General features: G+C 61.8%; 100 protein-coding genes, 5 tRNA genes and 1 riboswitch (1 of these 106 cut by a window edge). Of the genes, 34 read left to right on the forward strand and 71 right to left on the reverse strand.

Annotation, left to right across the window (positions count from 1 at the left end; genetic code table 11):
* On the reverse strand, window positions 1-1,023 hold the 5' portion of the coding sequence (locus GU3_RS11295) for an acyl-CoA dehydrogenase (RefSeq protein WP_014292670.1). It extends 1,242 nt beyond the left edge of the window; 1,023 of the gene's 2,265 nt are visible here — the first part of the coding sequence; its start codon is at window positions 1,021-1,023; the stop codon falls past the left edge of the window.
* A 27-nt stretch (window positions 1,024-1,050) separates the two neighbouring features.
* Window positions 1,051-1,680, reverse strand: a complete 630-nt coding sequence (locus GU3_RS11300) for a TetR/AcrR family transcriptional regulator (protein WP_014292671.1) — start codon at window positions 1,678-1,680, stop codon at window positions 1,051-1,053.
* 250 nt (window positions 1,681-1,930) lie between these two features.
* Here GU3_RS11300 and GU3_RS16820 point away from each other — a divergent pair, with 250 nt between their 5' ends.
* The gene (locus GU3_RS16820) at window positions 1,931-2,095 is read left to right on the forward strand and encodes a YbaM family protein (RefSeq protein ID WP_014292672.1); all 165 of its coding nucleotides are present in this window, start codon (window positions 1,931-1,933) and stop codon (window positions 2,093-2,095) included.
* A 48-nt stretch (window positions 2,096-2,143) separates the two neighbouring features.
* Here GU3_RS16820 and speA read toward each other — a convergent pair whose 3' ends face one another.
* Both speA and GU3_RS11310 read right to left on the reverse strand, forming a co-directional pair.
* The gene (gene speA / locus GU3_RS11305) at window positions 2,144-4,048 is read right to left on the reverse strand and encodes a biosynthetic arginine decarboxylase (RefSeq protein WP_014292673.1); all 1,905 of its coding nucleotides are present in this window, start codon (window positions 4,046-4,048) and stop codon (window positions 2,144-2,146) included.
* Between the two features lie 207 nt (window positions 4,049-4,255).
* Window positions 4,256-5,188 carry a patatin family protein gene (locus tag GU3_RS11310; RefSeq protein WP_014292674.1) on the reverse strand — a complete coding sequence of 311 codons (933 nt, stop codon included), beginning with the start codon at window positions 5,186-5,188 and terminating at the stop codon, window positions 4,256-4,258.
* Between the two features lie 92 nt (window positions 5,189-5,280).
* On the opposite strand from GU3_RS11310, the gene GU3_RS11315 reads away from it, so the two are divergent.
* Window positions 5,281-6,996, forward strand: a complete 1,716-nt coding sequence (locus tag GU3_RS11315) for a GNAT family N-acyltransferase (RefSeq protein ID WP_014292675.1) — start codon at window positions 5,281-5,283, stop codon at window positions 6,994-6,996.
* A 6-nt stretch (window positions 6,997-7,002) separates the two neighbouring features.
* Here GU3_RS11315 and GU3_RS11320 read toward each other — a convergent pair whose 3' ends face one another.
* Window positions 7,003-7,281, reverse strand: coding sequence for a SelT/SelW/SelH family protein (locus tag GU3_RS11320; RefSeq protein ID WP_014292676.1), 279 nt, complete (start codon window positions 7,279-7,281; stop codon window positions 7,003-7,005).
* A gap of 64 nt (window positions 7,282-7,345) precedes the next feature.
* Entirely contained in the window at window positions 7,346-8,002 is a 657-nt protein-coding gene (gene folE / locus GU3_RS11325; protein WP_014292677.1) for a GTP cyclohydrolase I FolE, read from the reverse strand.
* Between the two features lie 154 nt (window positions 8,003-8,156).
* Between folE and glp the strand changes: the two genes are divergently transcribed.
* The gene (gene glp / locus GU3_RS11330; RefSeq protein WP_041543159.1) at window positions 8,157-9,398 is read left to right on the forward strand and encodes a gephyrin-like molybdotransferase Glp; all 1,242 of its coding nucleotides are present in this window, start codon (window positions 8,157-8,159) and stop codon (window positions 9,396-9,398) included.
* A gap of 120 nt (window positions 9,399-9,518) precedes the next feature.
* Here the strand turns inward: glp and moaE are convergent, their stop codons facing one another.
* From moaE to GU3_RS11405, 16 genes are all read right to left on the reverse strand, one after another.
* Window positions 9,519-9,959, reverse strand: coding sequence for a molybdopterin synthase catalytic subunit MoaE (moaE, locus tag GU3_RS11335; RefSeq protein WP_014292679.1), 441 nt, complete (start codon window positions 9,957-9,959; stop codon window positions 9,519-9,521).
* A 1-nt stretch (window position 9,960) separates the two neighbouring features.
* Window positions 9,961-10,206 (reverse strand): molybdopterin synthase sulfur carrier subunit, encoded by a 246-nt coding sequence (gene moaD / locus GU3_RS11340; RefSeq protein WP_014292680.1) that lies wholly within the window; start codon window positions 10,204-10,206, stop codon window positions 9,961-9,963.
* A complete protein-coding gene (gene moaC / locus GU3_RS11345; RefSeq protein ID WP_014292681.1) occupies window positions 10,203-10,679 on the reverse strand; it encodes a cyclic pyranopterin monophosphate synthase MoaC in 477 nt (158 codons plus the stop codon). Before moaC ends, moaD begins: the two co-directional genes overlap by 4 nt.
* A 3-nt stretch (window positions 10,680-10,682) precedes the next feature.
* Entirely contained in the window at window positions 10,683-11,192 is a 510-nt protein-coding gene (gene moaB / locus GU3_RS11350; protein ID WP_014292682.1) for a molybdenum cofactor biosynthesis protein B, read from the reverse strand.
* Between the two features lie 128 nt (window positions 11,193-11,320).
* Window positions 11,321-11,914 (reverse strand): cytochrome c3 family protein, encoded by a 594-nt coding sequence (locus GU3_RS11355; protein WP_014292683.1) that lies wholly within the window; start codon window positions 11,912-11,914, stop codon window positions 11,321-11,323.
* Between the two features lie 9 nt (window positions 11,915-11,923).
* The gene (locus GU3_RS11360; protein WP_041543161.1) at window positions 11,924-12,388 is read right to left on the reverse strand and encodes a nitrate reductase cytochrome c-type subunit; all 465 of its coding nucleotides are present in this window, start codon (window positions 12,386-12,388) and stop codon (window positions 11,924-11,926) included.
* Window positions 12,385-12,573, reverse strand: a complete 189-nt coding sequence (locus GU3_RS17360; RefSeq protein WP_237711191.1) for a 4Fe-4S dicluster domain-containing protein — start codon at window positions 12,571-12,573, stop codon at window positions 12,385-12,387. Before GU3_RS17360 ends, GU3_RS11360 begins: the two co-directional genes overlap by 4 nt.
* Before the next feature lie 32 nt (window positions 12,574-12,605).
* On the reverse strand, window positions 12,606-13,250 hold the full coding sequence (gene napH / locus GU3_RS11365; RefSeq protein WP_014292685.1) for a quinol dehydrogenase ferredoxin subunit NapH: 645 nt from the start codon (window positions 13,248-13,250) through the stop codon (window positions 12,606-12,608).
* Between the two features lies 1 nt (window position 13,251).
* Window positions 13,252-13,998 (reverse strand): ferredoxin-type protein NapG, encoded by a 747-nt coding sequence (gene napG / locus GU3_RS11370; RefSeq protein ID WP_014292686.1) that lies wholly within the window; start codon window positions 13,996-13,998, stop codon window positions 13,252-13,254.
* Window positions 13,999-14,005: 7 nt separating this feature from the next.
* Window positions 14,006-16,495: a nitrate reductase catalytic subunit NapA gene (gene napA / locus GU3_RS11375; RefSeq protein ID WP_014292687.1), complete on the reverse strand. Its 2,490-nt coding sequence runs from the start codon at window positions 16,493-16,495 to the stop codon at window positions 14,006-14,008.
* Entirely contained in the window at window positions 16,492-16,761 is a 270-nt protein-coding gene (locus tag GU3_RS11380; protein WP_014292688.1) for a chaperone NapD, read from the reverse strand. The genes napA and GU3_RS11380 overlap by 4 nt, the downstream gene beginning before the upstream one ends.
* Entirely contained in the window at window positions 16,758-17,258 is a 501-nt protein-coding gene (gene napF / locus GU3_RS11385) for a ferredoxin-type protein NapF (protein ID WP_014292689.1), read from the reverse strand. Before napF ends, GU3_RS11380 begins: the two co-directional genes overlap by 4 nt.
* A 207-nt stretch (window positions 17,259-17,465) precedes the next feature.
* On the reverse strand, window positions 17,466-18,446 hold the full coding sequence (gene moaA / locus GU3_RS11390; RefSeq protein WP_014292690.1) for a GTP 3',8-cyclase MoaA: 981 nt from the start codon (window positions 18,444-18,446) through the stop codon (window positions 17,466-17,468).
* Window positions 18,434-18,586, reverse strand: a riboswitch (molybdenum cofactor riboswitch). Its footprint overlaps the gene before it by 13 nt.
* Before the next feature lie 339 nt (window positions 18,587-18,925).
* Window positions 18,926-19,300, reverse strand: a complete 375-nt coding sequence (locus GU3_RS11395) for an Hpt domain-containing protein (RefSeq protein WP_014292691.1) — start codon at window positions 19,298-19,300, stop codon at window positions 18,926-18,928.
* Entirely contained in the window at window positions 19,293-20,672 is a 1,380-nt protein-coding gene (locus tag GU3_RS11400) for a sigma-54 dependent transcriptional regulator (protein WP_041543165.1), read from the reverse strand. The genes GU3_RS11395 and GU3_RS11400 overlap by 8 nt, the downstream gene beginning before the upstream one ends.
* A 232-nt stretch (window positions 20,673-20,904) precedes the next feature.
* Window positions 20,905-21,663, reverse strand: coding sequence for a Nif3-like dinuclear metal center hexameric protein (locus GU3_RS11405; RefSeq protein WP_014292693.1), 759 nt, complete (start codon window positions 21,661-21,663; stop codon window positions 20,905-20,907).
* A 53-nt stretch (window positions 21,664-21,716) separates the two neighbouring features.
* Here GU3_RS11405 and GU3_RS16825 point away from each other — a divergent pair, with 53 nt between their 5' ends.
* Window positions 21,717-22,559 carry a DUF1853 family protein gene (locus GU3_RS16825; RefSeq protein WP_158308468.1) on the forward strand — a complete coding sequence of 281 codons (843 nt, stop codon included), beginning with the start codon at window positions 21,717-21,719 and terminating at the stop codon, window positions 22,557-22,559.
* Here the strand turns inward: GU3_RS16825 and GU3_RS11415 are convergent.
* Window positions 22,528-22,601, reverse strand: a tRNA-Cys gene (locus tag GU3_RS11415). The two genes, GU3_RS16825 and GU3_RS11415, sit on opposite strands and share 32 nt — an antisense overlap.
* 10 nt (window positions 22,602-22,611) lie before the next feature.
* A tRNA-Gly gene (locus GU3_RS11420) sits at window positions 22,612-22,687 on the reverse strand.
* A 269-nt stretch (window positions 22,688-22,956) separates the two neighbouring features.
* Between GU3_RS11420 and ggt the strand changes: the two genes are divergently transcribed.
* From ggt to GU3_RS11435, 3 genes are all read left to right on the forward strand, one after another.
* A complete protein-coding gene (gene ggt / locus GU3_RS11425; RefSeq protein WP_014292694.1) occupies window positions 22,957-24,675 on the forward strand; it encodes a gamma-glutamyltransferase in 1,719 nt (572 codons plus the stop codon).
* 133 nt (window positions 24,676-24,808) lie between these two features.
* Entirely contained in the window at window positions 24,809-26,365 is a 1,557-nt protein-coding gene (locus tag GU3_RS11430) for a PAS domain-containing methyl-accepting chemotaxis protein (RefSeq protein ID WP_014292695.1), read from the forward strand.
* Entirely contained in the window at window positions 26,358-26,705 is a 348-nt protein-coding gene (locus tag GU3_RS11435) for an MGMT family protein (protein ID WP_014292696.1), read from the forward strand. Before GU3_RS11430 ends, GU3_RS11435 begins: the two co-directional genes overlap by 8 nt.
* A 15-nt stretch (window positions 26,706-26,720) precedes the next feature.
* Here the strand turns inward: GU3_RS11435 and GU3_RS17275 are convergent, their stop codons facing one another.
* Both GU3_RS17275 and topA read right to left on the reverse strand, forming a co-directional pair.
* Complete coding sequence (locus tag GU3_RS17275; RefSeq protein WP_014292697.1) at window positions 26,721-26,885, reverse strand: hypothetical protein; 165 nt, start codon at window positions 26,883-26,885, stop codon at window positions 26,721-26,723.
* A gap of 101 nt (window positions 26,886-26,986) precedes the next feature.
* On the reverse strand, window positions 26,987-29,614 hold the full coding sequence (gene topA, locus GU3_RS11440; RefSeq protein WP_014292698.1) for a type I DNA topoisomerase: 2,628 nt from the start codon (window positions 29,612-29,614) through the stop codon (window positions 26,987-26,989).
* A gap of 325 nt (window positions 29,615-29,939) precedes the next feature.
* On the opposite strand from topA, the gene astB reads away from it, so the two are divergent.
* Window positions 29,940-31,274: an N-succinylarginine dihydrolase gene (gene astB, locus GU3_RS11445; RefSeq protein WP_014292699.1), complete on the forward strand. Its 1,335-nt coding sequence runs from the start codon at window positions 29,940-29,942 to the stop codon at window positions 31,272-31,274.
* A 73-nt stretch (window positions 31,275-31,347) separates the two neighbouring features.
* On the opposite strand, the gene sohB is transcribed toward astB, so the two are convergent.
* The gene (gene sohB, locus GU3_RS11450) at window positions 31,348-32,367 is read right to left on the reverse strand and encodes a protease SohB (RefSeq protein ID WP_041543737.1); all 1,020 of its coding nucleotides are present in this window, start codon (window positions 32,365-32,367) and stop codon (window positions 31,348-31,350) included.
* A 147-nt stretch (window positions 32,368-32,514) separates the two neighbouring features.
* On the opposite strand from sohB, the gene GU3_RS11455 reads away from it, so the two are divergent.
* From GU3_RS11455 to GU3_RS11475, 5 genes are all read left to right on the forward strand, one after another.
* Window positions 32,515-33,285: a YciK family oxidoreductase gene (locus GU3_RS11455; protein WP_014292701.1), complete on the forward strand. Its 771-nt coding sequence runs from the start codon at window positions 32,515-32,517 to the stop codon at window positions 33,283-33,285.
* A 144-nt stretch (window positions 33,286-33,429) separates the two neighbouring features.
* Window positions 33,430-34,329: a LysR family transcriptional regulator gene (locus GU3_RS11460; RefSeq protein ID WP_014292702.1), complete on the forward strand. Its 900-nt coding sequence runs from the start codon at window positions 33,430-33,432 to the stop codon at window positions 34,327-34,329.
* 62 nt (window positions 34,330-34,391) lie between these two features.
* Window positions 34,392-35,528: a MalY/PatB family protein gene (locus tag GU3_RS11465; protein ID WP_014292703.1), complete on the forward strand. Its 1,137-nt coding sequence runs from the start codon at window positions 34,392-34,394 to the stop codon at window positions 35,526-35,528.
* A 158-nt stretch (window positions 35,529-35,686) separates the two neighbouring features.
* Complete coding sequence (locus GU3_RS11470; RefSeq protein ID WP_014292704.1) at window positions 35,687-36,670, forward strand: TAXI family TRAP transporter solute-binding subunit; 984 nt, start codon at window positions 35,687-35,689, stop codon at window positions 36,668-36,670.
* A 122-nt stretch (window positions 36,671-36,792) separates the two neighbouring features.
* Window positions 36,793-39,372: a TRAP transporter permease gene (locus tag GU3_RS11475; protein ID WP_014292705.1), complete on the forward strand. Its 2,580-nt coding sequence runs from the start codon at window positions 36,793-36,795 to the stop codon at window positions 39,370-39,372.
* Between the two features lie 34 nt (window positions 39,373-39,406).
* On the opposite strand, the gene GU3_RS11480 is transcribed toward GU3_RS11475, so the two are convergent.
* The 3 genes from GU3_RS11480 to GU3_RS11490 all read right to left on the reverse strand — a co-directional run bounded on the left by GU3_RS11480 (window position 39,407) and on the right by GU3_RS11490 (window position 40,174).
* Window positions 39,407-39,709 (reverse strand): monooxygenase, encoded by a 303-nt coding sequence (locus tag GU3_RS11480; protein WP_014292706.1) that lies wholly within the window; start codon window positions 39,707-39,709, stop codon window positions 39,407-39,409.
* A gap of 121 nt (window positions 39,710-39,830) precedes the next feature.
* A tRNA-Ser gene (locus GU3_RS11485) sits at window positions 39,831-39,921 on the reverse strand.
* Window positions 39,922-39,973: 52 nt separating this feature from the next.
* On the reverse strand, window positions 39,974-40,174 hold the full coding sequence (locus GU3_RS11490) for a hypothetical protein (protein WP_014292707.1): 201 nt from the start codon (window positions 40,172-40,174) through the stop codon (window positions 39,974-39,976).
* Between the two features lie 132 nt (window positions 40,175-40,306).
* Here GU3_RS11490 and GU3_RS11495 point away from each other — a divergent pair, with 132 nt between their 5' ends.
* Together GU3_RS11495 and GU3_RS11500 are read left to right on the forward strand one after the other, a co-directional pair.
* Entirely contained in the window at window positions 40,307-40,855 is a 549-nt protein-coding gene (locus GU3_RS11495; RefSeq protein ID WP_014292708.1) for an HPP family protein, read from the forward strand.
* A 253-nt stretch (window positions 40,856-41,108) separates the two neighbouring features.
* Complete coding sequence (locus GU3_RS11500) at window positions 41,109-41,891, forward strand: hypothetical protein (RefSeq protein WP_014292709.1); 783 nt, start codon at window positions 41,109-41,111, stop codon at window positions 41,889-41,891.
* An 81-nt stretch (window positions 41,892-41,972) separates the two neighbouring features.
* Here GU3_RS11500 and GU3_RS11505 read toward each other — a convergent pair whose 3' ends face one another.
* The 4 genes from GU3_RS11505 to GU3_RS11520 all read right to left on the reverse strand — a co-directional run bounded on the left by GU3_RS11505 (window position 41,973) and on the right by GU3_RS11520 (window position 46,360).
* A complete protein-coding gene (locus tag GU3_RS11505; protein ID WP_014292710.1) occupies window positions 41,973-42,836 on the reverse strand; it encodes a hypothetical protein in 864 nt (287 codons plus the stop codon).
* Window positions 42,837-43,021: 185 nt separating this feature from the next.
* A complete protein-coding gene (astE, locus tag GU3_RS11510) occupies window positions 43,022-44,047 on the reverse strand; it encodes a succinylglutamate desuccinylase (protein ID WP_014292711.1) in 1,026 nt (341 codons plus the stop codon).
* Between the two features lie 134 nt (window positions 44,048-44,181).
* Window positions 44,182-45,825 carry a phosphoglucomutase (alpha-D-glucose-1,6-bisphosphate-dependent) gene (pgm, locus tag GU3_RS11515; protein ID WP_014292712.1) on the reverse strand — a complete coding sequence of 548 codons (1,644 nt, stop codon included), beginning with the start codon at window positions 45,823-45,825 and terminating at the stop codon, window positions 44,182-44,184.
* A 22-nt stretch (window positions 45,826-45,847) separates the two neighbouring features.
* Window positions 45,848-46,360 carry a replication initiation negative regulator SeqA gene (locus tag GU3_RS11520; protein ID WP_014292713.1) on the reverse strand — a complete coding sequence of 171 codons (513 nt, stop codon included), beginning with the start codon at window positions 46,358-46,360 and terminating at the stop codon, window positions 45,848-45,850.
* Between the two features lie 123 nt (window positions 46,361-46,483).
* Between GU3_RS11520 and GU3_RS11525 the strand changes: the two genes are divergently transcribed.
* The 5 genes from GU3_RS11525 to GU3_RS11545 all read left to right on the forward strand — a co-directional run bounded on the left by GU3_RS11525 (window position 46,484) and on the right by GU3_RS11545 (window position 49,386).
* Complete coding sequence (locus GU3_RS11525; protein WP_014292714.1) at window positions 46,484-47,248, forward strand: alpha/beta fold hydrolase; 765 nt, start codon at window positions 46,484-46,486, stop codon at window positions 47,246-47,248.
* Window positions 47,249-47,304: 56 nt separating this feature from the next.
* Complete coding sequence (locus GU3_RS11530) at window positions 47,305-47,526, forward strand: DUF2788 domain-containing protein (RefSeq protein WP_014292715.1); 222 nt, start codon at window positions 47,305-47,307, stop codon at window positions 47,524-47,526.
* 2 nt (window positions 47,527-47,528) lie between these two features.
* The gene (gene ybfE / locus GU3_RS11535) at window positions 47,529-47,807 is read left to right on the forward strand and encodes a LexA regulated protein (protein WP_014292716.1); all 279 of its coding nucleotides are present in this window, start codon (window positions 47,529-47,531) and stop codon (window positions 47,805-47,807) included.
* Window positions 47,808-47,851: 44 nt separating this feature from the next.
* Entirely contained in the window at window positions 47,852-48,379 is a 528-nt protein-coding gene (gene fldA, locus GU3_RS11540; protein ID WP_014292717.1) for a flavodoxin FldA, read from the forward strand.
* Window positions 48,380-48,477: 98 nt separating this feature from the next.
* Entirely contained in the window at window positions 48,478-49,386 is a 909-nt protein-coding gene (locus GU3_RS11545; RefSeq protein ID WP_014292718.1) for a L,D-transpeptidase family protein, read from the forward strand.
* 79 nt (window positions 49,387-49,465) lie between these two features.
* Here GU3_RS11545 and GU3_RS11550 read toward each other — a convergent pair whose 3' ends face one another.
* A complete protein-coding gene (locus GU3_RS11550; RefSeq protein WP_014292719.1) occupies window positions 49,466-49,708 on the reverse strand; it encodes an LPP leucine zipper domain-containing protein in 243 nt (80 codons plus the stop codon).
* Between the two features lie 516 nt (window positions 49,709-50,224).
* Here GU3_RS11550 and fur point away from each other — a divergent pair.
* Window positions 50,225-50,656 carry a ferric iron uptake transcriptional regulator gene (fur, locus tag GU3_RS11555; RefSeq protein ID WP_014292720.1) on the forward strand — a complete coding sequence of 144 codons (432 nt, stop codon included), beginning with the start codon at window positions 50,225-50,227 and terminating at the stop codon, window positions 50,654-50,656.
* Between the two features lie 91 nt (window positions 50,657-50,747).
* Here the strand turns inward: fur and glnS are convergent, their stop codons facing one another.
* The 5 genes from glnS to phbB all read right to left on the reverse strand — a co-directional run bounded on the left by glnS (window position 50,748) and on the right by phbB (window position 56,845).
* Window positions 50,748-52,409: a glutamine--tRNA ligase gene (gene glnS / locus GU3_RS11560; RefSeq protein WP_014292721.1), complete on the reverse strand. Its 1,662-nt coding sequence runs from the start codon at window positions 52,407-52,409 to the stop codon at window positions 50,748-50,750.
* 134 nt (window positions 52,410-52,543) lie between these two features.
* Complete coding sequence (gene phaC, locus GU3_RS11565; RefSeq protein ID WP_014292722.1) at window positions 52,544-54,325, reverse strand: class I poly(R)-hydroxyalkanoic acid synthase; 1,782 nt, start codon at window positions 54,323-54,325, stop codon at window positions 52,544-52,546.
* A gap of 131 nt (window positions 54,326-54,456) precedes the next feature.
* Window positions 54,457-54,792 (reverse strand): phasin family protein, encoded by a 336-nt coding sequence (locus GU3_RS11570; protein ID WP_014292723.1) that lies wholly within the window; start codon window positions 54,790-54,792, stop codon window positions 54,457-54,459.
* A 57-nt stretch (window positions 54,793-54,849) separates the two neighbouring features.
* A complete protein-coding gene (locus GU3_RS11575; RefSeq protein WP_014292724.1) occupies window positions 54,850-56,061 on the reverse strand; it encodes an acetyl-CoA C-acetyltransferase in 1,212 nt (403 codons plus the stop codon).
* Between the two features lie 37 nt (window positions 56,062-56,098).
* The gene (phbB, locus tag GU3_RS11580) at window positions 56,099-56,845 is read right to left on the reverse strand and encodes an acetoacetyl-CoA reductase (protein WP_041543744.1); all 747 of its coding nucleotides are present in this window, start codon (window positions 56,843-56,845) and stop codon (window positions 56,099-56,101) included.
* A gap of 788 nt (window positions 56,846-57,633) precedes the next feature.
* Here phbB and GU3_RS11585 point away from each other — a divergent pair.
* From GU3_RS11585 to GU3_RS11595, 3 genes are all read left to right on the forward strand, one after another.
* A tRNA-Asn gene (locus tag GU3_RS11585) sits at window positions 57,634-57,709 on the forward strand.
* Window positions 57,710-57,724: 15 nt separating this feature from the next.
* Window positions 57,725-57,800 (forward strand) — tRNA-Asn (locus tag GU3_RS11590).
* Window positions 57,801-58,039: 239 nt separating this feature from the next.
* Window positions 58,040-59,863, forward strand: coding sequence for an EAL domain-containing protein (locus tag GU3_RS11595; RefSeq protein ID WP_014292726.1), 1,824 nt, complete (start codon window positions 58,040-58,042; stop codon window positions 59,861-59,863).
* Here the strand turns inward: GU3_RS11595 and GU3_RS11600 are convergent.
* The gene (locus GU3_RS11600) at window positions 59,860-60,348 is read right to left on the reverse strand and encodes a hypothetical protein (protein WP_014292727.1); all 489 of its coding nucleotides are present in this window, start codon (window positions 60,346-60,348) and stop codon (window positions 59,860-59,862) included. The two genes, GU3_RS11595 and GU3_RS11600, sit on opposite strands and share 4 nt — an antisense overlap.
* Window positions 60,349-60,485: 137 nt before the next feature.
* Here GU3_RS11600 and GU3_RS11605 point away from each other — a divergent pair, with 137 nt between their 5' ends.
* Window positions 60,486-60,881: a MerR family DNA-binding transcriptional regulator gene (locus GU3_RS11605; RefSeq protein ID WP_014292728.1), complete on the forward strand. Its 396-nt coding sequence runs from the start codon at window positions 60,486-60,488 to the stop codon at window positions 60,879-60,881.
* Window positions 60,882-60,931: 50 nt separating this feature from the next.
* Here GU3_RS11605 and aroA read toward each other — a convergent pair whose 3' ends face one another.
* From aroA to gyrA, 4 genes are all read right to left on the reverse strand, one after another.
* Window positions 60,932-62,218, reverse strand: a complete 1,287-nt coding sequence (aroA, locus tag GU3_RS11610) for a 3-phosphoshikimate 1-carboxyvinyltransferase (RefSeq protein WP_014292729.1) — start codon at window positions 62,216-62,218, stop codon at window positions 60,932-60,934.
* Window positions 62,219-62,321: 103 nt separating this feature from the next.
* On the reverse strand, window positions 62,322-63,431 hold the full coding sequence (gene hisC, locus GU3_RS11615) for a histidinol-phosphate transaminase (protein ID WP_014292730.1): 1,110 nt from the start codon (window positions 63,429-63,431) through the stop codon (window positions 62,322-62,324).
* Between the two features lie 403 nt (window positions 63,432-63,834).
* Window positions 63,835-64,920: a 3-phosphoserine/phosphohydroxythreonine transaminase gene (gene serC / locus GU3_RS11620; RefSeq protein WP_014292731.1), complete on the reverse strand. Its 1,086-nt coding sequence runs from the start codon at window positions 64,918-64,920 to the stop codon at window positions 63,835-63,837.
* A 132-nt stretch (window positions 64,921-65,052) separates the two neighbouring features.
* Complete coding sequence (gyrA, locus tag GU3_RS11625; protein WP_014292732.1) at window positions 65,053-67,668, reverse strand: DNA topoisomerase (ATP-hydrolyzing) subunit A; 2,616 nt, start codon at window positions 67,666-67,668, stop codon at window positions 65,053-65,055.
* A gap of 211 nt (window positions 67,669-67,879) precedes the next feature.
* Between gyrA and ubiG the strand changes: the two genes are divergently transcribed.
* The 5 genes from ubiG (at window position 67,880) to yfaE (ending at window position 73,387) form a co-directional block, all read left to right on the forward strand.
* The gene (ubiG, locus tag GU3_RS11630) at window positions 67,880-68,578 is read left to right on the forward strand and encodes a bifunctional 2-polyprenyl-6-hydroxyphenol methylase/3-demethylubiquinol 3-O-methyltransferase UbiG (protein WP_014292733.1); all 699 of its coding nucleotides are present in this window, start codon (window positions 67,880-67,882) and stop codon (window positions 68,576-68,578) included.
* A 3-nt stretch (window positions 68,579-68,581) separates the two neighbouring features.
* A complete protein-coding gene (locus GU3_RS11635; RefSeq protein ID WP_014292734.1) occupies window positions 68,582-69,256 on the forward strand; it encodes an HAD family hydrolase in 675 nt (224 codons plus the stop codon).
* A gap of 335 nt (window positions 69,257-69,591) precedes the next feature.
* Window positions 69,592-71,868: a class 1a ribonucleoside-diphosphate reductase subunit alpha gene (gene nrdA / locus GU3_RS11640; protein ID WP_014292735.1), complete on the forward strand. Its 2,277-nt coding sequence runs from the start codon at window positions 69,592-69,594 to the stop codon at window positions 71,866-71,868.
* Between the two features lie 116 nt (window positions 71,869-71,984).
* A complete protein-coding gene (gene nrdB, locus GU3_RS11645) occupies window positions 71,985-73,118 on the forward strand; it encodes a class Ia ribonucleoside-diphosphate reductase subunit beta (RefSeq protein ID WP_014292736.1) in 1,134 nt (377 codons plus the stop codon).
* Window positions 73,115-73,387: a class I ribonucleotide reductase maintenance protein YfaE gene (gene yfaE / locus GU3_RS11650; RefSeq protein ID WP_014292737.1), complete on the forward strand. Its 273-nt coding sequence runs from the start codon at window positions 73,115-73,117 to the stop codon at window positions 73,385-73,387. The genes nrdB and yfaE overlap by 4 nt, the downstream gene beginning before the upstream one ends.
* A 1-nt stretch (window position 73,388) precedes the next feature.
* On the opposite strand, the gene GU3_RS11655 is transcribed toward yfaE, so the two are convergent.
* Both GU3_RS11655 and GU3_RS11660 read right to left on the reverse strand, forming a co-directional pair.
* Entirely contained in the window at window positions 73,389-73,652 is a 264-nt protein-coding gene (locus GU3_RS11655; RefSeq protein ID WP_237711140.1) for a DUF1496 domain-containing protein, read from the reverse strand.
* Between the two features lie 468 nt (window positions 73,653-74,120).
* Entirely contained in the window at window positions 74,121-74,597 is a 477-nt protein-coding gene (locus GU3_RS11660; RefSeq protein WP_014292739.1) for a hypothetical protein, read from the reverse strand.
* Between the two features lie 92 nt (window positions 74,598-74,689).
* On the opposite strand from GU3_RS11660, the gene GU3_RS11665 reads away from it, so the two are divergent.
* The 3 genes from GU3_RS11665 (at window position 74,690) to GU3_RS11675 (ending at window position 80,458) form a co-directional block, all read left to right on the forward strand.
* Window positions 74,690-75,997 (forward strand): AarF/ABC1/UbiB kinase family protein, encoded by a 1,308-nt coding sequence (locus GU3_RS11665; protein ID WP_014292740.1) that lies wholly within the window; start codon window positions 74,690-74,692, stop codon window positions 75,995-75,997.
* A 79-nt stretch (window positions 75,998-76,076) separates the two neighbouring features.
* Window positions 76,077-78,593, forward strand: a complete 2,517-nt coding sequence (locus tag GU3_RS11670; protein ID WP_237711193.1) for an EAL domain-containing protein — start codon at window positions 76,077-76,079, stop codon at window positions 78,591-78,593.
* A gap of 32 nt (window positions 78,594-78,625) precedes the next feature.
* Window positions 78,626-80,458, forward strand: coding sequence for an ABC transporter ATP-binding protein (locus tag GU3_RS11675; protein ID WP_014292742.1), 1,833 nt, complete (start codon window positions 78,626-78,628; stop codon window positions 80,456-80,458).
* 41 nt (window positions 80,459-80,499) lie between these two features.
* On the opposite strand, the gene recD is transcribed toward GU3_RS11675, so the two are convergent.
* From recD to GU3_RS11730, 11 genes are all read right to left on the reverse strand, one after another.
* The gene (gene recD, locus GU3_RS11680) at window positions 80,500-82,494 is read right to left on the reverse strand and encodes an exodeoxyribonuclease V subunit alpha (RefSeq protein WP_014292743.1); all 1,995 of its coding nucleotides are present in this window, start codon (window positions 82,492-82,494) and stop codon (window positions 80,500-80,502) included.
* On the reverse strand, window positions 82,491-86,096 hold the full coding sequence (gene recB / locus GU3_RS11685) for an exodeoxyribonuclease V subunit beta (RefSeq protein ID WP_014292744.1): 3,606 nt from the start codon (window positions 86,094-86,096) through the stop codon (window positions 82,491-82,493). The genes recD and recB overlap by 4 nt, the downstream gene beginning before the upstream one ends.
* A complete protein-coding gene (recC, locus tag GU3_RS11690; protein ID WP_014292745.1) occupies window positions 86,093-89,506 on the reverse strand; it encodes an exodeoxyribonuclease V subunit gamma in 3,414 nt (1,137 codons plus the stop codon). The genes recB and recC overlap by 4 nt, the downstream gene beginning before the upstream one ends.
* 155 nt (window positions 89,507-89,661) lie before the next feature.
* On the reverse strand, window positions 89,662-90,483 hold the full coding sequence (locus GU3_RS11695) for a mechanosensitive ion channel family protein (protein ID WP_014292746.1): 822 nt from the start codon (window positions 90,481-90,483) through the stop codon (window positions 89,662-89,664).
* A gap of 21 nt (window positions 90,484-90,504) precedes the next feature.
* Window positions 90,505-91,485: a hypothetical protein gene (locus GU3_RS11700; RefSeq protein WP_014292747.1), complete on the reverse strand. Its 981-nt coding sequence runs from the start codon at window positions 91,483-91,485 to the stop codon at window positions 90,505-90,507.
* Window positions 91,478-92,683, reverse strand: a complete 1,206-nt coding sequence (locus tag GU3_RS11705; protein ID WP_202798258.1) for a cation:proton antiporter — start codon at window positions 92,681-92,683, stop codon at window positions 91,478-91,480. Before GU3_RS11705 ends, GU3_RS11700 begins: the two co-directional genes overlap by 8 nt.
* A 51-nt stretch (window positions 92,684-92,734) precedes the next feature.
* Complete coding sequence (locus tag GU3_RS11710; protein WP_041543173.1) at window positions 92,735-92,950, reverse strand: DUF3565 domain-containing protein; 216 nt, start codon at window positions 92,948-92,950, stop codon at window positions 92,735-92,737.
* 3 nt (window positions 92,951-92,953) lie between these two features.
* Complete coding sequence (locus GU3_RS11715) at window positions 92,954-93,460, reverse strand: DUF3087 domain-containing protein (RefSeq protein ID WP_041543750.1); 507 nt, start codon at window positions 93,458-93,460, stop codon at window positions 92,954-92,956.
* Window positions 93,461-93,531: 71 nt separating this feature from the next.
* Window positions 93,532-93,924, reverse strand: a complete 393-nt coding sequence (locus GU3_RS11720; protein ID WP_014292751.1) for a DoxX family protein — start codon at window positions 93,922-93,924, stop codon at window positions 93,532-93,534.
* A gap of 81 nt (window positions 93,925-94,005) precedes the next feature.
* Window positions 94,006-95,220: an IucA/IucC family protein gene (locus GU3_RS11725; protein ID WP_014292752.1), complete on the reverse strand. Its 1,215-nt coding sequence runs from the start codon at window positions 95,218-95,220 to the stop codon at window positions 94,006-94,008.
* Window positions 95,221-95,296: 76 nt separating this feature from the next.
* Entirely contained in the window at window positions 95,297-97,990 is a 2,694-nt protein-coding gene (locus GU3_RS11730; protein WP_041543175.1) for a cation-transporting P-type ATPase, read from the reverse strand.
* 138 nt (window positions 97,991-98,128) lie between these two features.
* On the opposite strand from GU3_RS11730, the gene yegD reads away from it, so the two are divergent.
* A complete protein-coding gene (gene yegD, locus GU3_RS11735; RefSeq protein ID WP_041543752.1) occupies window positions 98,129-99,487 on the forward strand; it encodes a molecular chaperone in 1,359 nt (452 codons plus the stop codon).
* On the opposite strand, the gene GU3_RS11740 is transcribed toward yegD, so the two are convergent.
* The 13 genes from GU3_RS11740 to ectA all read right to left on the reverse strand — a co-directional run bounded on the left by GU3_RS11740 (window position 99,478) and on the right by ectA (window position 115,265).
* Window positions 99,478-99,702, reverse strand: a complete 225-nt coding sequence (locus GU3_RS11740) for an amphi-Trp domain-containing protein (RefSeq protein WP_014292755.1) — start codon at window positions 99,700-99,702, stop codon at window positions 99,478-99,480. The genes yegD and GU3_RS11740 overlap by 10 nt on opposite strands.
* 130 nt (window positions 99,703-99,832) lie before the next feature.
* Window positions 99,833-101,146, reverse strand: coding sequence for a methyl-accepting chemotaxis protein (locus tag GU3_RS17445; protein WP_014292756.1), 1,314 nt, complete (start codon window positions 101,144-101,146; stop codon window positions 99,833-99,835).
* 146 nt (window positions 101,147-101,292) lie between these two features.
* A complete protein-coding gene (gene rplY, locus GU3_RS11750) occupies window positions 101,293-101,580 on the reverse strand; it encodes a 50S ribosomal protein L25 (RefSeq protein ID WP_014292757.1) in 288 nt (95 codons plus the stop codon).
* Window positions 101,581-101,987: 407 nt separating this feature from the next.
* Window positions 101,988-105,863: an ATP-dependent RNA helicase HrpA gene (gene hrpA / locus GU3_RS11755; RefSeq protein ID WP_014292758.1), complete on the reverse strand. Its 3,876-nt coding sequence runs from the start codon at window positions 105,861-105,863 to the stop codon at window positions 101,988-101,990.
* A 695-nt stretch (window positions 105,864-106,558) separates the two neighbouring features.
* On the reverse strand, window positions 106,559-107,032 hold the full coding sequence (locus GU3_RS11760; protein WP_014292759.1) for a glycine zipper 2TM domain-containing protein: 474 nt from the start codon (window positions 107,030-107,032) through the stop codon (window positions 106,559-106,561).
* A 249-nt stretch (window positions 107,033-107,281) separates the two neighbouring features.
* A complete protein-coding gene (locus tag GU3_RS11765) occupies window positions 107,282-108,397 on the reverse strand; it encodes an MFS transporter (RefSeq protein ID WP_014292761.1) in 1,116 nt (371 codons plus the stop codon).
* 91 nt (window positions 108,398-108,488) lie between these two features.
* A complete protein-coding gene (locus GU3_RS11770; RefSeq protein WP_014292762.1) occupies window positions 108,489-109,217 on the reverse strand; it encodes a hypothetical protein in 729 nt (242 codons plus the stop codon).
* A 31-nt stretch (window positions 109,218-109,248) separates the two neighbouring features.
* A complete protein-coding gene (locus GU3_RS11775; protein WP_014292763.1) occupies window positions 109,249-110,871 on the reverse strand; it encodes a DUF2813 domain-containing protein in 1,623 nt (540 codons plus the stop codon).
* A gap of 31 nt (window positions 110,872-110,902) precedes the next feature.
* Window positions 110,903-111,184 (reverse strand): peptidylprolyl isomerase PpiC, encoded by a 282-nt coding sequence (gene ppiC, locus GU3_RS11780; protein WP_014292764.1) that lies wholly within the window; start codon window positions 111,182-111,184, stop codon window positions 110,903-110,905.
* A gap of 190 nt (window positions 111,185-111,374) precedes the next feature.
* The gene (locus GU3_RS11785; RefSeq protein WP_193372530.1) at window positions 111,375-112,811 is read right to left on the reverse strand and encodes an aspartate kinase; all 1,437 of its coding nucleotides are present in this window, start codon (window positions 112,809-112,811) and stop codon (window positions 111,375-111,377) included.
* Window positions 112,812-112,936: 125 nt separating this feature from the next.
* On the reverse strand, window positions 112,937-113,344 hold the full coding sequence (locus tag GU3_RS11790) for an ectoine synthase (RefSeq protein WP_014292766.1): 408 nt from the start codon (window positions 113,342-113,344) through the stop codon (window positions 112,937-112,939).
* Window positions 113,345-113,426: 82 nt separating this feature from the next.
* The gene (gene ectB / locus GU3_RS11795; RefSeq protein ID WP_014292767.1) at window positions 113,427-114,698 is read right to left on the reverse strand and encodes a diaminobutyrate--2-oxoglutarate transaminase; all 1,272 of its coding nucleotides are present in this window, start codon (window positions 114,696-114,698) and stop codon (window positions 113,427-113,429) included.
* A 60-nt stretch (window positions 114,699-114,758) separates the two neighbouring features.
* Window positions 114,759-115,265 carry a diaminobutyrate acetyltransferase gene (gene ectA / locus GU3_RS11800; protein WP_014292768.1) on the reverse strand — a complete coding sequence of 169 codons (507 nt, stop codon included), beginning with the start codon at window positions 115,263-115,265 and terminating at the stop codon, window positions 114,759-114,761.
* Window positions 115,266-115,343 lie beyond the last annotated feature (78 nt).

Genomic DNA, 115,343 nt, shown 5'->3' on the forward strand with positions numbered 1-115,343 from the left:
CTTGCGTACCACGGCGTAAGCACTGGTGCTGCGGGTGGCCAGGTGGCCACTGGCGGTGCCCAGCGCCGGCAGCGAAATACCCCGCCCCGCCGACAGACATTCCACCAGCATGCGCCAGCCGCGCCCGGCGTAAGCGGGGCCGCCGATGATCCAGTCGAGGGGAATAAACACCTCCTTGCCTTGAGTGGTACCGTTTAAAAACGCCAGACCCATGGGCAGGTGACGGTCTCCGATGTTAACTCCGGGGTGGGAAGTGGGGATCAAGGCACAGGTAATGCCGAGCGCCTCGGTATCGCCCAGCAAATGGTCGGGATCGTACAGCTTGAATGCCAGCCCCAGCACGGTCGCCCGCGGGGCCAGGGTGATGTAGCGCTTGTCCCAGTTAAGCCGCAGCCCCAGCACCTGTTCGCCTTCAAACTCGCCCATGCACACCACGCCGCTGTCGGGGATGGAGCCGGCATCGGAGCCCGCCTCGGGCCCGGTCAGAGCAAAACAGGGGATTTCGGCACCGCTGGCGAGCCCCGGCAACCAGCGCTGTTTCTGAGCTTCGGTGCCGTAGTGCATCAGCAGCTCGCCCGGCCCCAAGGAATTGGGCACCATGACGGTCACCGAGGCACTGGTACTGCGGCTGGCAATGCGCGCCACTATGGTGGAGTTGGCAAAGGCGGAAAAATTCAGCCCGCCGTAAGACTCGGGAATGATCAGCGAGAAAAAACCGTTGTTACGCAGATAATCCCACACCGGCTCGGGCAGCTCCCGCTCCTCGCTGACAATCCGGTAATCGTCCAGCATGGCCAGCAGGGTTTCCACCTCGTTGTCGAGAAAGGACTGCTCCCGCTCGCTCAGTCGGGCCGGGCCGTAAGACAGCAGCCTGCTCCAGTCGGGCCGGCCGCTGAACAGCTCGCCGTCCCACCACACCGAGCCGGCCTCCATGGCTTCACGCTCGGTTGCCGACAGCGGAGGCAACACCTTTTTGAAGGTGGCAAAGGCCGGGGCGCTTATCCACTTTCTGCGTAAACTCATCATGACCTCCTCAACCGCCTGGTTGTATCAATCGGTGCGGGCTTCCATGCCGCTGGCCAGGTAGGGAATGACCTTGCGTACCAGGCCTTCCACGTCGATATCTTCATTAAAATCATTTCTGGCAATGTCCCTGAGCGCCTCGCTGGAGGCCATGGTGAACACCACGGTACCCAGGGTGAAATGCAACCGCCAGAACAGCTCGGCGGAAGACAATGCCGGTGCCGCCCGCCGAATACACTGGGAAAAACGGGCAACCACCTCACCATAGTGGTTGATAATAAACCAGCGCAAAAAGCCCTGGTTGTCCATGTAGCCGCCCCCCAGCAACTGCAAAAAGATCGCGGGGCCACGCGGTCGCACCCGGGTCAGTGCCATCAGGGGCGCCACAAAACAGTCAAACACCTGCTTTACGCTGATCTGCGGTTGCGCCAGCAGCCGTACCAGGGCCTCATCCAGTTGTGGCATAAACAGGCCGAGATACCTGTCCATCACCGCCTTGATCAGATCCTTGCGCGAGCCAAAATGATAGTTGACCGCGGCCAGGTTCACACCGGCGGCAGTGGTGATCACCCTGAGAGAGGTATCGCTGAACCCCTGTTCGGCAAACAGCAGCTCGGCGGCATCCAGTATTTTTTGCTTGGTATCCCTGCGGGTCATCCGCCACCCCGGCCAGATTAAAACACTTGTTTAAAATCTATGTTTGAGCCCGGTGGCTGTCAAGGCAAAAACCGGCGAACATTTTTTGTTCGTTTTTTTGTGGTGGGCGGGAACCTTTTGGCGGCGGGGCGTTCATACTTAGTGCCACTGCAATTAAGCACTAAGCCTTGGCCCAGCGTCTTCGCTGGGCATTTTTTTAAGCGGCTTTATTGGGGTACACTGACGCCATTCGTTATCTACTCCGTTCATCATGAGCCTGAAAGACGCCCCCGCCCACATTCAACTGGCCGTTGACCTCATTGAACTGCTTGAACTCAACCAGGTAACGCCCGAGCTGGCCCTGGCCGCCCTGGCCATGGTGACCCGGGATTTTGAGCGCAAGCTGGCCGAGCAGCAGGCGGATGACAACGGCTGACGGCATGGCCGTGCCCACATAAAAACGCCCCGGACCGGGGCGTTTTGCTTACTGCTCTTCTTCCAGGTAGGCGTAGCCTTCCAGCCCCGCGGACAACTCCTTCAGCAGCAGCGCCCGGGTTTCCTCATCCAGATCCGGGTGACTGGCCTGCAGCTCGTACTGGGCGTTGATCACCGAGGGATCGATGTCCACATAGCGCAGCAGCTCGGCCACGTTGCTGCCTTCCTTGATGTTGGTGATCTGCGCCTGGCCGTGCTCGTCCAGCACCACTTCGGCACTGTGGGTGTCACCAAACAGGTTGTGCATGTCACCCAGAATTTCCTGATAGGCCCCCACCAGGAAGAACCCCAAATACTGGGGCTGGCCGGGCACGAACTCGGGCATGGGCAGGGTGGTTTCCACGCCCTGACCGTCCACGTACTGATCGATGGCACCATCTGAATCGCAGGTAATGTCGAGGATCACCGCCCGGCGGCTGGGAGGCCGGTCGAGGCCGTCCAGGGGCAGCACCGGAAAGATCTGATCGATGCCCCAGGCGTCAGGCAGCGACTGGAACAGGGAGAAGTTAACAAAGCACTTGTCCGCCAGTTTCTCGTTCAGCTCGTCCATAATGGGCCGGTGTGCCCGGTTCACCGGATCCAGCTTCGCCTTGATGCCCAGACAAATGTTGAGGTGCACTTCTTCCGCCCAGGCCCTGTCTTCCAGGGTCATCAGGCCCATGTTGTACTGCTCGTGCACATCGGCCAGCTCCGCCACGGTATCGTGGTAAATTTCCAGCAGGGGGGGATCGTCCCGGCACAGGTCTTCCCAGGTTTCCCACATGTTGCCAAGCAAAAAGGGCGCGTCCTCGGCCGGCGCCGCCGGCTTGGTGCTCTGGGCCGATTCAATGCTGATCACATTGGCCACCAGCATGGCATGGTGGGCGGTAATGGCCCGGCCCGACTCGCTGATGATACGCGGATGAGGCAGATCGTATTCCCGGCACACGTTGCCGATGCCCCACACCACGTTGTTGGCATATTCCCGCAGGTTGTAGTTGGCGGAGCAGTAACTTTGCGAGCGGGTGCCCTCATAGTCCACGCCCAGGCCGCCACCCACGTCCACAATGTTGACCGGCACATTCAGCCGGCGCAGCTCGGCGTAAAAGCGGCCGCACTCGCGAATGCCCTTCTGAATGTCGCGAATATTGGCGATCTGGGAGCCCAAGTGGAAGTGCAGCAGCTGCAGCCAGTCGATACAGCCGGCGTCCTTCAGCTGGTTTACCAGGCTCAGCACCTGGGTGGCGCTCAGGCCAAACTTCGACTTTTCGCCACCACTCGACTGCCACTTGCCGGCCCCCTGGGACGCCAGCCGGGCACGCACACCCAGGCGGGGCGTGACCTTGAGCTTGGCCGCCTCTTCCATCACCAGCGCCAGCTCGGAAAGCTTTTCGATGACGATGTAGACCTGATGGCCCATCTTGGTGCCGAGCAGGGCCAGGCGTACGTATTCCTTGTCCTTGTAGCCGTTGCACACGATCACCGATTCGGTCTCGTGGGTATGGGCCAGCACCGCCAGCAGCTCGGGCTTGGAGCCCGCTTCCAGGCCCAGCCGGGGCTTGTCCTTGTAGGCCTTGGTAACGGCATCAAGCACGCCGCGCTGCTGGTTGACCTTGATCGGATACACGGTCAGGTAATCACCCTCGTAACCGTAATCTTCAATGGCGCCGTTAAAGGCGTTGAACAGGGCATCGATGCGGCTTTTGATGATATCGGGAAAACGCAGCAATACCGGGGCGGCATACCCCTCGGCCTTGAGCTGCTCCACCACCTCTGCCAATACCACTTTCGCCTCGGGCCGGGTCTTGTCGGGCGTTACACAAACCCGTCCCTGCTCGTCAAGATGAAAAAAACCGGCGCCCCAGTAAGGCAGGTTATACACCTTGAGCGCATCGTTTGCGGACCATTCAGCCATGCTCTTTGTCCCCTTGTCAGTTCAGGGTCACGGAAAATCCGGGCCTGGGGCCCGGTGCGATCTTAATTCGATTTTTCGTCAGTATAAGGCAAACCATGCTGCCCTATCGGGTAAACGCAGTCCATTCGGCGACGGAAAAACATCGGGGGGCGAGTGTACAATCCATGCCGGACGCTGGCCAGTACTGATCCCGCCCCGGCCGGAATTTTATTGGCGCGCCAGCCGCTCCAGCAGCAGGCCATGCTGATACAGAAAATGCTGTCCGCAACTGAATCCCATTGAATAATCCTGATCCAGCTGTGCCCGGGTCGAGCCCAGTACCCGGCTGTGCAGCGGGGCCGGCGGCACAATCTCGAACACCCGCACATTCTCCGGTGGTTGGGCCATAAAACAACGGGCCTGATCACAGCAACGCTGATAGGCCCGCACAATGGCCAGCAACTCCCCCAGCCGGTCCCGCCCCAGCCAGCCTTCCAGCCGCCGGGTCCAACTCAGGGAAAAACGCATGTTACCGGGCTGGGTACGGATCACCACCAGAACGCCGGCGCCCCGGTGCCAGGCCTCCCGTACCGGTATGGCGTCGGCCACGCCGCCGTCCAGATAGCGCTCGCCCTGCCATTCGACCCCGGCCCGGTAGAACAGCGGAATGGCACTGGAGGCCTTGAGCCCCAGCAGCCAGTCGGTGTCGGCCGGATGAAAATAGTGAGGCAGGTGATCCCGCGCCCGGGTACTGCAGAACAACAGCTCCCGCCGGCCCAGCCGCCGATGCCCGGTAACCACGTCCAGCGGCAACTCGTGACGCAGCACCTCGAAATACCAGTCCAGATCCACCAGATCTCCCCCCCGGGCAAAATGCAGCGGACGAAAGAAATCGGAACGGGTGGTGTAGTCGGTGATCACTTCTCGGGCAAAACCGCGGCTGTGGCACACATAGGCGGATAAATTCTGAGCGCCGGCAGAGGAGCCGATAAAGAGATCGAAGGGGTCAAAGTCCGCCGCCATAAACGCGTCCAGCACACCGGCGGTAAAAATGCCGCGCTGGCCTCCCCCTTCGCAGATCAGGGCCAGCCGGCCCCGTTCCGGCTCGCTGCCGGGAGGAGTCGAAGGCGCACTGTTCGTGAATGCCGTTTGCCTTAACATGGACAACCCTGTCATCAAATCATCATGGCGACGCCATGGTGGCGTCATGGGCCCTGCCTAGGCTGAGCTCAGTGCTAGTCAAGGAGCCCGCCATGTTCTCTGTAGACACCCTGGCCGCCGAGTTTCTGCCCCGGTGGCAACATGTGCCCGGTTGCAAGGCGCTGTTGCGTTATCTTTTGCACGAGCAGGCCTTTGCCAACTTCGCCGCCGACTATCCCCATTTACGCGGCCTCGACTTCGTTGAGCAGGTGCTCGAATATTTTCATTTTCACGTGCAGGTACACGAGCAGGAGCTGGAGCATGTTCCGGCCACCGGCCCCGTGGTCATCGTCGCCAATCACCCCATCGGCTCCCTGGACGGCCTGGCCCTGCTGCGGCTGGTGTGCCGGCTGCGCCCGGACACCCGCATCGTGGCCAATCAGTTGCTGGCCCGCATAGAGCCGCTCAGCTCCTTGCTGTTGCCGGTAGACGCCCTGGGGGGCCGCACCGGCCGGGCTCAGCTCGAGGCCCTGCAGCACCATCTGGCAGCCGGTGGCGTGGTCATTATCTTTCCCGCCGGCGAGGTCTCCCGCCTTGGTGCCACCGGAGTGCGTGATGGCCGCTGGCACGCCGGCTTCATCCGCCTGGCCATTCGCGCCCGGGCCGACATCGTGCCCATTCACCTTGAAGGCCGCAACTCCGCTTTCTTTTATTTAAGCTCACTGCTGTGTCGTTCGCTGGGCGGTGTGCTGCTGGTGCGTGAAATGTTTCGCCAGCGCAACCGGCAGATAAGCCTCCGTATCGGCCGACCGATAGCCTGGCAGCACTGCCGTCGCGGCGGCGTCAGTGACAAGGGCCTGGCGATGTTGTTTCGCAGCCACCTGTACCGGCTGGGCAAGGGCAAAAGCGGGTTGTTTGAAACCCAGGTTGCCATCGCACCGCCGGAGCCCCGCCAGGGGCTGAAAAAAGCGGTCGAAAAAGGCGAACTGCTGGGTCGAACCCGGGATGGCAAGGCCATTTACCTGACCAAACGGGATCCGTCGGGACATTGCGTGATCCTGCGGGAAATCGGCCGGCTGCGGGAGCTGGCCTTTCGCGCCGTGGGGGAAGGCACCGGCAAGCGCCGGGATCTGGACCCGTTTGATGATGACTATTACCAGTTGCTGCTGTGGGATCCGCAAGAGCTGGAAGTGATCGGTGCCTACCGTTTCGTTCCTGCCGCCCGGCAACTGAAACGCCGCGGGGTCGAAGGGCTGTACACCCATCAGCTGTTTGAGTTCGATGAATCCATGGCGCCCTTTCTTGAGCAGGGCATCGAGCTGGGTCGCAGCTTTATTCAGCCCGCCTACCAGGGGCGGCGCAGCCTGGATTACCTGTGGTTCGGCATCGGGGCCTTTCTGGCCCGGCATCCGCAATATCGCTACCTGTTTGGTCCTGTGTCCCTCAGCGCCGCCCTGCCGGTGACCGCCCGGGATCTGCTGGTGGCCTTTTACCGGCTGTATTTCTCGCAGCCCACCGTCCTGGCCCGTTCGCGGCGGCCGTTACCGGCCAGCCCCAACCACCTGCTGAATGCCTTTGCGGGCAATGACTACCGGGCAGATCTGCAACGGCTGAAGCAGCGCCTGGACCATCTGGGGGTGGCCATTCCCACCCTGTACAAGCAGTATGCCGAGTTGTGCGAGCCGGGTGGGGTACAGTTTGTGGACTTTGGTACGGATCCGGATTTTGCCGATTGCGTCGACGGCCTGGTCGTGGTGGATCTGGCCCGGCTCAAGCCGGAACGGTATCGACGCTATATCGCTCCCCATACCGTAGCAGACAGTGAATAAAGACCCTCAGTGATGGCGGTCACTGTGGCCCAGGTCACGCTCGGGCGCGATTTTATCCCGAATACGCTGCTTGATTTCCTTGGCTTCGGGGAAGCCGTGGTCAGCCACCCGGCACCAGATTAGCTCGCCGTCCACCAAGATCTGGAACTGACCCTGGTCACCGGGGATCAGTGCCACCTCGCCCACCTCGTCGGCAAAGGTCGACAGTATTTCCTGCGCCAGCCAGCCGGAGCGCAGCAACCAGCGGCACAGGCTGCAGTAACGTATTTCCACTCTGGGTTTCATCATGCCTCCTTAACGCAAGATGCCGGGCTTGGCCCGGCATCTTGCCACGATATTTATAACCGGTTCAGCGCACCACGCCGCTCAGAAACTCCTGGCGGGTGGCCGGGCGGCTTTTAAAGATGCCTCCCAAAGAGGTGGTGGTGGTATTGCTGGTGGCATCCATCACCCCCCTGGCCTTGACGCAGTAGTGGGTGGCGGTAATGCTCACCGCCACATCGTCCGACTCCAGCAAGGCCTGCAGCGCCACCAGCACCTGCTGGGTCAGCCGCTCCTGCACCTGGGGCCGGCGGGCAAAAAACTGCACGATACGATTGATCTTGGACAGGCCAATCACCTTGCCCCGGGGAATATAGGCCACGGTGGCGGTACCGTCTATGGTCACAAAATGGTGCTCACAGGTACTGGTGAGGGTGATGTCACGCACCTGCACCATTTCGTCCACCTTCATCTTGTTGTCGATCAAGGTGATCTTGGGAAAGTGGGCATAGTCCAGGCCCGAGAAGATTTCACGGACATACATCTTGGCGATGCGCTGGGGGGTTTCGGCCAGGCTGTCATCGTCCAGATCCAGCCCCAGTACGTCCATCACCTGGGTCATCAGGCCGGTGATTTTTTCCTGTTGTTCATCCGTGGTCAGGTTGTGGCTGCGCATCGGGGTTTCCAGGCCCCGGGCTTCCAGGGCCGAGCGGACCCGAATGGCTGCGTCGCTCAATGCGGTCATGATGATCTCCGTGAGAGTATACAATCTCAGGGCATGGTAGTGCATTTGGCCTTTGCTGTGAATGACGGATTAACGCTCGTCCGTGCGCGGGCATGACAATCACCGCCCGAGTCTGAAATAATGAATTCAATCAACACCATCAGGGAGCCATAACATGGCGATTCAAGATTGTTGCAGTCAACCCGGATTACGCCCTTTCGACGATGCACGGGCCGACATGCTGGGCCAGCTCGATGGAGTGGCCGCGGCGGAGCTGGTGTCACTGGAGCAGGCACTCAACCGGGTGCTGGCAGAGCCGGTGATTTCGCCGCTGGATGTTCCCGCCTTTGCCAATTCGGCCATGGACGGTTATGCCCTGCGGGCCGAAGACGCCGGGGCCCAGGGGAGCCTGGAGCTGGTGGGCACCAGCCTGGCCGGCCATCCCTTTAACGGCCAGGTGGCACCAGGCCAGTGCGTGCGCATCATGACCGGCGCCGCCCTGCCCCTGGGCGCCGACAGTGTGGTCATGCAGGAAAACTGCACCTCCGAGCACAACCGGGTGACCGTGCACGGCGAGGTGCAGCCGGGCCAGCATGTGCGCCAGGCCGCGGAAGACCTGGCCCAGGGCGAAACCGTGTTCCAGGCGGGCATGCGCATCAATGCCCGGGTGCTGTCGGTGCTGGCCTCGCTGGGTCTGGAGCAGATATCGGTTCGCCGGCCGCTGCGGGTGGCGCTGCTCTCTACCGGCGACGAGCTCAAGTCCCCCGGCGACCTGCTGGCCCCGGGGGAAATTTACGACTCCAACCGTATTGGCCTGGCCGCCATGCTTTCCCGGCTGGGGGTGGAGGTGACCGACTACGGCATCATCAAAGACGATCCCGAGCTTATTCGCAAGGCGTTTCTAAAGGCGGCGGCCAGCCACGATGCCCTGATCACCTCAGGGGGCGTCTCGGTAGGCGATGCGGATCATACCAAGGTGGTGCTGGAAGACGTGGGCCGCATCGGTTTCTGGAAGCTCGCCATCAAGCCCGGCAAGCCCTTTGCGTTTGGTCATATCGACCGGTGCGCCTTCTTTGGCCTGCCGGGCAACCCGGTGTCGGCGGCGGTCACCTTTCATTTGCTGGTGCGACCGGGGCTGGCCCGGCTGGCCGGCGAGCAGCTGCCCCCTGCCCTCACCCTGCAGGCCACCGCCCTCGTGCCGTTCAAAAAATCCCCCGGACGCATGGACTTTCAGCGCGGCCGGGTAGAGCGCCAGCCCGACGGCAGCCTGGGCGTGGTGCCCGCCGGTGCCCAGAGCTCGGCGGTGTTCAGCGCCATGGCCGAGGCCAACTGCCTGCTGCACCTGGAGCAGGACAGAGGCCGGGTGGAAGCGGGAGAAACCGTGACCCTGGAGCTGATCGACGGACTGTATTGGTAAACCGAGGCGGGGTTGCCGTCATGCCGGGCTCGACCCGGCATCTTTTTACCTCCAAGTCCCATGCAACCAGGATTCCGGCTCAAGGCCGGAATGACACCTATTCAAAACAGGATCAAGTCCCTACCACTTTCTGGCGGCGTCGGTGTCGCTGTCTTTGGCGTCAACCCAGCGTTCGCCGTCGGCGGTACGCTCCTTTTTCCAGAACGGCGCCCGGGTCTTGAGGTAATCCATGATGAAATGGCAGGCGGCAAAGGCCGCTTCCCGGTGCGCACTCGCCACCCCGACGAACACGATTTGATCGCCCAGCTCCAGCGCCCCCACCCGGTGAATGACCCGGCACTCCAGCAGCGGCCAGCGCCCCTGGGCCTCACTCACAATCTGCGCCAGGGCGTGCTCGGTCATGCCCGGGTAATGCTCCAGGGTCATGCCGCTCACCGCGGCCCCCTGGTTCATCTCCCGCACCTTGCCCACAAAGGTGACCACGGCGCCGGTCTGGTGGGACTGGCTCAGGGCGGCGTATTCGGTGGCCAGGCAAAAGTCCTCGGTCTGTACCCGAATCATGTCAGCCTCCGGTGACCGGCGGGAAAAACGCCACTTCGTCACCGTCCTTGAGGGCGGTGCCCGGGGTCGCCACCTCGTGGTTCACCGCCACCAGCAGGCTGTTGTCGGCCAGCACCCGGGCCCAGTTGGCATCACGCCCGGCCAGGTGCTCACGCAGGGCGTTCACATCGGCAAACCCGGCCTGCACCGACAACGCGTCCTCGCCCAGCTGTTCCCGCACACGGGCAAAAAATACGACTTTAATCATACCGCTTTAAACTCCCCGGACTTGCCGCCCCGTTTTTCCAGCAAACGCACCCCCTCGATGCGCATGTCCTTCTGTACCGCCTTGCACATGTCATAAATGGTCAGCGCCGCCACCGAGGCGGCGGTCAGGGCTTCCATTTCCACCCCGGTCTGGCCCGCCAGCTTGCAGTAGCTTTCAATGCGCACCCCGCCCCGCTCGCTGTCGGCCTCAAGCCGGACTTCCACCTTGGACAGCGCCAGCGGGTGGCACAGCGGGATCAGATCGGCGGTTTTCTTCGCCGCCATGATGCCGGCGATGCGGGCGGTGGCGAACACATCCCCCTTGTGATGCCGGCCGTTGACGATAAGCGCCAGGGTTTGCGGTGCCATCAGCACCCAGGCCTCGGCCCGGGCTTCCCGGCTGGTCACCGCCTTGTCGCTCACGTCCACCATGTTGGCCTCGCCCGAGGCGTTGATATGGGTCAGTTCGCTCATGACTTACACCAGATGCTGCACAAAGTTGCAGGGCTTGTGGCGGGCGTCGAGCTGTTCGGCCAGAATGCCATTCCAACCGGTGCGGCAGGCGCCGGTCGAGCCGGGCAGGCAGAACACCGCGGTGCGGTTGGCCAGGCCGCCCAAGGCCCGGCTCTGCACCGTGGAGGTGCCCAGCTCCTGATAGGTGATATGGCGAAACAGTTCGCCGAAGCCGTCGATCACGGTGTCGAGCAGCGGGCCCACCGCTTCCGGGGTGGTATCGCGGCCGGTAAAGCCGGTGCCGCCGGTGATGATCACCACCTGCACCTCGGAACTGGCTATCCAGCGCGACACCAGGGCGCGGATATCGTACTTGTCATCCTTGAGAATGACCTTTTCCGCCAGCCGGTGGCCGGCGGCGGTGATGGCGTCAACCAGAAAACGACCCGAGCTGTCGGTTTCCTCATTCCGGGTGTCGGAGACGGTCAGCACCGCGATGTTCAGGGGCACAAAGGCCTGACTTGCATGACTCATGGCGTCCTCTCTTTATATAAAGATAATACCTGAGCGCATTCTCGCACAGGTCAGCAGGAGATCAATCGTTAAAAAACAAAGCCTGTGGCGATAATGCCACAGGCTCGGGGATAGCGCCCAGTACGGGATCAGAATCCTTCCACGCCACTCATGTCGGGCAGCTGGTGCGCGATGCCCTTGTGGCAGTCGATACAGGTTTTTTCACCGCTGGCCAGGGAGGTGGAATGGGCCTGGGCGGCCCGACTGCCCTGCACGCTGAAGTCCATGTAATCGAAGTTATGGCAGTTGCGGCATTCCCGGGAGTCGGTTTCCTTCATCCGCTGCCATTCCCGCTCAGCCATGTGGCGACGGTGGGCCTCGAATTTCTCGGGGGTATCGATAATGCCGGTGATCTTGCCCCAGACCTCCTTGGAGGCCGCTATCTTGCGCACTATCTTGTGGGTCCACTCATGGGGCACATGGCAGTCCGGACAGCTGGCGCGCACCCCGGAGCGGTTGGCGTAGTGGATGGTATCCCGGTATTCGACGAAGACGTTGTCCTGCATTTCGTGACAGCTGATGCAGAACTGCTCGGTGTTGGTCACCTCCAGGGCGGTGTTAAAGCCCCCCCAGAAAATGACACCGCCCAGAAAGCCGAGTAGCAACACCACCCCCACCGCTACCTTGCCCGGCGAGCGGAAGGTATGCCACAGCCGCTTCAACAGCCCTTTCTTTTCCGTCATAACAGCCCCTTACCTGAGAGATTCAACAGGAGTGAACACATTGTCGACCAGGGGTTTGGCATCGGTCTGGGGAACATGACACTGCAGGCAGAAATAACGCCGCGGGCTGATGTCGCCCAGGGTCATGCCATCCCGGGTTTCGAAATGGGTCGGGCTGACCCGGGGTGCCTTGCGGGCGGCGGCGTTTTTCCAGCCATGGCAGGACAGGCAGCGGTTAACCTTGAGATCCACCTCATAACCCCGCACCTGGTGCGGCACCAGAGGCGGCTGATGAATATACTGCCGGTCCTGAATGCCCTGATCCTTGACCGGATCCTTGATGCGTCCCGGATCCTTGTCAATGTCCAGCGCGGTTGCGCCGCGCAGGGCGCTGAGCCCTCCCGCGTTGGCGTCGATATCGCCCGGCTGGGCCTGGGCCAGACCGACCCAGGCGGTGAGCAGCAAGGTGCCTATCATTTTTCCTGTTTTTGTCATGTCTTATTCTCCGCCTTTTTTGCAAAACGCGTGGTGAAACTGAAGACGTCTTCCGAACACACGTCGATACAACGCCCACAATGGCTACAATCGGTCATTTCAATCTCGGGGCCAAAGCCCCGTCTGGCGCCATGTACCGGCCCCCTGAGCACCTGGGGCTCGGGACAGACGGCATAACAATCCATGCAACTGGTGCACTGCTGGCGATTGGCGGCGGTCACCTGTATCGGCCTGAGCCTGTTGACCAGCCCCAGAAAGCGCCCTGGGGACAGAGGTGGCCGCACCAGCCCCGGTCCACCACAAAGGTGTCGAACAGGAACACGGCGACGATCAGCAACCAGCCCCAGCCCATGCCAAACAGCAAGCCCCGGTGCAGCAGGGACACCGGGTTGACCGACTCCCACACCACCATGCCGCCGATGAGCGGCACCACCAGTAGGGTAGCCAGCAGCCAGTAGCGCAGCCGGTTCGACAGCCCCGAGCCCTGGCGCAGCCCCAATTTTCGGCGCAGCCAGGCGGCGCCGTCGGTCACCGGGTTGAGCGGGCAGACCCAGGAGCAGAACACCCGGCCGCCCACCAGGGCATAGCCGGCCAGCACGATCAGCGCCCCCAGCCAGGCCGTGAACGCCGGCCAGTGCCCCGCAGCCAGCAATTGCAGTAGCACGAAGGGATCGGTCAGCGGTACCGTGTCCATGACCCGCGAGCTCGACAGGTTGCCCTCGAACAGCCACAGACCAAACCAGGGGCCGATCAGGAACAGCCCCATCACCGTCAGCTGGCTGAGCCGGCGCAGCAGCAGGTAGCGGTGGGCCCGCCACCAGCCCTTGCGCTCCACCGCTTCGGCCCCGGGAATGCGCCTCATCTCACTGCCCTCCTTGCGGCCGGCGGGTGGGCAGGGTCAGTTGTTCGCCGATCAGCGACTCGCCACCGGCTTTTTCCTTCTCCACCCAGCCCCAGCGGTAATGGGCGCCCAGCTCGCCCTTGGCCAGCTCCCTCGGAAGCACCTTGATCGCCGCCTCTTCCAGCACACAGGCATGCTCGCACTTGCCGCAGCCGGTGCAGGCGTCCGAATGTACCGTCGGTATGAACAGCGCGTGGTGCCCGGTCCGGGTGTTGTGGCTCGGCTCCAGGGTGATGGCCTGGTCGATCAGCGGACAAACCCGGTAGCAGACATCGCAGCGCAAGCCCTGCCAGTTGAGGCAGGTTTCGTGATCGATCAGCACCGCCAGCCCCATGCGAGCCTCGTCGATGTCGGTCAGCGCCGGATCCAGCGCCCCGGTCGGGCAGGCGGCGACACAGGGAAGGTCGTCGCACATCTCGCAGGGCACCGCCCGGGCATCGAAGTAAGGGGTGCCGGTGGTAACCGGGGTCAGCAACCGGGCCAGCTTGAGGGTGTCGTAGGGACAGGCTTCCACGCACAGGCCGCAGCGCACGCAGGCCCCGAGGAAGTCGGCCTCGGCACCCGCCCCCGGCGGCCGCAGCGCCTGGGCCGGCAGGCTGGCGGCCTGCCGGCTGTAAGCCCCCAGTCCCAGCCCGACCAGCCCCATGGCGCAGCTGCCACCGGCCAGCTGCAACAGGAATTGACGCCGCGACGCCCCGCTCATCGCCATGCCGCCCTTATGCCTTCATCACCTTGACCGCGCACTTCTTGAAGTCGGTCTGCTTGGACAGGGGGCAGGTGGCATCCAGGGTCAGCCGGTTGATCAGCTGGTTTTCGTCAAACCAGGGCACGAACACCAGCCCCTTGGGCGGACGGTTGCGGCCCCGGGTCTCGACCCGGGTCTTCATTTCGCCCCGGCGCGAGGCCACCACCACCTCGTCGCCCCGGCGCAGGCCGCGCTCGCGGGCGTCTTCCGGATGCATGAACACCTGGGCATCGGGATAGGAGCGGTGCAGCTCCGGCACCCGGCGGGTCATGGAGCCCGAATGCCAGTGCTCCAGCACCCGGCCGGTGGACAGCCAGAGATCGAACTCTTCGTCCGGCACTTCGGGGGCCGGCTCGAACGGCAGGGCGAAAATCACCGCCTTGTTGTCCTTGTGGCCGTAGAACTGCACCCCGGTGCCCTTTTCCACATAAGGGTCGTAGCCTTCCCGGTAGCGCCACAGGGTTTCCTGACCATCCACCACCGGCCAGCGCAGGCCGCGGGCCTGGTGGTACATGTCGTAGGGGGCCAGATCGTGGGCGTGGCCACGGCCGAATTCGGCGTATTCCTCGAACAGGCCCTTCTGCACGTAAAAACCGAAATGATCCCGCTCGTCGTTGAGCTCGTTCTTGCAGTCTTCCGAGGGGAAACGGTCCACCTGGCCGTTGCGGTAGAGCACCTCATAGAGGGTCTTGCCGCGGTATTCCGGCACCTGGGCCAGCAGCTCCTCGGACCAGACTTCCTCCACGGTAAAGCGCTTGGCAAACTCCATCAGCTGCCACAGATCGGAGCGGGCGCCCTCGGGGCATTTCACCTGCTGATACCACACCTGGGTGCGGCGCTCGGCGTTGCCGTAGCCGCCTTCCTTTTCCACCCACATGGCGGTGGGCAGCACCAGATCCGCCGCCTGGGCGGTGACGGTGGGATAGGCATCGGACACCACCACGAAGTTGGCGGGGTTGCGATAGCCGGGCAGGCTCTCCTCGTTCATGTTGGGGGCGGCCTGCATGTTGTTGTTGCACATCACCCAGTAGGCGTTGAGCTTGCCGTCTTTCAGCATGCGGTTTTGCACCACCGCGTGGTAGCCCACCTCGGGATTGATGGTGCCCGCCGGCAACTTCCAGATTTTCTCGGCGGTGGCCCTGTGCTGCTCATTGGTCACCACCATGTCCGCCGGCAGCCGGTGGGCAAAGGTGCCCACTTCCCGGGCGGTGCCGCAGGCGGAGGGTTGGCCGGTGAGCGAGAAGGGGCTGTTGCCCGGCTCGGAGATCTTGCCGGTCAGCAGGTGGATGTTGTACACCATGTTGTTGGCCCAGGTGCCCCGGGTATGCTGGTTGAAGCCCATGGTCCAGAAGGACACCACCTTGATGTAAGGGTCGGCGTAGGCCTGGGCCAGCGCTTCCAGTTTGTCGGCGGGCACGCCGGAGAGCTTGGCGACGGTTTCCACGTCGTAGTCGGCCACGAACTCGGCAAACTCCTCAAAGCTGATGGGCGTGGACGCCCCCGAGTCGGGATGGGCCGCCGCCTGTTGCAGCGGGTGGGTCGGCCGCAGACCATAGCCGATGTCGGTTTCGCCCCTGACGAAATTGACGTGCTTCTCGACGAATTCCTGGTTCACATAGCCGTTTTCGATGATGTAGTGGGCGATGTAGTTGAGGATGGCCAGATCGGTCTGGGGATGGAACACGATGCCGTTGTCGGCCAGCTCGAAGCTGCGGTGCTCGAAGGTGGACAGCACGTGCACCTGCACATGGGGCGCGCTCAGCCGGCGGTCGGTCAGCCGCGACCATAGAATGGGGTGCATTTCCGCCATGTTGGAGCCCCACAGCACGAAGGCGTCGGTGGCTTCAATATCGTCATAGCAGCCCATGGGCTCGTCCATGCCGAAGGTGCGCATAAAACCGGCCACCGCCGAGGCCATGCAATGGCGGGCGTTGGGATCCAGGTTGTTGGAGCGAAAGCCCGCCTTCAGCAGCTTGGAGGCGGCATAGCCTTCCATGATGGTCCACTGGCCGGAGCCGAACATGCCCACGCCGCTCGGGCCCCGCTCCTTGAGCGCGGCCTTCCATTTTTCGGCCATGATGTCGAATGCCTGATCCCAGCTGATGGGGGTGAATTCGCCGTCCTTGTCGAACTGGCCGTTCTTCATGCGCAGCAAGGGTGTGGTCAGCCGGTCCTTGCCGTACATGATTTTGGACAGGAAATACCCCTTGATGCAGTTCAGGCCCTTGTTGACCGGCGCATCCGGATCCCCCTGAGTGGCCACCAGCCGGCCATCCTGGGAGCCCACCAGCACCGAGCAACCGGTACCACAAAACCGGCAGGGTGCCTTGTCCCACTTGATGGCGGTTTGATCCCGGCTGGTGATCAGATTGGTGGCGGCGGCCGGTACGCTCAGGCCTGCGGCCGCAGCGGCGGCGGCGACCGCGTTTGCCTTCATAAAGGCGCGACGACTCAGCTTCATTGTTGCTCCTCACCTGCTTCCAGTTCAGCAAATTCATGATAAATAAGGGTGGTGGACAAAATGCCGTCCAGCAGGGCTATCCGGTCGATGGCATCGACCACCCCCCTCTTGCTGGGGCCTTCGATGGCCACCACCAGTTTGCCCTGGTCGCTGCTGACCGGGACTTCTACCCCTTCCAGCCTGGTGATGGCGTCCATGGCGGCCTGCATGTGCTCGGGGCGGCAATACACCACCAGACTGGCCACATGCCATTCGTGTTCGGTCATGCTTGCTCCTCCTTTACAACCTCAATGGCGCCCACCGGACAGGCCGCCACACAGCCGCCACAGCCGTTACAGGCGTCCCTGTTCAGCTCGGGCTGGGCCACGGCCCCAAGCCGGGGACGAAAACGGATAGCTGCGGGCTCACAGCCGTCTTCACAACTGCGGCAATGGACGCCCCGGCGTGTCAGGCAGGGCTCACCAAAGGTAGCGTGCTGCTGCCAGGGTAATTCGTCGCGGGAGCGAAACAGGGGCTCACTGCAGGCATTCGCGCAGTCGCCGCAAAAGGTGCATTCCCCCCGGGCGAAGTCGATGGCCGGAAAGCCGCCGTCGGCGTTGATGATGATGTGCTCGGGACAGGCCCGAACGCAGTCGCCACAACGGGTGCAGCGGTCGGCAAACTGCGACCACGGCACCGCCCAGGGCAACGACTGGGCGGGACGATCGGTGCCGAGCCCTCCCCTGAGCCAGCGCCGCCGCGATAAATCGGGGGTGGTGTCCATGTCTTCCCGTCTCTGTTGACTAAAACCGTGAATGTAGCACAAGTGTTAAAATTTGTGCGAACCCGCCTGCCGGTGTTCGTATGATCACAGAGTATGGAAATCCGATTCCGAAGAGAATCGCATTAAGGAAAAACCGAAGGGGAGCTTGATCGGGATCAATTAACGGCGGCCGCAAGCCCGGCCGCCATGAACAACACCACGGGCGGATCAGCCGCCGATGGACGCCAGATGAGGGGTCATACCACTGTGGCCCTGATGCAGAAAGTGGCTGGCCTTCTTGTCGGCCAGGGCCTCCCGCAACCGTCGTTGCAGCGCCGCCTGCTGGCCTTCGTGCTGCAGCAAATCGCGCAGATCCACGCCGTAGTCGCCAAACAGGCACAGGTGCAGTTTGCCCAGCGCCGACACCCGCAGCCGATTGCAGCTGGCGCAGAAGTCCTGGGCATAAGGCATGATAAGGCCGATTTCCCCGACGTAATCCGCATGCCAGAACACCTCGGCCGGGCCGTCGTTATGGCCACGTACCTTTTGCTGCCAGCCCGCTTCCAGCAGCTTTTCCTTGATGGCGGCCCCGCGCACATGATGACGCTCAAACAAGGCGTCCATTTCGCCGGTCTGCATCAGCTCGATAAAGCGCAGCTGAATGGGGTTTGATTTGATCCAGGCCAGAAACTGCCCCAGCTCGCCGTCATTGAGACCACGCATCAGCACCGTATTGACCTTGACCTGTTCAAAGCCGGCGGCGAAGGCGGCGTCGATCCCCGCCATCACCTCATGAAAGCGGTTCTGGCCGGTGATCTGATGAAACATGCGCGGATCCAGGCTATCGACGCTGACATTGATGGCATCCAGGCCGGCGCTGCGCCAGTCTGACACCTGCTCCGCCATACGGTAGCCATTGGTGGTGGTGGCCACCTTGCGAATGCCCGGGGTGGCGGCCACGGTTTCGATGATACGGGTGAAGTCCCGGCGCATGGAGGGCTCGCCACCGGTAATACGCACCTTGTTGGTGCCCATGGCCGCAAAGGCCCGGGTGATATGGCGAATTTCGTCCAGAGCAAGAAAGGACTTGCGCCCGTCCGGCCGGTAACCATCGGGCAGGCAATACTGGCAGCGGAAGTTGCAGACGTCGGTGACCGACAACCGCAAATAATGAAACTTGCGCGCAAACGCGTCTTGTAATTCCAACATAAACACCTTTCCAAAACGGGAGGCGACGACATTTCTCTCGGCACCCTTACGAACCGTGGATTCCGGTTCGAGCGGTCCGGCCACCCTATCGGCGCGGTTGTGGCGACTTAGGTGAGTCGGACTCGGAGTTTTTAACAGCTTTAATGATTGTCGCTTTCACCTTAGGTGCAAACATTGCTTCAGATCAAGAAATATTTGCGTACACGCCTGCCGGTGGAGGGACCGACACAGTGACCATAACAGTGAGAGGATTCAGAATGAGTCTTTCATATTGCAACACTGGTGTATTTCAAAATGAAAGTTTTCGCATTAAGCAACGGTCATTTTTGGGTCCTTAACACCGCAAATCCTTGCGGAATGGGCGTTTGCAAAGTTGGCACGATAATTTCATATAAGTATGCAGTCGTTTTTATCCCGTGCTCTCTTCAGCTCCCGCTGAAGTTCGGCCAACCCATTGGGTTGGCCATTTTTTTGCCTGCTCAGCGAGGCTCCAGCCGTCCTTCCACCCTCAATAAGGTGTCATTCAGTGCCTGTTGCCAGGCTTGCATCAACGGGACGATTTCCACCTGCTCATGACGACGACAGGCCGCTTCCAGCTTTTCCGCCAGAAACTGGCAACGCAGCGCACCGTAACTGCCACAGGCCGACTTCAGGCTGTGACACCACCTGGCCATGCCATCGTCGTCCTGGGCGGCAAAGGCGTCGGCCAGTGACGCTCCCTGCTGCACGCCGTCTTCCGCAAACAGTCGCAACAGCCGATCCAGGGCCTCACTGCCCAGATCCCGCTCCAGCTGCTCCAGGCGGGACAGATCCAGCAGGGGCAGACGGCCATGAAGCTGTTGCCAGTCAGCCATGATCGCCTCCCCAGCTTTGCAGCTTGCGGTAAATGGTGGACGGGCTCACCTCGAGCAGCGCTGCCGCCCGGGAAATATTGCCCTCACAGTGCGCTATGGTGCGCTCGATGGCTTGGCGCTCGATGACCGCCAGCGGCAAGATAGGCTGAGGGCTGGGCACCAGCTCCCGCTCTGCGGCGGGCACCTCAAACAGGGGCCGGTCCAGGGGCGCGGGCAGCATATCGACCTCAATCCACTCGCCCCGGTGCAGCACCACGGCGTTACGGATGACATTCTGCAACTGGCGCACATTGCCCGGCCAATGATAGGCCTGCAGCCGGTCCTTGGTGGCCTCGGACAACCCCACAAAATCCTTGCCCTCTTCCCGGGATGCCTGACGCACCAGGGCGGTGGCGATGCTGATCACATCCCCACCCCGCTCCCTGAGCGGGGGCAGGTGTACCGGGATCACGTGCAGGCGATAGTAGAGATCTTCCCGAAACCGACCCTGCTCCACTTCCACCAGCGGATCACGGTTGGTGGCACACACGATGCGTACGTCCACCTTGACGTGATTGGAGCTGCCCACCGGCTGGATCAGCCCGGTCTGGAGAAAACGCAGCAGCTTGCTTTGCAGCTCCAGATCCATTTCGCAGATCTCGTCCATAAACAGGGTGCCGCCATTGGCGCGGATCACCGCACCGTCCCTGTCCTGCAGCGCCCCGGTAAAGGCGCCCTTGATATGGCCAAACAGCTCGCTTTCCATCAGATCCCGGGGAATGGCGGCGCAGTTCAGGGCGATAAAGGGGCCGTCGGCCCGGCCGCTGAGCTGATGAATGGCTTCGGCACACACTTCCTTGCCGGTGCCGCTTTCGCCGGTGATGAACACGGTGGCGGTGCTGGGGGCGGCATTCTCAATCAGCCGGTAGACCTTTTGCATCGGCAGGCTTTCACCGATAAAGCCCTGGAAGCGCTCCCGCTCCATTTCATGGCGGTACTGGTCGACCAGCTGATTGAGGTGGCGAAATTTCATGGTGTTGTGCAGGGTGACCTTGAGCCGTTCGGCTTCCACCGGCTTGCTGATAAAGTCATGAGCCCCCAGGCGCATGGCGTCGACCGCCACGTCCACCGAGCCGTGGGCGGTCATCACTATGGTGGTGACATTCTGCTGCTCCTGGTGCAGCCATTGCAGAATATCCATGCCCGGCATGTCGGGCAGGATCAGATCCAGCAACAAAATATCGGGCGGCTGGCGCCGAATATGCTCCAGCGCCTCCTGACCACTGCTGACCACGGTCAGCGACAGAGGCTCGTCCTGCAAGAACATTCGATACATCGCCGCCAGTGACGGCGTATCTTCCACCATCAGGACATTAAGCCTTTGCTCTACCATCTCGACTCTCTCGTTGTTTCCATACCAGTTGTTTTTCAGCTTCTTGACAAAAAAGGCTTGCCATTGCGCAACGTCATGTTAACATCATCACAACATTAGCCGTGACTCATTTGTATCTTATTTGGTCCGCATTTTTCATGCGTTAGCGCGATGTGAAACGAAGCCTGTTTTCTGCCCGTGTGGCTGCTGCGAAACCAGGGTCGGATTTCCGCCCTGGTCTTTTTTTGTGTATTCAGGCCGGGTTGTCGATGTCGACAAACTCCACCTTAAGGCCCTGCTCAGCCGCCAGCCATTCTCCCAGCGCCTTCACGCCGTAACGCTCGGTCGCATGATGACCCGCCGCATAAAAGTGCAGGCCCAGCTCTCGTGCCGTGTGCACCGTCTGCTCCGACACCTCACCACTGATAAAGGCATCCATGCCCTGCTCCGCCGCCAGCTCGATATACCCCTGGCCGCCACCGGTGCACCAGCCCAGGCGCCGGATCTCGCTTGGCCCGCCTTCGCCCACGTGCAACACGCTACGCCCCAGCCGCTGCTCGATGCGCGCGGCCAACGCGCTGCCGCTCATGGGAGACGCCAGCTCGCCGCGCATGGCCACCGACAACGGGTTGTCGGCTTCAAGGGGGCCGGTGACGCGAATGCCGAGCAGGCTCGCCAGCTGGGCGTTGTTCCCAAGTTCAGGGGCGATGTCCAGGGGCAGGTGGTACGCGTACAGGTTGATGTCGTGGCTGAGTAACGCCTTCAGCCGGCGGCGCTTCATGCCCCGCACCGGCTGGGACTCCCCCTTCCAGAAATAACCGTGATGCACCAGCAAGGCATCGGCGCCAAGGGCCACCGCCCGGTCAATCAGCGCCTGGCTGGCGGTCACGCCGGTCACGATATGGCGAACCTCGGCGCGGCCTTCCACTTGCAGTCCGTTCGGGCAATAATCCCGAATGGCGTCCACATTCAGCTGCCGATTGAGCAGCTGCTCGAGCTCCATGTTGTTCATGCTGGCTCCCGTCGTTTGAAATTGGCCCATTGTAAATCATAAAGAGAATGGTTATGAGCCCTTTACTCAACGAGTTGTTAAACCGGCTGCACCACAACGAGGTACGTGACCTGGCCTGGGCCATTGGCAGCCCGGGCCTGTTACCCGGCCTGGAGCAGGCACCGGACGATGGCTGGTATGCGGCCTTGCTGCAGGAATATCACCCTCGCCTGCTGGAGCTGGACCGCGCGCCCGCCCTGCTGCGTCGTTATTGCGGACATTGCCGCCGCCTGGGCCAGTATTTCGAGACCCTGTGGCACTTCTTCCTGCTGGATCATCCGCGTTTCCAGGTGCTGGGCTACAACCGCCAGCAGGTGGTGGCCGGACGTACCCTGGGCGCTTTTGATCTGCTGGTGTGGGACAGCCGGTACCGGCGCATCGAGCACTGGGAGCTGGCGGTGAAATTTTATCTGATCACCGATATGCGGGCGCCGCAAAACAGTGCCCTGGGCATCAATCCCTGCGACAGGTTGCGTCGCAAACTGGAGCACATGCAGCAGCACCAGTTGCGCCTCAGCCACCAGCCGCCGGTGCGGCGGGCGCTGATGGCGGAAGGACTGATGCCGGCCCATACCCGGCTGGTGCTGAAAGGCCGGCTGTTTTACCCGCAACATGCCGCCCTGCCCGATGGCCATGCCGCCACTGTCGGCAGATGGGGTCATGAGGTGCCCGGGCCCGGTTTCGAGCCGCAACAGAAACTGGGATGGATGACGGGAGGCCGAAGTACCAGCGAACGCCGGGATCGACAAAACTACCGGGATCGCCATGGAAACTGGTATGTGAGGGTGGACGCCAATTGGAACAAGGAAGTACGAAGTGACAATATGGAGGCGCGTTCCGGAGTCGAACCGGACTAAACGGATTTGCAATCCGCTGCATAACCGCTTTGCTAACGCGCCTTTGCAGACTTGGAGCGGGAAACGAGATTCGAACTCGCGACCCCAACCTTGGCAAGGTTGTGCTCTACCAGCTGAGCTATTCCCGCAAACAACTTTCTACTTGTGCATGGGGCCGCGCTGCGACCCTCATCAAGTTCAGCAAGGAAGTGCTCACATCAGCTGAGCCATTCCCGCTTATCAAGAAGAGTATCAACGGCTTGTCGCCGCTGATGAGAGGGCATTATAGGCAGGGCGGCGGCCAATACAAGACCTTTTTCGCAACACTGTGTCATTTGCTTTCATTTTCAGCACCTTGGGTAATTTTTTGGCTAACCGGCTGCTAAGCTTGGGCTCATATTCCGTGTTGGAGTCCGTGATGTTTCTGTTTCTGTTTGCCCTGCTCTGGCTGCCCCTGGCCCATGCCGACAACCGGCCCGCCCCCGAAGCCGCGACCGGCTGGCAACCTCAGCCGCTGGTACAGGCCGACCAGGCCATGGTAGTGACCGCCAATCCCCACGCCAGCCGGGCGGCGCAGACCATGCTGGCCAGGGGCGGCAGCGCCGTCGACGCCATGATTGCCGCCCAGATGGTACTGACCCTGGTCGAGCCCCAGTCCTCGGGGCTGGGTGGCGGTGGCTTTCTGGTGCACTGGCACCAGGAAGAGCAGCATCTCACCACCCTGGATGGCCGGGAAACCGCCCCGCAGCAGGCGCCGCCCGGGCTGTTTCTCAACGATCAGGGCCAGCCCATGGGCTTTATGGAAGCCGTGGTCGGAGGACGCTCGGTGGGTACACCGGGTACTCCATTGCTGATGTGGCAGGCCCATCAGCGCTTTGGCGTCCTGCCCTGGCGAGAGCTGTTTGCGCCGGCCATTGATCTGGCACTGCACGGCTTCGCGGTCTCGCCCCGGCTGGCCCGGCTGATCGCCCAGAACCGCGACAGCCTGTTCAAGGATCCCGACAGCCGCCGCTATTTTTTCGACCCCCAGGGCCAGCCCCTCGCCGCCGGCAGTCGCCTGAGCAACCCGCCCCTTGCCGCCCTGCTGACCCGGCTCAGTATTGAAGGGCCATCGGCCTTTTATTCCGGCAAAATCGCCCAGCTGATGGTGGACAAGGTGCAGAGCGCGGCCGGTTACCTGAGCCTGAGCGATCTCGAGCAGTACCGGGTACAACAGCGACCGGGGCTGTGCTTTCCCTATCGCCGCTACAAAATCTGCGGCATGGGGCCACCAAGCTCGGGCACCCTGGCCCTGGGCCAGATCATGGGCATGCTGTCCCACTTTGAGCTGAGCAAGCTCGGCCCCGCTTCGCCCGAGGCCTGGCGACTGATGGCCGATGCCTCCCGGCTGGCTTTCGCCGATCGCAACCGCTATGCCGGCGACAGCGACTTTGTACCGGTGCCGGTCGACGGCCTGCTCGATCCCGATTACCTCTCAGAGCGCGCCCAGCTACTGAAAAACACCCAGCGAGCCCTCCCCTCGGTGGCCCCGGGCACGCCGAACGGACAGCGCCCCGCGGCCCCGGACACCTCGCCCGAATTCCCCTCCACCACCCACATCAGCATTATTGATGCCAGGGGCAATGCCGTGTCGCTCACCTCCACCATTGAAAATGCCTTTGGCTCCCGGCTGATGGTGCAGGGATTTCTGCTCAACAACGAGCTCACCGACTTCGCCTTTGTCCCCGAGGTGGATGGCGTGCCGGTGGCCAACCGGCTGCAGCCGGGCAAACGCCCGCGCTCGTCCATGAGCCCGACCCTGGTGTTTGACGATCAGGACCGGCTGCTGCTGGTGCTGGGCTCGCCCGGGGGCAGCAGCATCATCGGTTATGTACTGCATGCTCTGGTGAACCTGCTCGACTGGGGCATGGACGTTCGGGAGGCCATTCACCAGCCCCATGTGCTGCACCGGGGAGGCGCCCTCGAAATGGAGCCCTTCGGCCGCAACCTGGCGCTGGCACCGGCCATGGCGGCGCTCGGCTTTGAGGTGCGCACCACCGAGCTCAACTCCGGCCTGCACCTCATCATGCGCACCGCCGGCGGCCTCAGCGGTGCCGCCGACCCGCGCCGGGAAGGGCTGGCACTGGCAGCGGACTGAGCTTATCGGCTCCGCCGGCGGTTAATAGTTTACGAACTGGTAAAAATATCGTAAAAACCTTGGTTTTGCCCTCAAGTTTGCCGGGACAAGGCCGATAATCACGCACCCGCAAGCACAGCGAAGCCGAAACGGAATGAACAGAAGAAACCAGCACGTCATCGATGAAGAAGTCACCTACAGCGACCAGGAGCAACTGGTGTCCACCACCGACAAGCGCGGTGTGATCACCTATGCCAACGACATTTTCTGCAAGGTGGCGGGGTTTACCCCCGACGAGCTGGTGGGCAAGAACCACAACATAGTGCGCCACCCGGACATGCCCAAGGTGGCCTTTAAGGACCTCTGGGAGCACATGCAAAAGGGCCAGGCCTGGCGCGGCGCGGTCAAAAACCGTTGCAAGGACGGTCGCTACTACTGGGTGGATGCCTATGTGACGCCCATTTACGAACAGGGTGAGGTGACGGGCTACCAGTCGGTGCGTACCCGGCTGGATCCGGCGGTGCGGGCCCGGGCCGAACAGGCCTATGCCGGGCTGCTGGCGGCCGAGCAGCGCAAAACCCGCGCCGTGACCCCGTCGTTTCGTTCCGTGTTGCCCTGGCTGGGTGGCGTTACCCTGATAGGCCTGCTGGCGGGCGCCTTTGTCAACGGCGGCCTGAGCGGCCTGCTGTGGAGCCTGCTGCCCCTGGGCTGGCTGCTGCTCTGCTGTCGGGAGCAATTGTTTGGCTCACCGCGCTTTTTCAACCGCCTGGGCAAGGAATACGACAGCCTGTCCCGGCTGGTTTACTCCGGCAACGCGCCCCATTCCATCGCCGACTATCACCTGGGGCTGTGGCAGGCCAGAACCCGTACCATACTGGGCCGTGTAGACGATGCCACCGGCTCGCTCAAGTCGCTGGCGGCGGGCATGATGCAGGCCATGACCGGCGCCCGGGACGATCTCAGCCGCCAGGACAGCGATACCCACCAGATCGCCGCCGCCATCGATGAAATGTCGGCCACCGCCAACGACATAACCCAAAACACGCAAAAGGCCGCCAGTAATGCGGAAGAAGCCCAGCACCAGTGCCACCTCACCCAGGGGCAGCTGGAGCAGACCCGGCAGAAAATCGTCGAGCTGGCCCAGGAAGCAGAGCAGGCCGCCCAGGCCACAGTGGCGCTGTCGGAGGAGTCGGAGCGCATCGGTACCCTGATGGTGGAAATTCAGGGCATTGCCGATCAGACCAACCTGCTGGCCCTGAACGCCGCCATTGAAGCGGCCCGGGCCGGGGAACACGGGCGTGGCTTTGCGGTGGTGGCGGAAGAAGTGCGCGCCCTGTCTACCCGCACCCACGGTGCCACCGAGCAGATCCAGGGCAGTATTAGCCAGATCCAGCAAACCCTGTCCCGCTGGCGCACCATGATGGACGCCAACATGGCTCACAGCCAGGAATGCGTGGCCGCCGCCGAGGCAGGCACCGAAAGCCTGGGTCGGGTGGTGCAGGAAATCGATCACATAGTGGGCGTCACCGTGGAGATCTCCGCCGCCGCCGGCCAGCAGCAACTGGTGGCCGAGGAGATCAGCCGCAACGTGCACCAGATCTCGGAAGCCTCTTCCGCCAACCTGGGCAAGATCCTGCAGGTGGAAACCTCCAGCAAGGAGCTGCTGGAACGCTCTCAGGGACTGAACGACATGACCCGCACCTTTGCCTGAGGCGCCTTCTTCCTCCCAGGCCGCCATCCTGACCCTGCTCGCCCTGGTGCCTTCGGGGTCGGTGGTCAGCTATGGCCAGCTGGCGGATCTGGCCGGCCTTCCCGGCCGGGCACGGCTGGTGGGAAAAGTACTGCGCGACGCCGACACTCACACCCTGCCCTGGCACCGGGTGGTCGCCGCCAATGGCCGGATCAGCCTGCCCGCGGGCAGTGAGGCGGCACGGGAGCAACGACAGCGGCTGCTGGCCGAAGGGGTGACATTGCGGGGTGAGCGGGTCAACATGAAAAAGCACCGCTGGCAGCCGGATCTGGCCGCCATTCTGATGCTGATGGAACGCTGACAGGACCGGGAAAACTCAGTCCAGTTCGTCGAGTAAATCGCTGATATGCACCTGAAAGGGAATGGTTTCGTCTTCCCGCTGCATCAATACCAGCTCGTTTTTGACGTCCACTTCCAGTACGTAGCCGGAGCCGTCGGTGGTGTGGCAGATCATGCCGGGTCTGACTTCACGAATATCCATATTCACTCCTGCTCAGGCGTGGCCTGAAATCATCGCACCTGATTCCCTGTGCTCAAGAGCCTGGCAATCCGGGCCCGGTCGAGGCCGGGCCCCGTCCGTCGTTATTTCTTGCCTTTCTGGTGCTGCTGCCACTTGCCGTCCACGTAGTGGGCGGTCCAGCCGGTCGCTTTCTTATTGACCTCGGTCATCACGTATTGTTCCTTGTTTTTGCGGCTGAAGCGCACCACCGCCTTGTTGCCGTCCGGGTCTTCGGTCGGCGCCTCGGCCAGGTAGCGGAATTTGGCCGGCAGCCGATCCTTGAAGCGGACCAGCTCTTCCACCAGCGGGGCCCGGGTTTCCCGGGACTTGGGAAAGTTGCTGGCGGCCATAAACAGACCGGCGGCGCCGTCCCGCAGCACGAAATAGGCATCGGACTGGCTGCAGGGCAGCTCAGGCAGGTGCACCGGATCTTCCTTGGGCGGGGCCACCTCGCCATTTTTCAGGATCTTGCGGGTGTTCTTGCACGCTTCGCTGGTGCAGGCCATGTACTTGCCGAAACGGCCGCTCTTGAGCTGCATCTCGGCGCCGCAACGGTCACAGTCGATCACCGGGCCTTCATAGCCCTTGAGCTTGAACTGGCCCTGCTCCAGCTCGTAGCCGTCACAGTCCGGGTTCTGGCCGCACACATGCAGCTTGCGCTTGTCGTCGATCAGATAAGCATCCATGGCGGTGCCGCACTTGCTGCAACGATGCTTGGCGCGCAGGGCATCGGTCTCCGCCTCCTCGTCGTTGGCCAGCACAAAGTCATCACCGGGAATGAGGTTGATGGTCTGCTTGCAGCGCTCCTTGGGTGGCAGGGCGTAGCCGGAGCAGCCCAGAAACACCCCGGTGGTGGCGGTACGAATACCCATCTTGCGGCCACAGGCCGGGCAGTCGATGTCGGTCAGCACCATCTGATTGGCGCGCATGCCGCCTTCTTCCGCCGGTTGCTCGGCTTTTTCCAGCTCGTCACTAAATTCGGCATAAAAGGCATCGAGCACCTGAGTCCAGTCAAGCTTGCCGCCGGCGATTTCATCCAGCTTGCTTTCCATCTGGGCGGTAAAGTCGTAGTTCATCAGCTCGGCAAAACTTTCCTGCAGCCGGTCGGCCACGATCTCCCCCATTTTTTCGGCGTAGAAGCGGCGGCTTTCCACCTTCACATAGCCCCGGTCCTGAATGGTGGAAATAATGGAAGCATAGGTGGACGGCCGGCCGATGCCCCGCTTTTCCAGCTCCCGCACCAGGGCGGCTTCGGTAAAGCGGGCCGGCGGCTTGGTGAAATGCTGCTTGGGGGTCAGCTCGTTCAGGCTCAGGGTTTCACCCGCCTGCACCGCCGGCAGCTCGGTATCCTCCCCCTTGCGGCTTTGGGGGCTGAGCACCCTGGTCCAGCCCGCAAAGCGCAGAATGCGGCCCCGGGCCTTGAGTTCATAGTCGCCGGCGCGCACCGTGATGGTGCTGCTGTCGTACTGGGCCGGGGTCATCTGGCAGGCCACAAACTGGCGCCAGATCAAATCATACAGCCGCTTGGCGTCGGCCTCCATGCCGTCGAGCTGGTCGGCGGAGAGGGTCACGTCGGACGGACGAATGGCCTCGTGAGCCTCCTGGGCATTGGCCTTGGCACCGTAAACGTTGGCCGACTCGGGCAGATAGGCGCTGCCATGGTGCTGTTCGATAAAGTCGCGCACCGAGGCCACCGCCTCCTGGCTCAGGTTGGTGGAGTCGGTACGCATGTAGGTGATGTAACCGGCTTCATACAACCGCTGGGCCAGCATCATGGTGCGCTTGACCCCGAAGCTCAGCCGGGTGCTGGCCGCCTGCTGCAGGGTGGAGGTAATAAAGGGCGCCGGCGGTTTGCTCTGGGTCGGCTTGTCTTCCCGGGACGCCACCTCAAAGGAACTGGCACGCAGGGCGGTCACCGCCGCCATGGCGTCGGCTTCGTTGGTCGGGCGAAACTCCTTGCCCTGATATTTGGCAACCATCATCGACAGTGCCAGCTGTTGCTCGTTGCTCAGGGCGGCCTGAATGTCCCAGTATTCTTCGGGTACAAAGGCCTTGATCTCCCGTTCCTTTTCCACAATCAGGCGCACCGCCACCGACTGTACTCGGCCGGCGGACAGGCCCCGGGCCACTTTTTTCCACAGCAGCGGCGACACCATGTAGCCCACCACCCGGTCGAGAAAGCGCCGGGCCTGCTGGGCGTTGACCCGGTTCAGGTTCAGCTCCGCCGGCTGGCTGAAAGCATCCTGAATGGCCGACTTGGTGATTTCGTTAAACACCACTCGCTTGAAACGGGAATCGTCACCGCCGATCAGCTCTTTCAGGTGCCAGGCAATGGCTTCCCCTTCGCGGTCCAAATCCGTTGCGAGGTAAACGGTATCGGCCTTTTCCGCCAGGGCCTGCAGCTCGCTCACCACCTTTTCCTTGCCCGGCAGCACCTGATAATCGGCCTTCCAGCCGTGTTCGGGATCCACCCCCATGCGGGCGATCAGCGCCTTGTGCTCCTTTTCCTTTTTCAGACGGGCCTTTTCTTCTGGACTCAGCTGTTTGGTGTCGGTCTTGCGGGCAGCGGGCTTCTTGCCGCCGGCAGAGCCGGCGGTCGGCAGATCGCGAACGTGACCGACACTGGACTTGACCACGTAGTTCCTGCCCAGGTACTTGTTGATGGTCTTGGCCTTGGCGGGCGATTCCACAATAACGAGAGATTTGCTCATAAAGCGCGTTGAAATCCTTAAGGTTCGGGCTGGTCGACGGCACGGTAATCACGGCTGTATAAGTGATATAACGGTAAAAAGCAAACTTGCCGGGTCCGGGCCTGAAAAAATTTCGGTGAATTTATATTTATTTATTAACGCCCTCCTATGGGCAGGAATCAACTGCTTTTTTACCCTCCCTGCCTGTTCGCCCGCTTTTTATGCATCATTATTCCCCCGCCGGTTTTCATTGTAACTTTTGAGTTACAACCTGGCATAAAACCCAAATATAATGGCCATATCCGATGTTTCTGTGGGTATAAACCCAATATAAAAGGAGATTATCATGGGGAATAGGGAAGCAAACTTTGATGGCCTGGTTGGCCCCACCCACAACTACGCCGGCCTGTCCTGGGGCAACGTGGCCTCAGGGCAGCACGCCAGAAGCACCTCCAACCCGCGCCAGGCGGCCCTGCAAGGACTCGATAAAATGAAGGCCCTGGCCGACCTGGGCCTGGTACAGGGCGTGCTGGCCCCCCAGGAGCGACCGGACATGGCCACCCTGCGCCGGCTGGGCTTTACCGGCTCCGATTCGCAAGTACTGGACCAGGCCTTTCGCGAAGAGCCGCTGCTGCTGGCCGCCTGCTGCTCGGCGTCCGCCATGTGGACCGCCAACGCTGCCACCGTCTCGCCCGGCGCCGACACTCAGGATGGCCGGGTGCATTTCACCCCCGCCAACCTGGTGAACAAATTTCACCGCTCTCTGGAGCACGAGGTCACCGGACGCCTGCTGCGCCGCGTATTTGCCGACGAAACCTACTTTTGTCACCACCCGGCCCTGCCGGCCCACGAGGATTTCGGCGACGAGGGGGCGGCCAACCACAACCGGCTGCATGACGATAATAACCGGGGGCTTGAGTTGTTTGTGTATGGACGCAGCGCCCACCGGCCCGATGTTCCCGCCCCGCGCCGCTACCCGGCGCGCCAGACCCTGGAAGCGTCCCGGGCCGTGGCCCGGCTGCATGGGCTGGGTGAGCACAACACGGTTTTTACACAGCAAAACCCGGCGGTGATCGACCAGGGGGTGTTTCACAACGACGTGATTGCCGTGGGCAACGGCAATGTGCTGTTTTATCACCAGCAGGCCTTTGTCGACACGCCGGCCATGCAGGACGAAATCCGGCGCAAGCTGCCCGATACCGAGATGCACTTTATCGAGGTAAGGGACGACGAGGTACCGGTGGCGGATGCGGTGAGCAGCTACCTGTTCAACACCCAGCTGGTGACCCTGGCTCCCGGCCATATGGCGCTGATCGCCCCCACCGAGTGTGCCGAGACCCCCAGTGTCAAACGCTACCTCGAGCGGCTGACCACCATGCATACGCCGATACAGGAAGTGCGCTTTATGGACGTGAAACAAAGCATGCAAAACGGCGGCGGCCCCGCCTGCCTGCGCCTGCGGGTGGCCATGTCTGACGCGGAACTGGCGGCGGTGAACCCTGCCTGCCTGCTCGACGAGCGCCTGCACCAGCGCCTGACCGACTGGGTAAACCGCCACTACCGGGACCGGCTGAGCCCGGACGATCTGCGGGATCCGGCGCTGCTGACCGAGTCCCGCACCGCCCTGGACGAACTCACGCAACTGCTTGCACTGGGTTCCGTGTATCCGTTTCAGCGGTAACATCGGGGAATGGGGAATGGGGCAAAAGTCTAATCACTATTCCCTGCTCCCTATTCCCTATTCCCGGCTTTAATCAGCCAAAGGGACGCTGACCGGCCTCGTACAGCTTCATCAGTGCCCGGCTGACCCCCGCTTCCGCCGCCTTGCCAAGCTTGTCCTTCAGCCTGGGTTTCGGCTTGAACTGCAGACTGATAATGCGCTTGTCGGTGCTTTGGGCCAGCAGGTAGTCGCTGCTGGTCTGCAGGCTGTCCACCAGCCCCAGGTCCTGAGCATCGCTGGCCAGCCAGTGCTCGCCGGTGGCCACCCGCTCCAGATCCATCTTCGGCCGGTTTTCGGCGATAAAGGATTTAAAGCGCTGGTGGATCACCTCCAGCTCCTGGCGAAACTTGGTCCGGCCGTGCTCGTCATTTTCCCCGAACAGGGTCAGGGTCCGCTTGTATTCCCCGGCGGTGTGCAACTCGATGTCGATATCCCGGTTTTTCAGGAACTTGTTGAAGTTCGGTAGCTGGGCCACCACGCCGATGGAGCCGACGATGGCAAAGGGCGCGGCGATAATGCGCTCGGCCACGCAGGCCATCATGTAACCGCCGCTGGCAGCCACCTTGTCCACCGCCACCGTCAGCTTCAGGCCGTGGCCTTTCAGCCGTTGCAGCTCGGCGGCGCCCAGGCCATAGCCGTGCACCACGCCGCCGCCGGATTCCAGCCGCACCAGCACCTCGTCACCGGGCTCGGCCAGCTGCAGCAGGGCGGTCACTTCCCGGCTGAGCCCCGCCACTTCATGGGCATCCATACTGCCCTTGAAATCGAGCACAAACAGGCGGGCGCGTTGATCCCCCTGTTTTTTTTCGGCCTTGTCGGCCTTCTGGTATTCCTGCTTCAGTGCCTTGCGATCCGCCTCGGTCACCGCGGTTTCCAGCCGCAACCGCCGGGCCTGACGGCGCAGCGCTGCACTCAAGTCCTTGACCTTGATGCTATCGGCCTCCTGTTTTTGCCTGGCCGCCACCCCGGCCACCAGCGCGATGATCACCGCCACCGCCGCCACCCAGGTCAGGGCCTTGGCCGCAAACAGGCCATATTCGTATAAAAACTCCACCATGCGTTCTCCTCAGCTGCTGTTGGCGTCATTGTAAAAGCCTCAAACAGGAACACCAATCGGCTTTTTTGCTTTCGGTACTGGCATCGTGCCCCGGAGTCTGGTTTGATCGGCGCACACTGACATTGCGCACAGAGAACAAGGCACATGCTCGATTATCATCCTTCATCCGATCTGCTCAAAGACAAGGTCATTCTGGTGACCGGCGCCGGAGACGGCATCGGTCGTCAGGCCGCCCTGAGTTACGGTGCTCACGGCGCCACCGTGGTGCTGCTGGGCAAAACGGTCAAGAAACTGGAAGCCGTGTACGACGAACTGCTGGCCCAGGGCAGCCCGGAGCCGGCCATCATTCCCCTGGATCTGCAGGGTGCCACCAAACAGAACTACCTGGACATGGCCGCCACCCTGCGCCAGCAGTTCGGCCGCCTGGACGGTGTGCTGTTCAACGCCGGTCATCTCGGCGTGCTGGGCCCCTTTGAAATGATTGGCGAAGACGAATGGGACAAGGTGATGCAGGTCAACGTCAAGTCCCAGTTCCTGATGACCCAGGCCCTGCTGCCCCTGCTCAAGGACAGCACCCCCGCCGCCATCATCTACACCAGCTCCGGGGTGGGCAAACAGGGCCGGGCCTACTGGGGCAGCTATGCCATTTCCAAGTTTGCCACCGAAGGCATGATGCAGGTGCTGGCCGCCGAGCTGGCCGATACCGGCGTGCGCGCCAACTGCATCAATCCGGGGGCCACCCGCACCCAGATGCGTGCCCGGGCCTACCCGGCCGAAGCACCGTCCAGCCTGCGTACGCCCGCCGACATCATGGGCCCCTACCTTTATCTGATGGGCCACGACAGCGAGGCGGTCAACGGCCAGTCCATTGACGCCCAGGCCGACCGCATCTCCGGCCAGACCGCCCAGCGCTGACCGCCGTGCTTACCGCCGTGCTTACCGCCGTGCTGACACCCGTGCTGACAGCCGCGGTAAAATCGGCTAAAACTGAAGCTGACACCAATAACAAGGGGCCGGACCAAGGTCCCGTAACGGCATTGCCAAGGCAGGCATTCATCCATGTATCGTCCCAAAAGCACGGTAGAGCAGTGGCGCATCTTTCAGGCGGTGGTCGACTTTGGCGGCTACGCCCAGGCGGCGGAAAAACTGAACAAGAGCCAGTCCTCCCTCAACCATGCGGTGGCCAAACTGCAGCAGGCGCTGGGGCTCGCCCTGCTGGAAGTACGCGGACGCAAGGCCTGCCTCACGCCCCAGGGGGAAGTGTTTCTGCGCCGCTCGCGCAAGCTCACTCAGGACGTGGAAAGCCTGGAGCGGCTAGCGGATATTCTGTCCAGCGGCTGGGAGCCGGTGCTGCGCATCGTGGTGGAAGCCTCCCTGCCCCGGGCACCGCTGTACCAGGCCCTGGCCGAGTTTCGGCCCCGCTCCCGGGGCTGCCGCATTCACCTGGTGGAAACCCAGCCTTCCGGTTGCCAGACGGTGATCAACCAGCAGGCCGCCAACATGGTGTTTGCCTCCCGCGCCTATCCCAATATGACCTCGCTGCCCCTGGCCACCACCGTCTATGTGCCGGTGTGCGCGCCAGGCCACCCACTGGCGGCACTGGAGGAAGTGGGCCAGACCGATCTGGAGCAACAGCTGGAGCTGGTGCTGGCCGACGGCAATGAGCAGGAAGAGGGCTGGGCCCGGGCCGAGCAGCGCTGGATCATCAACCACCTGCACGATGCCCTGTCGCTGTTGCGCCGGGGAGTCGGTTTTGCCTGGCTGCCCCTGGACGTGGTTTCCCCCATGGTCAACGATGGCATTCTGGTGCGTCTCAACATGGCCAACCAGGCCCTGCGCAAGCGCTTCACCCATCTGGTGTTGCCCGGCACCACCCCGCCGGGGCCGGCCGCCAGCCTGCTGCTGAGCCTGATCCGCCAGCACTACGACGAGCACAGCGAACCCGAGAAACTTGCCTGAGCCTTGCCAGCCCGGGCCCGCTTCCTTATGCTCTTGGGCTCGCAGTTGACAAGGATTCACGCATGTTTGATTTCGACCAGTGGATAGACCGCCGTCCTACCCGCGCCCTCAAGTGGCTGAAATACGAAGGCACCGACATTCTGCCCATGTGGGTGGCCGACACCGAGTTCAAGGCTCCCCCCGCCGTGATTGACGCCCTGAGCGAACGGGTCGAGCACGGCATTTTCGGCTACAGCCGCCCTACCCCGGCCCTCACCGAGCTGATTATCGAGCGGATGCGCGAGCGCCATGGCTGGCACATTGAAGCCGACTGGCTGGTCTACATGCCCGGCGTGGTACCGGCGCTGAACCTGGCCTGCCAGACCTTCAGCGAGCCGGGCAGCCATATTCTGATGCCCAAGCCCATTTACTATCCGTTTCTGCACGCCCCCAGCTTTCACGGTCGCAAGGCCGCCCATGTGGAAATGGTGGAAAAGGACGGCCGCTGGCTGCTGGACCTCGAATCCCTTGAGCGCCAGGCCAAGGACAGCGAGTTGCTGCTGTTCTGCAACCCCCACAATCCGGGCGGCACCATCTACACCCGCGAGGAGCTGGAAGCGATTAACGACATCGCCCAGCGCCACAACCTGGTGGTGTGCTCCGATGAAATTCACTGCGATCTGCTGCTGGATAAGGGCAAGCCCCACCTGCCCTATGCCGCCATTAACGAGGACGCCGCCGATCGCAGTATCATACTGATGGCACCGAGTAAAACCTTTAATATCGCCGGCCTGTGCTGCTCCTTTGCGGTGGTGCCCAATCCCGAGCTGCGCACCCGTTTTATTCGCGCCGCCCGCGGCATCATGGCCGACGTCAACCTGCTCGGCTTTGTGGCCGCCGAAGCCGCCTATGCCGATGGAGAGGAATGGCTGCAGGCCCAGCTCGACTACCTGCGCCGGAACCGGGACCTGCTGGTAGAGCGGCTGAACGGCGTGCCCGGGGTGCGTGTGCTGTCCCCCGAGGCCACCTACCTCGCCTGGATTGACATCAGCGCCTTGAAGCTGGACGACCCCATCGGCTTTTTTGAGCAGGCCGGCGTGGGGCTCTCCCCCGGTGGCCAGTTTGGCGGCAGCGATTTCGTCCGGCTGAACTTCGGCTGCCCCCGGGCCATGCTCGACGAGGCCCTGCACCGCATGATTGCCGCCATCAACAGCCGCTGACCCTTGTGGCCGGCATGCCCCTGCTGCCGGCCACTTTCCTACCAGGTACTCAAAAGACACTATCCCCCCTCGCCTTGCGGAGTCATTTTTTGCTATCTTTGAATGGCTTAGCTAAAAATAACTACGACTGTTGAACCTACGGACAAGGAAAAGGAATTATGTCGATCAAAAAAACCATCAGTGGTGCAGCGGCGGTCATGACACTTGGCCTGGGTGCCGGGGTTTCCGGTGCCATGGCAGTGGAGCAGAGTTTTATCACCATAGGTACCGGTGGCGTTACCGGTGTCTATTATCCCACCGGCGGCGCCATCTGCCGCCTGGTCAACCAGGGTCGGGCCGAGCACGGCATTCGCTGCTCGGTGGAAAGCACCGGCGGCTCTCCCTACAACCTGAACTCCCTGCGCTCCGGCGAGCTGGAAGTGGGCATTGCCCAGTCGGATCTGGAATACCAGGCCCTGAAAGGAGAAGGCAGCTTTGCCGAACAGGGTCCGTTTGAGGATCTGCGTGCCATCTTCGCCCTGCACGGCGAGGCGCTCACCATAGTGGCGCGCAAGGATGCCAACATCACTACCTTTGAAGATCTCAAGGGCAAGCGGGTCAATATCGGCAACCCCGGCTCCGGCCAGCGCGACACCATGGAAGTGCTGATGAAGGCCTATGGCTGGAGCCAGGACGACTTCAGCCTGGTCTCCGAACTGCGCCCGGCAGAGCACGGCCAGGCTCTGTGCGACAACCGCATCGATGCCTTCGTCTACGTGGTGGGCCACCCTAACGGCTCCATCAAGGAAGCCACCACCGCCTGTGAGGCCAACCTGGTCTCGGTACAGGGCGAAGTGATCGACAAGCTGATCGCCGACAACGCCTATTACCGTCACATCACCATTCCCGGCGGCGAGTATACTGGCGCCGACGAAGACGTGCATACCTTTGGCGTGGGCGCCAACCTGGTCACCAGCGCCAAGGTGCCGGAAGCGCAGATCTACCAGCTGACCAAGGCGGTGTTCGACAACTTCGACCAGTTCGTGCGCCTGCATCCGGCCTTTGCCAGTCTCAAAAAAGAGGAAATGGTCAAGGACGGCCTGAGTGCCCCCCTGCACTCAGGGGCCCTCAAGTATTACAAGGAAGCCGGCCTGGTAGAGTAACCGGCCCTGCATCGGGGAAGTCCGCTTCCCTCACTGTTTCGGTCAGGAAGTATCCGGGGCGGCAAGCATGACTCTTGCCGCCCCGGCTCGCTGTGTATCCCTGACCTTCGGAGGAAAAGTCCATGTCCCACCCGCCTCAGGACAACACCCAACAAAAGCTGGAAGACATGCTGGCGCAGGCCGACACCGGCGGCCGGCATCCCACCGGGTTTGGCCACTGGATATTGCTGCTGGTGCCCCTGTGCTGGGCCCTGTTCCAGCTGTGGTATGTCTCCCCTCTGCCCTTTATGTTCAATTTCGGTATTTTCAACGATACCGAAGCCCGCTCCATTCACCTGGCGTTCGCGGTGTTTCTGTCGTTTACCGCCTTTCCCGCGCTCAAGCATTCGCCCCGGGACCGCATTCCCTGGCACGACTGGGCCCTGGCCCTGGCCGGCGCCTTTTGTGCCGCTTACCTGTTTCTGTTCTACCGGGAGCTGGCCGGTCGGCCGGGCCTGCCCATCATGCAGGATCTGGTGGTGGCCTGCGCCGGCATGCTGCTGCTGCTGGAGGCCACCCGCCGGGCCCTGGGGCCGCCGCTGATGGTGGTGGCCGCGCTCTTTTTGTTCTACACCTTTGCCGGCCCCTGGATGCCGGAGGTGATCGCTCACCGAGGCGCCAGCCTGGCCCGCACCGTCACCCACCAGTGGCTGACCACCGAAGGGGTATTCGGGGTGGCGCTGGGGGTGTCTACCTCTTTCGTGTTCATGTTCGTGCTGTTCGGCTCCCTGCTGGAGCGGGCCGGGGCCGGTAACTATTTCATCAAGCTGGCGTTTTCCCTGCTCGGCCACCTGCGTGGCGGCCCGGCCAAGGCGGCGGTGGTGTCGTCGGGGCTGTCGGGGCTGGTGTCCGGCTCCTCCATCGCCAACGTGGTCACTACCGGCACCTTTACCATACCGCTGATGAAACGGGTCGGTTTTCCCGCCACCAAGGCCGGTGCCGTGGAAGTGGCCGCTTCCACCAACGGCCAGTTGACCCCGCCGATCATGGGCGCCGCCGCCTTCCTGATGGTGGAATACGTGGGCATTTCCTATATCGAGGTGATCAAGGCGGCCATACTGCCGGCGCTGATCTCCTACGCCGCCCTGATTTACATCGTGCACCTGGAAGCGGTCAAGGCCGGCATGCAGCCCCTTCAGCAACGCCGCCATCAGACCCTGGCCCAGCGCCTGCTCGGTTTTCTGACCATGGCGATTGGACTGATGGTGATCACCGCCGTCATCTATTACGGCATCGGCTGGACCAAGACCCTGTTTGGCCCGCTCGCCACCTGGGTACTCAGTGCCCTGGCGCTGATCATTTACCTGGCGCTGGTGGCCTGGTCCGCCCGGCTGCCGGACTTGGCCATGGATGACCCGGACAACCCGGACATTCACATGCCCGAGCCCGGCCCCACCTTCAAGTCGGGCATGTACTACCTGCTGCCCATCGTGGTGCTGGTATGGTGCCTAACCGTGGAGCGGCTGTCGCCGGGCCTGTCCGCCTTCTGGGCCACCCTGTTCATGATGTTTATCGTGGTCACCCACAAGCCGCTCAAGGCCCTGTTCCGCAAGCAGCCATCCGAGGGCATGCTGACGGAAGGCGCCTTTGATCTTTTTATGGGACTGGTGACCGGGGCGCGCAACATGATTGGCATCGGGGTGGCCACCGCCGCGGCCGGCATCGTGGTGGGCACGGTCACCCTCACCGGCATCGGCCTGGTGATGACCGAGTTCGTGGAATTCATCTCCGGCGGCAGTCTGCTGTTGATGCTGATTTTTACCGCCGTCATCAGCCTGCTGCTGGGCATGGGCCTGCCCACCACCGCCAACTATATAGTGGTGTCCACCCTGATGGCGCCGGTGATCGTCAACCTGGGGGCCCAGCACGGGCTTATCGTACCGTTGATCGCCGTGCACCTGTTTGTGTTCTATTTCGGCATACTGGCGGACGACACGCCACCGGTGGGGCTCGCCGCCTTTGCCGCCGCCGCCATTGCCAAGGCCGATCCGATCAAAACCGGTATTCAGGGGTTTACCTACGACATTCGCACCGCCATTCTGCCCTTTATGTTCATTTTCAACACCCAGTTGCTGTTGCTGGGCATTGAAAGCTGGGGCGGACTGCTGCTGACCATCCTTAGCGCCCTCGGGGCCATGTTGCTGTTTGCCGCCGCCACCCAGGGGTTCTGGCTGGTCAAAAGCCGCTGGTGGGAGACACTGGCGCTGCTGCTGGTGGCCTTTACCCTGTTCCGGCCCGGTTTTTTCTGGGACAAATTGTTCCCGCCCATGGCGCAGTACGACGCCAGCCAGTGGGAGCAAGTGGTGGAGAGCCTGCCCGCCAGCGAGTCGATCATTCTGCAGCTGGGCGGCAACAATCTGTTTGGTGAGCCGGTGAGCAAAATCGTCAAGCTGAACTTTGATGCCAGCCGGCAAAGTGCGGCCGACCGCCTGGCCAGCACCGGCATCAGCAGCCTGCGCAGCGACGGCGACAAGGTGATCATCGACATGGTGGACTTCGGCAGCCAGGCCGAACGCCTGGGCGTGGATTTCGATCTGGAGATCAAAGCCCTGCAACGGCCCTCGGACCGCCCCGACAAGGAATGGATGTTTATTCCGGCCCTGGCCCTGACCGGGCTGGTGGCCTGGCTACAGCGCCGGCGCCGTCAGGCGCAGACAACATAACGACCACGCCGGCCATGATGGCCGGCGTTTTTTATTACACGGGGCCGTGATCTAGGGCGGTCAGTGGCCCGTTAACGGCAAACACCTTGCTGCGGATCCCGGTCACCCCCGCACTCTCGAGGCGGGCGCTGTGTTTTTCCAGATAGCGGCGAGCCCGGGTTTCATCCTCAAATAAATAAATGCCGCCCGCTTCATTGGTGTCGGCATTTTCAGTCCAGATTTTCCAGAGCAAGCCCGGCTCTTCGGCGATGGACTGGGCCAGCCTGGCCATGGCCTGGGCCATCTCTTCGCCAAAGGGGCCGCTGAAGGGAAAATCGATCTGCAGTATGGTTTTCATTCCGGTCACCTCGGTATAAATAAGCAAAGCCTGAATTTAAACCAGGTCGACGGAAACGGCCATACTTCCCTGCCGCTCAAATACAAAAAGCCCGGGCAAAAACCCGGGCTTTTTGTTGGTCTGGCGGAGGAGGTGGGATTTGAACCCACGGTGGGCTATTAACCCACGCCGGTTTTCAAGACCGGTGCATTCAACCACTCTGCCACCCCTCCTGACCCGGCGAATCATACTGTCCCCGGCCTTGTGCTGTAAAGGGGCATGGGCTCAATTGCTTTTCAAATCATCACTTTGCGCATTTTTTGACGGTTCGTCCCGTGGCGGCTTGAGAAAATAGTCCCGCAGGAACTGTTCATCCAGTGGGGACAGATCGAAATGCCGGCTGGCGTCGGCAATGGCTTCCCGGTTGATATGCGGTTGCTCCGTCAGCCAGGCCAGCGCCTTGCGCAGGGATTCGTGCTCCCTCATACCCCCTCCTTCGCATAAGTTATGCCCATTTTTCATCAGGGATGACTTTTATTTTATATGCATTATAAATACACTTTAACCGCTCGCTTTATAAGCATAGATAATAAAAAATCCCATACCAACGAGGTCTCGATGCACTTTAAACACCGTCTCCGCGCTGCCAGTCTCGCCGGCCTAGCCGGCTTTGTAGCCGTTATCTGTCTGAGTTACCTGAAGGACTGGACCCATTTCATGGTGCTGAGTGCCCCCATGGGCGCCACCCTGGTGTTGCTGTTGCTGTTACCCTCGGCGCCCTTGTCTCGCCCCAAGAACGTGATCCTGGGGCACCTGCTGACCACCTGCCTGACGGTGGCGGGGCTGGCACTGTTTCCCGACCCCGTGCTGGGGCTGGGTCTGTGTTTTGGTCTCAGCCTGACCCTGATGGTGCTGACCGACACCCTGCATCCGCCCGCCGGTGCCAATCCCATTCTGATTTATCTGTCGGCAGCCCAGCTGGATCCCCTCGACTTTATTCTGCCCACCCTGGCCGGCACCCTCTTTATGGTGGGCTTTGCCAGCGCCTATCATTATATCTTTACCCACAGACGCTATCCGTTTGGTCCCAAGGCAAGCCAGTCCAAGGAACACCAGGACGCCCCCGCGCCCTCTCGGACGGCAAACAGCAGTACCCTCGCCGACTGACCGACAAGGAGCTGAAAAGCTCCTTTTTTATTGCCGAGCTCTCCTGATCACGCCGGCCTTCCCTCCCTGGACACCCACAAACTAATTCCATAAAAAGAATCTTCATATGAAGAATATACCGAAATTTATGATCCCGATCACAACAAGGGGCGCAACGCATATGTAACATTCCTGTGCCGCAAATGTTACACGCAGTGGCAATCTTTTGTTTTCACTTACCACTCAAAATGCATACAAAGAACAGGGAGTCATAATGAAGAAATCCGCCTTAGCGTTGCTGGTGACCATGGCCGGTACCCCGGCGTTGGCTGCCGACTGGAGCACCACCGAGCTGCAATACCAGTTGGGCGACCTCAAGCAGCAGCCTTTTAGTGCCAATCCGGATCAAAAATCCACCACCAATATCTACACCCTGCAGCATGCCAGTGGCTGGAAGTATGGCGACAACTTCTTCTTCATTGATTATTCGGACTGGAAGGACGATCAGCGCCAGCGCGACTGGTATGGCGAAGGTTATTTCAACTTCAGCCTGGGTAAAATCAGCGGCAAGGAGCTGAGCGTTGGCCCGGTGAAAGATGTTGGCATCGTGATGGGGGTCAACGCCGGCGGCGACAGCAAGGTCCGCAAATACCTGCCCGGCATACAGCTGGCCCTGGACGTGCCCGGTGCCGCCTTCTTCAACACCCTGATCACCGCCTACATCGATGATAACGTGGGCGTATCGGGGGGCGGCGCGCCCAGAGAGGGGGACAGCTGGATGCTGGATACCGCCTGGGCCTTCCCCTTTGGCATGGGCAACCACGATTTCAGCCTGGAAGGCCATGTGGAATACATTGGCAGCCGCACCAACGAGTTTGGTGACAAGGTCAAGGCCCATGTACTGGCCCAGCCCCAGCTGCGCTACGACCTGGGCAAAACCCTGTTCAATGATCCCCAGCGACTGTTTGTGGGCATCGAATACCAGTACTGGCACAACAAGTACGGCAGCTCGGTCACCGAAAGCGCAGTGCAGGGCCTGGCGGTCTGGCGTTTCTGAACCCAAAAATAGAAAAGAGCGCCGAAGCGCTCTTTTTTTCATTACACAGGAAACCTGTTTAGTCCGTCAGGCAATACCGGCTCAGAAATGGTATTCCAGCTGGAAGGTCGGCGCGCGAGTGTCCACTCCGGGCTTGCCGTGGTTACCGAACTTGTTGTCCCAGTACTCATAACCCACACCGGCCCACAGGGTGTTGCTGCTGTTAAAGGCCAGCTGACCCACGTCCACCATCAGCGAGGTACGCACCAGCACTTCCGGCTTGGTTTCATTACCGCCGTAATCCTTACCCTTGGCGCCGTTGTAGTTACCAAAGCCCTGGAACTTCATGGGGACCGGGCCGGCATTAAAGGGAATGCCCCAGGCCAGATTGACGATGTAGTAAGGATCAAAGCTCAAATCTTCTGCTTCATCGCATACCGGAGCCCCCAAACCACAATGGTTACGCTCATAGGCGTAGAACAGGCTCAGATCCGCAAAACCCTTGGGCAGGCCGAACTTCAGGGTCGGGCCCACCACCAGCAACTGCTTGCGCGGCGCAAAGGCGGTGTTTTTGGTGTTGAGATCGAAACCGGCGGTCATGGCCACTTCCTTTACCGGGCCAAAGCTCAGATCGGCGTCGAACACCTTGCCCAGGTGCAGCTGGTGACGGTAGGTCAGATAGGCTTCAAGCGCGCCATCATTACCATTTCCGTTCGCTGGATCATTTTCATCGGACTGCAACAGATCCAGGTTGAAAAAGTTCTGGCCGTAGGTGTAACCGCTGGCGTGGGTCAGTTGCAGAATATGCTTTTCAATATCTTTTTTATTGCCCGGCTCGGTGAATTCGGTACCGTAGCGATAGCCGATATAGGTGTCGGACCAGGTGGCGGCGCTCACCTGGGGAGCAGCAGAAACGGCCAGGGCCAGGGCAGACAGGGTGAAAAGGCGCTTGCAAGTGTGCTTCATAACCGTGATTCCTTCACATGGTTCAAAGGGTGAATCCTGATATGAATACAAAATGATATATTTTTTGTGCTTTTTGTATTCCACATTTCAGCAATTGAATGATTACACATGCACACACTAAAGATCTACAATTTGTTTACAAAAATGAAATCAACTTCAAAAAAATCCCACTCCATCCGCTTTGATCAGACCAGCTGCGCCTCGCTGAGCCGTACCGGTGTCACCATCAGCGCCGCCCGCTGGCCCACCGCCACCTCGGCGTTGGGAAACACCACGGCTTCGCCTTCGGATTGTGCGTACCAGTGATGCTCGCCGTCGCTGGCCAGCAGGGTACCGGGTGCAAAGGCCGTGAAATTGGGCACATCGTCGCTGAACGCAAGGCGAAACGCCGGACTTTGCTTGATGATTTCCTGACTGACATCAAACACCCTGAGCCTGGCCATGTCGACCGCCGGCGGCTGCCAGCCGGGAGTGGACACCAGCGCCGCCAGGCACTCCGCCATGGCCTGCAGCCGGCATAAATCGTTGTCGCCAAAAGGCCTGGCCTTGCCCAGCTCAAGGGTAAAAGCCTGGGCACCGAAGTGGCGGGCACTGAAGTAACTGAAGGTGGTGGTGGGGGCCTGGGACAGCAGCACGGTATTCACTCCGGCGGCCTGCAAAAAAGCCAGCTGATCACGGCGGCAGGGAGCCCCGTGGGTAAAGGGGTAGACGGCGAATTTCTCGTACAGTGACGGCCGAATGGCGGTATGCAGATCATAATGCAGCCGTTCGCCATCGCTGCGGGCCGCAAAAAAACGGGTCACATAACCTTCCAGCGCCGCCGCCCGCTGCCGCTCGCGGTTGCTGATATTGCCCCTGGCATAGGCACCGGAAAACAGCCGGTTAAGGTTTTCTTCCAGCTCCCGCACTCCGGCGTTCATGGCCGCCGGATTGCCGAAAATCAGCAGCAGGCGCTGCCGGCAGCGCAGGCGGCCCGTGACCAGTTGTTGCAGCAGTCGCTCGCACAGCTCGATGGGCGCGGTTTCATTGCCATGAATACCACAGGAGATCACCAGATCCCGCTGGCCTGGAGCGTCCGGCTCGAGGCAGAGGACACCGGTGTCCCACACCTCGGCGCGGGTGCCGTCGGGTAGCCACTCGGTAAAGGGCGCCAGGTGCCAGGGATACGCTCTGCTGAGCTCAAGAAAAGTTGCAAGCCGGCTTCCGTTCACAGATACCTCCATCAATCCATTTTATTGCAAGACATTGTAATGCAATACAACACGATTTTAGTATCAAAGTCTAAAACCGAGCGGGTTCAGATGGAAATAAAACGGAATAAGGCCGGCCGCGGCCGTACTCCGGCTTAAACGCCGGCCTGGGCAAACACCTCGCCGACCAGGGTTCGGGCTTCGGCGATCAACTGATCCAGATGCGCTTCACTACGAAAGCTCTCGGCATAGATTTTGTATACCGCCTCGGTTCCGCTGGGCCGGGCGGCAAACCAGCCCTGCTCTGTCACCACCTTGAGCCCGCCAATGGCGGCGCCATTACCCGGCGCGGCGGTCAGCCGGGCAACAATGGCATCGCCGGCCAACGTATCGGCCTGCACGTCTGCGGGGTTCAGCCCGGTCAGCACCCGCTTTTGCTCGTGGCTGGCGGGGGCATCCACCCGGCGGTAATGAGGCCGGCCCAGCTCATGGGTGAGCATGGCATAATACTGATGCGGGGTCTTGCCGGTGACCGCCAGGATCTCGGCCGCCAGCAGCGAGGGAATAAAACCGTCCTTGTCGGTGGTCCAGACTCCGCCGTCTTTTCGCAAAAAGGACGCCCCGGCGCTTTCTTCCCCCACAAAGGCAAGCCGGCCTTCCATCAAGGGCTGTACGTACCACTTGAAGCCCACGGGCACTTCCATCAGCGGTCGGCCGAGGCTGGCCGCCACCCGGTCGATGATGGAGGACGACACCAGGGTCTTGCCCACGGCCAGGTCGGCCTGCCAGCCGGGCCGGTGGGTAAATAAATAATGAATGCATACCGCCAGATAATGGTTGGGGTTCATCAGCCCCTCGGCGTCAACGATGCCATGACGATCGTAATCGGGATCATTGCCGCAGGCGATATCGAAGTCGTCTTTCAGTGCCAGCAGCCCGGTCATGCTCCAGGGGCTGGAGCAGTCCATGCGAATGTTGCCGTCATGATCCAGGGTCATAAAACCGAAATCCGCATCCTGGCGTTCATTGACCACGGTAATATCGAGGCCGTAGCGTTCGGCAATCGGTCGCCAGTAGGCCAGCCCGGCCCCACCCAGCGGATCCACGCCCATGCGAATGCCGGCGTCGCGAATGGCGGCCATGTCGATCACCTGCTCCAGCTCGTTCACGTAATGGGCCACATAATCGTGGGGCACGGCACGGGCACGGGCCTCGGCAAAGGACAGCCGGCGCACCCCGGCATTGGCCTGGCTCAGCAACTCGTTGGCTCGCTGCTGGATCTGCGCCGTGGCGTCGGCACTGGCCGGGCCGCCATCGGGGCCGTTGTATTTGATGCCGCCATCCCGGGGCGGGTTGTGGGACGGGGTGATCACCAGGCCGTCGGCCACACCGCCGCTGCCCGTCCGGTTATGGCCCAGAATGGCATGAGAGATCACCGGCGTGGGGGTGTATCCTCCCCCCTGCTGCACCCGTACCTCAACGCCGTTGGCCACCAGCACTTCCAGCGCCGCTCCAAAGGCCGCCTCCGACAGGGCGTGGGTGTCCATGCCCAGGAACAGCGGACCATCAACGCCCTGCTCCCGGCGGTATTCGGCCACCGCCTGGCAGATGGCGTGAATATGAGCCTGGTTAAAGCTGGTGTCGAAGGCCGAGCCCCGGTGGCCCGAGGTGCCAAAGGCGACCCGCTGGGACGCCACCCTGGTGTCGGGTATCAGCTGGTAAAAGGCAGCCATCAGTTGAGGAATATTGACCAGATCGCCGGCCTGGGCCGGCTGGCCCGCTCTGGGGTGCGTGCTCATGTGTTTTCAGTCCTTGACGTAATCAGATGCTCTGGCTGACCCGCTCGATCAGGCCGTGGGCATAGCCCATGGCGGCCATCAGCTGCGCCACTATGTTGCGCTTGCGGCCGGTGTTGGTATTGGTGATCACCCAGTAGGGGCTGCCCTCGATGGCACGGGGCTTGGTGGTATTGCCCGCCGCCAGCAGGGCGGCTTCGGAGTCGGCAAAATAAATGCGCTTGCGGCCCTTGATGTCGGAGGCCTGGGCAAAGGCGGCCGGGTTATCCCGGTACAGCACCGACAAAATGGTCATGAAACGTTCAATGGCGGAATCCTGGGCCGCCAGGGCGCCGGACTCCAGCATGTGGCGCACGCCTTCCCCCTGAGCCACGGCAGGGGTCGCAGCCGGCCGGGCGCTGCCCTCGGTCTGGTGCTCCAGGTTCAGCAGGCGGCGCAGTATGTCCGAGGCGCTCTCACCGATATGCCGGGTGTTGCCGGCGATATAACGATAAAGCTCTTCATCCACCTCTATGGTTTTCATCATTTTTTCTGGCATATCCACTCCCAGTGAAGAGTGGGCGATTATACATGGAGCCGGGGCCCGGCCCAAGCGGGTTGCGCCCGGGAGTGAGCCGAGCAACAATATGGCCTTGATGTCTTTCCATTGAAGCACGGTGTCATGCAACTGAACTATCGCCGCCAGGGCCAGGGTATGCCGGTCATGCTTGTGCACGGCCTGTTTGGCAACCTGGACAACCTCAACGGCCTGAACCGGGCCCTGAGTGACCATTTTGATGTCATTACCGTTGACCTGCGCAACCACGGCCTGTCGCCCCGCAGCGAGGAAATGACCTACGCCGCCATGGCCGACGACCTACTCGCGCTGAGTGAGCAACTGCAACTGGACAGGCCCGCCCTGGTGGGACACTCCATGGGCGGCAAGGCGGTAATGATGGCCGCCGGCCTGGCTCCCGAGCGGGTGCGGGCCCTGGTGGTGGCCGACATGGCGCCGGTGGCCTACCGGGAAGCCCGCCACCGGGAGGTATTCGCCGGTCTGCAGGCGGTGATCGACGCCGGCTGCCAAAGCCGCCGGGACGCCGACGCCGTGCTCGCCCGGCATGTGGCCATCGCCGGTGTACGCCAGTTTTTGCTCAAGTCCTTTGTGGCCGAAGAGGCAGACTGGCGGTTCAATGTGGCGGCACTGCATGACGCCTACCAGCACATCATGGGCTGGCCCGGCCTGCCCGCGCCCTTTGAAGGGCCGGTGCTGTTTATCAAGGGCAGCGAATCCGATTACCTGCTGCCCGAGCATCAGCCCGAGGTACAGGCCCAGTTTCCCCATGCCCGGGCCCGGGTGATACAGGATGCCGGGCACTGGCTGCACGCGGAAAAGCCCCAGGCATTCAACCGTCTGGTACAGGATTTCCTGCTTTCAGTCAGTTAACAGGCTTTGGCGCTTTATGCTATAGTGGCGCCCATTCTTAACGGTCGGTCAACACAATGTCATTGGATCAAATCGAGCTGCTGGAAAGCCTGGGCCTGAAGCTGTTTTTTGTGGCCATATTTTTGCTGATCGGACTGGCTATTCAGGATGTGCTCAAGCGCGGTAACGTGCCCAAATTTGGTCGCTTTGTGGTGTGGCTGGTGCTGTTTCTGGGCTGTGCCGGTTTTATCGCCAAAGGCATTATCGAGGCGGCCTGGGAAAGCGGTGGTCTGGGCTGATCATGGCCAAGCAAGAGGCAGACAGAACCACGCTGGACCTGTTCGCCGACGATCGTCGGCCCGGCAGACCCAAAACCAATCCCCTGCCCCGGCAGGTGCAGCTCAGGCTCAACAAGCGCAATCAGCTCAAACGGGATCGCGAACGCGGTCTTCGGCGTATTGAGCTCAAGGTAGATGAGCAACTGTTCAGCAAACTCAATGTTCTGGCCAATGAACGCCGGCTCAGCCGAGCCGAGCTGATCCAGGCCCTGCTGCAGCAACAGCTGGCGGATCAGGACTAGGGCCAGGTTTCGACAACTACATTCTCAACAGGTACGGCATAATTATGGCAAGTGTAGGTCTGTTTTTTGGAAGTGATACCGGCAATACCGAAGCCGTGGCCAAGATGATCCAGAAAGAGCTGGGCAAACATCTGGTCGAGGTGCGCGATATTGCCAAGAGCACCAAGGAAGACATCGCCGGATTTGATCTGCTGCTGCTGGGCATTCCCACCTGGTACTATGGTGAATCCCAGGCCGACTGGGACGATTTCTTTCCCGAGCTGGAGCAGATCGACTTCAACGACAAGCTGGTCGCCATTTTTGGCTGCGGCGATCAGGAAGACTATGCCGAGTACTTCCTCGACGCCATGGGCACCCTGAAGGACATCGTTGAATCCAGGGGCGCCATCATCATCGGCCACTGGCCCACCGAAGGTTACGACTTCGAAGCCTCACGGGCCCTGGTGGACGATGCCCATTTCGTGGGGCTCGGCATTGACGAGGATCGCCAGCCCGAGCTGACTCAGGACAGGGTCAAGGCCTGGTGCAAGCAGATCTACGAAGAAATGTGCCTGAAAGAGCTGGAAGGTTAACGCGACAACTCGGGTCTTTAAGGGATGCGCCCGGCGCATCCCTTTTTTGTGCAACAAGGGTATGATCCCGGCTCTAACCAGAGTGAGAGAACCAAGTAATGAAACTGTTAAGCGCCATACTGCTGAGCCTGCTGCTGCCGCTATCCCTGGCCGAGGCCTCGGTGCGCCCGCTGCCTCTGCCCGAGGACAGGGGCCAGCCGGTCGGACAAATTCTGATCCACACCGCCCAGGAAGGTGACACCCTGGCCGCCCTGGCCCGGTATTACGGTGTCAGCCCCATTCTGATCATGGCTGCCAATCCGGAGCGGGATCTGCTGCTGCTGCGTCCCGGTGACCGGGTGGTGATCCCCAACCAGATGCTGCTGCCCCGGGCCGAGACGCAAGGGATTGTCATCAACCTGGCGGAACTGCGGCTGTACTACTATCCGGAAAATGAAGATCAGGTCTACGTGTTTCCCATTGGCATCGGCCGGGTGGGCCGGGCCACCCCCGAAATGGTGACCTCCATTTCCCAGATGCGGGAAAACCCGACCTGGACGCCCACCGCCAACACTCGGCGGGAATACGCCGCCAAGGGCATTCCCCTGCCTGCCGTGGTGCCGGCCGGCCCCGACAATCCCCTGGGTGAATACGCCATGCGCCTGGCCTATGGTAGCGGTGAATACCTGATCCACGGCACCAATGATCCCCTCGACGTGGGGCTGCGCTCCAGCGCCGGCTGCATTCGCATGTATCCGGAGCACGTGGAATGGCTGTTCGCCCAGGTGGACAAGGGCACTCGGGTACAAATCGTCAACCAGTCGCTGAAAGTCAGCACCGACGAATATGGCCAGACCTTTGTGGAGTCTCACGAGCCACTGACCGCAGAAGGCCAGGTCGATACCCGTCCGATAGACATGAGTGAACTGGAGCCGCTGCTGCAAAACGGGCTCGACAGAAGCACCCTGGAGCGCATTATCAGCCAGCAACAGGCCACTCCCCAGCTGGTAGGACAGACCCTGTATTAATCTATCCGCCGTCCTGCGTTTATCGGAAATAAAAAAAGGCCTGACAGAAGTCAGGCCTTTTTGATATTCGAAGGGAATGTTACTTGGTGTAACGGCCCATCTGATCCAGACGAGAGTTGGCGCGATCGGCAGAAGCGCGAGCTTCGGCAACGTCGGCAGCCAGACGGTCGATCTTGGCAGCGTTAGACTGCTGACCTTGCTGAACGGCCTGAACGTCCTGAGACAGGCTGTCCAGTTTCTCTTCCAGAGCGGTAGTGGAGCTACAACCGGCCAGCATCAGGGCACCAACAACACCACCAACCATCATCATTTTATTACGCATTACCTGCTCCTTGTTTTTAATGGGAGTCAAAAAGACCACATTGGCGAGCTAAGTATGAACGAAGTTCCCTACTCATCGCAAATTATTTTATAGACCATGACATTAGGAATTTTTGCTTAACATCATGATTAAGCGTTTGTTTGTCGGTTTTTTCTGCTCACCAGAGCATTAACTCCACTGCCGCCAACAAAACACCGCCTTCATCCACAATACTAATACCAAATTCGAAAAAATACTTGTCGCCGGACTCAGTTGCACGTCGGATTTCGTCGAGTCTGTCACGGTTCGAACAGCGCCCTGCTTTTTGCCCCCTACTCTTTGCTCCCGGCCACGACCGCCAGGCCGCAGCGCGAGAGCAGCGTCAGCCCTGTGATGCGTTCGCCCTCAAATGAAGCCATTTTATCCCCTGCCCTGTCCGGCTCCCTTTCGGGATCTAAGCGAATTCGGGTTGCCTTTAGCGGCGGGAAGACGCAGAATTAACATCAATACCCAAATGAAATGCGAATCGTTGATTTTATGGCCGATAACAATCAAGCACTGAAAAAAGCAGGACTCAAGGTCACACTCCCCCGGGTCAAGATCCTGGAGCTGCTGCAGCAACCCGAAACCCAGCATGTCAGTGCCGAAGAGCTGTACAAGCTGCTGATCGATCAGGGCGAGGAAATCGGTCTGGCCACCGTATACCGAGTGCTGAACCAGTTCGATGATGCCGGTATCGTCACCCGCCATCATTTTGAAGGCGGCAAGTCGGTGTTTGAGCTGGCCACCCAGGAGCACCACGACCATCTGGTGTGCCTCGACTGCGGCAAGGTGATCGAGTTTCATGATGAGGTCATCGAACAGCGCCAGCGTGACATCGCCAGCCAGTTCAACATCAAGCTGACCAACCACAGCCTGTACCTTTACGGCCACTGCAACAACGATGAATGCAACCATAACGACGAATAAGGTTGCAGTGCAGCAGACACCATAAAAAAGCCGCGGTTATCCGCGGCTTTTTGGTATTGGCAATCCGGGCGTCGGGCCCGGATCATGACCGTCAGGCGCCTTCCTTACCCCAGGAATCGCGCAGCGCCACGGTGAGGTTGAACACCAGGCTGTCGGACTCGCTGTCGCGGCAGAAATAACCTTCCCGTTCAAACTGATAGGCCCGCTCCGCCGGTGCCGCCGCCAGAGACGGTTCGACTACGGCGTTTTCCATAACCTGCAGCGATTCCGGGTTCAGCGCCGCCTCAAAGGACTCGGCCGCACCCGGGTTGGGCACACTGAACAAGCGATCGTAGAGCCGCACTTGTGCCGGCAGACCATGACTGGCAGAAACCCAGTGGATCACTCCCTTGACCTTGCGGCCATCGGCGGGATCCTTGCCCAGGGTATCGGGGTCGTAGCTGCAATAGATGGTGGTGATGTTACCGGCGTCGTCTTTTTCCACCCGCTCGGCCTTGATCACATAGGCATTGCGCAGACGCACTTCCTTGCCCAGCACCAGCCGCTTGTATTTCTTATTGGCCTCCTCGCGGAAATCGTCCTGATCAATGAAAATCTCACGAGTAAAAGGCAGCTCCCGCTCACCCATTTCGGGCTTGTTGGGATGATTTGGCGCCTTGAGCATTTCCTGATGCCCTTCGGGCAGGTTCTCGATCACCAGCCGTACCGGACGCAATACCGCCATGGCCCGGGGAGCATGCTCGTTCAGATCGTCCCGAATACAGGCTTCCAGCATGCCCATTTCCACGGTGTTGTCCTGTTTGGTCACGCCGATACGGCTACAGAACTCGCGAATGGACGCCGGGGTATAACCACGACGACGCAGGCCGGAAATGGTGGGCATGCGCGGATCGTTCCAGCCTTCCACATGGCCGTCCACCACCAGCTGGTTGAGCTTGCGCTTGGACATGACGGTGTATTCCAGGTTGAGCCGGGAAAACTCGTACTGGCGCGGGTGACAGTCGATGCTGATGTTGTCCAGCACCCAATCGTAGAGGCGGCGGTTGTCCTGAAACTCCAGGGTACACAGGGAGTGGGTAATGCCTTCCAGCGCATCGGAAATGCAATGGGTGAAGTCGTACATGGGGTAGATGCACCACTGGTCACCGGTCTGGTGGTGGTGGGCAAAGCGCACCCGGTAAATGACGGGATCACGCATCACCATAAAGGAGGAAGCCATGTCGATCTTGGCGCGCAGACAGGCGGTGCCTTCGGCAAACTCGCCCTTGCGCATGCGGGTAAACAGCGCCAGGTTTTCTTCCACCGGGCGATCCCGGTAAGGGCTGTTGCGGCCCGGACTGGTCAGGGTGCCGCGATATTCACGGATCTGCTCGGGGCTCAGCTCATCCACGTAGGCCAGCCCCTTTTCGATGAGCTCCACCGCATAACCGTAGAGTTTTTCGAAATAGTCGGAGGAATAATGAATGTCGCCACTCCACTCAAAGCCCAGCCATTGCACGTCGCGCTTGATGGACTCAACGTACTCCACGCTTTCCTTTTCGGGGTTGGTGTCGTCAAAACGCAGGTTGCATTTGCCGTTGTAGTCTGCGGCTATGCCGAAATTCAGGCAGATGGATTTGGCGTGGCCAATGTGCAGGTAGCCGTTAGGCTCCGGAGGGAAGCGGGTCTGCACCGACTGATGCTTGCCGCTGGCCAGATCTTCATCAATGATCTGACGAATGAAATTGCTGGGACTGTGGTCCGCCTGACTCATTCAATGCACCTCGAAACTGGAAAAGGGTATGATGGGATCAAACGACCATGATCCATGATTCCGGTGCGGGGCTCAATAGGCCCGCCATGATAATGCCGGCAAAAGCAAAAAAGCCGCCCGCAGGCGGCTGAATATTACTCTTCTATCGGCAGGGTCTGCTGCACGTAACGGCCCGGGGCCGGCATCAGGCCCGGGCATTCCTCATTGCCGATGGCGCGGGGGGCAACGGACTTGCCCAGGTGAGGCGTGACCCACTGCTGCCAGTGCGGCCACCAGGAGCCGGCTTCACGCCTGGCCGAAGCCAGCCACTGCTCCGGCGACTCAAAGCCTTCGTCACTCAGCCAGTAACCGTACTTGTTTTTGGCGGGCGGGTTGACCACCCCGGCCACGTGGCCCGACTCGCCCAGCACCAGGGTGGTGTCGCTGCCAAGCAGGGTCGACCCCTTGAAGGTGGCGTCCCACAGGGCAATATGATCGTCCTTGGTGGACAGGAAATAGCTCGGTGTCTGTACCTTGGACAGATCAATCCCGAAGTTGCCGACCTTGACCTCGCCCCGGCTCAGCTTGTTGTCGAGATAAAGCTCCCGCAGCAGGAAACTGGCACAGGTGGCGCTCAGGTTGGTGCTGTCGCTGTTCCAGTACAGAATGTCGAAATCCGCCGGCTCCTCGCCCTTGAGGTAATTATCGATGTAATAGTTCCAGTACAGGCTGTTTTCCCTGAGCAGGCTGAAGGTCACCGCCATCTGACGACCATCAAAGAACCCCTGGGTATCATTCATCTGCTCCATGGCACCGACCACGGGCTCGTTGATAAAGACTCCCACTTCTCCCGGCTGGGTGAAGTCGAGCAGAGTGGTGAGGAAGGTGGCGCTTTTCACTCTCGGCTTCATCCGCCGGGCGGCATACAGGGCCATGGTGCTGGCCAGCAGGGTACCGCCAATGCAGTAACCGATGGCGTTGACTTCCTTTTCCGCGGTAATGCGCTCAATCACGCGAATGGCTTCCATGGTGCCCGAGTGGATCAGATCCTGAAAGCCGATGCTGGCCTGCTCTTTGCCCGGATTGCGCCAGGACATCAGGAAGACGGTATGACCCTGATCCCTGAGCCAGCGCACCAGAGAGTTCTGTTCGCGCAGATCCAGAATATAGAACTTGTTGATAAAGGGTGGGATCACCAGCAAGGGCGTCTGGTGCACCTGCTCGGTGGTGGCGCCATACTGGATCAGCTCAAAAATGTCGTTACGGAATACCACCTCACCCGGGGTGGTGGCCAGATCCTTGCCCAGTTCAAAGGCGGACTGGCGGGTCATGCGAATTTTCAGCAGGTTGGCGCTGTTGGCCAGATCTTCCTGAAACAGGCTGATGCCCTTGACCAGGTTGGCCCCCTTTTCTTCCAGAGTGCGGTGCAGCAGCTCGGGGTTGCTCCAGATAAAATTGCTGGGCGACAGGGCATTGATGGTCTGGCGGAAAAAGAAAATCAGCCGCTGGCGCACCGGATCCGGCAGGCCTTCCACCGCATCCAGCGTCTGCATCAGGGAATTGGCGAAGTGCAGGTAGGACTGGCGCAGAAAATCAAAGTTGGGATCCTCTTTCCAGCCCTGGTGCTGAAAGCGGCGGTCACCGGGCGGATCCGTAATCACACTCGCGGCGCTGCGATCCACGGCCCGCAGCATGCTGTTCTGGCAAATGGCCAGCTGGCCCTGCCACCACTGCATCTGCATGTCGAGCAGGCGCACCGGATTGCTGGACACCACCTCGTAAAACGTATTCAGATCCTCGGCATTGACCCGGGACAGGGCCTGAGTTACCGGATTGTCGCCCAGGCTGGCTTTCTGTAAATCGGACCAGACGGTCTCATTCCACTGAAAAAACTGGCGAATGGGGTCGCCGCCCTCAAAGATGTTGTTCTGCTGCATTGTCTCCCTCCCTGCGTAAAAGGTATTCGCCGTCAGCCGGCAAACGTTGCCCGGCAAGCGTTGCCCGGCAAACAGGAAGGGGCCATATGGCCCCTTCCCTTGTTAAGCAACCATTGGAAAGAGTGCCAGACTCAACCCTTGTTGGCGTCCGCAGCCAGGCTTTCCAGCGCGGCCTTGAACTCCTGGGAGAGTTCGGCCAGCTTCTTGCCGTCTTCGATCATTTGCTGACTGATGCGGGTCATGGTTTCCAGCTGCTTGGCGCCGCTGGCCACCAGGCCCTGCACATCGCGGATCTGGCTGTTGGCCTGCAACTGGGCCAGGCCAATATCGGCGTACTGACGAGCCGCTTCCAGCTGCAGGTTGGTCAGGGCGGTAAAGTTTTTGGCAACCAGCTGGTTGTACTGATACAGAGGACCAAAGGTCTTTTCAGTCTGGTCGTTGAAGGTTTTGAAAATATCCGTGTACATGGTGATGTCCTTTGATTGAAATCTACCGAAGGCGGCGCGAGAGCACCGCCGAATGCCTTACACCCGCTTGAGGATGACCGCCGTGCCCATACCGCCGCCCACACACAGGGAGGCCAGGCCAAGGTTGGCGTTGCTGCGCTGCAGTTCATACAGCAGAGTTACCATGATGCGGTTGCCGGACGCACCCAGAGGATGACCCAGGGCAATGGCACCGCCGTTCTTGTTGGTTTTTTCCAGCAGCGCCTGCTCGGCGATGCCATGCTGGTTCGACAGCTGGCGTACCACACCCAGCGCCTGGCCGGCAAAGGCTTCGTTAAGCTCGAAACGCTCGATATCGGCCAGTTTCAGACCGGCCTTGTCCAGCGCCTGGGCAATGGCGGGCACCGGGCCCAGTCCCATGATTGCCGGATCGATGCCGCCCTGACCATAGCTCACCACCTCGGCCAGGGGAGTCAGGCCCAGCCGCTCCACGGCGGACTTGCTGGCCACAATGATAGCGCTGCCGCCGTCGTTGATGCCGGACGCGTTACCCGCAGTCACCGAGCCACCCTCACGCTTGAACGCCGGACGCAGCTTGGCCAGGGCCTCGGTGGTGGTGCCAGCCTTGGGATATTCGTCGGTGTCAATGGTCAGCACTTCCTTGCGGGAGCTCACTTCCACCGGCACGATTTCGTCCTTGAAGAAGCCGGCCTCAATGGCGGCCACCGCCTTGCTCTGGCTGGCCACGGCCAGGGCATCCTGCTCTTCACGGCTGATGTTTTCCTGGGCCACCACGTTTTCGGCGGTCACGCCCATGTGGTACTGGTTGAACACGTCGGTCAGGCCGTCACTCAGCAGCAGGTCGGACAGGGTCATGTCGCCCATCTTCTGGCCGTTGCGCAAATCGCCTTTCACCACATGGGGAATTTGCGACATGTTTTCACAGCCCGCGGCCACCACCACCTCGGCGTCACCGGCCTTGATGTGGGCGCAGGCGTCCATCAGGGTTTTCATGCCGCTGCCGCACACCATGTTCAGGGTATAGGCGGGAATGCCGGCGGGAATGCCCGCGGCCAGCGCGGCCTGGCGGCCAATGCCCATGCCCTGGCCGGCGCTGATCACGTTGCCGACGATCACTTCGTTCACATCCTTGCCGGACAGTTTGGCCTGCTCTAGGGCGCCTTTAATGGCGGCGGCTGCCAGATCGGCGGGAGCAACGGTTTTCAGCGAGCCCAGAAAGGCGCCAATGGGGGTGCGTTTAGCTGCAACAATGTATACAGGTTCAGACATAATTGTTTTTATCTCCGTAAATATGAAAACCGCAGGCTTACTGCATGTACAGGCCGCCGTTGACTGACAGGGTTTCACCGGTCACGTAACCGCCGTGCTCACCGGCCAGATACAGTACCGCTCCGGCCACTTCTTCAGTGGTGGCCAGGCGCTTGAGAGGAATGGTGGCTTTGATGGAATCGAGCACGTCTTCACGAATGGCGGTGACCATGGGAGTGGCGGTATAACCCGGCGCCACGGCATTGACGGTTACGCCAAAACGGGCCCCTTCGGCGGCCAGGGCCTTGGTGAAACCAATCATGCCGGCCTTGGCGGCAGAATAGTTGGCCTGGCCAAACTGACCCTTGAGACCATTTACGGAGGAAATATTGATAATGCGACCGCTGCCCTGCTCGCACATCTGATTGAAAATCGGCTGGGTTACGCTGAACAGGCTGTTCAGGTTGGTGTCCATGACTTCTTTCCACTGCTCCCAGGACATTTTTTTGAAGGTGGCGTCGCGAGTAATGCCGGCATTGTTGACCAGCACATCGATGCGTCCCAATTCCCGCAGGGTATTCGCCAGTACTTCACTAATCGCCGTGTGATCGGTAACATCCAGAGCCAGCAGCTGTACATCCTGACCGGACAGGCCTTCTTCCTGCAGCCAGTTGGCAGCCTGCTGTTCCTTTCCCGGACGGTGAGTAGCCAGCACCTTGTAGCCATTGTTTACAAACAAACGACATACTTCTGTACCAATTCCGCCCGCAGCACCGGTTACCAAAGCGACTTTTTTGTCGGTCATGAACACTTCACTCCATGTATATACAATAAAAAGAAAGCCAAACTTATTTTTGTGCACATTGCCAACCACTATTGCTGACAAAGACAACAACACCTTCAATTTCTGTGTAATGCACCTGAACGAACTCCCTGCTCAGGCTTGAACACTATAACCTTATATTTATGACAAATGCATTAAAATAATTTCTTTCAATAAAAACAAAGTCATTCATCATTATTTAAATAGAATAACGGGTGTAGAAAAATAACAAACCCTCATTCAGACCGAATAAAATCAACAAAAAATCATTAAAAACATAATGTTGTAAACAACACCCACACAGCTGCGGATTCCACACTTCAATACTGACTGATTTTTAGTGATTATTTATGCATTGAACGTATTAAAAAGTTTTTTAACCGTTCAACCGAAAAATGAAATGTTAACAAGCCATTTACAACTAATGTTTTATCAGGTCTTGTGGACCATAAATCCTGACCCTGTTGTCGAAAATGTTTTTTTGCTTCGGCCATGCCGGCTCAGCGGGTCAACCAGCAAGATGGTCCTGTGATCACATCACACCTAAGGCACCGTCAGGCATCAGACACACCGGCTTCGCAACCACAGCCACCCGGCTCAAGGGGGCCGGCCGTGCCCCGTGTTCAGCTTTTGCCCAGTCTGGCCAGGTTTTCGGCCGAGTGTGCATACTATTAGAGCAAACAGACTGATTTTGCAGGGAAAGTCATTTTCAGTGTTGACAGCCCCAGGGCCAGCCTTTACCATGCGCCACGCATTCAAGCGATGCCTCTTCCCCCTTAGTTCAGTCGGTAGAACGGCGGACTGTTAATCCGTATGTCGCTGGTTCAAGTCCAGCAGGGGGAGCCAGTTTAAAAAAGTTGTTCCCCCTTAGTTCAGTCGGTAGAACGGCGGACTGTTAATCCGTATGTCGCTGGTTCAAGTCCAGCAGGGGGAGCCAGACACTGAGAAGCCGGCCCTGTGCCGGCTTTTTTGTTGCTGCTGCCCCTTCACCGGCCGTACTCCTGTTCCGGCACCGCCGCGCCGCCCTTGTCATTCCCGCCGGCTTCGATCATCATGAGCACCAAGTGAGTAACACTGTTGCCCTGCTTCTGTTTTATCTGGCCCGTGAACCCGATCTTCGACAGACAGCGGCATGATCCTTCTGCTATTTATCCCGTTCTTACAAGGATACCGATTATGCGGGAATCCCGTTCTTTCAGTCGGCCCCTGCTGTGGGTGGCCATGGTGCTGGTCTTGCTGAGCCTGCTGCTGCCCTGGTGGTCCACCCTGCGCGCCCTCGGCCATTGGCATCAGCAAGTGCAGCAGCAGCTTCCCGCCTTGCTGACCCCGGCGCCGGCTCCCCTGCCCTTTATTCCCGGCCTGGCCGAGTTGAGCCGGAGTACCCCGGCGGATGCCGGCAACCAGGCCTGGTGGTTTGGTGAACTGGGTACGGTACAGCAGCTGGGCAGCGAAGCGGTGTTTTACCGGCTCGACACACACATGGCCACCCGCCAGTGGCTGAGCCTGTCCCTTCCTCTGATACTGGCCAGCCTGCTGCTCTGTGCCGGTTTGTATGGCCGCTACCGGCGGGCCATGGGCAACCGGCAGGCCTACCTCGGCCGCCTGTTACAGGAGCCGGAGCAGACGCACACCGAGCCGGAAGACGCCCTGGCCCAGGGCATTCTGGAGCTACACCGGCGTTACCGCCAGCAGCTGGACGGCATTCAGCGCGAGCTGGAAGAAGCCCAGCAACAAAGTAACCGGGACAGCCTCACCACCCTCGGCAACCGCTACGCCTTTCGCCGGGATCTGTCCCAATTGCTGGCCAATGAAAACCGCCTCGCCACCGCCACCCTGATGCTGGTGCGCGCCAGTGCCTTGCAGGACATCAACAGCCGTCATGGCTTTCAGGCCGGCGATCAGTATTTGCAGGACATTTCCCGGCTGGTGCGCAAGGTGATTCAGTCCCGACTGGGGGCTCATGCCTACCGCATCAGCGGCAGCGATATCGCCGTGCTGATGCCGGGCCAGTGCGATCCCCTGGCCAAGGCCCTGGGCACCGAGCTGCAGCAGGAGCTGTACCATTACCAGGACGTGCACGAGCTGGACTGCGCCGCTTATATCGGCTTTACCCAGCTGCTGCCGGGGCAGTCTCCGGAAAGCATTCTGATCCGCGCCGATTCGGCCCTGGCCCAGGCCCAGAGCGGTGAGCCCAATGGCTGGCGGATGGTGCTGAAAAACAGTGACGACGAGGATCTGGGCGAGAGTCAGTGGCGCCAGCGGCTGCAAAGCATGCTTGACGGTGACCGCATTTGCCTGATGGTCCAGCCGGCCCGACAGCTCAAACCGTCATTGCCCGGCTACAACGAGATTTTTACCCATTTCCCCAACGACAACGGCGGCGTCTACCCCGCCTCTACCGTGTTTGCCATGCTGCAGCGGCTGGGCATGTCGATGTTGTTTGAGCAAAAGATCATTGAAATGATTTTGCGCAAGGTGGCCGTTAACGAACTGCCAGCCCAGCGCTGGGCCATTAACCTGACTCCGGCCAGCCTGCAGCAGAGCTCCTTTCTGATCTGGCTGGAGCGGGTACTGATGCGCAACCCCAACGTCACCGCCGGTCTGGTGTTCGAGCTCGACGAGCATGTGCTGGAGCACCAGCTGACCAGCGGCAAGCGGCTGCTGGAAATGATCCGGCGCAGCGGCGCCCGCTCGGCCATCAGCAAATTTGGCCATGGCTACGGCTCGTTCCGGCTGCTCAAGGATCTCAAGCCCGACTACGTCAAGCTGGATCCAGAGCTGGTACGCCACCTGCAAGACGACAGCGCCAATCAGCAATTTGTGCGCATGATCATCGATCTGGCCCAGCGACTGGGCTGTCACGTGGTGGCGGAAGGGGTGGAAACGGAAGATCAGAAGCGACTGCTGGAAACCATGTATATCGACGGCGTACAAGGCTATCTGATCAGCAAACCCGTGCCCCTGGCCGACTTCAAGGGGCTGACGCTGACCTCGGTTTAAGCCGATTTCAGCTTGATCAAATAGTTGATAAGCTCACCCAGATGGCGGTAACGGGTGAGCTCTTCCGCGCTGTAGCGGGTAGACATGGTGGACGGATTTTTACGATGCTTGAGGTAGCGCAGGATCTGCAGGCGGTTAAACCCACCCACCTTGTACACGAGCTGCAGCAGGGTCTGCACCTGCTCTTCATCCAGGCCACACAGGCCGGCATAGTCCTGATTGAGCGGGCTGTAAATGTCCACGTCCACTTCCGTCAACCGGCCCTGCTCGTGCAGGTATTCCAGCCACTGCTCCACGTCCATGGGTTTGGCTCCCGACAGCAGCTCAAAGTGCCCCCGGCCGCTGCGGCACCCCGACAGCAGGGTTACCGCCAGGGCGTCGCTGTTGCCGCTGAACCCGACCTCGCCCTGCTCGCTCCAGTCCAGCGCCTGAATGCGAATTTCCGCCTGACCGCCTTCGCCGTCCCTGACCTTGAAAATAAACACGCCGTCTCCGCCGGTTGCGATAAAGAGTCAATCTTGGCGTAATAGCCGGTGTGAGTCAAAGCCGGACTTCACAGCCCGCCGCCGTGGGTGTAAGGTTCGCCGCTCAAACTTGTTTTTCCGCTGTCGCAGGAGTTGTCATGATGCCCAATAAGGAAGTCACCTACACCATATCCGAATTGGCCGACGAGTTTGATGTGACCCCGCGCACCCTCCGCCACTACGAGGAGCTGGGCCTGCTGATGCCCAAACGCAGGGGCAACAGCCGCATTTACAGTCACAAAGACCGCATTCGCCTGACCCTGACCCTGCGCGGCAAACGGCTCGGTTTCAGCCTGGCGGAAATGCGCGAACTGTTTGAACTTTACGACGCCGAGCACAGCACCCGCCCCCAGCTGCATTCCATGATCGCCATGATCGCGGAAAAACGCATTGTGCTGCAGCAGCAGCAGGACGACATTGAAAAAGTACTGGCCGAGCTGGACGCCGCCGACATCAAGGCGCGGGAAGCCCTGGAGAGAATGAAACATCATTGATACGTCTGACGTAAGACGTGATAAGCCCCGCAAAGGCGGGGCTTTTGGCTTTATTCGCTTATGCTGACGCTGGCCAGCTTGTCGAAGTAGTCCGGAAAGGTCTTGGAGGTACAGCCCGGATCCAGGATCACCACCGGGGTATCGCTCAGCGCCACCAGTGAAAAACACATGGCGATGCGGTGATCGTTGTAGGTGGCGATTTCCGCCTCCTGCAGCACCGGCGCCGGGGTCACCACCAGGTAGTCTTCCCCTTCTTCCACCTCGACACCCAGCTTTTTCAGCTCGGTGGCCATGGCGTACAGCCGGTCGGTTTCCTTTACCCGCCAGTTGTAGATGTTGCGAATGCGGGTGGTGCCTTCGGCAAACAAGGCGGTGGTGGCAATGGTCATGGCCGCATCGGGAATGTGGTTCATGTCCATGTCTACCGCCTTCAGCGGCCCCGTATGCTCGGCCTCGATAAAGTCATCCCCCCAGGTGATCTTCGCGCCCATGGCTTCCAGCACATCGGCAAAGCGAATGTCGCCCTGAATGCTGTCACGCCCGATACCGGTGACCCGCACCCGGCCCTTGATGGCGCCGGCGGCCAGGAAATAGGAGGCGGAGGATGCATCCCCTTCCACCAGAAAGGCCCCCGGCGACACATAGGTCTGGTTGCCGGTGATGTAAAAGGTCTGGTAATCGTCGTGCTCCACCACCACCCCGAACTGTTTCATGATATGCAGGGTGATATCGATGTAGGGCTTGGACACCAGTTCGCCCTTGATATGAATGCGGGTATCGCCCGAGGCCATGGGGGCGGCCATCAGGAAGGCGGTGAGGAACTGGCTGGAAACGGAACCGTCGATGTGGACATCGCCGCCCCACAGGCCCTTGCCGTTGATGAACACCGGCGGATAACCGTCGGTCTTGAGATAGCTGATGTCGGCCCCCGCTTCCCGCAGGGCATCCACCAAGTGACCGATGGGGCGCTCCCACATGCGCGGCTCACCGGTCAGGGTAAACTCGCCGGTGCCCAGGCACAGGGCGGCGCACAGCGGACGCATGGCGGTGCCGGCATTGCCGAGAAACAGCGACAGCGGCTCGGCGGCGCTAAACGCCCGGCCCAGACCGTGCACCACGCACTCGGTCTTGTCGTCCGACAACTCGTACTGCACCCCCAGCTGCTTGAGGGCGTCCAGCATGTGACGAATATCATCGCTGTCGAGCAGGTTGGTCAGGCGCGTGGTGCCCTGAGCCAGGGCCGCCAGCAGCAGCGCCCGGTTCGACACCGACTTGGAGCCGGGCAGGTTCACCGTGCCCTCCACCCGGGCAATGGGAGATAGTTTAAGGCTTTCCATAATCTTCCTGGAGATGGGATAAAACGTTCGAAGCTACCCTGACGTTATCAGGGGTTCATCAACAGGGCAAGCGGCTTGCCCTGTTGATGGTCGGCAGTAGCAATCAGGCGGCTCGACCCAGCACTGTCTTCAACGCCTCAATACAGCGGCGGTTTTCAGCTTCAAGGCCAATGCTGATGCGCAGGCAGGTGGGCAGGCCGTAGCCCGCGATGGGCCGCACAATGACCCCTTCCCGCAGCAATGCCTGATAGACCGGGCCGGCGTCGCGCTGCAGATCCAGGGTAATGAAATTGCCCCTGGAGGGAATGTAGCTCAGCCCCTGCTCCCTGAAGAAGGCTTCATACATGGCCATGCCCTGGCTGTTCAGGGCCACCGCCTCGGCGAGATAAGCCTCATCGGCCAGCGCCGCTTCCGCCGCCACCAGGGCCAGACTGTTGCAGTTAAACGGCTCGCGCACTCGGTTCAGTACCGATACCAGCTCGGGATGGCACACCATGTAACCCACCCGCAGTCCCGCCAGGCCGTAGGCCTTGGAGAAGGTGCGCGACACGATAAGATTCGGGTATTGCTTCAGCCAGTCGATGGACGGCAGGCGCTCTTCCTCGGCCACGTACTCGGTATAGGCCTCGTCCAGTACCACCAGCACCTGTTCCGGCACGCGGTCCATAAAGGCCTTTACTTCCTCTTTGGTGAGGAAGGTGCCGGTCGGGTTGTTGGGGTTGGTGATGCACACCAGCCGGGTAGCGGGAGTGATTGCCGCCGCCATGGCGTCGAGATCGTGGCCGCAGTCAACCGCCGGCACTTCCACCGCTTTGGCGCCATGAGCCTGGGTGGCCAGGGCGTAGACGATAAAGGTGTACTGGGAATAAACCACTTCCTGCTCTGGCCCCACAAAGGTGTGGAACAAGAGATCAATCAGCTCGTTGGAGCCGTTGCCCAGGATCAGTTGATCGATATTCACCTGAAGCTTGTTGGCCAACGCCGTTTTCAAGGCAAAACCGTTGGCATCGGGATAGCGCGCCAGCTCCGGCAGCGCCTTCTGAATGGCGGCAATGGCCTTGGGGCCAGGCCCCAGCGGGTTTTCGTTGGAGGCCAGCTTGACGCTGTGACTGATGCCGAGCTCCCGCTCCAGCTCTTCCACCGGCTTGCCCGGCTGATAAGGATGCAGCCCCGGAACGCCCGGGTTGGCCAGGGCCAGAAAATCAATACTCACAATGGCTCCTTGTATATATTCTGATGACTTTAGCCCACAGACTGTCGTGGTTTGTATGGCCGTGCAAGCTCGTCGGTCAAGGGGTATCTGTTTCGCCGACACGCCGTAAACACATCCATGTGGGCTCCACTGCGCCATCCCTGGCGCAGAGGGTACGGCGAAACAGATACCCCTTGCCCTTCTCGCGCAATACCGAGCCGTCAGGCAGACTCTGGCAGGCGATCCTCAACATACACGAAGCAGCAGCGGGGATTGCCGAAGCCGACCATAAAATGCCATGGATGGCATTTTCGAGCGCCCCATGGAGGGGCTTGAAGCGTGTCGGCGGAGTGCAACCGCGCTGCTGCTTCGCATGGCGAGTTCACAGCCATTCGTGACTTAAAGACAACTTAAGACTTGAGGCTTATTTCGCGTGCCGCTTGGCGAACGCATCCATAAAGTCGACCAGCGCCTGTACCCCTTCAATGGGCATGGCGTTGTACACGCTGGCACGCATGCCGCCCACGATGCGGTGGCCCTTGAGCGCCAGCAGACCGGCGGCCTTGGCTTCCTTCAGGAAGGCGTCGTTGAGGGACTCGTCCTTCAGCTGAAACGGAATGTTCATCCAGGAACGGGCACTGGGGTGCACCCGGTTCTCATAGAAATCACTGCCGTCCACGTAGCTGTAAAGCAGCTCGGCCTTGGCCTGGTTCTGCTTGCCGATGGCTTCTACCCCACCCTTTTCTTTCAGCCACTGGAATACCAGACCGGCCAGATACCAGGCGTAAGTGGGCGGCGTATTGAGCATGGAATCGGCCTTGGCCATGGCGGCGTAGTCCATGATGGCCGGCACATTGGCGCAGGCCTGGTCGAGCAGATCGTCGCGCACGATCACCACCGCCAGGCCGGAGGGGCCGATGTTCTTCTGGGCGCCGGCATAAATGATGCCGAACTTGCTCACGTCCACCGGGCGGGAAAGAATGGTGGAGGACATGTCCGCCACCAGGGGCACGTCGCCGGTGTCGGGAATAAAGTCGTACTCAATGCCTTCCACGGTTTCGTTCGGGCAGTAATGTACGTAGGCGGCGGAGGGATCCAGATCCCAGCTGGTAGCCAGTTTGCGCGGCTCTTCGCCGGCTTCAAAGCCGTCCAGCACCCGTACCTGGCCCACCTTCTCGGCCTCGGCCACGGCGGCGCGGGACCACTGACCGGTCACGATGTAATCGGCCCTGGCGTTCTTGCCCATCAGGTTCAGCGGCACGGCGGCAAACTGGCCGCGACCACCGCCCTGCAGGAACAACACCTTGTAATTGTCGGGGATGTGCATCAGCTCGCGCAGATCCCGCTCGGCCTGGGCCGCCACCGCCATGTAATCGGCACCGCGATGGCTGAGCTCCATCACCGACACGCCCAACCCGTTAAAGTCGCGAAACTCGGCCTGCGCCCGCTGCATCACTTCCACCGGCAGCATGGCCGGACCTGCGCTGAAGTTGTAAACCATCTTCTCCATTTTCCCTGAGTTAACCTGCTAATGTGGAACACCGTGAACTCGGTGCTTTCATCGTTTTACACGGCGCGCAAGCGCCAAGTCAAAGCAAAAATGTGACTTCAATTACAAAAAAGAGGCCCGCAGGCCTCAGTGTTATTCCTCGTCGATGGCCGGGGCGGAGGCATCATCGATGCTCCCGGACGCCAGGCCCTCTTCGCCCTCGATCGGCTCATCGTCGTCTTCGGGCTCTTCAATGCGCTGCAGCCCCACCACCTGTTCGTCTTCTCCGGTGCGGATCAAACGCACGCCGGCGGTGTTGCGGCTGATCAGGCTCACTTCCGACACTCGGGTGCGCACCAGGGTACCGCCATTGGTGATCAGCATGATCTCGTTGGCTTCATCTACCTGAATGGCCCCCACCACGGCACCGTTGCGATCGCTCACCTTGATGGAGACCACGCCCAGGGTGGCCCGGCTCTTGGTGGGATATTCCTCAAGGGAAGTGCGCTTGCCGTAACCGTTGGCGGTGGCGGTCAGAATGGCACCCTCGCCGCGCGGTACGATCAGCGATACCACACTGTCATCGTCGCCCAGACGAATGCCGCGCACGCCGGTGGCGGTACGGCCCATGGCCCGCACCTGATCCTCGTGGAAACGCACCACCTTGCCGGCGTCGGAGAACAGCATGATCTCGTTGTCGCCGTCGGTGATGTCCACCCCGATCAGCTCATCGCCCTCGGTGAGGTTGATGGCGCGAATGCCCGAGGCCAGCGGCCGGCTGAAGGCGGTCAGCTCGGTTTTCTTGACCGTCCCCTGGCGGGTGGCAAAGAACACCGCCTTGTCGTCGGCATATTCCTTCACCGGCAGAATGGCGGTGATGCGCTCGTCCTCGCCCAGGGGCAGCAGGTTGACGATGGGCCGGCCACGGGCGGTGCGGCTGGCTTCCGGCAACTGGTAGACCTTGAGCCAGTACACCTTGCCGGCGGTGGAGAAGCACAGAATGGTGTCGTGGGTGTTGGCCACCAGCAGCCGCTCGACGAAGTCTTCTTCCTTCATCCGCGTGGCCGACTTGCCCCGGCCGCCCCGGCGCTGGGCCTCGTAGTCGGTCAGCGGCTGGTACTTGACGTAACCCTGGTGGGACAGGGTCACCACCACGTCTTCCTGGGTGATCAGGTCTTCCAGGTTGATCTCGGCGCTGGAAGTGGTGATCTCGGTGCGGCGCTGGTCGCCAAACTGCTCCTTGATCGCTTCCAGCTCCTCGCGGATCACTTCCATCAGGCGGGTGGTACTGTTGAGAATGTGCAGCAACTCGGCAATCTGATCCAGCAGCGCCTTGTACTCTTCCAGGATCTTTTCGTGCTCCAGGCCTGTCAGGCGGTGCAGGCGCAGTTCCAGAATGGCCTGGGCCTGCTGCTCGGTCAGGTAGTACTGGCCGTCACGAATGCCGTATTCCGGCTCCAGCCATTCCGGACGAGCGGCATCGTCACCGGCGCGCTCCAGCATGCTGGCCACGTTGCCCAGCTCCCAGCCCTGAGCCAGCAGCCCGGCCTTGGCTTCCGCCGGGGTCGGTGAGCGGCGAATAAGCTCAATCACCGGATCGATGTTGGCCAGAGCAATGGCCAGGCCTTCCAGGATATGAGCCCGGTCCCGCGCCTTGCGCAGTTCAAATACGGTGCGGCGGGTGACCACTTCGCGCCGGTGCTGAATAAAGCACTCCAGCATGTCCTTCAGGTTGAAGGTGCGCGGCTGATTGTTGTCCAGCGCCACCATATTGATGCCGAACACGGTCTGCATCTGGGTCTGGGCGTACAGGTTGTTGAGGATCACCTCGCCCACCTCGCCCCGGCGCACTTCAATCACAATGCGCATACCGTCCTTGTCGGACTCGTCACGCAGGGCGGAAATGCCTTCAATCCGTTTTTCTTTGACCAGCTCGGCAATCTTTTCAATCAACCGCGCCTTGTTCACCTGGTAAGGCAGCTCGGAGACGATGATGGTCTCGCGGCCGGTTTTCTCGTCGGTTTCAATCTCCGCCAGGGCACGCACGTAGATCTTGCCACGGCCGGTGCGGTAGGCGTCGAAAATGCCCGACTTGCCGTTGATGATGCCGCCAGTGGGAAAATCCGGGCCGGGGATCAGCTCAATCAGCTGATCGATACTGATGTGCTCGTCGTCGATCAGCGCCAGGCAGCCATCCACCACCTCGTTGAGGTTATGGGGCGGAATATTGGTGGCCATGCCTACGGCAATGCCGGAAGAGCCGTTCACCAGCAGGTTGGGCACCTTGGTGGGCATCACCGCCGGGATCAGCTCGGTGCCGTCGTAGTTGGGCACCCAGTCAACGGTTTCCTTGTCCAGATCCGCCAGCAATTCGTGGGCGATTTTGTCCATGCGCACTTCGGTGTAACGCATGGCGGCGGCGGAGTCGCCGTCCACCGAGCCGAAGTTGCCCTGGCCGTCGACCAGGGTGTAGCGCATGGAGAAGTCCTGAGCCATGCGCACTATGGTGTCGTATACCGCGCTGTCGCCGTGGGGGTGATATTTACCTATTACGTCGCCCACCACACGGGCCGACTTTTTATAGGGTTTGTTCCAGTCGTTGCCGAGTTCGTTCATGGCGAACAGCACGCGGCGATGCACCGGCTTCAGGCCGTCTCGAACATCAGGAAGGGCACGCCCCACGATCACGCTCATGGCGTAGTCGAGATAGGAGCGCTTCAACTCTTCCTCGATGTTGATCGGCATGATTTCTCGGGCCAAATCGGTCATAGCAAGCCTTGTCCCCAGGTTATTGATTATATGGCTTTAAAAAGCGTGCCATTCTACCACAGTTCCGGCCCGACGGGAGCCGCTACGGCAAGTCTCGTTACCGGGCCGGTGGCACTGGCGCAAATTGGACGGTTTTTCGCGGGCTGGCGGCCCCGGGCCGCTTGGTTATAATGGACGCCTCAATCGGCCAGGCACTTAAGGCAACTTTTTCATGAACGTAGATCAACAGGAAATCGACAAGTTCGAGGCCATGGCCTCACGCTGGTGGGACATGGACGGCGACTTCAAGCCGCTGCACGACATCAACCCGCTGCGCCTGGGCTGGATTGCCGACAAGGCCAATGGTCTGTTTGGCAAGCAGGTGATCGACATCGGCTGTGGCGGCGGCATTCTCAGCGAAAGCCTGGCCCGGGAAGGGGCCGAGGTCACCGGTGTTGACATGGGCCAGGAGCCGCTGGCGGTGGCCCGGCTGCATGCCCTGGAAAGCGGCGTCAGCGTCCATTACCGCCAGGCCACCGCCGAGCAGATGGCCGCGGAGCGCCCCGAGCAGTTTGACCTGGTGACCTGCATGGAAATGCTGGAGCACGTGCCCGAGCCGGCATCGGTGGTGGCGGCCTGCGCGCAACTGGCCAAACCCGGCGCCAACCTGGTGTTTTCCACCATCAACCGCAATCCCAAGGCCTGGCTGCTGATGATCGCCGCCGCCGAGCACCTGCTGAAAATGGTGCCCAAGGGCACCCACGATCACCGCAAGTTTATTCGCCCCGCCGAGCTGTGCCGCTTCATCGAAGCCGCCGGCCTGGTGGTCAAGGACATTCAGGGCGTGGTGTACCGGCCGCTGCACGGCGACTTTGCCCTCAGCCGCGACGCCGACGTCAATTACATGATCCACGCCATCAAACCGGAGTAAACCATGCTCAAGGCGGTCCTGTTCGATCTCGACGGCACCCTGCTCGACACCGCCGGGGACATGGGGGCGGCGGCCAACTTTGTGATCACCGGGCTGGGGCTCAGCGCCCTGCCCGACGAGGTGCTGGCCTGCACCACCTCCGACGGCTCCTACGCCCTGCTCAGGGCCGGCATTCCGCCGGCCCTGATCGAACAGCACGGGCTCGAGCAATTGCGGGACCGCATGCTGGGCTTTTATCGCCAGAACCTGTGCCACCACACTCGGCCCTATGCCGGTGTGCCCGAGCTGCTGGACTGGCTGAACCAGAACGACATTCCCTGGGGCGTGGTCACCAACAAGCCGGCGGCGCTCACCGAGCCGCTGCTGGCCGGCCTGCCGCTGTTTGCCCGCTGCGGCGTCACCGTCAGTGCCGACACCCTGCCCTTTAAAAAGCCCCATCCGGCGCCCTTGCTGCATGCGGCGGAGCAACTGGGGGTGGCCGCCGGCCATTGCGTGTACGTGGGCGATCACCGGCGCGACATTGAAGCGGGCCTGGCCGCCGGCATGAGCACCCTGGCCGCCGGCTGGGGCTATGTGTCGGCGGGCGAGGATCCCTACCGCTGGCAGGCGAAAGGGGTAATGGACTCTGTTGAAGCACTTTCGTACTGGCTTAAAGGGGCCTTGGACCCCGGCTGCTGAAAGATCCCGCGGATCCGCAAGCAGGCGTTTTTTGCAAGCCAAATATTTCAAAAAAAGTTTTTCGCCGGCCACAAAAAAACCAGTGTTTTGGTAATGCCAGAGCGCCAACGCCACAGCAGTTAGTGAACACAAACATCGGGTCACTTCACACAGATTATCCACAAGCTGCCCAGATCCCGGGCGGGTTGAGAATCGGCAATCAACCCTCTATATTGTGCCCATTCCAACTAAGACAACTAGATGTTGTGTTTACGCCACACAGCAACCACACTATATAGGGTGGTTGTCGCGCACGGGCTTGAGCGGCACAACACCACTGGGAGAAGGTCCATCTCATGAATAAACATCTGCTGGTTACCAAACGCTCCGGCGCCAAGGAGCCCATCGATCTGGACAAGATCCATCGGGTGATCACCTGGGCCGCCGAAGGCCTGGACAACGTCTCCGTGTCCCAGGTGGAGCTGCGCTCCCATATCCAGTTTTATGACGGTATCCGCACCGAAGACATTCACGAGACCATCATCAAGGCCGCCGCGGATTTGATCTCCGAGCAGACCCCGGACTACCAGTATCTGGCCGCCCGCCTGGCCATGTTCCACCTGCGCAAGAAGGCCTACGGTGAATTCGAGCCGCCCCACTTTTATGATCACGTGGTGCGCCTGACCGAGATGGGCAAGTACGACCAGCACATTCTGGCGGACTACAGCCGCGACGAACTCAACGAGCTTAACGGCCGCCTGCACCACGAGCGCGACATGGACTTCTCCTATGCCGCCATCAAGCAGCTCGAAGGCAAGTACCTGGTACAGAACCGGGTGACCGGCGACATTTACGAAAGCCCCCAGTTCCTGTACATGCTGGTGGCTGCCTGCCTGTTCTCCAAGTATCCGAAAGAGACCCGGTTGGACTACGTGACCCGTTTCTACGACGCCGTGTCCACCTTCAAAATTTCCCTGCCCACGCCCATCATGTCCGGCGTGCGCACCCCCACCCGCCAGTTCAGCTCCTGCGTGCTGATCGAGTGCGGCGACAGCCTGGATTCCATCAACGCCACTTCCGGCGCCATCGTGCGTTATGTGTCCCAGCGTGCCGGCATCGGCATCAACGCCGGCCGCATTCGCGCCCTCGGCAGCCCCATCCGTGGTGGCGAGGCCTTCCACACTGGCTGTATTCCCTTCTACAAGCACTTTCAGACCGCGGTTAAATGCTGCTCCCAGGGCGGCGTGCGCGGCGGTGCCGCCACCCTGTTCTACCCCATGTGGCACCTGGAAGTGGAATCTTTGCTGGTGCTCAAGAACAACCGGGGCGTGGAAGAAAACCGCGTGCGGCACATGGACTACGGCGTGCAGATCAACCGGCTGATGTACCAGCGCCTGATCAAGGGCGGCGACATCACCCTGTTCAGCCCGTCCGATGTACCCGGCCTGTACGATGCCTTCTTTGAGGATCAGGCGAAATTCGAGGAGCTGTACGTCAAGTACGAGGCCGACGACAGCATTCGCAAGCGCACCGTCAAGGCGGTGGAGCTGTTCTCGCTGATGATGCAGGAGCGGGCCGGCACCGGTCGCATCTATGTGCAGAACGTGGATCACTGCAACACCCACAGCCCCTTCGACCCCAAGGTCGCCCCGGTGCGCCAGAGCAACCTGTGCCTGGAAATCGCCCTGCCCACCAAGCCGCTGATGGACATCAACGACGAGAACGGCGAAATCGCCCTGTGCACCCTGTCGGCCTTCAACCTCGGCGCCATCGACAAGCTGGAAGACCTGGAAGGCCTGGCCGATCTGGCGGTACGCGCCCTCGATGCCCTGCTCGACTACCAGGACTATCCGCTGCTGGCCGCTCAAAAAGGCTCCATGAACCGCCGTACCCTGGGCATTGGCGTGATCAACTACGCCTACTACCTGGCCAAGCACGGTGTGAAATATTCCGACGGCAGCGCCATCGGCCTGACCCACAAGACCTTTGAAGCCATTCAGTACTATCTGCTGAAAGCCTCGGTACAGCTGGCCAGGGAATTCGGCCCCTGCCCGGCGTTCAATGAGACCACCTACGCTCAGGGCATTCTGCCCATCGACACCTATAAAAAGGATCTCGATGCCATCTGCCAGGAGCCGCTGCACCTCAACTGGGAAGCCCTGCGGGAAGAAATCAAGACCACCGGCCTGCGCAACAGTACCCTGACCGCGCTGATGCCCTCCGAGACCTCCAGCCAGATCTCCAACGCCACCAACGGCATCGAGCCGCCCCGGGGCCTGGTCTCGGTCAAGGCCTCCAAGGACGGCATTCTCAAGCAGGTGGTGCCGGAGTACGAGCGCCTCAAGAGCCAGTACGAGCTGCTGTGGCAGATGCCGTCCAACGACGGTTACCTGCAACTGGTGGGCGTGATGCAGAAGTTCGTGGATCAGGCCATTTCCGCCAACACCAACTACGATCCTGCCCGCTTTGAAGGCGGCCGGGTGCCGATGAAACAATTACTGAAAGACCTGCTGACCGCCTACAAGTTCGGTCTCAAGACCCTGTATTATCACAACACCCGTGACGGGGCCGCAGACGCCCAGAACGACCTGCAGGAAGATGACGGCTGCGCCGGCGGCGCCTGCAAGATTTAAGGCGCCACTCTGAAATAATCCGCGGCGGGTTTTTCCCGCCGCCGTGCGCAGCGTCGCTTAACCCCGCTCAAGGCGGTAAAGCGGCACTGCGCTCATTGTTTTGCGGAACGAGAAAAATGTCTTACACCACTTTCAGTCAAGTTCAGAACGATCACATGAAAGAGCCCATGTTCCTCGGCAATCCGGTGAACGTGGCCCGCTACGACCAGCAGAAATACGAGATTTTTGAAAAGCTCATCGAAAAGCAGCTGTCCTTTTTCTGGCGCCCGGAAGAAGTGGACGTGTCCCAGGACCGTATCGACTACCAAGCCCTGCCGGATCACGAAAAGCACATTTTCATCAGCAACCTCAAGTACCAGACCCTGCTCGACTCCATTCAGGGCCGCAGCCCCAACGTGGCACTGCTGCCGCTGGTGTCCATCCCCGAGCTGGAAACCTGGATTGAAACCTGGGCGTTTTCCGAGACCATTCACTCCCGCTCCTACACCCACATCATTCGCAACATCGTCAACAACCCGGCGACGGTGTTCGACGATATCGTGGCCAACGAGCACATTCAAAAGCGCGCCAAGGACATTGCCCACTATTACGATGAGCTGATCGAGTACACCAGCTACTATCACCTCTACGGTGAAGGCGAGCACGAGATCAAGGGCCGCACCGTGCAGGTCAGCCTGTATGAGCTGAAGAAAAAGCTGTATCTGTGCCTGATGTGCGTCAACGCCCTGGAAGCCATTCGTTTCTATGTGAGCTTTGCCTGCTCCTTTGCCTTTGCCGAGCGCGAGCTGATGGAAGGCAACGCCAAGATCATCAAGCTCATCGCCCGGGACGAAGCCCTGCACCTGACCGGCACCCAGCACATGCTCAACATTCTGCGCAGCGGCGACGACGATGCGGATATGGCGCAAATCGCCCAGGAATGCGAGCAACAGTGCTTTGAGCTGTTCAAGGCCGCCGCCATTCAGGAAAAGGAATGGGCCGAATACCTGTTCAAGGACGGCTCCATGATCGGCCTGAACCGGGACATTCTGTGTCAGTACGTGGAATACATCACCAACCTGCGCATGCAGGCGGTGGGGCTGGAGCCGGCCTTTGCCGGTGCCAAACAAAACCCCATTCCCTGGATCAATGCCTGGCTGTCGTCCGACAACGTGCAGGTGGCGCCCCAGGAAGTGGAGGTGAGCTCCTACCTGGTCGGCCAGATTGACTCCCAGGTGAGCCACGACGATCTGGGTGATTTCGAGCTGTGAGCCGCGTCCGCACCCGGGATCTGAGCTTTGAGCTGCGGGCAGGGGAAACCCTGCTCGACGGCCTGGAGCGCACCGGTCACGCGGTGGAATACCAGTGCCGCAGCGGTTACTGCGGCGCCTGCCGTACCACCCTGGTTAACGGATCCGTGCACTACCCGCAGCCCCCGCTGGCCTTTGTGGCCAGCGGCGAAGTCCTGCCCTGCTGCTGCCGCCCCGAGGGCGACGTGCAGCTCGACGTGCCCCTGCTGGCCCTGAAGCAACAGGCCTGAGTCAGTCGCGGCGCTGGTCTGCCGCCGGCTCAAAGGGATGCCAGCTCAACCGGCCGTTTTGCTCAAACGACTTTTCCCGCTCGCACACAAACCACTGCTCGCCCATGTTGATGACGGATCCTTTCGAATAGCGTTTGTCTTCGAAATAGCACACCGGCTCGGTGCCGGTGGCAATGTTCAGCTCCACCGGGGCGGTAGAAATAGTATCGGCAGCCGCCAGCGCCGACAGCCCCCACAAGCTGCTCATCATCATTCTTTTCATCATGTTTTCTGCTCTCCCGAAAGTCCGCCTGCATTCTACCATTGCCGGGCAGGCGACGGCTTGCTTTTCCGGTTGCCCTTGGCTAGGGTAGCTATAGTCATTTTTTCCAGTATTTTTAGTTAGTTGCAAACACTTGCAGGTTCATGTCTGCACCTTGGCTGGTTTTGTTGGTCTTGCCTGAAGGGCAGCTGATAAAAGGAGACATCGCCTTGAAGTAGTCATTTGCCGTGACCATGAGGTAACGCTGTCGTCATCACGACGTTTTGCGCCCGCCAAAGGGAAAACGGCACCTTTTTGCGGGCGAGCAAGAACCGGAGCTACATCATGAGCAAGGAAAAAGTGAAAAAGAAAGCCCAGAAAACCCTGAAGGAAAAACGCCAGGAGAAACGGGACAAACGCACTCACCAGGACTGATCCGTTCTGAGGTTCCGTTGTCAGGGCGCCGTATCGGCGCCCTTTTTGTTGGTCTGCTCAGTCAAAATACCATTCCCACCGCAACTGCCTGATCTGCCCGCCCCGCCACTCGATGGTGACGGTTTCCGTGGTGTCCGGTGAGGCATAGCGCCAGCGGTCGGGCCTGCGTTCCGCCGGCGGCCCCAGCTGCTCCGCCAGCCCGGGGCCCGGGCTGCCGGGCTGCAGAAAGGGGGGCAGCGCCGCATGGGGCCGGGTCAGTTGCAGATAAATCGGCATGCCGTCGGGGTGCGCCGCTTCGCGGGACAAGTAGGTCTGGGCTTCCAGCCCCGGGCAGCGCAGGGTTTCTATTTCGTCAATCAACCCGGGCACATGGGGATTGACCACCTGACGATAGCCATACTCGGGCTCGGCACAGGGCGCCTGCATCACCTCGCCGGCAATCTGCTCCAGCCGGGCCAGGGCCCGCTCCTGCTGACCGGCACAGCCGGCCAGGGGCAGCCACAACAACAGCCAGCCAATTCCCCTGCTCACCATGCACTCCTTTCTGTTGATGACATCATGCTCCCTCCCTTGAATATAAATGGCTTTTCCACGGTCTGTATGCACACCCTTCAAAGAACAACACCATGGCAAGCGACGACAAGAGCAGTAAGGTACCGGGCCATCGCCTGGCCCGCATGGGTCATCTGGCCTCTCTCGCCACTCGGGTGGCCGGCAGCATGCTGGGCGAAGGCGCCCGCCGCCTGGCCCAGGGGCAGCGGCCCCGCGCCCGGGAGCTGCTGCTCACGCCCGCCAATGCCCGGCGAGTGGGCGACCAACTGGCCCGGCTGCGGGGAGCAGCCATGAAAGTGGGGCAGCTGCTGTCGATGGACGCCGGCGATCTGCTGCCAGCGGAGCTGGCCGATATTCTGGCCCGGCTGCGCGCCGAAGGCAGCCCCATGCCGGCCGCCCAGCTCAATACCGTGCTGGTGCAGGAGCTGGGCCATGACTGGCAACGCCACTTCAGCCATTTCGAGTTCCGCCCCCTGGCCGCCGCTTCCATCGGCCAGGTACACAAAGCCTGGGCCGACGACGGTGAACCGCTGGCAGTCAAAATCCAGTACCCCGGCATTGCCGCCAGCATCGACAGCGATGTCGACAATGTCGCCACCCTGCTGCGCCTCAGCGGCCTGGTGCCTGCCGGCGTTGATTATCAGGGGCTGCTGGCGGAGGCCAAACAACAACTGCATGCCGAAGCCGACTACCGGCTGGAGGCGCGCCAGCTGGCCCGTTTCAATGCGCTGCTGGCGGATGATCCGCGTTTTGTACTGCCACGGGGTCGCACCGATATCAGCACGTCCCGGCTGCTGGCCATGAGTTTTGTGGCAGGCAAGCCGGTGGAAAGCCTGGAATCACAGCCCCAGGCGCTGCGCAATCATATTGTGACGTTACTGTTTGAGCTGCTGTTTCGTGAATTGTTTGAGTTCAGCCTGGTGCAGACCGATCCCAACTTCGCCAATTTTCTGTATCAGGGTGAACGGCTGGTGCTGCTCGACTTTGGCGCCACCCGGGCATACGCCCCCGGCTTTGCCCAGGGGTACCGCCGGCTGTTTGCCGCCGCCCTGGCCGGTGACCAGGCCGGCATGGCGGCGGCGCTGAGCGACATCGGCTTTTTCAGCCAGCACATTATACCGGCCCAGCAACAGGCGGTGCTGCGGCTGGTCCAGCTGGCCTGCGAGCCGCTGCAGCAGGATGCGCCCTTTGACTTTGGTCGCAGCACCCTGGCCCAGCGCCTGCGCCAGGCCGGCACGGCCCTCAGCATGCAGCAGAATTACTGGCACAGCCCCCCCGCCGATGCGCTGTTTCTGCACCGCAAGATAGGCGGCCTCTACCTGCTGGCGGCGCGCCTGGGGGCGCAGGTGAATGTACGGCGGCAGCTACAACCCTGGCTGTGAAAACCGCGCACCGGATTTGCCAAGGCCAAGGCCGCCATATTATGGTACGGGGTTAAACGACCCCACCTATTTGAGCACCGTGACCAACGCCAAGCCCGCCGACATTACCATTGAACGCCTGATGCACACCGGTCTGCTGACCTGTGCGCCCGATACGCCGTTGCGCGAGGCGACCGAGCGCATGGCGTCCCGCCGTTGCAGCTCCATTCTGATCGTCGAAAACAACCAGGCAGTGGGGATCTGGACCGAGCGGGACAGCCTGCGGCTGGATCTGACCCGGACGGATCACCTGGACCTGCCCATTCGGCAACTGATGAGCCAGCCGGTGCATTGCCTGCCACGCCATACGCCGGTGGCCGAGGCCGAACAATGGTTTCGCCAGCACCAGTGCCGGCACCTGGTGGTGGTGGACGACGAGGGCCTGCCCGTCGGCATGGTGTCGCAAACCGACATGGCGCTCAAGCAGGGCATGGAGCCCTATCTCAGCCTGCGCCGAATCAGCGAAGCCATGAACGCCTCTCCCCTGATATTGCCAGGCAGCATGTCTCTGGCCCGGGCCGCCACCGAGCTGCTGAGCCACGACCAGGACGCGGCCGTGATCACCTGCTCGCCGGTACAGCTTGGCATCATCACCGAACGCGACATGGTGCGCTGCATCGCCCGCCACCCCGGCAACACCCCCATTGGAGAGCTGGCCAGCCGGCCGCTGCTGTCGGTTTCCCCCGAAGACAGCCTGCTGCATGCCCGGGATCTGCTGATCGACCACAGGGTGCGCCACCTGGTGGTCAAACAGCAGGAGAAGGTGGTGGGCCTGTTGGGGTTTCGGGAGATCATCAACGGCGTGGAGCACCGCTACCTGCAACAGTTGCAGCAGGCACTGGCGCAACGGGACCAGGCGCTGCACAGCTCCCGCCTGAACCTGCAGCTGGCGGAGCGGGTGATCGAGGCCTCGCTGGAAAGCATCGTCGTGACCGATGCCAACAACCGCATTGTCTTCGTCAATCCGTCCTTTACCCATACCACCGGCTACAGTGCCGAGGAAGTCATCGGCCGCACGCCGGCCATGCTGTCCTCGGGCCGTCACGATGCCGCCTTTTACCAGGCCATGTGGAACACCCTGCACGAACAGGGTTACTGGCGCGGCGAAATCTGGAACCGGCGCAAAAGCGGTCAGCTCTATCTGGAGATGCTGACCATTACCGCCATTCAGGACGACGACGGCCGGATCACCCATTTTGCCGCCCTGTTTACCGACATCACCCATATTCGCGAAAACGAAGACAAAATTCGCCGACTGGCCTATTACGATCCCCTGACCGGCCTGCCCAACCGGCGTCTGCTGGAGGACCGGCTGGATCTGGCGATACGTCACGCCAACCGCAGCAAACAGCATCTGGCGGTGATCTTTCTCGATCTCGACCACTTCAAGCAGGTCAACGACACCCTTGGCCACGCCGCCGGCGACGAGCTGCTGCTTGAGGTCTCCCGGCGTATTCGCACCCGGCTGCGGGAAGACGACACCCTGGCGCGCCTCGGCGGCGACGAATTTATCGTGCTGCTGCCCGAGCTGAACGAGCCCGACGAGGCCAGCCGGGTCGCCCGCCGGCTGATCGACGCCATTGCCGAGCCCTTTCAGATCAACAACCACCAGTTTCGTATCGGCTGCAGCCTGGGGGTCAGTCTATACCCGGACGACGCCAACTCCGCCGAGCAACTGCTGCATCACGCCGATGCGGCCATGTACCAGGCCAAGCAGGAAGGGCGCAACGATTACCGGCTGTTCAGCCGCAACATGAACCATCAGCAGCACCAGCTGCTGGCCATGGAAACCGCGCTGCGCTACGCGGTGGAAACCGGTGAAGGCCTGAGCGTCTATTACCAGCCCCAGGTCAACCGCGCCACCCGCATGCTGGCCGGTGCCGAAGCCCTGGCCCGCTGGCATCATCCCGACTTCGGCCAAGTGTCGCCGGGGGCCTTTATTCCCCTGGCCGAGCGGGCCGGGCTGATGGTACCGCTCGGCATGACATTGCTGCACCAGGTGGCGGCCCAGCAACGCCGCTGGCTGGACATGGGGCTGATGCCGGTGCCGGTGTCGGTCAACCTCTCGGCCCAGCAGTTCTGGCAGCACAACCTGCTGGTGCAGTTTCGCCTGCTGCTGGCGGAGCACCGGCTGCCGGCGGGCCTTATCGGCATTGAACTCACCGAAAGCGTGCTGCTCGACAAACAGCGGCAAGCCATCCCCCTGCTCTACGGCCTGCGCGAGCTGGGCTGTACCATTGCCATCGACGACTTCGGCACCGGCTACTCCTCCCTGAGTTACCTGCAGGATCTGCCGGTCAACAGCCTCAAAATCGACCGCAGCTTTATTCAGCGCCTTGGCGAGTCCCGCAGCAGCAATGCCATTCTGGCGGCGGTCACCGGCATGGCCCGGGAGCTGGAATTCAAGGTGGTGGCGGAAGGGGTGGAAACCGAGGAGCAGATGCAGGCCCTCGGCCGCTATCCGGTGGATCTGATCCAGGGATACCTCACCGGCCGCCCGGTGCCGGCAAACGACTTTGCCAGCCAATGGTTGAGCGCAGTAAGGTGTGAGGAGTAAGCTCCCCGGCGCACCCGTAACTGGAAACCCCGATGTTCAAACTGTTTGAAAGCCTGACCCGGCCGTTCCCCGAAGAGGCGCCCACCCAGCCCCCCGCCGGGCTGTACGCCTTCTGTCGCCACTACACCCGCGGCTTTGAATGGCCCCTTGTGGCCATGGCGCTGCTCAGTGCCCTGGTGGCCATCGTCGAAGTCTCCCTGCTGGGCTTTATGGGCCAGCTGGTGGATATGCTGGCCCGCCACAGCCCGGCGTCGTTCTGGGCAGAAGAGCGCAATACCCTCATGTTTATGGGCGGGCTGGTGCTGGTTGTCTTGCCGGTGCTGGCCTTCAGCCACGCCATGCTGATGCACCAGTCCCTGCTGGGTAACTATCCCATGTCCATTCGCTGGCTGGCTCACCGCTACCTGCTGAACCAGAGCATGACGTTCTATCAGGATGAGTTCGCCGGCCGCATCGCCACCAAGGTGATGCAGACGGCGCTGGCGGTGCGGGAAACCGTGATGAAGCTCTTGGACGTACTGGTGTACGTGTCCGTGTACCTGATCTCCATGCTGGTGATGATGGGTCACTCGGATCTGGCCCTGATGCTGCCCATTCTGCTCTGGCTGCTGCTCTACGTGGGCATTCAGTGCTACTTTGTGCCGCGCATGAAGCGCATCGCCACCGCCCAGGCCGACGCCCGCTCCATGATGACCGGGCGCATTGTCGACAGCTATTCCAATATCACCACGGTCAAGCTGTTTGCCCATGCCGATGCGGAAACCCGTTACGCCAAACAGGGCATGCGCGCCTTTCTCACCACCGTTTATGGCCAGATGCGCCTGGCCACCTGCTTTGTGCTGAGCGTGGATGCCATCAACTACCTGTTGCTGTTCACCATTACCGCCCTGTCGGTGGGCCTGTGGATGAATGCCACCGTAACCGTAGGGGTGATCGCCGTGGCCATCAGCATCGCCCTGCGGCTGCAGGGCATGTCGAAATGGATCATGTGGGAGATCGGTGCCCTGTTCGAAAACATCGGCACCGTGATCGACGGCATGAACACCCTGTCCAAATCCGTGGCCATAGAAGACAAGGCCAATGCCACTGACCTGACCGTGAGCCGGGGTGCCATTCGCTTTGAGGACGTCACCTTTCACTATGGCCGGGACGAGCCGGTCATCGAGCATTTCAACCTGGACATCAAACCCGGTGAGAAGGTGGGCCTGGTGGGCCGCTCCGGGGCGGGCAAGTCCACCCTGGTCAACCTGCTGCTGCGCCTGCACGAGCTGGAAGCCGGCCGCATCACCATCGACGGCCAGGACATCACCACCGTGACCCAGCATTCCCTGCGTGGCCAGATTGGCATGGTGACCCAGGACACCTCCCTGCTGCACCGCTCCATTCGGGAAAACATTCTCTACGGCCGGCCCGATGCCGCCGAGCAGGACATGATTGCCGCCAGCCGCCAGGCCCACGCCCACGACTTTATACAGAGTCTGGAAGACAAGGACGGCCACCGGGGTTACGACGCCCAGGTGGGCGAGCGGGGCATCAAGCTCTCGGGCGGCCAGCGCCAGCGCATTGGCATTGCCCGGGTGCTGCTCAAGGATGCCCCCATTCTGGTGCTGGACGAGGCCACCTCGGCACTGGACTCGGAAGTGGAAGCCGCCATTCAGGAAAGCCTGTATCAGCTGATGGAGGGCAAGACGGTGATCGCCATCGCCCACCGACTTTCCACCATCGCCGCCATGGACCGCCTGGTGGTGATCGACCAGGGCCGCATCGTCGAGCAGGGCTCGCACCAGGATCTGCTGGCCCAAAACGGCATCTACGCCCAGCTGTGGCACCACCAGACCGGCGGCTTTCTGGCCGACGGGGTGTAACGGGGTTGGGAGCCCGGGCTCGTCGCCCGCGTTCCCCCTTCCTAGGTCAGGCTCTCCAGCAGGCCGCTGCGCCGCTCTACCCGCCGGGCAATGGCCTGCTCAAACACCCCGGCCCGGGGCTCCACCAGGGTAAACCGGTGCCGGGCCCGGGTAATGCCGGTATAGAGCAGCTCCTTGGTCAGTACCGGGTTCAGGGCCTCGGGCAACATCAGGGCGGTATGGGCAAACTCCGAGCCCTGAGACTTGTGTACCGTCATGGCGAACACCGTCTCCACCTCCCCCAGCCGGCTGGGCAACACAAAACGCAAGCCGCCGCTGCCGTCGTTGCGGGGAAAGGCCACCCGCAGCTTCATGCTGCCGTCTTGCTCGGGCAGGCGCAGGGCAATGCCGATGTCCCCGTTCATCAGCCCCAGGCCGTAATCGTTGCGGGTCACCAGTACCGGCCGGCCTTCGTACCAGCCTTCCTCCGCCTCGAGCAGGCCGCGCCGGTGCAGCAGGCCGGCAATGCGTGCATTTAAACCTTCCACCCCCCAGGGGCCTCGGCGCACCGCGCACAGCAGCCGGAACTGATCAAAGGCATCCAGCACGCCTTTTGCCCAGTCATGCCAGGCCGTACCGTCAAAGGCGGTGCCGGCGGCGGGACGTTCATCCCGCAGCCGTGCCAGGTAATGACCATAGCCCACCCCCTCCCCCCGACCGGCAAACAGCAGGCGGTTAAGCGCCGCGTCCTGCTCTCCCTTCAGCCGAAGGGTAGCCACCTCGTCGCTGCCCTCCAGCTGCTGCCGGGCCAGCGCCGGCTGCTGACGGTTCACCGCCTCTGCCAGCCGGCCAATGCCGGAGCCGCCGGCAAAGCGGCGGGAGTAACGCAGCATCAGAATGCGCTGGGCCAGGGCATGACGGCCGGCGTCACCGGGCCGCAAGGACGGGTGCACTACCCGCTCGCCGCTGACCGCTTCCAACCAGGCCAGACGTTCCGGGGTATACAACCCCTGCTCGGCATCACGACACAAGTCCCCCAGCAGGGCTCCCGCTTCCACCGAGGCCAGCTGATCCTTGTCGCCCAGCAGTAACAGCCGGGCATGAGGCGGCAACGCCGCCAGCAGGCAGTGCATCATTTCCAGATCGATCATCGAGGCCTCATCCACCACCAGCACATCCAGCGGCAGCGGGTGGCCGGCATGATGACGAAAATGACGACTGTCCGGCAGGCTACCCAACAAGCGGTGCAAGGTGCTCACCTCTGCCGGGATCCGGGCGCGCACGCTCTCGTCTACCGGCAGCGAGGCCACCTGAGCACCGATGGACTCGGTCAGCCGGGCCGCCGCCTTGCCGGTGGGCGCCGCCAGTCGAATGCGCAGGGGCTGGGCGGCAGTGCCCTGCAGCAGCGCCAGCAGGCGCACCACAGTGGTGGTCTTGCCGGTGCCGGGGCCGCCGGTGATCAGGGTAAAGCCGCTGCTCGCCGCCAGGGCACAGGCCAGCTTTTGCCAGTCGGTCTGGCGCTCGCCGTCAAGCTTCAGCGGCTCGGGAAACAACCGCTCAAGCCAGTTTGCCAGGTCGGCAGGCACGGCTCTGTCATCCTGCATGCGTGCCGCCAGAGCCCGGGCCACCCCCTGCTCATAGCTCCAGTAACGACGCAGGTACAATCGATCGCCACTCAGCACCAGGGGCCGCGCCGGCTCGCCGTCGGCCGCCACCAGGGGGCTGCGGGCCAGGGCCTGCGTCCAGTGCTCCAGGGTCAGTGTCGCCAGTTGCTTTGAAGGCAGCCAGGCATCGGCCAGGCCTTCTTCCCCTTCCGGCGGCAGCGACAGGGCAAAGTCCGGCTCGGCCAGGGTCGCTAGCAGATCCAGGCACACATGGCCGTGGCCGAGCTGGTGGCTGGCCAGTGCCGCCGCCAGCAGCACCGGCGCCTCGCTTTCGGGCTGCTGCTCGGCAAAAAAGCCCGCCAGCGCCCGGTCCAGGGGGCGCAGCCAGCCCAGCGCCACCCAGCGGTCAAGCAAGGCCAGCAGCTCGCTGGCGGGGGTTTTGGTGGTGATCATGGCAGGCTCTCCTCGGTGGCACCGCAAAACAGCGTATTCAGGCTTTCTATCAGCTCACGGGGGGGCCGGTGTGCAAACACCGCGCCGGGCCGGCGCACAAACAGATACAGGGCACCGCCCATGTGGGTGTCGTAGTCGTAATCGGGCAGCCGCAGTATTAACTGGCGATGCAGCGCCAGCACATAGAGTACGTATTGCAGATCGTAACGGTGGCGAAGGATCTGATCCTCCATCGCCGCCCGTGTGTAATCGGCGTCATCCGGGCCCAGCCAGTTCGACTTGTAGTCCACCACGTAATAACGGCCGTCATGCTCAAACACCAGATCGATAAAGCCCTTGAGCATGCCGTTCAGCCGGCCCGGGGCCAGTGCCGGCCGCTCCCGCTGCGGCAGAATATGGCGTCGCACCAGTGCATCCAGCGCGGGGATCTGCACTCGGCTGACCTCCAGCCAGAACTCCATTTCCGGCTGAAAACAGCCGAGCGCCTGCAATGCCGGGCCACCGTCAAACAGCGGCGTGGCCAGCAGCCCCTGCAGCCAGTCGGCAAGCGGCGTGGCCCACTCCTCCAGGCCCCGCAACTGGCAGCGCCGGGCAAGCTGGGATGCCAGCTCCTCGGGCTGATTTGCCAGCCCTTCATTCAGCACCAGCTCCAGCAGGCCATGCAAAAAAGTGCCCGCCGCCGGACCACGGGGAAAGCGATGCAGGCTGGGAAGCTCAAAGGGGCGCAGCGGCACAAAGGGCCGTTCCAGCTCGTCATCCCCGCTTTTGCCCGCTTCGGGCCGCTCGGGGGCGGCGTCGTCAAAACGCTGGCCGGCCTCTTCCCGGCTGAGCAGGGCACTGTAGGACGCTATCCACCAGTGCTCGGCGGCGGGCCGGGCCGGGCTGGCCCAGACCGGCGCCGACGGCGCTCGTTGCGTATCCACCCAGCCTTCCCCGGTGACCTCGGGCGCCGCGCACAGCGCGGTGTGTTCGCTTGCCAGGGGCGTGAGCCAGTCTTGCAGCGGCCCGCTCAGCACGGCACCGCCGCCCAGCAACCGGCCCATGGCCGAGTCGTGCAGGCGCGAGGCCCGGCCGTTGCCGACCTTGATATCCGCCAGCCCCAGCCAGCAGGCATGGCGGGCCCGGGTCAGCGCCACATAGAGCAGGCGCAGATCTTCCCCCAGCCGCTCCCGCTCGGCCTGGGCCTTTTGTTCATCGGTGGGGTTTAGCAGCAGCCGCTTGCGGCCGCCCTCGTGCAGCTGCACCGGGGCCCCGCGGACGCCGCTTTCCCGAAAGCTGCAGATAAAGGGCAAAAACACCAGGGGATATTCCAGTCCCTTGGACTTGTGAATGGTCACCACCCGTACCAGGGCGGCGTCGCTTTCCAGCCGCAATACCTGTTCGTCGGCGGCCTGCCGCTCCCCCTCCCTGCAATCGGCCAGGTGGCGGATCAGTGCCTGCTCGCCGTCCAGGGTGGCGGCGGCCTGCTGCATCAGCTCCGCCAGGTGCAACAGATTGGTGAGCTTGCGTTCGCCCTCGGTACCCCGCAGCAGGCGGGCCGGCAGCGCGAAGTCGTGCAGCAGCCGGTGCACCATGGGCAGCACGCCCTGGCGCTGCCAGATACGGCGGTAATCCCGAAACTGCATCACTCTGCCTTCCCAGTGGCGTTCGTCCTGATTGAGCCGCTCCAGCTCAGACAGACTGAGCCCCAGGGTGGCGGTGGCCAGCGCCGCCCTGAGTTTGCCGTCCTGCTCCGGCTCGGCGCAGGCCCTCAGCCAGTGCAGCAGATCCCCCGCCTCGGGGCTTTCAAACACCGAGTCCTTGTCGGACAGATACACGCTGCGCACCCCTCGGGCCGCCAGGGCTTCACGAATGGCCTGAGCCTCGCGAAAGCTGCGCACCAGCACCGCCATGTCGCTGGGCTGTACCGGGGTCAGGCCATGCTCACCGGCAAACCCGGCACGGCCCTGGCCGCCCAGATTGAGCAGATGCGTCATGTGGCTGGCACAACGGGCCGCCATCTGCTCGAGGTAGACGCCGCCGGCAACCGGCTGATCGTCGTCGGTGTCCAGCTGCCACAGGGTCAGCGCCGGCTGCGGCGCGCCCTCGCATTGCCAGTGCTCGTCACGACCGCGCGCCTGCACCGACACAAAGGGCAGCGGATTGTGCTCGCCGTCGCGAAACAAAAACGCGCCTTCGGGGTGGGCTTCGGCCCGCTCAAACAGCCGGTTGACCGCTGCCACCATGGTCGTGGAGGAACGAAAGTTGGTGCCGAGGCTGTAGTGACGGCCTTCGGTGGCGGCCCGGGCCGACAGATAGGTGTAAATATCGGCGCCGCGAAAGGCGTATATGGCCTGCTTGGGGTCCCCTATCATAAACAGGCCGCTGTCGGCGCAGTTGTCGGCTACTCGGTAAATGGTGTCGAAAATACGGTACTGCAGCGGATCCGTGTCCTGAAATTCGTCAATCAGCGCCACCGGGAACTGTTGCCGGATCACCTCCGCCAGCCGCGGGCCGTTCTCCCCCGCCAGGGCCTCGTCGAGACGGGTGAGCATGTCGTCAAAGCCCATTTCGGCGCGGCGGCGTTTTTCCAGCTCAAAGTGCCGACGCACCCAGGCGGCGGCATGACGCAGCGCCGGCTCGGCGGGGTCGGCCAGGGCGGCCAGTTGCCCGGGCAGGGTGGCCATGGCCTCCAGCGCCGGGTGTACCGGCGGTTCCCCCTTTTTCCAGATGGCATGCAGGCCCTCGGGGGTCAACCGTTCAAAGCCGGTACCGAGAGCCAGGTCTGCCTCCCTGGAGCCGGCCCAGGCCCGCAGCTTGTTGAGCCAGGGCTGGTAATAACGGGCCTGCAGCTTGCGCCCGTCCACCGCCTTGTCGGCCACCGCCTTGTCGAGCAGCAACGCCAGCTCGTCAGCCCAGGCCGGCCAGGGCGCTTTAAGCTCGGCAAGCCGCCGCGCCCGCGCGCTCAGGGTGCCTTCCAGCAGGGCATCCAACTCGCCGTCGGCCTCGCCGGGCTCGCTCAGCAGCGGCCGTAGTTTGGGCAACAACGCATCCGGTGTCTGCCAGTGGTCAATCACCCAGTCGAGGGCCGCGCCCTGCAGGGGGTAGCACTGACGGCGCCAGTAATCGCGCACCACCTCGGCCAGCAGCTCACTGTGATCGGTCTGCAGGGTCTGGGTAAACAGGCTGCCACTGTCAAAGGCGTGCTCGCGCAGCATGCGCTGACACCAGCCGTGAATGGTGGACACCGCCGCCTCGTCCATCCACTGGGCGGCGATATCGAGCCGGTGGGCACAGCCGGGCCACTGCTCCGAGGGAAAGTCATCCCGCAGGGTCGCCAGCAGCTCATCGCCCTCAGCCTCGCCGCGGAATACCGCCGCCGCTTCCACCAGCCGGGCGCGAATGCGGTCTCTCAGCTCCTGAGTGGCGGCGTCGGTAAAGGTGACCACCAGGATCTCCGGCGGCAGCAGCTCTCGGGCAAAGCCCTGCTCGCCGCCATGGCCCAGCACCAGCCGCAGGTACAGCGCGGAAATGGTAAAGGTCTTGCCGGTGCCGGCACTGGCTTCAATCAGCCGGCTGCCGTGCAGGGGAAAGGTCAGCGCCAGCGGACGGGATGGGCTCATGATGGGGTCTCCTGTGACAGCGGTTGCGGGCCATATTCCAGCAGCGGCCGGTAAAGTTGCTCGCTCCAGGCGGCAAAACGGCCATCGGCGTTCAGGGCGTCAAAGTCGGGAAACTGGCGCGCCAGGGCACCGCTCTCGGCACGCTCGCCGGCGTAATGAAAACCGTCGCCCTCATAGGTCTTGCGCGCCGCCGGCTCGGCCTTGGCCGGGTCTTTTTGCTCAAGGGCACTCATGGCGGTTTTCAGCGCCACCGGCAGCGGCGCCGTCATGCCCGCCCGCAGGGCCTCCAGCCAGCCTTGCACGATTCCGGCCGCCTCCTTCCGCTCCAGGGGCGCACCGTGCAGGGTGACGTCTTCACCCACCAGATAAAGAGTGAGTTCAATGCCACAGGCACAGGCCACCCCCTGGGCCACAAAGGCCCACAGCAGCCGGTGCCAGCGCAGGCTGTTGCCGCTTTGCAGATCCCCCGGCTGCAGCTCAATCAGCGCCAGTTTGTCGCCACTCTGACGCAGGCCGCCGAGCCAGCCCTCCAGGGGCAGGCCGTCATGCTCAAACGCCAGCGGCAGGGGGGAAGTCAGGGGCGTGGGCCAGGTCTGGCACAAGGCCCGATAACGGGTCAGTTGCTCCGGCAGCGCGGCCTGCACCTCGGCCCGCAGCCGCTCGCCAAACCCCACCAGGGGCAGCCGGCCCTGGCCCTGTAATCGGGCAGCGGCCCGGGCCAGGGCCGCCTCGGGCTCGTCGGCACCGGCGGCCGCCTCCAGCAGCTCCCGCTTGATCACATAGCGCTCCAGGCCATTGAGGGCGAAGGGCTCCTCGTCCTGCTCGGCGGACGGACTGTCATCCAGCACCACCTTGAGCCGGCGGGCAAAAAAGGTGGCCACGGGTTGGCGCAAAAACTGTTGCAACTGCTCCAACGCCACGGGACCGTCGGGCTGCCAGGCCGGCAAAGGCGTCTCGACGCTGTCGGTGACTTCGGCCTGCACCCATTCCCGGGCGTAACTGAGCAAGGGACTGCCCTCGGTAAAATAGCGCCGGCTGAAGGGCTGCAGCGGGTGCTCGGTGGTGATGGCCTCCAGCAGCTTGCCACCGTCTGCCAGCCGCCAGCCGCTCAGGTGATCCCGCAACTGGCCCACCAGGACCGAGGGCGGCCGCTCGCTGTTGTCGCGAATGCTGCGCCCCACCCAGCTGATATAGAGCCCTTCCCGGGCCGAGAGCAGGGCCTCCAGCAGCAGGTAACGGTCGTCTTCCCGCCGGGAGCGATCCCCGGGGCGGTAATCCCCGGCCATCAGATCAAAGTCCAGCGGCGTCACGCTGCGGGGGTAGTCGCCGTCGTTCATGCCCAGCAGGCACACCCGGCGAAAGGGAATGGCGCGCATCGGCATCAGGGTACAGAAATTGACTGCCCCGGCCAGAAAACGCTGGCTGAGCCGGCCCTGATCCACCGCCCCCAGCCAGGCTTCGCGCACCACGGTCAGCGGCAGCGGCTCGTCCAGGTCCACCCCGGCACACAGCGCCTGCCACTGCTCCAGGGCATCGGTGAGATCGGCCACCAGCGCCTGCTCCCGCTCGCTGTCCGGTTCGAAAAACCGGGCCAGCAGCGCCAGCAACCGGGCCGACCAGTCGTCTGCCGGCACCGGCTCGGACAGCGCGTCGTGCAGGGCGTCGATGGCCTCAAGCAGGCTCGCCAGCGGGCCTATCATGGCGGCATCGAGGCCGCCGACTTCATCATAGGGTTCAATGCCGGCCCAGGCCTCACCCGCGCCGACCGCATAGCCCAGCAGCATGCGCCGCAGGCCAAAACGCCAGGTGTTTTGCTCAAGCGCCCCGGGCAGGCCCAGCCCGGCCCGGCGGCGGGCATCCAGCCCCCAGCGTACGCCGGCACCTTCAATCCAGCGGCGCAGCACCGGCAAGTCGGCTTCATTAATGCCAAAACGCCGGCGCAGGGCGGCCACGTCCAGCAGATCCAGCACCTCGCTCACCGGCAGCCGGCTCTCGGGCAGACGCAGCAGATGCTCCAGGGCAATCAGCAGCGGCTCGCTGCCCCGGCTGCCCTGATCCGCCAGGGTATAGGGAATAAAACGGTCGTCGTCCCGCTCATACTGGCCGAACACCGCCTGAATATGGGGCGCATACACATTGATGTCGGGCACCATGACGATGATGTCCCGAGGGCGCAGGCTGGGGTCTTCGGAAAAGCGGACCAGCAGTTGATCGTGTAGAATTTCCACTTCCCGCTGGGCGCTGTGGCCGAGGTGAAATTCCACGCTGAGCTGCGATCGGGTCAGCGGCGGCCAGTGTTCCCGACTTTCCGCCGGCGGTCGCAGATTGAGGATGTCATCCTGCAACTGGCCCAGCAAATGGCCGGTATCGCCATCGTCAAACAGATCGATACGGCTGCCGAGGGCGTCGAAGCGCTGCCGGTAGCTGTCGGGATCGTCCAGGCTGTCGAGCAGGTTAATGTAGTCCCGGCCCTGCTTGCCCCAGGCCGCCAGCAACGGATGGGCATGCTGGTGCAGCTCCACCTCGCTTAAGCCCGGCGCCTGACCGGCCTTGCTGGCATGGCGGCGGTACTGGTGCCGTAACAAGTCCTGATCCGGCACGATGTCGCCCCAGTGATGCTGACAGGGGTTGTGTACGCACAGCAGCACCTGGCTAAAGCGGGCCATGGCCGCCAGCGCCTCCAGGGTTTGCGTCGGCAGCGAGGAAATGCCAAACACCACCACTCGGCGCGGCAGCCCGGCGGGGCGCTGTTCGCACTCACGCACATGACGCACAAAGCGCGGGTGCACCCCGGCCCGGCTGCCGGCCAGCTCCTGCTCGCCCACGTCCGCCAGCAGGGCCCGCCACAGTGCCGGCTGCCACAAGACCGCCTCATCCAGCGGCTGTTCGCCCCGGCGGCCGTGAAGGATCACATCCCGGCCATCGCGCCAGGCCGCCAGCCAGTCGGCCCGGTATACCTGATACTGGTCGAACAAGTCCGCCAGCCGCTCCGCCAGCTGGTAGCGCTTGCGGCCGTCGCCGTCGTTCTGCAAAAAGCGTTCAAGGGGGGCAAACACCGGTTCGGTGACCAGCGCCGGCAGCAGCCGCATCAGCCGCCAGGTGAGCGGGGCCTTGTCCAGCGGCGACAGCCGGGGAATGGTGTCGCTGCCCAGCACGCCGCGGTAGCTTTGCCACAAAAAGCGCGCCGGCAGCTCCACCTGCACGGCGGCGGCAATGCCGCCACTGCGGTGCTCGGCCAGGGCCAGCTTGAGCCACTGGGCAATGCCGTTGCTCTGCACCAGTATCACTTCGTTTTCAAGCGGCTCCAGCGGGTAGCGCCGCATCCAGGTCACCGCCAGCTCGCGCAGCGCTTCCAGGTGGTTGCCGTGCACCACCATCAGGCCGGGGCTGAGCCCCTCGTTATGGTTCATTTGGGTTCCTTTTGTCCCTGCTCTGCGCCCATCATAGTGCCGAACCGGCACGACATTAAGCGTCGCCCGCCTTGTTGGTTGAAAAGCAGACAGGGTCCGTGGCGGAGAAAGGCACAAGCGCGGCATTCATGCCGGTGGCTGATCTTCCCAGAAAGTTAGCCGGCATTGCTCTCGCCGCCGCCGACCATGGCCTCCACCCGGGTAAACTCCACCGGCATGGCCTGCAGGGCGGCCTTGCCCCGGGCGGTGAGATCCGAAATAAACACAAACTGCTGGCGCGGATCCATGGGATAGGCCTTGATGCGGTAACGGCTGCCCCAGGGATGATCTTCCATTACCACCACCACCGGCCGGTTGAGCTTGAGGTAGGGACTGGACAGAGCCACGTCATGCAGCACCCGGCGCACCCGGTGGGCATCGTGCTCGGGGGCCAGGTAAAAGCTCGCCACGCACATCAGGCTGGCCCCGCCGTTGTTGGCATTGCGGATCAGCGCGTTCCACAGCTTCAGGTGCGGCACCACCACCACGGTATCGTCGGGGGTGACCATTTCCAGCGCCCGCAAACCGATATGGCGCACCTCACCGTAGCAGCCGTCCACTTCTATCCAGTCGCCGGGCCGGTAGGGCCGCTCATAGGCCGCCACCACACCGGCGAACAGGCTGCTGACATAATCCTTGAGGGCAAACCCCAGTGCCAGGCCCACGGCACCCAGAATGGCCACCATGTTGCGCAGGGAAGGCTCGATGATCAAACTGACCACCCAGCCGATGGCCACCAGCACCACCACAATGCGCAGCGTAGGGATCAGTGCCAGCACCCAGTGCCGGCGCCGGCCATGCAACCGGTTTGCCAGCCAGGGCAGCACCAGCTGCACCAGCCAGGCCAGCACCACCCCCGCCACGATGACCAGCACCAGCTCGGTAATGATGCCGGGGGTCAGCCGGCGAAACAGCCCGGTCAGTTGTTCGGTATCCATCGCTCCTCCGTGCCCGCCCCGTTAAAAATCGTCCAGGCAGTGATCCCGCCCGGCCAGAAACTCCCGCACGGCCGGGTAGGCTGCCGGGCGGACGCGCCAGCAGGCGCCTCGCAGCTCCACCTGACCGCAGTACTCCAGCCGCTGCAAACAGGCCGCCAGCCGGGCGCCCCCCAGCATGGGCAACACCTGCTGCAAGGGCCCCGACGCCAGGCCGTCGTGCAACAGCAGCGCATAGAGCACAAAGGCGGTGGTGTCGTCGGCCTCCGCCGGCAGCTCGGGCCGGCCACCATTGTCGCCGTGCTCCGCCGCCCACAGCGCCAGGGCCACGCCGGCGTTGCCCCGGGCATCGGCGGCGAGGGCCGTCAGTTGCCGGGTAGAGCCCCTGATCCCCAGCGTGCCCAGCAGTGCCGGTGTCACCGGCGCAAAACAATGAGGGTGCGGCAGCACCAGTTCAAAGGCCTGGATGATAAAGCGATGGGTCCAGCTGTTGCTCACCACCAGACCCGGGCCAAATTCCCCTTCCAGCAGCCGGACCAGCAGGGCCCGCAGAAAGCGCAGGCCCGCGGGGGTGCGCAACAGGCACCGGGCCAGCGAGTCCATCAACCAGGGACCGTGCACCCCCTGGCGGCGCCACCAGCCGGCCACATCGGCGGTGGCCAGCTCCTGCTCATCAGGGGGGGCCAGCCGGGGCCAGCGCCGTTCACCGGCCCAGTCCCGGGCGATGTGGGCGGTGCCGCTAAAGGGAGGGTCCAGCAAAAAGCGGACCCCGGGGCCGGTGTCCGGCCAGTCTTCGGCCCAGCGGGTCAGGGCCGCCACCGCCGGCCGACGATCGAAATTGTCATGAGTCGGCGCTCCTCCCTCAAACCCGCTGTCGGCCTCGTCTCCCCGGCCCAGCAACCTGCCCAGCCGGCGCAGCCCCCGGCGTACACGGCTGCTGGCCGGGGACGCCGGACTCTCGAATGAGGCAGCCTCTATCAGTTGCCAGCCGTCGTTGTCACCCATGCAGTATCCTCCTGACCAGTACCGGTCCCACCAGCTCGAAAATAAGGGTGGAGCTGACCACCGCCGGCAGCAACAGGCTTCGGTAGTGGGGCATCTGCTCTGCCGCCAGCAGTGCCATGCCAATGGCCATGCCGGCCTGGGGCGTCAGCGCCAGCCCCAGGCCGGCCGGTAGCCGGGTCCGGCGCGCCGGCGACGCCAGCCGAAGGCCGAGCCAGCCCCCCAGCCACCGTCCAATCAGGCGCAGCCCCACATAGGCAAGGGTAAGCCAGAGGGCATCATTCAGCCGGTAAAGATCGATCATGGCGCCGGAAAGCACGAAGAAAAACACCAGAAAGGGCCACTCGATCTGTTCAATGGCCCGAAACGAGCGGGTATGGTGGGCGGAGAAATTGGCAATCACGGTGCCGGTGGTCATGGCCGCCAGCAGCGGCGATACGCCAAGCCCGGCAGAGCAGCCGGCCAGCAGCAGGATCAGGGCGATGGCCTCGGCTTGAGTGGGTTCACCCGGCGCCAGTCGCCCCGTCAGCCAGGCGGCGGGCACCCCGATCAGCCCCCCCAGCACCACGGCACCGCCCAGCTCCCACAGGGCATGCAACAAGGCCAGCTCTCCCTCCCCCGACAACAGCCAGCCCAACACCGCCATGGCCAGGCCAAACACCAGAATGCCCCAGCCGTCGTCGATGGCCACAATGCCCAGCAGCAGCCGGGCCACCAGCCGGGTATCGTGACTGTGGCGCACGGTCTCGCGTACCGCCGCCGGATCGGTGGCCACCGAAATCGCCGCCAGGGCAATGGCCAACGCCAGCGGAAAGCCCAGCAGCCAGAGCCCAACCCCCACCACCAGCACACTGCACAGCACCACGGTCAGGGAAATCACGGTGATCAGCCAGCCGGTGCGCCGCAACCGCGCCACCGTCAGCTCGCTGCCCAGCAAAAAGGCCACCATCACCAGTGCCAGCTCGATAAGGGGCTCGGCCAGACCATTGATGGGCTGACCACCGGGGCCCCCCAGCCAGAGCTGATAGACGGCGGCAATGGCCACACCCAGCAACACCAGCAGCGATACCCGGGGCAACCGGGTGCGCGCCGCCAGCACATCGCAGGCAATACTGAGGGCCAGTATGCCTCCCAGCAGGATCATGTTGAGGGCAACGGAATGGCCGCCCGGTGGCCCGGCAACGAGTTGAGAAACAACCAAGGCAGCCCCCCTCCCTGTGACATGCACCGGCCGGTGCCGATGATGGCGGCATCAGATCCCGGGCGGGTCGTCGGCGGGCTCGCCCCGGTCGCATTTTTTGCACTCCAGCACCCTGCCCCGCATGGCCGAGCGCCCCGCCGCCGTCACCACCCAGGGGCGGTTGACAAAGGGCGGCTGATGACGCACATGCTGGTGGTGGCCGCAGGCCAGCCGGGCCACCCAGTGGCCCTCTTCATCCTGATGAAACCCGACCATGGCCTGTTTCACGACTTAAAACCGGTCGAGCATGGACTCGTCATAGTCGTCGGCATTCAGGGTCACGCCGTGTTGCGCGGCCAGATTGTCGAGCTCGGTCTGCTTGACGGCCAGTTCATCCATCACGATGGTGTTGTCGTCCAGCTGCCACAGCTGGCGTGAGCCGGCGTAGCAGAATTGCAACACCTGCATGGCAGTGGCATCCCCTTCGTTGGCCGCGGCCTCTACCTGGCGGCGCTTGCGGCTGATCTTGTTCAACCGCTGTTTCAGCTCCCACACATACACCACCTCGGTCATAAAGGGATGGCGGCGCAACCGGCTGAGCCCGGCGCCCACCAGCAGGGCAGCCAGCACCACGCCGAGCAGATTCCAGTGAAAGTGGCTGCCGTCGGCATCGGGAAAAAAGGCAATCAGCAGTTGGGCAATGCCCAGACTGAGCACCGCCAGGGCCAGGGCCGAGCCGATAAATACTCGGTTGAGATGACGGCGATAACGGCGTTTGTCGATGTCTTTGAGTTTCATAACCACCTGAAAGAATTTAAAAAACAGCCGCATTATAGTCGCGGCCGTTCCTTCTTCCCATCCCCGTTCGCTCAGCGCCGCCCTTGCAGGCGATCCAGGCTCCAGCTGCCGCCCCCGGCAAACACCAGGTAAAAGAACACAAAGCAGAACATGATGGCCAGCTCGCCACCGTTGTTCAGCGGCCAGAAGTTCTGGGGATGATGGACGATAAAATAGGCAAAGGCCATCAACCCCGACAGCACAAAGGCCACGGGCCGGGTGAAGAGCCCCACCAGCAGCAGGGCACCGCCAAACAGCTCCAGCACCCCGGCCACGCCAAGCAGCGAGAACAGCTCAAACTCGCCCCGGGCCGGGGCCGGAAAGCCCAGTATTTTCTGCCCGCCATGCTGCATGAACAAAAAGGCCGACACCATTCGCACCAGGCTCAGCACCCGCGGCCGCCAGGCATTCAGAACGTTCTCCATCCGTTTTCTCCTTCATGTGAACCCCAGTTTCAATACAAGTGCCTTTAACAACCGGACGCAAGCCAGAATGCAGCGCCAGGGTCAGGGCCGCCATTCCGGCCGCTGGCCGGTGTCCTGATACAGGGGTTTGTTGAACCTGTCCCGCAGCTCGCTGAAATACCACACCCTGGGCGGCAGGTACCGGGCATGGTCGGGAAAACAGTGGGCAAACTCCTCCCGGCAGGGCCCGGTGAAGTCGGCCCTGACCAGGGACGGATACCGCTCGGTACAGGCGGCCACGATGCGGTCAAAAAAATGGCTGCCCATGAACTTGTCGTAGGTAATACTGTGAAACTCGTTCGACTCCATACGGTTGTAGCCGTTGAGGTGATCGCTGCCAAGCCCCAGATCCCGGCGTCGGCGCATGTCGATGCCCACGCTCAGGTCACGATGCACAATGCGGGGAATGTTGCCGTCCGAGTCAATTTCCAGCAGCACATTCTGGCCATGGGGCTCAAGCAGGTAGCCAAAGTGCCGGAACGCCTGCACCCAGTGGCGGATCACGGGAAACAGGATCTGCTGCAACACGAACGACAGCGGCTCCCGGTCTCCGATCAGCTCAAACAGCAGCGGCGGCATGGCGGGATTGAAAAAATCCTGACCATAGAGCGCAAACCCCGGCAGCAGACTGCGGTTGCCGGCCCTCTCGGGATAGGGGGTCATTTCCCGCACCAGATAACCCCAGTTTTCTCCCCGGCCCTGGCCGCTGCCCAGGTTCCGGTGCACCACCCCCAGCACCTCCCGCAAAAAGGCGAACCGCTCATCCAGTTGCTCAATGCCCAGCTCCAGCTCCCGGGACACGTTCACCGCCTGGGCGATGACCTCGTCCCGCATCTTTCGATCGTAACGGGATACCTGAAAGGGAAAATGCACCTTCAGCGCATGGGGCAGGCCTTCCTCCTGCACATACAGGGTTCTGGAGGACGAACTGGGCACCACCGCCAGGCTTCGGCACCGGGTGCCCATAGCCAGGGTATGGCGGACGTAAGGATCCGCGGACTTTTCTTCCAGCACCTGGGGATGCAGGCAAAAACGGACCCTGTCTCCGGGCAGGTACTGTTGCCGCAACGCCGGCGACGGATTGGCCGTATACAGCTGCACCTGCTCCCGGGGCAGCTCAAACATCGGCAACGCAAAGCCGCGGTGGCCGGCATTGGGGCGATATGGCTCCCGGACCTGGGTATAGGCGGCATGGCGGCTGTAACTGCGGGTGCCTTCGTTGCGATATCGGTCGGCGTAAATGAGAGTCGGTATCATGGGCTGGCTTCAATTGCCTCCGCGAGCTAATGAGCAAAGTATATTCACCGCACTACGCCACCGCCACAGGCCGGCTCTAGCCGTCCCTGCGGCCGCGCAGGCGCCACTGCATTTCGGTTTCAAGCAGGGCAAACAGCGCCATACCCACGGCAACGATGAGCACTCCCTCCGTGAAGGGCACCGGTTTGGTGTCAAACACCGCCTGCAGCGGCGGCAGATAGGTGATGGCGAACTGGGCCAGGATCACCAGGATCACGGTGGCCCACACCACAGGGGTGCCCTTGACCGCCTGCCAGGTGAGGGAAGTGCCGTACATATTGCGAATAAAAAACAGATGAAAAATCTCCATGACCACCAGGGTGTTGAGCGCCATGGTGCGGGCCAGCTCCAGGGAATATTCCCTGGAGCTGGCGTGGGCATAAATGCCAAACACCCCCGCCAGAAACAGCCCCGAGACCAGCACGATGTGCCAGACCAGCTCGCCGCTGAGCAACGGTGCCCCGATCGCCCGGGGCGGCCGGCGCATGGTGTTGGCCTCGGTGGGTTCAAAGGCCAGGGCCAGCCCCAGGGTAATGGCGGTGATCAGGTTGACCCAGAGAATTTGAATGGGGGTGACGGGCAGCGTCATGCCCAGCATCAGGGCCACCACTATGGTCATGGCCTCGCCGGCATTGGTCGGCAGGGTCCAGCTGATGACCTTTTTGATGTTGTCGTACACGGTGCGGCCTTCCCGCACCGCCGCCACTATGGTGGCAAAGTTGTCGTCGGCCAGCACCAGCTCGGCGGCCTCTTTCGCCGCCTCACTGCCCTTCAGCCCCATGGCGATGCCTGCATCGGCCCGTTTGAGCGCGGGCGCGTCGTTCACACCGTCGCCGGTCATGGCCACCGCCATGCCCTGGGCCTGCAGTGCCATCACCAGGCGCAGCTTGTGCTCGGGGCTGGTGCGGGCAAAAATGTCCGTGTCCTGCACGGCGGCGGCCAGGGCGGTGTCGTCCATGGCGTCGAGCTCGGTGCCGGTCAGCACCCGCTGCGGTTGCAGCAGGCCCACCTGCCGGCCGATGGCTATTGCCGTGTCTTTGTGATCGCCGGTGATCATCTTCACTCGAATGCCCGCCTGGTGGCATTCCCGCACCGCATCCACCGCCTCGGCCCGGGGCGGATCCATCAGCCCCACCAGGCCCAGCAGCACCAGATCCTGCTCCACATCGGTGAATTCCAGCACCGTGTGGCCCGGCGTGACCGCGCGCTGGGCCAGCGCCAGCACCCGCTGCCCCCGGGCTGCAATGGCCCCGGCCTGACGGTGCCAGTCATCGGCGTTCACCGGCTCCACGCCCCCCTGCCCGGTGCGCTGGCCGGTGCACATGGTAATAATGCGCTCGGGGGCGCCTTTGACCAGCACCAGCGCCTGGTGCTGGTGGTTGTGATTCAGGGTGGCCATAAAACGGTGGCGGGCATCAAAGGGGATCACGTCGGTGCGGGGCCAGCAGGCTTGCTCCCGCTGAGCATCCCTGCCCAGCTTGCCGGCCAGGGCCAGCAAGGCGCCCTCCATGGGATCCCCCTCCACCGCCCAGACACCGCCGCGCCGGTGCAGGGTGGCGTCGTTGCACAGGGCCGCCACCCGGCCGATCTCCTGCAGCACCGGATCTGCGTCCACGCCTTCCTGGCCGGTCTCGTCGCGGATCGCCCCCAGGGGGGCATAGCCTTCGCCCTCCAGCTCGTAACCATGGCCGGCCGTAACCAGCGACGCCACCATCATCTCGTTGCGGGTCAGGGTGCCGGTCTTGTCGGTGCAGATCACCGACACCGAGCCCAGGGTCTCGATGGCCGGCAGACGCCGGACTATGGCCTGGCGCCGGGCCATGGACTGCACGCCCACCGCCAGGGTAATGGTGAGTACCGCCGGCAGCCCCTCGGGAATGGCCGCCACCGACAAGCCCACCACCGCCATAAACAGCTCGGCAAAAGACAGGGGCTTGAGCACAGAGCCCAGCACCAACAGCACCGCAGCCACCAGCAGAATGGCCAGGGTCAGCCAGCGCGAGAACACCGTCATCTGACGGGTCAGGGGCGTTGCCAGGGTTTCCACCTGTGAGAGCATGCCGCTGATGCGGCCAATTTCGGTGTCGGCGCCGGTGGCCACCACCACGCCCCGGCCCTGGCCGGCGGTGATCAGGGTGCCGCTGTAGGCCATGCAGGCCCGCTCCCCCAGCGCCGCCGCGGCCGGCACCGGCTGGGTGCGCTTGTCGACCGGCAGCGACTCGCCGGTGAGTACAGCCTCCTGCACCTGCAGTCCGCTGACCGCCAGCAGCCGCACATCCGCCGGCACCTTGTCTCCGGCCTCCAGCAATACCACATCGCCCGACACCAGGGCCTCGCTGGCAATGGAATGCCGCTCGCCGTTACGCAGCACCGACGCCCTTGGCGTGAGCATGCCACGAATGGCCTCCATGGCCCGCTCGGCCTTGCCCTCCTGCACAAAACCGATAATCGCATTGACCAGCACCACCGCCAGGATCACCAGGCTGTCGGCCCAGTGTTCCAGGGCCGCGGTAATGGCCGCCGAGACCAGCAACACATAAATCAGAATATTGTGAAAATGCCGCAACCAGCGCACCAGCACCCCGGGGCTGGGCGCTGCCGGCAAGCGGTTGGGCCCCTGCCTGGCCAGCCGTGCCGCCGCCTCAGTGGCGGTTAACCCATGCTCACCGGCCTGCAAGGCATGCAATACCTGCCCGCATTCCATGCTGTGCCATGTTTTCTGTTTCGCCATGCTGGAGCCTGCCCTGGTTCGCCACTGTATCAAGCATACAATCTCACCGTTGCATCGTGATGACGTGAGGCCAGCGCCTTGCCTGCAGCGACGGATGCCGGTATGCTGCGCGGCCATTTTTTGCTTTGGGGCCCCGCCATGATTGGATTTGACTACGGCACATCAAACTGCGCCGTTGGCGTGATGGATGGCAACAACCCGACCATGGTGCCGCTGGGGGATCATGGCCGGTATATTGCCTCGAATCTGTATGCCCCCAGCCGTGAGGTGATCGTCAACTGGCTGTACCAACAACTGCCCTCGGCGGAGCAGGCCAGCTTCAGGCAGCAACGCACCCTCGCCCTGCAAAAGGGACAGGCGGCCTTGAAGGAGCTGGCACTGGATGGCATGGCTGGCGAATTGTCCTTTGGCCGCGATGCCCTGACCCGCTACCTGCAGGAGCCCGACGAGGGCTACTACATCAAGTCGCCCAAGTCCTTTCTGGGCGCCAGCGGCCTGCTGCCCCAGCAAATTGCGCTGTTTGAAGACATAGTGGCGGCCATGATGAGCAACGTAAAAACGCTCACCGAGGCCGCCCTGGGACGCCCCGTCACCCAGACGGTGATTGGCCGGCCGGTCAACTTTCAGGGCCTGCGGGGAGAAGACAGCAACCGCCAGGCAATCGCCATTTTGACCAACGCCGCCAAACGGGTGGGCTTTAAGGACGTGGAGTTTCAGTTTGAACCGGTGGCCGCGGGCTTTGAGTACGAAGCCAGCCTGCGCCGGGAAACCCGGGTACTGGTGGTGGACATTGGCGGCGGCACCACCGACTGCTCCCTGCTGCTGATGGGGCCCAAACAAGCGGCGGCGCAGGACCGCAGCCGGGATCTGCTGAGCCACAGCGGCGAGCGGGTGGGCGGCAACGACTTTGACATTGCCCTGGCGCTGAAAGGCCTGATGCCGGCCTTTGGCCTGGACAGCCTGTTAAAAACCGGCAAGGCCATGCCGGTGAACAGCTACTGGCAGGCGGTGGCCATTAACGACATCAACCTGCAGACGGACTTTTACAGCGCCGCCAACGGCCGTTTTCTGCAACAGCTGGTGCGGGATGCGGCCCAGCCCGAGCTGGTAAATCGCCTGCTCACCGTGCACAAGCACAAGCTCAGCTACCGGGTGGTGAACGCCGCCGAGCAGAGCAAGATTGCATTGACGGAGCACGCCACGCAGCGGGTGGAACTGTTCGACATCGATGAAAAGCTGGCCATGGGGCTGGATCGGGACGACCTTGCCCGGGCCTGCCAGCGGGAGCTGAACCGCATTAGCGCGCTGATCACCGAGGCCATTCACGAGGCCGGCACCCAGCCCGAGGTGGTGTTTGTGACCGGCGGCACTGCCCGCTCACCGGTGCTGAACCGGTTTTTGCAACAGCAGTTTCCGCACACGCCCATAGTGGTTGGGGATCACTTTGGCAGTGTCACCGCCGGCCTGGCCCGCTGGGCCGGAAAGATTTATTCATGAGTCCATTTTATCTGAAACTCAATTTCTTCCTCTGAACCTTCCCGTTCGTGCTCAATACTGCATACGGCACGAACGGGCACATAGACCCTTTCGCCGGCTATCTGTATTTCAAATTTATCGCCATTCTCCAGGGCGTCAGCGAGACGCCTCAGCTTTGCCACAAATTCCGATGTGGAATAGGTCTTTTCAATATCTCTTTCTGGTTTGTCACTCATGATGGCGCTTCCTGATGCAATATATTCGGCTGACAACGCTGCCACCCCATACAAACATAACACCGTCATGCCCGCACCGCCCCCTGCCGCCTGATCAAGGCCGCCGGGCGGGCGGTGCCAGCAGACAGGATCACAGGCTCTGCCTGAACTGACTGACCGCGTCTACCACCTGGCGGGCGCCCTGCTGAATGTCCTGCATCACCTTGCCGGCGTCGCTGGACAGCGTCAGCGCCCGCTCGGCCTTGGTCATGCTTTCTGCGATCAGCGACACGGCGTTTTCGGTCAGTTTGCGGTTTTCCGCCACCACCTGAATGATCTCTTCGGTGGCGGCGCTGGTGCGGGCGGCCAGTTTTCTGACCTCATCGGCCACCACCGCAAAGCCCCGGCCCTGCTCGCCGGCCCGGGCCGCTTCAATGGCGGCATTGAGCGCCAGCAGGTTGGTCTGATCGGCAATGCCGCGAATGCTGTCCACCAGCTCCGACACCCGCTGGGACTGGACGTCCAGCTCGAACATGCCCTTGCTGGCGCTGCCCATCTGTTCGGAGAGGCCGTGCATGGTGCTGATGGTGGCGTCGAGCACGTCCATGCCCCTGAGGGTATTTTCGTCGGTCGACGTCGAGATCTGGTAGGCAATGTTGGAGGTCTCGGCGGTGGCCAGCTCGCGCCTTACCTGTTCGGTGATCAGGGTGGCAAACTTCACCACCTTGTAAAGCTCGCCGCCCTCGTCGTGTATGGGATTGTAAGAGGCCTCCAGCCAGACTTCCCGCCCCTGGCTGTCGAGCCGGCAAAAGCGGCCGGACACAAACTCCCCCGCCCGCAGGCGCTGCCAGAACTGGTGATAGGCCTCGGAATCCACCTCGCCGGCATCGCAAAACAGACGATGGTGTTTGCCCATGATCTGCTGGCGGCGGTAGCCCATGGCCTTGAGAAAGTTGTCGTTGGCATTGAGGATCAGCCCGTCCAGGCTGAACTCGATCACCGCCGAAGAGCGGTTCAGGGCGGCCAGCATGTCTTCCTGCTCCCGGGAGCGGGAAATGGTTCTGGTCAGCTCGGCGGAATAGGCCAGCATTTCCACCCCGCCCTGCCGGGGCATGACCCTGGGCTGCAGAATGGTGCGAAACCACAGCTCCCGGCCGCTCTTGTGCATCAGCTGCAAGGCGCCATGCCAGTGCCGGCCCTGACGAATGGCATCAAGCATCTGCCGGCAATGGGGCTTGTTCTGTGACTTGGGCGCTATCATGTCGGTCAGCGGACGGTGCAGCAGCTCCTGCCGGGCGTAGCCCAGGGAGGCGCACAGCAGCTCATTGAGATCGCTGATGCGGCCGTCCTGGCCGAGGGCGAAGTAGATCATTTCTGCCTGCAAATCCTGCTGCATGCCGTAAAAGGTGCCGATCTCCGCTTCCAGCTCGGTAATGCGCTGTTGCCATTGTTTACTTCTGAACATTGTCTTCATCCACACTGGGTCGCCCCTGCAACAAAGGGGGCGTTATTTGAACACCGGGTCAATTGAGTACATGGAACGGATAAGAGACCGGACAGCAGGCAAAAAAAAACCGCCTTGCGGCGGTTTTTTTCTGAAACTTGTTTCGCTTAGGCGCGAACGAAGTCCAGGTGAGCCAGCTTGGGCTTGTAGGGGTGACGCTGAACGTCCTGTACCTTGACCTTCACTTCCTGACCGTCGATCACCAGGGTCAGTACTTCGCTGTAAAAGGCGTCTTCGGCCTGAGCGATGATGGCTTTTTTGTGGTCCAGAGCAATGGCTACCGGCTCCTGGTTGCCGCCGTAAACGATGGCAGGCACTTTGTCTTCATGACGCAGGCGGCGGCTCGCACCTTTCCCCAGGTCAGAACGCACTTCGGCTTCAAATACAAATGACATAATTTTCTCTCTTGAGGTTAATGACAAAGGCTGCGACCGGCCTTCGCCTTGATAAAAGCGCGCGGATGTTAACACGCAGGTGACCCTGGGGCAAGCCGAGTGCGAAGCGCCAACGCAGTTGCACTCCGCCGACACGCTTCAGTGGTTGCCACTCACGATAAAAACCTGCTGCGAGCATACTTAATGTTCGGTCAGGCTTTTATCGTTCGTCACGGCGAGCAAGCTCGCCCCATGTACGCTCGAAAATGCCATCCATGGCATTTTATGGTCAGCTCCGGCAATCCCCACTGCTGCTTCGAGTAACGTCGGCGTTGTCTGTTTGCTAACGATCGGCATCTTGGTAAGGCAAAGAGTATCAAAACGCCTTTTTTGTTTTGCTTATAGCTGAAAGCTTACGGCTTCCAGCTTCAGAGCGCTTCTATCTGTTGCAGTATACGCTTGTCCGACACCGGGTAAGGGGTGCCCAGGGTCTGGGCGAAGTAGGACACCCGCAGCTCTTCTATCATCCAGCGTATTTCCTTCACCTCGGGGGCCAGGGGCTTGCCCTTGGGCTGCTTGTTCAGCAGCGCCTGGTAGGCGGTCTGCACCGCCTGAATTTTCAGCAGGTGGGCCCGGTCCCGGTGCGGGTCTATGCCCAGCTTGTCGAGCCGGCGGCTCAGAGCCTCGAGGTAGCGGCACACGTCTTTCAGCCGCTCGGCGCCGGTATCGGTGACAAAGCCGCGGTAAATCAGGCCGTCGAGCTGGGCCTGAATGTCCGACATCGCCATGGCCATGGCCAGATCAATCTTGCCCTTGAGCCGTTTCTTGATGCCTTGCGCCCGGCTCAGCACCTCTTCCACCTGCAGGGCAATGGCCGCCACAGTCGGGTTAAGCTCGCCGGCGACCTTGTCTTTTAAGGTTTCAAACTCCGCCGGCGTCCAGGCCGGGGCACCGTGTTCGCGCATAAGCGCATGAATGCCGGCCCGAATGCAGTCGTCCACCAGATCCAGCACCTTGCCGTAGGGGTTGAAATACAGGCCGAGCTTGGCCTTGTTGGGCAGCTTGTCCTGCAAATACTTGATGGGGGATGGCAGTTGCAGCTGCAGCAGCCTGCACTGGCCGTCCCACATGGTGCGGGCCTGGCTGGACTCGTCTTCACACAGCTGCAGGGCCACGCTGTCGCCCTGATCACTCAGCGCCGGGTAGGCCTTCACCTCAAAGCCGGCCCGTTTGGCGGCAAAGGTCTGGGGAATGGCCCGGGCCGGGAAGGCAGTCAGCCCTTCCTGCTCAAAGCGGTCGTCGTCCACCGCCTGGGTCAGCGCGGTCTGCACCTGGCCCTGCAGGGCGAGCTTGATGGCTTCCAGATCCCGGCCGGCGGCCAGCACCTTGCCATCGGCATCCACCACCGCAAAGCGCATGATGAGATGGGGCGGCAGCGCGCTCCAGTCCCAGTCCTCGCGCGGCACCGTCACCCCGGTCATGCGCCGCAGGTGCTTTTCCATCTGGTCGAGCAGCGGGCCTTCAAAGGGCGTCATGGCCGCCAGCAGCGCCTCGGCAAAGTTGGGGGCCGGCACAAAGTGCTTGCGCATGGGCTTGGGCAGGGATTTGATCAGCCCAACCAGCAGCTCCCGACGCAGCCCCGGCACCTGCCAGGCAAAGGGCTCGGCGGCCACCTGGTTGAGCAACGGCAGCGGAATGCGCACGGTCACGCCGTCTTCGTCCTTGCCCGGCTCAAACTGGTAGTCTAGGGCCAGGTTCAGGCCGTCGTGCTGCCAGGCATCGGGATAATCCCGGGCGGTCACGGCGCCGGCGCGCTCGTTAAGCAACATGTCTTCGGTAAAGTGCAGCTGCTTGGGGTTGGCCTTGCGCGCGGTTTTCCACCACTTGTCGAAATGGCGGAGGGACACAATGTCGGCGGGCAGGCGCTCATCGTAAAAGCGGAACAGGGTCTCGTCGTCGATCACCAGATCCCGCCGGCGGGACTTGTGCTCCAGGGTTTCGGCCTGATCGAGCAGCGCCCGGTTGTGATGAAAGAACTCGTGGCGGGTGCTGAGCTCCCCTTCCACCAGGGCCTGGCGAATAAACAGCTCCCGGCACAGTTTGGGGTCAACGGCCGAGTAGTTCACCCGCCGGCGCACCACCACCGGCAGGCCAAACAGGCTTTTGCTCACATAGCCCATGACCGCGCCCTGCTTTTTCGACCAGTGGGGCTCGCTGTAGCTGGACTTCAGCAAATGGGCCCCCGCCTCTTCCAGCCAGTCCTGCTCAATGCGGGCGGCGGTGCGGCCATACAACCGATGGGTTTCGGTCAGTTCGGCCACCATCAGCCAGCGGGGCGGCTTTTTGGCCAGGGCCGAGCCCGGCACCAGCACAAAGCGGGCGTTGCGCGCCCCCAGAATGTCCTTTTTATCGCCGTCGCGCATCCCCACCTGGCTCAGCATGCCGGTGAGCAGGGCCCGGTGCAGGCTGTCATAGCCGGCGGGCGTGCTGTTCAGGGCAAAGCCCAGCTCGCGCACCACCAGCCGCAGCTGGCTGTAAATGTCCTGCCATTCCCGCACCCGCAGGTAGTTGAGGAATTCGCTCATGCACTGCTTGCGGAACTGGTTGCCGCTCAGCAATTTCTGCTGCTCCTTCAGGTAGTTCCACAGGTTGATCCAGGCCACAAAGTCCGAATCCTTGTCGGCAAAGCGGCGATGCATCTCGGCGGCGGCCTGTTGCTTTTCCAGCGGCCGTTCACGCGGGTCCTGAATGCTGAGCGCGGCGGTGATCACCATCACCTCGGTCACGCAGCCGTGATCCCGGGCCGCCAGCACCATGCGGCCCAGGCGCGGATCCACCGGCAGCCGGGCCAGATCCCGGCCCAGGGTTGTGAGGGTGAGCGCGTTCTGGTCGCTTTGCACCGCGCCCAGCTCTTCCAGCAGGCGAATACCGTCGGAGATGTGTTTCTTTTCCGGTGCCTCCACAAAGGGAAAGGCAGAAATGTCGCCCAGCCCCAGGGAGAGCATCTGCAGAATGACCGAGGCCAGGTTGGTACGCAGGATCTCGGGATCGGTAAATTCCGGCCGGTTGAGAAAGTCGTCTTCGCTGTACAGGCGAATACAAATGCCCGCCTCCACCCGGCCGCAGCGGCCCATGCGCTGGTTGGCACTGGCCTGGGACACCGGCTCGATGGGCAGGCGCTGTACCTTGGTGCGGTAGGAATACCGGCTGATGCGCGCGGTGCCGGGATCGATCACGTAGCGAATGCCGGGCACGGTAAGCGAGGTTTCCGCCACGTTGGTGGCCAGCACAATGCGCCGGCCACTGTGAGATTCAAAAATGCGGTTCTGCTCGGCGTTGGACAGGCGCGAAAACAGCGGCACGATTTCGGTGTGGCGCAGCTCCAGCTTGCGCAGGGCGTCGGCGGTATCGCGGATTTCCCGCTCGCCGTTCATAAAGATCAGAATATCGCCCGGGCCTTCCTTGGTGAGCTCGGTCACCGCATCGAAAATGCCCTGCAGCTGGTCCCGCTCCCGGTCGTCGTCCACCAGCGGGCGGTAGCGCAGCTCCACCGGATAAGTACGGCCCGACACCGAAATAATGGGGGCGCCCTCGAAATGGTTGGAGAAACGCTCGGGGTCTATGGTGGCGGAGGTGATGATCACCTTGAGATCGGGGCGTTTGGGCAACAACTGCCGCAGGTAGCCGAGAATAAAGTCGATGTTGAGACTGCGCTCGTGGGCCTCGTCGATGATGATGGTGTCGTACTGGCGCAACATCCGGTCCTGCTGGATTTCCGCCAGCAGAATACCGTCGGTCATCAGCTTGACCTGGGTTTCCTGACTGGCCTGATCGCTGAAGCGCACCTTGAAGCCGACCCGCTCGCCCAGCTGGCAACCCAGCTCCTGAGCCAGACGGGTGGCCACGCTGCGGGCCGCCAGCCGCCGGGGCTGGGTGTGGCCTATGGTGCCGTCGACCCCCAAGCCCAGCTCCAGGCACATTTTGGGGATCTGGGTGGTTTTGCCCGAGCCGGTTTCACCGGCGATGATCACCACCTGGTGGTCCTGAATAGCCTGTTTGATGACATCGCGCTTGTCGCTCACCGGCAACTGGGGCGGATAGGCAATGGGGTGTTGCAGCAGTTCCAGCCGGCGGCTGCGTTCGGCCATGGAGGTGGCCATCTCCAGGGCGATTTTCTCCAGCACCGGCTGCCGCTTGGCCTCGGCCAGCCTTGCCACCCCCTGCAGCCGGCGGCGAAAACGCCCGCGCTCGGCGCCCCTGCATTCCTTCAGCCTTGCCTGCAACTGTTCAACCGACTGTGCCAAACCAGAACCCCTGTTTGTAAAAACGTTTTGCCAAAAAATCTGGCGCGCAGTCTAGCAGAAACAGGCATTTGAATGCAGTGCCGGCCACCATCCGCCCTCAGACCGCCCATCAGGCCGAACAGCGCGCTTTTTGCCTTTTGCGTCAACTTTGGTGACCGTAATTTCACCAGGCATAAGCCCCGGAAGAATCCCTTCCTTCCGGCAAGTGCGGTTTAGACCGGCTTTTTTCCTCACCAACACAAGTTGCGCCGCCACCTGCCACCAAACACTCAAAAACCAATTAAAAAACATAAAAATATGATTTAAAAGAGAAAAATAAATAAAACAAGTAAAATACCTGTCGCAAACATCAACATTCAATGGGGTTTGAATCCAACTTAATGACAAAAACAGGCGCTACGGCAGTAACAGCACACCAAGCACCAATAAAAAACAAAAAACGGATTGAAACGCCAGCAGTCTGCCGGTATAGTGATCACACAGCCCACTGTTAAGGAAGGTAAACAATGAAAGAGTTAGTGATAACCGTCATTTTTACAGTCTGCGCAACCATGCTTGCCGTTTCTGCACCTTCCTTGGCACAATTCTAACTGAGCCCGGGAAGACAGGACTGTAAAACACTAAGAAATAACAATATTTCCTGTGAAAACAACAAAGGCGCCTTTCGGCGCCTTTGTTGTTTTCATCAGCCGGCCTCAGTACGGGGCCACGCTCATGCTGCTGCCGGAGCCGATCATGCGTACCCGCTGACCCGGCTGCCAGCTGCGATCCGCCTTTTGCACCACCACCAGGTTCTCACCGCTGTCGGTACGGATTTCCAGCTCCACCGCATTCACCTGGTTAATCTTTTCTTCGGCCTTGGAGCCCACCATGGCACCGGCAATGGCACCGGCGGCGGTGGCCAGGGAGCGCCCGGTGCCGCCACCAATGCCGCTGCCGGCAATGCCGCCGATCACGCCCCCTCCCAGGGTACCAATCACGTTGGGATTATCGTCTCCGGCCTGGATTTTTACCGGCCGTACCGACACCACGGTGCCGTAGGTCACGCTCTGAGCACGATTGGCGCTGCTGCCGCTATACACATCACCGGAGTACACGTCGGTGTTGGCGCAACCGGCCAGGCCCAGCATGGCCAGTACCGCAACGGCGGGAAGGTGTTTCAGTTTCATGGAAAGCCCCCTGTAACAAGAATGCAGATTGTTATAATGCTGACATTACACTCTTAAGACCGGGGCGTCATCCTGGTGGTTTCATCAGGAAGGGAGGCGTGAGACGTGAGGCGTGAGGCGTGAGGCGTGAGGCGTGAGGCGTGAAATGATAAGCACCGCTTTAAGCGGTGCAAACTTCACTTTATGCAAACATTCCCTCGTCTTACGTTATACGTGGATGCGTGTTACACCGCATCGCCCAGCGGTTTGTCAAGCACCAGCCGCACCAGCAGCAGCCACAGCGCCCAGCCGGCCACCAGCAGGATAATGAATAAAAACAGCCCTGCCTGGAATTTCTCCAGCATCATGCCGGCAATCACCGGGCCGGTGAGGGAGCCAATGCTGTAGGCAAACATCAGCTTCTGGGTCATGCGTACCAGGGCCCGGCCGTGCATTCTGCCGCAGGCAAAGGACATGGTGGTCGGATACAGGGTAAAGGCGCCCGCCCCCAGCAGGGCAAAGGCCAGGATCAGCGCACTGTTGCCGCTGAACTCCCACAGCAGCAAACAGCCCGCCCCCCACCATCAGGGTCTGCACCACCATCATGGCGCGCTTGCCAAACCGATCCGCCAGGCTGCCGTTGGGCAACTGAAAGGCCATGCCGCACAAAATCAGCCAGGCCATGTACAACCCCACTTCCTCGCCCCGGGCCAGCTGCTGCAGCTGAATGGGCATCAGGGCATAGAGGCCGCCCAGCAACATGCCCGCCACCAGACAACCGGCCAGGCCCAGTGCCCGATCGGCCCGGGGCGGCTTGCCGGAGCCCGCGCCTTCGGCGTCGGCTTCGGCGTCCAGATCCGGGGTGCGCGCCCACCACAGCGGCGGCAGCGCCAGGGCGCAGAGGCCGGCGGCCAGCCAGAAGGCGGCCTGGCTGTCGAATGGGATCCAGTCAATAAACAGCTGGCTGATGCCGTAACTGAAGTAATACACCAGCATGTAGCGGGCCATGGCACTGGAGCGGCGGTTGAGCGGCGCCACCCCCAGCACCCAGCTTTCCACCGCCACAAAGCTCACCGCCGCCGCCATGCCGGCCACCATGCGCAGCACCAGCCACACCGGCAACAGGCTGGTCCAGGTCAGCGCCAGCGCCGCCAGCGCCAGGGTGGCGCTGCACAGCACCAGGGTGCGCACATGGCCCAGCTGCTGAATGAGTTTGTCGGCAAAAAAGCTCGCCCCCAGCATGCCCAGATAGAAGGCGGCGCCCACCAGGCCAATCTGCGCCGCAGGGGCACCCTGGCCGTTCAGGTACACGGCCACCAGGGTCACCAGAAAGGCGTTGCCCAGGGTCAGCAGGATCAAATGAGTGTAAAGGGGAACAAGATGCATGGCGCCTCCGATTTCGAGGCGCGCATTCTAGAAATCGCCCAATCACAAGTACAACGAGAAAAATTTGTGAGTTGGCGAGAAAATTTGATGTTTAACTAATGTTACCGGCCATGTGCCAGATCATGCCCTGGCCAAGGGTGAGGGCGCCCAATATTAACAAGGCGGTAACCGCAATCACCGGTGGTTTGGTTTGCTCTTTGCGCAGCAGCGGCAACATCCACACCAGGGCACCGATGAGCACGGCGGCACTGACCTGCACAAAGGGCAGGATCAGCGGCTCAAGCCCGGCGTCATTCACCCCGGCGGCACGCACCGCCAGTGCCAGCAACCAGAGCACGCCAAAGGCACTGCCGGCCAGGGGCAGCAGCAGGTTAAAGGCTTGCAGCCGGTGCCGGGCGCGCACCATGATGAGATGGGCAAACACACAGCCGCCGGCCCCCGCCGCCAGCAGCGCCCAGCCCGGCCCCATGCGCCAGCCCACCAGAACGCCATACAGCAGCGCCAGCACCAGGGCGGGATACTGCCAGCTGACGCCCAGGCTGCGCTTGCCCTGCAACCGCGCCTGATACAGCACCGTACCCAGCCCCACCGCCAGGGTGGCGCCGCCCAGCCACAACATAAAGGCCGGCGCACCGGCTTCCACGCCCAGCATCAAGGCCAGGCCGAACACCGCCCACACCGACATGGTACCGTCGCCGATGCGCCGGCGCTGGCCGGGGCAGAGCTCTCCGTTTTTCAGTACCCACACCAGCAGCGCCAAGGCCGCTACCGCACTTAACGCCAGGGGCGCGAACAACCGCGCCGGCAACAATTCTGTCATGGTTTGCCTCCGTCAATTCGTGAGGCGCATTCTACCGCTGTCGGCGGGCCAGTGCGACCATGCGGGCAAACATGCGACGCAATTCCACCGGCACTCCTTCAATGCCCTGCAGCTCAATCGCTTCCACCATCGCCAGGGCCATGCCCGGCTTGCTGTGCCGGCTCAGTGCCCGCTCAATGATGCGCGACGGCGGGGTATGCTTGTCGTGGATATTGGCTTCCCGGCGAAACACCTGCTCCAGGCCGTTGAAATACATATAGTGTTCAATGTCGGCCCGGGGCAGCACGGTGAGGTGATCCCCTTCCCGCTCGCCCCGCAGCATGCTGCGTACCCCCTGGGCGTATTTCTGCCCGGCTTCGTCGCCGTCGGTCAGCAGATGCCAGCCAATACCAAAGTCCCGGGCCACCTTGATCAGCGGGCTGAGGCCACACTGGGCAAACTCGATAATGCGAATGCCCTCGGCGGGCAGCACATAACCGCAGATGCGCGCCAGCTCCGAAAGCAGCCAGATTTCGGTTTCTCCCTCCACCAGCAGCCAGTAGCGGGCAAACAACGACATGGGCCGGTTGATGCGCACATGAAAGGCGATGCGGCGCATGTCTTCGCTGCTGTAGCGCTCGTTGCCGATACGCAGGCAACGGGTTTCCTGCTCCAGCCGGACCAGCCGGCGCAGGTGGTTGAGGGGAAAGGCCGACAGCAGATCGCCGGAATTGGTGGTCACCAGCTTCTGGCCGGGAAAGCGCTCCAGAATGCCCCAGGTGGCGGCCAGCATGGTGGGGTGCAGCCGGCTTTCGGGATCTTCGATCAGCAGCAGCGGCCGGGCGCCGGGCTCTATCGGCCGCCCGCCCCGGGCCTGCAAGATGGTGCGGGCCACCGCCGCCAGCGCCAGCGACAGGCCGCTTTCCTCGCCCAGCGGCTGCCAGTCGTTGAGCTTACCCAACTGACTCAGGGTGACCGGGTGTATGGCGATGTCCCGGGCCCGGCGCGGCGCCCGGCTGGTGGCGCCCTGGGGGGTAAAGTAGTGTTCAAACAGCTGGCGCACCGCGTCCAGCCCGGCCTTGATCTCGGACCGGCTGAGTTCGTCTTCTTCCGCCAGTTGTTCGCTGAGCCGGCTCAGCAGTTGCTGGTAGTCGCCGTTCAGGTTCACGATGGGCAGATCCTGGGGCGCGCCCCGGGAGTCCCGCAGCCGGAACACCGGGTTCATTTCAATCAGCCGGCACACCATGGCGGTGGTGTCCGGCAGTTCAATGGGATTGCCGGTGCCGTCGAGAAATTCGTGCCGGCAGTGCACGGCGCCGTTTTCCCGCCGGGCGCTGGCCCGGTAGTGTATGCGGTGAAACCTGTCCTTGTGGGCCACCCACACCGGCTCCAGCCGGCCCAGCCGGCTGGAATGTTCGCTGACCCCGGGCCTGTGCTCGCGGTAGGTCAGGGTAATGGCCAGCTCATCGGCAGACTGGCCCTCTTCGGTGCGGAAAAAGTCTTCTTCGGCAAATTCGTAGCAACAGCCTCCCCGCCCCATCAGCCGCCACAGGGCCCGGAACAGGCTGGTCTTGCCCCAGGCGTTCTCCCCCATCAGGGCGGTACTCTGATCCAGCGGCAGGGAAAGCTGGTTGATACCGAGGAAATTGCGGATCTGAACGTGCTCAAGATACATGAACGCTGTCCGGTCGGTGGATGAAAGAGGATCAGTGGCGGTAGAGCACCTTGATCAGATGATAGCCAAAACGGGTTTTCACCGGCCCCTGCACCTTGAGCTCGGGTCCGGTGAACACCGCCTTGTCAAAGGGACCGGCCATGTCGCCCTTATTGAACTCCCCCAAATCACCGCCCTTTTTGCCGGACGGACAGAGGGAGTGTTTTTTGGCGAGCTGGTGAAAGTCGGCGCCCTGGTCGAGCCGGGCCTTGAGGGCCTGACACTCGGCCTCGGTTTTTACCAGAATATGCAGGGCACAGGCACGTTTTGCCATGACAGCGTCTCGTTGAAATAAAAGCGATGGGGCAAGTGTGCCAAATTGCGGGGTTGGACGGAAGAAGATAGAGCGCCCTCCCCTTTTCAGGGGGAGGGATGGGGTGGGGTTGCCGGCGCCAGACGTGGGCTGAATCAATCCCCTCCCGGCCTCCCCCTTAACCAAGGGGGAGGTGTACATTCTGCCTGAGTTACGCCACGGCCAGAGCCACGGTGTCGGCGTGGGTCTGCACCAGCTCGTCATGCAGGGCCACCACCGCCTGCTCGTAGTACTCATCGTCCACGATAAACTGCATTTCCACCGCCCGCAGCGACTGATGCACGGCGCGCACCGGCACCTCGGCCTTGTTCAGGGCGCCCACCGAGCGGGCCAGCAAGCCGGGAATGCTCATGTCGCTGCCCACCGCCGACACCAGCGACACCTTGTGGGTGGTGACCTCGGCATTGGCAAAGTGGCGCTGCAGCGCACTGACCAGCCGGCGCACCTGCTTGCGGTTGCCCGCCACATAATAGGTGAGGGTGTTGGCGTTCATGTCCTTGGCCACCAGGTTCAGGTGCATCTTGTCGAGCTCGTCGGTAAAGCCCTCGGCATAATGGGACACTCGGCCCACCATGTCCTGATCGAACAGCTCCACCGCAAACAGGTTGCGACGACCGGCCACCATTTCCACACAGGGAGCCGGACTGCGGTAATCGGTGGTGATCAGCGTCCCCTCGTGATCCGGTTCAAAGGTATTGCGTACCCGCAGCGGAATGCCCTGCTGGCGCAATCCCTTGGCGGCCTGGGGATGAATGGCCTCCATGCCGAGGTTCGACAGCTGATCGGTTACGTCATAGTTGGTGCGGCCAATGGGAATGACCTGATCTTCCCCGGCCAGGCGCGGATCGGCGCTGCTCAGGTGGTATTCCTTGTGAATGATGGCTTCCCGGGCACCGCTGAGCACCGCCAGCCGGCTGAAGGTCATCTCGCTGTAGCCCCGGTCAAAGCTGCTCATCAGCCCTTCCCGGCAATGGGCGTAACCGGTAACCACCGGCAACTGGGAAGACAAGTCTACCCGGGCCAGGGCCTGGGTCAGGACCTCATCCAGCGGCAGGGCCTCGTCGGTGCGCCAGCCGGTGAGATCCATCAGCACCGCATTCACCCCGCTCTGACGCAGATACAGCACCATGTTATGGGCACTGTGGGCCTCGCCCATGGCAGCCAGCAGTTCGCGAATGGTCTGCAATTGTTCTGCCAGCTGAAACTGGCCAAAGGCACAGACCCGGCGCAGGTGGTGCAGGCAGTCGCGAATGCCGGCCATGCGCTCGCGCAAAAAGGCATCGGCCAGGGCCCGCTCCGGGGTGACACCGAACATTTCCTCGTTGATCTGGGCCATGCGCTGGCCGACGTTGTCCAGGGCCTGTACCCAGGCATTGTCGTCTTCGGCATCGGCAAAGGTGGCATACACGCCGGGAGCCCCGGTGCGCTTGCACTCCAACAGGCCGTCGGTAATGCCGCCAAAGGCCGACACCACCAGCATGCGCTGGTAATAACTATGCTGGTTGCGGTTATACAGCACGATATTGTCTCGCACCGCCTGATACTGGCTCATGGAGGTGCCGCCGATTTTTTCTACTGTATGTGACACTCTGTGGTTCTCCCGTTCCCTGATCTGAATGTTTGATATTTTTGAGCGCACATTTTCAATGGGCTTGGGTTTTGCCCTGCCCAGTGAAAATGTCCGGTACGGGGGCCTGAGCCCCCGTATTGATCTCAGCCTTCCGCTGCTTCCGTTTCCAGCGGGTAGACGCCGTCGGCGTCGTGCACTTCCTTGCCGGTGAGCGGCGGGTTGAACACACAGGCCATCTTCATGTCCTCACTGCCGCCACGCAGCAGATGCTCGTCATGCTGGTCGAGAATATAGAGGGTGCCCGCTTCAATGGGATAAATCTTGCCGGTGGCCAGGTCTTCAATTTCGCCGTTACCGCTCATGCAGTACACCGACTCCAGGTGATTCTGGTAGTGGATGTGGGTCTCGGTGTTGGCATAGATGGTGGTGATGTGAAACGAAAAGCCCATCTTGTCGTCTTTGAGCAGCATGCGGGTGCTGTCCCAGGTGCCGGTTTCGGACTCGACGCGGCGTTCGGTTTTCTCACAGTCGGCAAGGGTACGTACTATCATGGTATTTCCTTTAGTTTGTTCGGTATTTGCGACCCCGCCATGGCGGGGCCGTATTGTCACATTTCAAGGCGGTAATGCAGGCTTACGACGCTTTTTTCAGGCGTTTGGCGGCCACCTCAACAATGGCCTGCTCCAGCCAGTCCAGCCCCTGGGTCAGCTCGGCTTCGGTAATGATGAGCGGGCACAGGCACTTGACCACTTCGTCATCGGGGCCGGCGGTTTCAATCACCAGGCCCCGCTCAAAGGCACGGCTGGTAATGTCATCGGCAATGTCGCCGTTAACGCAGGCAATGCCCTGCATCAGGCCGCGCCCCTTCACCCGCTCAAACAACTGCGGGTACTTGTCGACCAGCGTTTGCAGGCGGCGGGTGACCAGTTCGCCCTTGGCTCGGACACCGGCGGCAAAGTCATCATCCTGCCAGAAGGTTTCCAGCGCCTTGCGAGCGGTAATAAAGGCATGGTTGTTGCCCCGGAAGGTGCCGTTGTGCTCACCCGGCTCCCACTGATCCAGATCCGGACGCAGCAGCACCAGCGCAAAGGGCAGGCCCATGCCGCTCAGGGACTTGGACAGGGTAATGATGTCCGGCTTGATGCCGGCCGGCTCAAAGCTGAAGAAGGTGCCGGTACGGCCGCAGCCGGCCTGAATGTCATCGGCAATCAACAGAATGTCGTGCTTGCGGCAGATTTTTTCCAGACGCTGCAGCCAGGTCACGGAGGCGGCGTTCAGACCGCCTTCACCCTGCACCACTTCAAACAACACGGCGGCAGGCTTGTCGAGGCCGCTGGAGTTGTCGTTCAACATGGCTTCAAACAGAACCAGGCTGTCTTCGCCGGTGCCGGCGTAACCGTCGTAGGGCAGACGGGTCACGTTGGCCAGCACGGTGCCGGCGCCACCGCGGTGGTGCTGGTTGCCGGTGGCGGCCAGGGCCCCCAGGCTCACGCCATGGAACCCATTGGTAAAGGCCACGATGTTTTCACGGCCGGTGACCTTGCGCGCCAGTTTCATGGCCGCTTCCACCGCGTTGGTGCCGGTGGGGCCGGTGAACTGGGCCACGTGATCCAGACCACGGGGCTTGAGAATGATGCTTTGCAGCGCGCTCAGAAACTGCGCCTTGGCATCGGTGTGCATGTCCAGGCCATGGGCAATGCCGTCACGCTGAATGTACTCGATCAGCGCTTCCTTCAGGGCCGGATGGTTGTGGCCATAGTTGAGGGTGCCGGCACCGGCCAGAAAGTCCAGGTAACGCTTGCCGCTGCTGTCGTGCAGCCATACGCCGCGGGCCTGGTCAAAAATCACCGGAAACGAGCGGGCATAGGTTTGTACACTGGATTCCATTACGTCAAAAATACTCATCACGACTCCTTAAAGTCCGAGTTCAAATCGTTAAATGCGGAAAATGCGCGAAAAAGAGGCTCAGGCGAGCGGAATGCGATAGAGGATCTCGCTTTTGCTGTCGCCGCCGAAGTGACGCTCCTGGTCGAACAGCACATGGCGTGCGCCCTGACTGGCGCCCCGATCCCGGGCCACGCTTTCAAACAGCCCCCAGGACGCGGCATTGTCGGGCGTGATGGTGGTTTCAATACGGCGCACGCCCTGGCAGGCCTCGGCGTCGAGCAGGTTGTCGAGCAGGCGACGGGCCAGCCCCTCTCCGCGGGCGCGTTTATCTATGGCTACCTGCCACACGAACAGGGTGTCCGGCTCGGTGGGCTTGCGGTAGGCAGAGATAAACCCCAGCAGGGTGCCGTCGTCTTCGTCTTCGGCCAGCATGCAGGTGTCGGCAAAGTGCGAGCACTGCAGCAGGTTGCAATAGGTGGAATTGGTATCCAGGGGTTTGCAACGGTCAATCAGCAGATTGACGTTACGACCGTCCGTGGCATTGGGATGTCGCAACACAAGTTGTAGGTCAACGGTGGTATCCATAATGTATGGCTCTACTCTCTTTTGGTTAGTGAGCTAATCAAAAAATCCTTTATTAACCTAACAAAACATCAATCAATT

The sequence above is a fragment of the Oceanimonas sp. GK1 genome (assembly GCF_000243075.1).
In the GTDB taxonomy this organism is placed as follows: Bacteria; Pseudomonadota; Gammaproteobacteria; order Enterobacterales; family Aeromonadaceae; genus Oceanimonas.

Coding starts and splice junctions, on each gene's coding strand:
- GU3_RS11300 (WP_014292671.1), bottom strand. CDS start 1,680: ATGACCCGCAGGGATACCAAGCAAAAAATACTGGATGCCGCCGAGCTG.
- GU3_RS16820 (WP_014292672.1), top strand. CDS start 1,931: ATGAGCCTGAAAGACGCCCCCGCCCACATTCAACTGGCCGTTGACCTC.
- speA (WP_014292673.1), bottom strand. CDS start 4,048: ATGGCTGAATGGTCCGCAAACGATGCGCTCAAGGTGTATAACCTGCCT.
- GU3_RS11310 (WP_014292674.1), bottom strand. CDS start 5,188: ATGTTAAGGCAAACGGCATTCACGAACAGTGCGCCTTCGACTCCTCCC.
- GU3_RS11315 (WP_014292675.1), top strand. CDS start 5,281: ATGTTCTCTGTAGACACCCTGGCCGCCGAGTTTCTGCCCCGGTGGCAA.
- GU3_RS11320 (WP_014292676.1), bottom strand. CDS start 7,281: ATGAAACCCAGAGTGGAAATACGTTACTGCAGCCTGTGCCGCTGGTTG.
- folE (WP_014292677.1), bottom strand. CDS start 8,002: ATGACCGCATTGAGCGACGCAGCCATTCGGGTCCGCTCGGCCCTGGAA.
- glp (WP_041543159.1), top strand. CDS start 8,157: ATGGCGATTCAAGATTGTTGCAGTCAACCCGGATTACGCCCTTTCGAC.
- moaE (WP_014292679.1), bottom strand. CDS start 9,959: ATGATTCGGGTACAGACCGAGGACTTTTGCCTGGCCACCGAATACGCC.
- moaD (WP_014292680.1), bottom strand. CDS start 10,206: ATGATTAAAGTCGTATTTTTTGCCCGTGTGCGGGAACAGCTGGGCGAG.
- moaC (WP_014292681.1), bottom strand. CDS start 10,679: ATGAGCGAACTGACCCATATCAACGCCTCGGGCGAGGCCAACATGGTG.
- moaB (WP_014292682.1), bottom strand. CDS start 11,192: ATGAGTCATGCAAGTCAGGCCTTTGTGCCCCTGAACATCGCGGTGCTG.
- GU3_RS11355 (WP_014292683.1), bottom strand. CDS start 11,914: ATGACGGAAAAGAAAGGGCTGTTGAAGCGGCTGTGGCATACCTTCCGC.
- GU3_RS11360 (WP_041543161.1), bottom strand. CDS start 12,388: ATGACAAAAACAGGAAAAATGATAGGCACCTTGCTGCTCACCGCCTGG.
- GU3_RS17360 (WP_237711191.1), bottom strand. CDS start 12,573: ATGGATTGTTATGCCGTCTGTCCCGAGCCCCAGGTGCTCAGGGGGCCG.
- napH (WP_014292685.1), bottom strand. CDS start 13,250: ATGAGGCGCATTCCCGGGGCCGAAGCGGTGGAGCGCAAGGGCTGGTGG.
- napG (WP_014292686.1), bottom strand. CDS start 13,998: ATGGCGATGAGCGGGGCGTCGCGGCGTCAATTCCTGTTGCAGCTGGCC.
- napA (WP_014292687.1), bottom strand. CDS start 16,495: ATGAAGCTGAGTCGTCGCGCCTTTATGAAGGCAAACGCGGTCGCCGCC.
- GU3_RS11380 (WP_014292688.1), bottom strand. CDS start 16,761: ATGACCGAACACGAATGGCATGTGGCCAGTCTGGTGGTGTATTGCCGC.
- napF (WP_014292689.1), bottom strand. CDS start 17,258: ATGGACACCACCCCCGATTTATCGCGGCGGCGCTGGCTCAGGGGAGGG.
- moaA (WP_014292690.1), bottom strand. CDS start 18,446: ATGTTGGAATTACAAGACGCGTTTGCGCGCAAGTTTCATTATTTGCGG.
- GU3_RS11395 (WP_014292691.1), bottom strand. CDS start 19,300: ATGGCTGACTGGCAACAGCTTCATGGCCGTCTGCCCCTGCTGGATCTG.
- GU3_RS11400 (WP_041543165.1), bottom strand. CDS start 20,672: ATGGTAGAGCAAAGGCTTAATGTCCTGATGGTGGAAGATACGCCGTCA.
- GU3_RS11405 (WP_014292693.1), bottom strand. CDS start 21,663: ATGAACAACATGGAGCTCGAGCAGCTGCTCAATCGGCAGCTGAATGTG.
- GU3_RS16825 (WP_158308468.1), top strand. CDS start 21,717: ATGAGCCCTTTACTCAACGAGTTGTTAAACCGGCTGCACCACAACGAG.
- ggt (WP_014292694.1), top strand. CDS start 22,957: ATGTTTCTGTTTCTGTTTGCCCTGCTCTGGCTGCCCCTGGCCCATGCC.
- GU3_RS11430 (WP_014292695.1), top strand. CDS start 24,809: ATGAACAGAAGAAACCAGCACGTCATCGATGAAGAAGTCACCTACAGC.
- GU3_RS17275 (WP_014292697.1), bottom strand. CDS start 26,885: ATGGATATTCGTGAAGTCAGACCCGGCATGATCTGCCACACCACCGAC.
- topA (WP_014292698.1), bottom strand. CDS start 29,614: ATGAGCAAATCTCTCGTTATTGTGGAATCGCCCGCCAAGGCCAAGACC.
- astB (WP_014292699.1), top strand. CDS start 29,940: ATGGGGAATAGGGAAGCAAACTTTGATGGCCTGGTTGGCCCCACCCAC.
- GU3_RS11455 (WP_014292701.1), top strand. CDS start 32,515: ATGCTCGATTATCATCCTTCATCCGATCTGCTCAAAGACAAGGTCATT.
- GU3_RS11460 (WP_014292702.1), top strand. CDS start 33,430: ATGTATCGTCCCAAAAGCACGGTAGAGCAGTGGCGCATCTTTCAGGCG.
- GU3_RS11465 (WP_014292703.1), top strand. CDS start 34,392: ATGTTTGATTTCGACCAGTGGATAGACCGCCGTCCTACCCGCGCCCTC.
- GU3_RS11470 (WP_014292704.1), top strand. CDS start 35,687: ATGTCGATCAAAAAAACCATCAGTGGTGCAGCGGCGGTCATGACACTT.
- GU3_RS11475 (WP_014292705.1), top strand. CDS start 36,793: ATGTCCCACCCGCCTCAGGACAACACCCAACAAAAGCTGGAAGACATG.
- GU3_RS11480 (WP_014292706.1), bottom strand. CDS start 39,709: ATGAAAACCATACTGCAGATCGATTTTCCCTTCAGCGGCCCCTTTGGC.
- GU3_RS11490 (WP_014292707.1), bottom strand. CDS start 40,174: ATGAGGGAGCACGAATCCCTGCGCAAGGCGCTGGCCTGGCTGACGGAG.
- GU3_RS11495 (WP_014292708.1), top strand. CDS start 40,307: ATGCACTTTAAACACCGTCTCCGCGCTGCCAGTCTCGCCGGCCTAGCC.
- GU3_RS11500 (WP_014292709.1), top strand. CDS start 41,109: ATGAAGAAATCCGCCTTAGCGTTGCTGGTGACCATGGCCGGTACCCCG.
- GU3_RS11505 (WP_014292710.1), bottom strand. CDS start 42,836: ATGAAGCACACTTGCAAGCGCCTTTTCACCCTGTCTGCCCTGGCCCTG.
- pgm (WP_014292712.1), bottom strand. CDS start 45,825: ATGAGCACGCACCCCAGAGCGGGCCAGCCGGCCCAGGCCGGCGATCTG.
- GU3_RS11520 (WP_014292713.1), bottom strand. CDS start 46,360: ATGCCAGAAAAAATGATGAAAACCATAGAGGTGGATGAAGAGCTTTAT.
- GU3_RS11525 (WP_014292714.1), top strand. CDS start 46,484: ATGCAACTGAACTATCGCCGCCAGGGCCAGGGTATGCCGGTCATGCTT.
- GU3_RS11530 (WP_014292715.1), top strand. CDS start 47,305: ATGTCATTGGATCAAATCGAGCTGCTGGAAAGCCTGGGCCTGAAGCTG.
- ybfE (WP_014292716.1), top strand. CDS start 47,529: ATGGCCAAGCAAGAGGCAGACAGAACCACGCTGGACCTGTTCGCCGAC.
- fldA (WP_014292717.1), top strand. CDS start 47,852: ATGGCAAGTGTAGGTCTGTTTTTTGGAAGTGATACCGGCAATACCGAA.
- GU3_RS11545 (WP_014292718.1), top strand. CDS start 48,478: ATGAAACTGTTAAGCGCCATACTGCTGAGCCTGCTGCTGCCGCTATCC.
- GU3_RS11550 (WP_014292719.1), bottom strand. CDS start 49,708: ATGCGTAATAAAATGATGATGGTTGGTGGTGTTGTTGGTGCCCTGATG.
- fur (WP_014292720.1), top strand. CDS start 50,225: ATGGCCGATAACAATCAAGCACTGAAAAAAGCAGGACTCAAGGTCACA.
- glnS (WP_014292721.1), bottom strand. CDS start 52,409: ATGAGTCAGGCGGACCACAGTCCCAGCAATTTCATTCGTCAGATCATT.
- phaC (WP_014292722.1), bottom strand. CDS start 54,325: ATGCAGCAGAACAACATCTTTGAGGGCGGCGACCCCATTCGCCAGTTT.
- GU3_RS11570 (WP_014292723.1), bottom strand. CDS start 54,792: ATGTACACGGATATTTTCAAAACCTTCAACGACCAGACTGAAAAGACC.
- GU3_RS11575 (WP_014292724.1), bottom strand. CDS start 56,061: ATGTCTGAACCTGTATACATTGTTGCAGCTAAACGCACCCCCATTGGC.
- phbB (WP_041543744.1), bottom strand. CDS start 56,845: ATGACCGACAAAAAAGTCGCTTTGGTAACCGGTGCTGCGGGCGGAATT.
- GU3_RS11595 (WP_014292726.1), top strand. CDS start 58,040: ATGCGGGAATCCCGTTCTTTCAGTCGGCCCCTGCTGTGGGTGGCCATG.
- GU3_RS11605 (WP_014292728.1), top strand. CDS start 60,486: ATGATGCCCAATAAGGAAGTCACCTACACCATATCCGAATTGGCCGAC.
- aroA (WP_014292729.1), bottom strand. CDS start 62,218: ATGGAAAGCCTTAAACTATCTCCCATTGCCCGGGTGGAGGGCACGGTG.
- serC (WP_014292731.1), bottom strand. CDS start 64,920: ATGGAGAAGATGGTTTACAACTTCAGCGCAGGTCCGGCCATGCTGCCG.
- gyrA (WP_014292732.1), bottom strand. CDS start 67,668: ATGACCGATTTGGCCCGAGAAATCATGCCGATCAACATCGAGGAAGAG.
- ubiG (WP_014292733.1), top strand. CDS start 67,880: ATGAACGTAGATCAACAGGAAATCGACAAGTTCGAGGCCATGGCCTCA.
- GU3_RS11635 (WP_014292734.1), top strand. CDS start 68,582: ATGCTCAAGGCGGTCCTGTTCGATCTCGACGGCACCCTGCTCGACACC.
- nrdA (WP_014292735.1), top strand. CDS start 69,592: ATGAATAAACATCTGCTGGTTACCAAACGCTCCGGCGCCAAGGAGCCC.
- nrdB (WP_014292736.1), top strand. CDS start 71,985: ATGTCTTACACCACTTTCAGTCAAGTTCAGAACGATCACATGAAAGAG.
- GU3_RS11655 (WP_237711140.1), bottom strand. CDS start 73,652: ATGATGAAAAGAATGATGATGAGCAGCTTGTGGGGGCTGTCGGCGCTG.
- GU3_RS11660 (WP_014292739.1), bottom strand. CDS start 74,597: ATGGTGAGCAGGGGAATTGGCTGGCTGTTGTTGTGGCTGCCCCTGGCC.
- GU3_RS11665 (WP_014292740.1), top strand. CDS start 74,690: ATGGCAAGCGACGACAAGAGCAGTAAGGTACCGGGCCATCGCCTGGCC.
- GU3_RS11675 (WP_014292742.1), top strand. CDS start 78,626: ATGTTCAAACTGTTTGAAAGCCTGACCCGGCCGTTCCCCGAAGAGGCG.
- recD (WP_014292743.1), bottom strand. CDS start 82,494: ATGATCACCACCAAAACCCCCGCCAGCGAGCTGCTGGCCTTGCTTGAC.
- recB (WP_014292744.1), bottom strand. CDS start 86,096: ATGAGCCCATCCCGTCCGCTGGCGCTGACCTTTCCCCTGCACGGCAGC.
- recC (WP_014292745.1), bottom strand. CDS start 89,506: ATGAACCATAACGAGGGGCTCAGCCCCGGCCTGATGGTGGTGCACGGC.
- GU3_RS11695 (WP_014292746.1), bottom strand. CDS start 90,483: ATGGATACCGAACAACTGACCGGGCTGTTTCGCCGGCTGACCCCCGGC.
- GU3_RS11700 (WP_014292747.1), bottom strand. CDS start 91,485: ATGGGTGACAACGACGGCTGGCAACTGATAGAGGCTGCCTCATTCGAG.
- GU3_RS11715 (WP_041543750.1), bottom strand. CDS start 93,460: ATGAAACTCAAAGACATCGACAAACGCCGTTATCGCCGTCATCTCAAC.
- GU3_RS11720 (WP_014292751.1), bottom strand. CDS start 93,924: ATGGAGAACGTTCTGAATGCCTGGCGGCCGCGGGTGCTGAGCCTGGTG.
- GU3_RS11725 (WP_014292752.1), bottom strand. CDS start 95,220: ATGATACCGACTCTCATTTACGCCGACCGATATCGCAACGAAGGCACC.
- GU3_RS11730 (WP_041543175.1), bottom strand. CDS start 97,990: ATGGCGAAACAGAAAACATGGCACAGCATGGAATGCGGGCAGGTATTG.
- yegD (WP_041543752.1), top strand. CDS start 98,129: ATGATTGGATTTGACTACGGCACATCAAACTGCGCCGTTGGCGTGATG.
- GU3_RS11740 (WP_014292755.1), bottom strand. CDS start 99,702: ATGAGTGACAAACCAGAAAGAGATATTGAAAAGACCTATTCCACATCG.
- GU3_RS17445 (WP_014292756.1), bottom strand. CDS start 101,146: ATGTTCAGAAGTAAACAATGGCAACAGCGCATTACCGAGCTGGAAGCG.
- rplY (WP_014292757.1), bottom strand. CDS start 101,580: ATGTCATTTGTATTTGAAGCCGAAGTGCGTTCTGACCTGGGGAAAGGT.
- GU3_RS11760 (WP_014292759.1), bottom strand. CDS start 107,032: ATGAAACTGAAACACCTTCCCGCCGTTGCGGTACTGGCCATGCTGGGC.
- GU3_RS11765 (WP_014292761.1), bottom strand. CDS start 108,397: ATGCATCTTGTTCCCCTTTACACTCATTTGATCCTGCTGACCCTGGGC.
- GU3_RS11770 (WP_014292762.1), bottom strand. CDS start 109,217: ATGACAGAATTGTTGCCGGCGCGGTTGTTCGCGCCCCTGGCGTTAAGT.
- GU3_RS11775 (WP_014292763.1), bottom strand. CDS start 110,871: ATGTATCTTGAGCACGTTCAGATCCGCAATTTCCTCGGTATCAACCAG.
- ppiC (WP_014292764.1), bottom strand. CDS start 111,184: ATGGCAAAACGTGCCTGTGCCCTGCATATTCTGGTAAAAACCGAGGCC.
- GU3_RS11790 (WP_014292766.1), bottom strand. CDS start 113,344: ATGATAGTACGTACCCTTGCCGACTGTGAGAAAACCGAACGCCGCGTC.
- ectB (WP_014292767.1), bottom strand. CDS start 114,698: ATGAGTATTTTTGACGTAATGGAATCCAGTGTACAAACCTATGCCCGC.
- ectA (WP_014292768.1), bottom strand. CDS start 115,265: ATGGATACCACCGTTGACCTACAACTTGTGTTGCGACATCCCAATGCC.